103 protein-coding genes, 1 tRNA gene and 1 riboswitch (2 of these 105 cut by a window edge) are annotated in these 111522 nt (G+C 72.1%); of the genes, 50 read left to right on the top strand and 54 right to left on the bottom strand.

All coding sequences use genetic code 11. The annotated features are described in order from the left end of the window. Positions 1-567, top strand: partial view of a peptide chain release factor N(5)-glutamine methyltransferase gene (gene prmC / locus HEQ75_RS03475; RefSeq protein ID WP_168027530.1) — the 3' portion only. It extends 300 nt beyond the left edge of the window; only the last 567 of its 867 coding nucleotides appear in the window; its start codon lies beyond the left edge, outside the window; the stop codon is at positions 565-567. Between the two features lie 375 nt (positions 568-942). Further along, positions 943-1356 carry a DUF4167 domain-containing protein gene (locus tag HEQ75_RS29155; RefSeq protein WP_407925870.1) on the top strand — a complete coding sequence of 138 codons (414 nt, stop codon included), beginning with the start codon at positions 943-945 and terminating at the stop codon, positions 1354-1356. Between the two features lie 54 nt (positions 1357-1410). Here HEQ75_RS29155 and HEQ75_RS03465 read toward each other — a convergent pair whose 3' ends face one another. Continuing rightward, positions 1411-2181, bottom strand: coding sequence for an MOSC domain-containing protein (locus HEQ75_RS03465; RefSeq protein ID WP_168027529.1), 771 nt, complete (start codon positions 2179-2181; stop codon positions 1411-1413). Between the two features lie 115 nt (positions 2182-2296). Between HEQ75_RS03465 and clpB the strand changes: the two genes are divergently transcribed. After that, positions 2297-4894, top strand: a complete 2598-nt coding sequence (gene clpB / locus HEQ75_RS03460) for an ATP-dependent chaperone ClpB (RefSeq protein ID WP_168027528.1) — start codon at positions 2297-2299, stop codon at positions 4892-4894. Here the strand turns inward: clpB and HEQ75_RS03455 are convergent. From HEQ75_RS03455 to HEQ75_RS03415, 9 genes are all read right to left on the bottom strand, one after another. Then, positions 4879-7269 (bottom strand): methyl-accepting chemotaxis protein, encoded by a 2391-nt coding sequence (locus tag HEQ75_RS03455; RefSeq protein ID WP_168027527.1) that lies wholly within the window; start codon positions 7267-7269, stop codon positions 4879-4881. The two genes, clpB and HEQ75_RS03455, sit on opposite strands and share 16 nt — an antisense overlap. A gap of 78 nt (positions 7270-7347) precedes the next feature. Further along, on the bottom strand, positions 7348-8115 hold the full coding sequence (locus tag HEQ75_RS28055; protein WP_168027526.1) for a lytic transglycosylase domain-containing protein: 768 nt from the start codon (positions 8113-8115) through the stop codon (positions 7348-7350). Between the two features lie 38 nt (positions 8116-8153). Further along, entirely contained in the window at positions 8154-8897 is a 744-nt protein-coding gene (locus HEQ75_RS03445; protein WP_168027525.1) for a TlyA family RNA methyltransferase, read from the bottom strand. After that, positions 8897-10033 carry a mandelate racemase/muconate lactonizing enzyme family protein gene (locus HEQ75_RS03440; protein ID WP_168027524.1) on the bottom strand — a complete coding sequence of 379 codons (1137 nt, stop codon included), beginning with the start codon at positions 10031-10033 and terminating at the stop codon, positions 8897-8899. Before HEQ75_RS03440 ends, HEQ75_RS03445 begins: the two co-directional genes overlap by 1 nt. A 75-nt stretch (positions 10034-10108) precedes the next feature. Then, complete coding sequence (dxs, locus tag HEQ75_RS03435) at positions 10109-12031, bottom strand: 1-deoxy-D-xylulose-5-phosphate synthase (protein ID WP_168027523.1); 1923 nt, start codon at positions 12029-12031, stop codon at positions 10109-10111. A gap of 5 nt (positions 12032-12036) precedes the next feature. Continuing rightward, entirely contained in the window at positions 12037-12948 is a 912-nt protein-coding gene (locus HEQ75_RS03430; RefSeq protein ID WP_168027522.1) for a polyprenyl synthetase family protein, read from the bottom strand. Further along, the gene (locus HEQ75_RS03425) at positions 12948-13199 is read right to left on the bottom strand and encodes an exodeoxyribonuclease VII small subunit (RefSeq protein ID WP_168027521.1); all 252 of its coding nucleotides are present in this window, start codon (positions 13197-13199) and stop codon (positions 12948-12950) included. Before HEQ75_RS03425 ends, HEQ75_RS03430 begins: the two co-directional genes overlap by 1 nt. Positions 13200-13240: 41 nt before the next feature. Further along, on the bottom strand, positions 13241-14170 hold the full coding sequence (locus tag HEQ75_RS03420; protein ID WP_168027520.1) for a histone deacetylase family protein: 930 nt from the start codon (positions 14168-14170) through the stop codon (positions 13241-13243). Then, positions 14167-14415, bottom strand: coding sequence for a sulfurtransferase TusA family protein (locus tag HEQ75_RS03415; RefSeq protein ID WP_168027519.1), 249 nt, complete (start codon positions 14413-14415; stop codon positions 14167-14169). The genes HEQ75_RS03420 and HEQ75_RS03415 overlap by 4 nt, the downstream gene beginning before the upstream one ends. Before the next feature lie 76 nt (positions 14416-14491). Between HEQ75_RS03415 and HEQ75_RS03410 the strand changes: the two genes are divergently transcribed. The 4 genes from HEQ75_RS03410 (at position 14492) to HEQ75_RS03395 (ending at position 20274) form a co-directional block, all read left to right on the top strand. After that, positions 14492-15376, top strand: a complete 885-nt coding sequence (locus HEQ75_RS03410; protein ID WP_168027580.1) for an ROK family protein — start codon at positions 14492-14494, stop codon at positions 15374-15376. Then, the gene (locus HEQ75_RS03405) at positions 15330-16661 is read left to right on the top strand and encodes a DNA polymerase IV (RefSeq protein ID WP_456237377.1); all 1332 of its coding nucleotides are present in this window, start codon (positions 15330-15332) and stop codon (positions 16659-16661) included. The genes HEQ75_RS03410 and HEQ75_RS03405 overlap by 47 nt, the downstream gene beginning before the upstream one ends. A 115-nt stretch (positions 16662-16776) precedes the next feature. After that, positions 16777-17757: a hypothetical protein gene (locus HEQ75_RS03400; protein ID WP_209318322.1), complete on the top strand. Its 981-nt coding sequence runs from the start codon at positions 16777-16779 to the stop codon at positions 17755-17757. Positions 17758-18231: 474 nt separating this feature from the next. After that, positions 18232-20274, top strand: a complete 2043-nt coding sequence (locus tag HEQ75_RS03395; RefSeq protein ID WP_168027518.1) for an ATP-binding protein — start codon at positions 18232-18234, stop codon at positions 20272-20274. A gap of 68 nt (positions 20275-20342) precedes the next feature. Here HEQ75_RS03395 and mmsB read toward each other — a convergent pair whose 3' ends face one another. Further along, positions 20343-21221 (bottom strand): 3-hydroxyisobutyrate dehydrogenase, encoded by an 879-nt coding sequence (mmsB, locus tag HEQ75_RS03390; protein ID WP_168027517.1) that lies wholly within the window; start codon positions 21219-21221, stop codon positions 20343-20345. A gap of 114 nt (positions 21222-21335) precedes the next feature. Further along, a complete protein-coding gene (locus HEQ75_RS03385) occupies positions 21336-22943 on the bottom strand; it encodes an alkaline phosphatase D family protein (RefSeq protein ID WP_168027516.1) in 1608 nt (535 codons plus the stop codon). A gap of 121 nt (positions 22944-23064) precedes the next feature. Here HEQ75_RS03385 and HEQ75_RS03380 point away from each other — a divergent pair, with 121 nt between their 5' ends. Continuing rightward, positions 23065-23799 carry a hypothetical protein gene (locus HEQ75_RS03380; protein ID WP_168027515.1) on the top strand — a complete coding sequence of 245 codons (735 nt, stop codon included), beginning with the start codon at positions 23065-23067 and terminating at the stop codon, positions 23797-23799. 134 nt (positions 23800-23933) lie between these two features. Here the strand turns inward: HEQ75_RS03380 and HEQ75_RS03375 are convergent, their stop codons facing one another. From HEQ75_RS03375 to HEQ75_RS03355, 5 genes are all read right to left on the bottom strand, one after another. Further along, positions 23934-24086 carry a peptide chain release factor 1 gene (locus HEQ75_RS03375; protein WP_168027514.1) on the bottom strand — a complete coding sequence of 51 codons (153 nt, stop codon included), beginning with the start codon at positions 24084-24086 and terminating at the stop codon, positions 23934-23936. 146 nt (positions 24087-24232) lie between these two features. Continuing rightward, a complete protein-coding gene (locus tag HEQ75_RS03370; protein ID WP_168027513.1) occupies positions 24233-24967 on the bottom strand; it encodes an ATP-binding cassette domain-containing protein in 735 nt (244 codons plus the stop codon). A 4-nt stretch (positions 24968-24971) separates the two neighbouring features. After that, positions 24972-25919 carry a sugar ABC transporter substrate-binding protein gene (locus tag HEQ75_RS03365; RefSeq protein ID WP_168027512.1) on the bottom strand — a complete coding sequence of 316 codons (948 nt, stop codon included), beginning with the start codon at positions 25917-25919 and terminating at the stop codon, positions 24972-24974. Positions 25920-25921: 2 nt separating this feature from the next. Next, the gene (locus HEQ75_RS03360; protein WP_168027511.1) at positions 25922-26887 is read right to left on the bottom strand and encodes an ABC transporter permease; all 966 of its coding nucleotides are present in this window, start codon (positions 26885-26887) and stop codon (positions 25922-25924) included. Positions 26888-26933: 46 nt separating this feature from the next. After that, entirely contained in the window at positions 26934-28331 is a 1398-nt protein-coding gene (locus HEQ75_RS03355; protein ID WP_168027510.1) for a xylulokinase, read from the bottom strand. Positions 28332-28415: 84 nt separating this feature from the next. Between HEQ75_RS03355 and HEQ75_RS03350 the strand changes: the two genes are divergently transcribed. Genes HEQ75_RS03350 through HEQ75_RS03340 form a run of 3 tightly spaced genes read left to right on the top strand, consistent with a single transcriptional unit; the run spans position 28416 to position 31460 of the window. Then, positions 28416-29852 (top strand): NAD(P)-binding domain-containing protein, encoded by a 1437-nt coding sequence (locus tag HEQ75_RS03350; RefSeq protein WP_168027509.1) that lies wholly within the window; start codon positions 28416-28418, stop codon positions 29850-29852. Continuing rightward, the gene (locus HEQ75_RS03345; RefSeq protein ID WP_168027508.1) at positions 29839-30435 is read left to right on the top strand and encodes a 2-hydroxychromene-2-carboxylate isomerase; all 597 of its coding nucleotides are present in this window, start codon (positions 29839-29841) and stop codon (positions 30433-30435) included. The genes HEQ75_RS03350 and HEQ75_RS03345 overlap by 14 nt, the downstream gene beginning before the upstream one ends. Beyond that, complete coding sequence (locus HEQ75_RS03340; RefSeq protein ID WP_209318321.1) at positions 30432-31460, top strand: membrane dipeptidase; 1029 nt, start codon at positions 30432-30434, stop codon at positions 31458-31460. Before HEQ75_RS03345 ends, HEQ75_RS03340 begins: the two co-directional genes overlap by 4 nt. A 40-nt stretch (positions 31461-31500) precedes the next feature. Here the strand turns inward: HEQ75_RS03340 and HEQ75_RS03335 are convergent, their stop codons facing one another. From HEQ75_RS03335 to HEQ75_RS03310, 6 genes are all read right to left on the bottom strand, one after another. Next, positions 31501-33084, bottom strand: coding sequence for an ABC transporter substrate-binding protein (locus HEQ75_RS03335; protein WP_168027507.1), 1584 nt, complete (start codon positions 33082-33084; stop codon positions 31501-31503). Between the two features lie 103 nt (positions 33085-33187). After that, entirely contained in the window at positions 33188-34981 is a 1794-nt protein-coding gene (locus HEQ75_RS03330) for a CocE/NonD family hydrolase (RefSeq protein WP_235961223.1), read from the bottom strand. A gap of 19 nt (positions 34982-35000) precedes the next feature. Then, on the bottom strand, positions 35001-36560 hold the full coding sequence (locus HEQ75_RS03325; protein WP_168027505.1) for an ABC transporter substrate-binding protein: 1560 nt from the start codon (positions 36558-36560) through the stop codon (positions 35001-35003). Between the two features lie 56 nt (positions 36561-36616). Further along, positions 36617-37957 (bottom strand): tetratricopeptide repeat protein, encoded by a 1341-nt coding sequence (locus tag HEQ75_RS03320; protein WP_168027504.1) that lies wholly within the window; start codon positions 37955-37957, stop codon positions 36617-36619. 85 nt (positions 37958-38042) lie between these two features. Then, on the bottom strand, positions 38043-38714 hold the full coding sequence (locus HEQ75_RS03315; RefSeq protein ID WP_168027503.1) for an SDR family NAD(P)-dependent oxidoreductase: 672 nt from the start codon (positions 38712-38714) through the stop codon (positions 38043-38045). Further along, complete coding sequence (locus HEQ75_RS03310; protein ID WP_168027502.1) at positions 38714-39487, bottom strand: enoyl-CoA hydratase/isomerase family protein; 774 nt, start codon at positions 39485-39487, stop codon at positions 38714-38716. Before HEQ75_RS03310 ends, HEQ75_RS03315 begins: the two co-directional genes overlap by 1 nt. 62 nt (positions 39488-39549) lie before the next feature. Here HEQ75_RS03310 and HEQ75_RS03305 point away from each other — a divergent pair, with 62 nt between their 5' ends. Continuing rightward, complete coding sequence (locus HEQ75_RS03305) at positions 39550-41052, top strand: AMP-binding protein (protein ID WP_168027501.1); 1503 nt, start codon at positions 39550-39552, stop codon at positions 41050-41052. Here the strand turns inward: HEQ75_RS03305 and HEQ75_RS03300 are convergent. Next, positions 40992-41669, bottom strand: coding sequence for an orotate phosphoribosyltransferase (locus tag HEQ75_RS03300; protein WP_168027500.1), 678 nt, complete (start codon positions 41667-41669; stop codon positions 40992-40994). The two genes, HEQ75_RS03305 and HEQ75_RS03300, sit on opposite strands and share 61 nt — an antisense overlap. Then, positions 41666-42973 carry a Zn-dependent hydrolase gene (locus HEQ75_RS03295; protein WP_168027499.1) on the bottom strand — a complete coding sequence of 436 codons (1308 nt, stop codon included), beginning with the start codon at positions 42971-42973 and terminating at the stop codon, positions 41666-41668. Before HEQ75_RS03295 ends, HEQ75_RS03300 begins: the two co-directional genes overlap by 4 nt. A 128-nt stretch (positions 42974-43101) precedes the next feature. On the opposite strand from HEQ75_RS03295, the gene HEQ75_RS03290 reads away from it, so the two are divergent. From HEQ75_RS03290 to phnE (HEQ75_RS03200), 19 genes are all read left to right on the top strand, one after another. Further along, positions 43102-44097 carry a hypothetical protein gene (locus HEQ75_RS03290; protein ID WP_168027498.1) on the top strand — a complete coding sequence of 332 codons (996 nt, stop codon included), beginning with the start codon at positions 43102-43104 and terminating at the stop codon, positions 44095-44097. A gap of 66 nt (positions 44098-44163) precedes the next feature. Next, complete coding sequence (locus HEQ75_RS03285) at positions 44164-44979, top strand: dihydroorotate dehydrogenase electron transfer subunit (protein ID WP_168027497.1); 816 nt, start codon at positions 44164-44166, stop codon at positions 44977-44979. Next, a complete protein-coding gene (locus HEQ75_RS03280; RefSeq protein ID WP_168027496.1) occupies positions 44973-45902 on the top strand; it encodes a dihydroorotate dehydrogenase in 930 nt (309 codons plus the stop codon). Before HEQ75_RS03285 ends, HEQ75_RS03280 begins: the two co-directional genes overlap by 7 nt. After that, positions 45902-46234 carry a non-heme iron oxygenase ferredoxin subunit gene (locus HEQ75_RS03275; protein WP_168027495.1) on the top strand — a complete coding sequence of 111 codons (333 nt, stop codon included), beginning with the start codon at positions 45902-45904 and terminating at the stop codon, positions 46232-46234. The genes HEQ75_RS03280 and HEQ75_RS03275 overlap by 1 nt, the downstream gene beginning before the upstream one ends. Positions 46235-46239: 5 nt before the next feature. Continuing rightward, complete coding sequence (locus HEQ75_RS03270) at positions 46240-47154, top strand: LysR family transcriptional regulator (RefSeq protein ID WP_168027494.1); 915 nt, start codon at positions 46240-46242, stop codon at positions 47152-47154. Between the two features lie 138 nt (positions 47155-47292). Continuing rightward, positions 47293-48009: a PIG-L deacetylase family protein gene (locus HEQ75_RS03265; protein ID WP_168027493.1), complete on the top strand. Its 717-nt coding sequence runs from the start codon at positions 47293-47295 to the stop codon at positions 48007-48009. Between the two features lie 55 nt (positions 48010-48064). Further along, positions 48065-49045, top strand: coding sequence for a catechol 2,3-dioxygenase (locus tag HEQ75_RS03260; protein ID WP_235961221.1), 981 nt, complete (start codon positions 48065-48067; stop codon positions 49043-49045). Beyond that, positions 49042-50250: a CaiB/BaiF CoA transferase family protein gene (locus HEQ75_RS03255; protein ID WP_168027492.1), complete on the top strand. Its 1209-nt coding sequence runs from the start codon at positions 49042-49044 to the stop codon at positions 50248-50250. The genes HEQ75_RS03260 and HEQ75_RS03255 overlap by 4 nt, the downstream gene beginning before the upstream one ends. Continuing rightward, positions 50247-51233 (top strand): Bug family tripartite tricarboxylate transporter substrate binding protein, encoded by a 987-nt coding sequence (locus tag HEQ75_RS03250; protein ID WP_168027491.1) that lies wholly within the window; start codon positions 50247-50249, stop codon positions 51231-51233. Before HEQ75_RS03255 ends, HEQ75_RS03250 begins: the two co-directional genes overlap by 4 nt. 10 nt (positions 51234-51243) lie before the next feature. Next, the gene (locus tag HEQ75_RS03245) at positions 51244-52212 is read left to right on the top strand and encodes an MBL fold metallo-hydrolase (protein WP_168027490.1); all 969 of its coding nucleotides are present in this window, start codon (positions 51244-51246) and stop codon (positions 52210-52212) included. Then, positions 52209-53186: a Bug family tripartite tricarboxylate transporter substrate binding protein gene (locus HEQ75_RS03240; protein WP_168027489.1), complete on the top strand. Its 978-nt coding sequence runs from the start codon at positions 52209-52211 to the stop codon at positions 53184-53186. Before HEQ75_RS03245 ends, HEQ75_RS03240 begins: the two co-directional genes overlap by 4 nt. Beyond that, complete coding sequence (locus HEQ75_RS03235) at positions 53183-54064, top strand: amidohydrolase family protein (RefSeq protein ID WP_168027488.1); 882 nt, start codon at positions 53183-53185, stop codon at positions 54062-54064. Before HEQ75_RS03240 ends, HEQ75_RS03235 begins: the two co-directional genes overlap by 4 nt. Positions 54065-54253: 189 nt before the next feature. Continuing rightward, the gene (locus HEQ75_RS03230) at positions 54254-54922 is read left to right on the top strand and encodes a DUF4189 domain-containing protein (protein WP_168027487.1); all 669 of its coding nucleotides are present in this window, start codon (positions 54254-54256) and stop codon (positions 54920-54922) included. Between the two features lie 441 nt (positions 54923-55363). Next, on the top strand, positions 55364-56728 hold the full coding sequence (locus HEQ75_RS03225) for an 8-oxoguanine deaminase (protein ID WP_168027486.1): 1365 nt from the start codon (positions 55364-55366) through the stop codon (positions 56726-56728). Positions 56729-56779: 51 nt separating this feature from the next. Further along, the gene (locus HEQ75_RS03220; RefSeq protein WP_168027485.1) at positions 56780-57895 is read left to right on the top strand and encodes a THUMP domain-containing class I SAM-dependent RNA methyltransferase; all 1116 of its coding nucleotides are present in this window, start codon (positions 56780-56782) and stop codon (positions 57893-57895) included. Positions 57896-58011: 116 nt separating this feature from the next. Then, positions 58012-58998: a phosphate/phosphite/phosphonate ABC transporter substrate-binding protein gene (gene phnD, locus HEQ75_RS03215; protein WP_168027484.1), complete on the top strand. Its 987-nt coding sequence runs from the start codon at positions 58012-58014 to the stop codon at positions 58996-58998. A 13-nt stretch (positions 58999-59011) separates the two neighbouring features. Continuing rightward, complete coding sequence (gene phnC / locus HEQ75_RS03210) at positions 59012-59815, top strand: phosphonate ABC transporter ATP-binding protein (protein WP_407925869.1); 804 nt, start codon at positions 59012-59014, stop codon at positions 59813-59815. Next, positions 59812-60654 carry a phosphonate ABC transporter, permease protein PhnE gene (gene phnE, locus HEQ75_RS03205; protein WP_168027483.1) on the top strand — a complete coding sequence of 281 codons (843 nt, stop codon included), beginning with the start codon at positions 59812-59814 and terminating at the stop codon, positions 60652-60654. Before phnC ends, phnE (HEQ75_RS03205) begins: the two co-directional genes overlap by 4 nt. Beyond that, complete coding sequence (gene phnE / locus HEQ75_RS03200; protein ID WP_168027482.1) at positions 60655-61473, top strand: phosphonate ABC transporter, permease protein PhnE; 819 nt, start codon at positions 60655-60657, stop codon at positions 61471-61473. Positions 61474-61506: 33 nt separating this feature from the next. Here phnE (HEQ75_RS03200) and HEQ75_RS03195 read toward each other — a convergent pair whose 3' ends face one another. Both HEQ75_RS03195 and HEQ75_RS03190 read right to left on the bottom strand, forming a co-directional pair. After that, positions 61507-62823 (bottom strand): NtaA/DmoA family FMN-dependent monooxygenase, encoded by a 1317-nt coding sequence (locus HEQ75_RS03195; protein ID WP_168027481.1) that lies wholly within the window; start codon positions 62821-62823, stop codon positions 61507-61509. A gap of 33 nt (positions 62824-62856) precedes the next feature. Further along, positions 62857-64146: an LLM class flavin-dependent oxidoreductase gene (locus HEQ75_RS03190; RefSeq protein ID WP_209318320.1), complete on the bottom strand. Its 1290-nt coding sequence runs from the start codon at positions 64144-64146 to the stop codon at positions 62857-62859. 254 nt (positions 64147-64400) lie between these two features. On the opposite strand from HEQ75_RS03190, the gene HEQ75_RS03185 reads away from it, so the two are divergent. Continuing rightward, entirely contained in the window at positions 64401-64964 is a 564-nt protein-coding gene (locus tag HEQ75_RS03185) for a YdcF family protein (RefSeq protein ID WP_168027479.1), read from the top strand. Positions 64965-64974: 10 nt separating this feature from the next. Beyond that, on the top strand, positions 64975-68802 hold the full coding sequence (murC, locus tag HEQ75_RS03180; RefSeq protein WP_168027478.1) for a UDP-N-acetylmuramate--L-alanine ligase: 3828 nt from the start codon (positions 64975-64977) through the stop codon (positions 68800-68802). Positions 68803-68915: 113 nt separating this feature from the next. On the opposite strand, the gene HEQ75_RS03175 is transcribed toward murC, so the two are convergent. The 5 genes from HEQ75_RS03175 to HEQ75_RS03155 all read right to left on the bottom strand — a co-directional run bounded on the left by HEQ75_RS03175 (position 68916) and on the right by HEQ75_RS03155 (position 72044). Continuing rightward, a complete protein-coding gene (locus tag HEQ75_RS03175) occupies positions 68916-69770 on the bottom strand; it encodes a methyltransferase domain-containing protein (protein WP_168027477.1) in 855 nt (284 codons plus the stop codon). A 113-nt stretch (positions 69771-69883) separates the two neighbouring features. Beyond that, entirely contained in the window at positions 69884-70363 is a 480-nt protein-coding gene (locus HEQ75_RS03170; protein ID WP_168027476.1) for a DUF302 domain-containing protein, read from the bottom strand. A 341-nt stretch (positions 70364-70704) separates the two neighbouring features. Continuing rightward, complete coding sequence (locus tag HEQ75_RS03165; protein ID WP_168027475.1) at positions 70705-71421, bottom strand: cytochrome c biogenesis CcdA family protein; 717 nt, start codon at positions 71419-71421, stop codon at positions 70705-70707. Between the two features lie 7 nt (positions 71422-71428). After that, a complete protein-coding gene (locus HEQ75_RS03160) occupies positions 71429-71818 on the bottom strand; it encodes a thioredoxin family protein (protein ID WP_168027474.1) in 390 nt (129 codons plus the stop codon). Between the two features lie 151 nt (positions 71819-71969). Continuing rightward, positions 71970-72044, bottom strand: a tRNA-Gln gene (locus tag HEQ75_RS03155). A gap of 315 nt (positions 72045-72359) precedes the next feature. Between HEQ75_RS03155 and HEQ75_RS03150 the strand changes: the two genes are divergently transcribed. Then, positions 72360-74051, top strand: a complete 1692-nt coding sequence (locus tag HEQ75_RS03150) for a M10 family metallopeptidase (protein ID WP_168027473.1) — start codon at positions 72360-72362, stop codon at positions 74049-74051. On the opposite strand, the gene HEQ75_RS03145 is transcribed toward HEQ75_RS03150, so the two are convergent. Further along, positions 74052-74816 (bottom strand): creatininase family protein, encoded by a 765-nt coding sequence (locus HEQ75_RS03145; protein ID WP_168027472.1) that lies wholly within the window; start codon positions 74814-74816, stop codon positions 74052-74054. It lies immediately after the preceding gene. Between the two features lie 68 nt (positions 74817-74884). Between HEQ75_RS03145 and HEQ75_RS03140 the strand changes: the two genes are divergently transcribed. Continuing rightward, positions 74885-76138: a hypothetical protein gene (locus HEQ75_RS03140; RefSeq protein WP_168027471.1), complete on the top strand. Its 1254-nt coding sequence runs from the start codon at positions 74885-74887 to the stop codon at positions 76136-76138. Between the two features lie 97 nt (positions 76139-76235). Here HEQ75_RS03140 and HEQ75_RS03135 read toward each other — a convergent pair whose 3' ends face one another. The 4 genes from HEQ75_RS03135 to HEQ75_RS03120 all read right to left on the bottom strand — a co-directional run bounded on the left by HEQ75_RS03135 (position 76236) and on the right by HEQ75_RS03120 (position 81162). Then, positions 76236-78200 carry a TonB-dependent receptor plug domain-containing protein gene (locus HEQ75_RS03135; protein WP_168027470.1) on the bottom strand — a complete coding sequence of 655 codons (1965 nt, stop codon included), beginning with the start codon at positions 78198-78200 and terminating at the stop codon, positions 76236-76238. 157 nt (positions 78201-78357) lie between these two features. Further along, positions 78358-78584, bottom strand: a riboswitch (cobalamin riboswitch). 12 nt (positions 78585-78596) lie between these two features. Continuing rightward, complete coding sequence (locus HEQ75_RS03130) at positions 78597-79217, bottom strand: exopolysaccharide biosynthesis protein (protein WP_168027469.1); 621 nt, start codon at positions 79215-79217, stop codon at positions 78597-78599. A 31-nt stretch (positions 79218-79248) separates the two neighbouring features. Then, positions 79249-79839 carry an exopolysaccharide biosynthesis protein gene (locus HEQ75_RS03125; RefSeq protein ID WP_168027468.1) on the bottom strand — a complete coding sequence of 197 codons (591 nt, stop codon included), beginning with the start codon at positions 79837-79839 and terminating at the stop codon, positions 79249-79251. A 345-nt stretch (positions 79840-80184) separates the two neighbouring features. Continuing rightward, positions 80185-81162 carry a Bug family tripartite tricarboxylate transporter substrate binding protein gene (locus tag HEQ75_RS03120; RefSeq protein WP_235961219.1) on the bottom strand — a complete coding sequence of 326 codons (978 nt, stop codon included), beginning with the start codon at positions 81160-81162 and terminating at the stop codon, positions 80185-80187. 90 nt (positions 81163-81252) lie between these two features. Between HEQ75_RS03120 and HEQ75_RS03115 the strand changes: the two genes are divergently transcribed. Continuing rightward, positions 81253-81876 (top strand): DUF1194 domain-containing protein, encoded by a 624-nt coding sequence (locus tag HEQ75_RS03115; RefSeq protein ID WP_168027467.1) that lies wholly within the window; start codon positions 81253-81255, stop codon positions 81874-81876. An 18-nt stretch (positions 81877-81894) separates the two neighbouring features. After that, positions 81895-83022, top strand: a complete 1128-nt coding sequence (locus tag HEQ75_RS03110) for a 2-aminoethylphosphonate--pyruvate transaminase (protein ID WP_235961217.1) — start codon at positions 81895-81897, stop codon at positions 83020-83022. Positions 83023-83101: 79 nt separating this feature from the next. On the opposite strand, the gene HEQ75_RS03105 is transcribed toward HEQ75_RS03110, so the two are convergent. The 3 genes from HEQ75_RS03105 to HEQ75_RS03095 all read right to left on the bottom strand — a co-directional run bounded on the left by HEQ75_RS03105 (position 83102) and on the right by HEQ75_RS03095 (position 85174). Continuing rightward, a complete protein-coding gene (locus tag HEQ75_RS03105; RefSeq protein ID WP_168027466.1) occupies positions 83102-84073 on the bottom strand; it encodes a Bug family tripartite tricarboxylate transporter substrate binding protein in 972 nt (323 codons plus the stop codon). 146 nt (positions 84074-84219) lie between these two features. After that, on the bottom strand, positions 84220-84429 hold the full coding sequence (locus tag HEQ75_RS03100) for a DUF1289 domain-containing protein (protein WP_168027465.1): 210 nt from the start codon (positions 84427-84429) through the stop codon (positions 84220-84222). Positions 84430-84517: 88 nt separating this feature from the next. Continuing rightward, the gene (locus tag HEQ75_RS03095) at positions 84518-85174 is read right to left on the bottom strand and encodes an OmpW/AlkL family protein (protein ID WP_168027464.1); all 657 of its coding nucleotides are present in this window, start codon (positions 85172-85174) and stop codon (positions 84518-84520) included. Positions 85175-85378: 204 nt separating this feature from the next. Here HEQ75_RS03095 and HEQ75_RS03090 point away from each other — a divergent pair, with 204 nt between their 5' ends. After that, the gene (locus tag HEQ75_RS03090) at positions 85379-87049 is read left to right on the top strand and encodes a formate--tetrahydrofolate ligase (protein ID WP_168027463.1); all 1671 of its coding nucleotides are present in this window, start codon (positions 85379-85381) and stop codon (positions 87047-87049) included. Between the two features lie 43 nt (positions 87050-87092). Here the strand turns inward: HEQ75_RS03090 and HEQ75_RS03085 are convergent, their stop codons facing one another. The 3 genes from HEQ75_RS03085 to HEQ75_RS03075 all read right to left on the bottom strand — a co-directional run bounded on the left by HEQ75_RS03085 (position 87093) and on the right by HEQ75_RS03075 (position 89285). Next, on the bottom strand, positions 87093-87239 hold the full coding sequence (locus HEQ75_RS03085) for a hypothetical protein (RefSeq protein ID WP_168027462.1): 147 nt from the start codon (positions 87237-87239) through the stop codon (positions 87093-87095). A 103-nt stretch (positions 87240-87342) separates the two neighbouring features. After that, on the bottom strand, positions 87343-88113 hold the full coding sequence (locus HEQ75_RS03080) for an SGNH/GDSL hydrolase family protein (RefSeq protein ID WP_168027461.1): 771 nt from the start codon (positions 88111-88113) through the stop codon (positions 87343-87345). A 5-nt stretch (positions 88114-88118) separates the two neighbouring features. Beyond that, on the bottom strand, positions 88119-89285 hold the full coding sequence (locus HEQ75_RS03075) for an OpgC family protein (RefSeq protein WP_168027460.1): 1167 nt from the start codon (positions 89283-89285) through the stop codon (positions 88119-88121). Positions 89286-89314: 29 nt separating this feature from the next. Between HEQ75_RS03075 and HEQ75_RS03070 the strand changes: the two genes are divergently transcribed. Further along, entirely contained in the window at positions 89315-90523 is a 1209-nt protein-coding gene (locus HEQ75_RS03070) for a methyltransferase domain-containing protein (protein ID WP_168027459.1), read from the top strand. Between the two features lie 19 nt (positions 90524-90542). On the opposite strand, the gene HEQ75_RS03065 is transcribed toward HEQ75_RS03070, so the two are convergent. The 10 genes from HEQ75_RS03065 to HEQ75_RS03020 form a co-directional block, all read right to left on the bottom strand. Further along, on the bottom strand, positions 90543-91277 hold the full coding sequence (locus tag HEQ75_RS03065) for a nucleotide-binding protein (protein WP_168027458.1): 735 nt from the start codon (positions 91275-91277) through the stop codon (positions 90543-90545). After that, positions 91274-92170, bottom strand: coding sequence for a flagellar biosynthesis protein FlhF (locus HEQ75_RS03060; RefSeq protein ID WP_168027457.1), 897 nt, complete (start codon positions 92168-92170; stop codon positions 91274-91276). Before HEQ75_RS03060 ends, HEQ75_RS03065 begins: the two co-directional genes overlap by 4 nt. After that, a complete protein-coding gene (gene flhA, locus HEQ75_RS03055) occupies positions 92167-94230 on the bottom strand; it encodes a flagellar biosynthesis protein FlhA (protein ID WP_168027456.1) in 2064 nt (687 codons plus the stop codon). The genes HEQ75_RS03060 and flhA overlap by 4 nt, the downstream gene beginning before the upstream one ends. Positions 94231-94233: 3 nt before the next feature. Beyond that, positions 94234-95676 carry a sigma-54-dependent transcriptional regulator gene (locus HEQ75_RS03050; RefSeq protein WP_168027455.1) on the bottom strand — a complete coding sequence of 481 codons (1443 nt, stop codon included), beginning with the start codon at positions 95674-95676 and terminating at the stop codon, positions 94234-94236. Positions 95677-95680: 4 nt separating this feature from the next. Beyond that, entirely contained in the window at positions 95681-96004 is a 324-nt protein-coding gene (gene fliN, locus HEQ75_RS03045; protein WP_168027454.1) for a flagellar motor switch protein FliN, read from the bottom strand. Next, complete coding sequence (locus HEQ75_RS03040; RefSeq protein WP_168027453.1) at positions 96001-96642, bottom strand: FliH/SctL family protein; 642 nt, start codon at positions 96640-96642, stop codon at positions 96001-96003. The genes fliN and HEQ75_RS03040 overlap by 4 nt, the downstream gene beginning before the upstream one ends. Beyond that, positions 96639-97643 carry a flagellar motor switch protein FliG gene (gene fliG, locus HEQ75_RS03035; protein ID WP_168027452.1) on the bottom strand — a complete coding sequence of 335 codons (1005 nt, stop codon included), beginning with the start codon at positions 97641-97643 and terminating at the stop codon, positions 96639-96641. The genes HEQ75_RS03040 and fliG overlap by 4 nt, the downstream gene beginning before the upstream one ends. Further along, entirely contained in the window at positions 97640-99328 is a 1689-nt protein-coding gene (gene fliF / locus HEQ75_RS03030) for a flagellar basal-body MS-ring/collar protein FliF (RefSeq protein ID WP_168027451.1), read from the bottom strand. The genes fliG and fliF overlap by 4 nt, the downstream gene beginning before the upstream one ends. Positions 99329-99510: 182 nt before the next feature. Further along, a complete protein-coding gene (locus HEQ75_RS03025; RefSeq protein ID WP_168027450.1) occupies positions 99511-99969 on the bottom strand; it encodes a GNAT family N-acetyltransferase in 459 nt (152 codons plus the stop codon). Next, positions 99966-100586, bottom strand: coding sequence for an NUDIX hydrolase (locus tag HEQ75_RS03020; protein WP_168027449.1), 621 nt, complete (start codon positions 100584-100586; stop codon positions 99966-99968). Before HEQ75_RS03020 ends, HEQ75_RS03025 begins: the two co-directional genes overlap by 4 nt. A gap of 120 nt (positions 100587-100706) precedes the next feature. On the opposite strand from HEQ75_RS03020, the gene HEQ75_RS03015 reads away from it, so the two are divergent. The 3 genes from HEQ75_RS03015 to HEQ75_RS03005 are packed head-to-tail and all read left to right on the top strand — an operon-like array spanning position 100707 to position 102460. Beyond that, entirely contained in the window at positions 100707-101168 is a 462-nt protein-coding gene (locus HEQ75_RS03015) for a YHS domain-containing (seleno)protein (RefSeq protein WP_168027448.1), read from the top strand. Beyond that, on the top strand, positions 101161-101832 hold the full coding sequence (locus HEQ75_RS03010; protein WP_235961213.1) for an RNA polymerase sigma factor: 672 nt from the start codon (positions 101161-101163) through the stop codon (positions 101830-101832). The genes HEQ75_RS03015 and HEQ75_RS03010 overlap by 8 nt, the downstream gene beginning before the upstream one ends. Further along, positions 101819-102460: an NrsF family protein gene (locus HEQ75_RS03005; protein ID WP_168027447.1), complete on the top strand. Its 642-nt coding sequence runs from the start codon at positions 101819-101821 to the stop codon at positions 102458-102460. The genes HEQ75_RS03010 and HEQ75_RS03005 overlap by 14 nt, the downstream gene beginning before the upstream one ends. A gap of 10 nt (positions 102461-102470) precedes the next feature. Here HEQ75_RS03005 and HEQ75_RS03000 read toward each other — a convergent pair whose 3' ends face one another. Then, positions 102471-104015, bottom strand: a complete 1545-nt coding sequence (locus tag HEQ75_RS03000; RefSeq protein WP_168027446.1) for a class I adenylate-forming enzyme family protein — start codon at positions 104013-104015, stop codon at positions 102471-102473. An 83-nt stretch (positions 104016-104098) separates the two neighbouring features. On the opposite strand from HEQ75_RS03000, the gene HEQ75_RS02995 reads away from it, so the two are divergent. The 8 genes from HEQ75_RS02995 to HEQ75_RS02960 all read left to right on the top strand — a co-directional run. Continuing rightward, entirely contained in the window at positions 104099-104926 is an 828-nt protein-coding gene (locus HEQ75_RS02995) for a cupin domain-containing protein (RefSeq protein WP_168027445.1), read from the top strand. 109 nt (positions 104927-105035) lie between these two features. Beyond that, positions 105036-106616, top strand: a complete 1581-nt coding sequence (locus HEQ75_RS02990) for an ABC transporter substrate-binding protein (protein WP_168027444.1) — start codon at positions 105036-105038, stop codon at positions 106614-106616. Beyond that, the gene (locus HEQ75_RS02985; protein WP_168027443.1) at positions 106613-107623 is read left to right on the top strand and encodes an ABC transporter permease; all 1011 of its coding nucleotides are present in this window, start codon (positions 106613-106615) and stop codon (positions 107621-107623) included. The genes HEQ75_RS02990 and HEQ75_RS02985 overlap by 4 nt, the downstream gene beginning before the upstream one ends. Beyond that, entirely contained in the window at positions 107620-108471 is an 852-nt protein-coding gene (locus HEQ75_RS02980; RefSeq protein WP_168027442.1) for an ABC transporter permease, read from the top strand. The genes HEQ75_RS02985 and HEQ75_RS02980 overlap by 4 nt, the downstream gene beginning before the upstream one ends. After that, positions 108468-109445 (top strand): ABC transporter ATP-binding protein, encoded by a 978-nt coding sequence (locus HEQ75_RS02975; protein WP_168027441.1) that lies wholly within the window; start codon positions 108468-108470, stop codon positions 109443-109445. Before HEQ75_RS02980 ends, HEQ75_RS02975 begins: the two co-directional genes overlap by 4 nt. Then, positions 109442-110401: an oligopeptide/dipeptide ABC transporter ATP-binding protein gene (locus HEQ75_RS02970; RefSeq protein ID WP_168027440.1), complete on the top strand. Its 960-nt coding sequence runs from the start codon at positions 109442-109444 to the stop codon at positions 110399-110401. Before HEQ75_RS02975 ends, HEQ75_RS02970 begins: the two co-directional genes overlap by 4 nt. Then, positions 110398-111297, top strand: a complete 900-nt coding sequence (locus tag HEQ75_RS02965) for an amidohydrolase family protein (RefSeq protein ID WP_168027439.1) — start codon at positions 110398-110400, stop codon at positions 111295-111297. The genes HEQ75_RS02970 and HEQ75_RS02965 overlap by 4 nt, the downstream gene beginning before the upstream one ends. Continuing rightward, positions 111294-111522: the 5' portion of an FAD-binding oxidoreductase gene (locus tag HEQ75_RS02960; protein WP_168027438.1), read on the top strand. Its footprint extends 1313 nt past the window's final position; only the first 229 of its 1542 coding nucleotides appear in the window; the start codon lies at positions 111294-111296; its stop codon lies beyond the right edge, outside the window. The genes HEQ75_RS02965 and HEQ75_RS02960 overlap by 4 nt, the downstream gene beginning before the upstream one ends.

Here is a 111522-nt window from a genome sequence, read left to right as displayed (position 1 = left end):
CGCCCGGACTCCGAATCGCTGGTGGAGGCGGCGCTGGAAGCCCTGCCGGATGCGGCCGCGCCCTTGCGGGTGCTGGACCTCGGCACCGGCACGGGCTGCCTGCTGCTGGCCGTGCTGGCGGAACGCCCGGCGGCCTTCGGCATCGGGGTGGATGTGGCCCCGGCGGCAGCGGCGCTGGCGGCGGCCAATGCGCGGGCCAACGGCCTGGCAGCTCGCGCGGCCTTCCTGGCCGGCGACTGGGCGGCGGCGCTGGCCGGCCGCTTCGACCTGGTGCTGTCCAACCCGCCCTACATCGAATCGGCGGCCATCGCCGGGCTGATGCCGGAGGTGGCGCGGCATGAACCCGCCTCGGCGCTGGATGGCGGGGCGGATGGGCTCGACGCCTATCGGTCGATCGCCGCCGCCCTGCCGGGGCTGCTGGCGCCGGGCGGCGTCGCGGTGCTGGAGCTGGGGCAGGGGCAGCGCCAGGCGGTGGAGCGCCTGGCCGGCGCAGCGGGGCTGCGCGTGCGGGGCTGCCGGGCCGACCTCGGCGGCATCGACCGCGCGCTGCTGCTGGCGGCGGGCTGAGGGACCGTCCGGGAACGCCCGCAAAAAAACCGTTTGGCGGTCCGGCGGCGTGGGATTAAGTTGGCGTCGTGGTGCGGGGCATGCTTAGGCCGCCCGGCGCCATCGGCAAACCCGCTGGGGTGACGCGTCCGGGGCCTTTCCTGCCCCGCTTCGTGTCCCGGCCTGCCGAAACGACGCAACCCGATAATCCAGCGTTCCGGGTGGGACCTCCCCATCCGGCGGCGCGATTGCGAGACGGCGAACGCCAATCCGATGAACATGAAACGCATGCGCGGCCGTGGCGGCAATCGCCATGGTGGCGGGGGCGGCGGCGGCGGTGGGCCGTATCGCCAGGGTGGCGGCGGGGGCGGCGGCGGTGGCGGTGGCCACCAGCCGATGAACCGGAACCACATCTTCGACAGCAACGGCCCGGACATGCGGCTGCGCGGCACCGCCCAGCAATTGTTCGAGAAGTATCTGCAGCTCGGCCGCGACGCGACCGGCGCCAGCGACCGGGTGATGGCGGAAAGCTACTTCCAGCACGCCGAGCATTACTTCCGCATCCTGAATGCGATGAGCCAGGCGAGCCAGCAGCAGGGCGGCCAGCCCTACCCGCCGCAGCGCCGCTACCAGGGCCAGGACCAGGAAGGCGGCGATGGCAGCGGCCCGCAGGGCGAGCCGGGCGAGATGACCATGGTGCCCTACGCCAATGGCCAGAACGGCCATGGCAATGGCAATGGCCAGGACCAGGATGAGGGCCGCGATGAGGCCCGCGACCCGCGCGACAACCGCGAGCAGCGCGACAATTGATGCGCGGGTGATCCGCCGGGAGAGGGAGCCGGCAGACCGGCCCCCTCGCGTGCTTCATCCCAAGAGGTCGGGCTGCACCGGCGCCAGCGCGTCGCCGGTCGCGACAAGCCCGCCTTCCAGCACCTCGGCATAGACGCCCAGATCGGCATGGCCGAAATGCTCCCGCAGCCAGCGCTGCGGGCGGGCATCGCGTTCCGCCGTTTCCGGGTTCACCTCCGTCGCGGCGCAGCGCTGGGTGCGCTTGAACACGCGCAGCCGGGCGCCGCCCAGCAGGATCTCGCGGCCGATCCAGTCGAACTCCGCGAAGGGCGCGGCGCCCGAGAACAGGATATTGGCGCGGAAGCGCAGCGGGTCCAGCGCCATGCCCGCCTTCGCCTCCAGCGCCTGGATGGAAGCGAGGCCAATCAGCGAGACGGCCTTGGCGGCGATGTCCGTGAAGGCGTGGCCCGGGGCCATGGCGAAGCGCAGCGCGCCACGTGCCTCCTCCCCCAGGAATTCGGTCATCCAGGCGGCGGCCTGGCTGCGGCCGGCCTCGGTCGCCAGGTCGGCCTGCAGCGGCGCCTGGCCGGGTGCCTGCAGCGCCAGAAGCTGGCTCGGCGCATCATAGGCGGCGCGGATGGCGGCGACCTTCGCATTCGCCATCAGGCAGGCGAAATGCCGCTTCTGCAGCCAGGCCGGCGCCGCCGGGTCGAAGGGGCTGTCGCCCTGGGCGAAGGCGAAGCGTCGGTCCTCCGGCAGGCCTTCGCCGGCGGTCAGCCGCACGGCCCCCAGCACCTCGGCGGACAGGCCCTTCACCGGGTAGCGGCAGATCCGTTCAATACGCATGCAGCGCCCCTTGAAGCCTTGCGTGACGCCTTACCACATCCCGGGGGCAAGCGATCCCTTGCTGCCCGATCGGGGGCAGGGGGCCGCGCCGTCCGCTCAGGAGAGGGACATCAGGATGGACATCGAGAAATTCACCGACCGCGCGCGGGGCTTCCTGCAGGCGGCCCAGACCATCGCGATCCGCGACTACCACCAGCGGGTCACCCCCGAGCATCTGCTGAAGGCCCTGCTGGATGACGAGCAGGGTGCGGCCGCGGGCCTGATCCGCGCCGCCGGTGGCGACCCCGCCGTGGCGAAGCAGTCGGTGGATGCCGAGATCGCCCGCCAGCCCAAGGTCCAGGGCTCCGGCGCCGGCCAGCCGCAATTCACGCCCGACATCGTGCGGGTGCTGGATGCCGCGCAGCAGGCCGCGACCAAGGCCGGCGACGGCTTCGTCGCGCAGGACCGGCTGCTGGTGGCGCTGGCCGCCAGCGACACGCAAGCCGGCCGCGCGCTGCGCGCCGCCAATGCCGATGCGAAGAAGCTGGAAGCCGCCGTCGCGACGCTGCGGAAGGGCCGCACCGTGGACAGCCAGAACGCCGAGGATCAGTTCGAGGCGCTGAAGAAATACGCCCGTGACCTCACCGCCCTGGCGCGGGAAGGCAAGCTCGACCCGGTGATCGGCCGTGACGAGGAAATCCGCCGCACCATCCAGGTGCTCGCCCGCCGCACCAAGAACAACCCGGTGCTGATCGGCGAGCCCGGAGTCGGCAAGACCGCCATCGTCGAGGGCCTGGCGCTGCGCATCGTGCGCGGCGACGTGCCGGAGGCGCTGAAGAACAAGAAGGTGATGGCGCTCGACCTCGGCAGCATGGTGGCCGGCGCGAAATATCGCGGCGAGTTCGAGGAACGCCTGAAGGGCGTGCTGAAGGAGGTGGAGGAAGCCGCCGGCGACATCGTGCTGTTCATCGACGAGATGCACACGCTGGTCGGCGCCGGCAAGGCGGATGGCGCGATGGATGCGTCGAACCTCATCAAGCCGGCCCTCGCCCGGGGCGAGCTGCATTGCGTCGGCGCCACCACGCTCGATGAATACCGCAAGCATGTGGAGAAGGACGCGGCGTTGGCGCGGCGCTTCCAGCCGGTGATGGTGGGCGAGCCTTCGGTGGCGGATACCGTCTCCATCCTGCGCGGGATCAAGGAGAAGTACGAGCTGCACCACGGCGTCCGCATCACGGATGGCGCGCTGGTGGCGGCTGCCACGCTGTCGAACCGCTACATCACCGACCGCTTCCTGCCGGACAAGGCCATCGACCTGATGGATGAGGCGTCGTCGCGCCTGCGCATGCAGGTGGACAGCAAGCCGGAGGAGCTGGACGCGATCGACCGCGACCTGATGCGCCTGAAGATCGAGCGTGAGGCGCTGCGCAAGGAAAGCGACAGTGCCAGCAAGGACCGCCTGCAGAAGCTGGAGAAGGAGCTCTCCGAGCTCGATGAGCGCTCCAACGAGATGACCAGCCGCTGGGCGGCGGAGAAATCCCTTGTGGTGGAAAGCCAGAAGCTGAAGGAGGAGCTGGACCGCGCGCGCACGGAATTCGACCTGGCGCAGAATCGCGGTGACCTGGCCCGCGCTTCCGAGCTCCGCTTCGGCGTCATCCCGCAGCTGGAGAAGAAGCTGGCCGAGGCCGGCGACGGCGATGCGCGGCTGGTGAACGAGGCGGTGACGGAGGAGGCCATCGCCGCCGTCGTCTCCCGCTGGACCGGCATTCCGGTGGAGAAGATGCTGGAGGGCGAGCGCGCCAAGCTGCTGAAGATGGAAGACCAGCTGCGCCAGCGCGTGGTGGGGCAGGAGGAGGCGCTGGAGGCGGTGGCCAAGGCCGTGCGCCGCGCCCGCGCCGGCCTGCAGGACCCGAACCGCCCGATCGGCAGCTTCCTGTTCCTCGGCCCGACCGGCGTCGGCAAGACGGAGCTGGTGAAGTCACTCGCAAATTTCCTGTTCGACGACGAGCGCGCCATGACCCGGATCGACATGTCCGAATTCATGGAGAAGCACGCCGTCGCCCGGCTGATCGGCGCCCCGCCCGGCTATGTCGGCTATGAGGAAGGCGGCACGCTGACGGAAGCCATCCGCCGGCGGCCCTACCAGGTGATCCTGTTCGACGAGGTGGAGAAGGCGCATGACGACGTCTTCAACATCCTGCTGCAGGTGCTGGATGACGGCCGGCTGACCGATGGCCAGGGCCGCACGGTGGATTTCCGCAACACCATCATCGTGCTGACCAGCAACCTCGGCAGCCAGGCGATCGCGGAACTGCCGGAGACCTCGGATATCGAGGCGGCGCGGCCGGCGGTGATGCGCGCGGTGCGGGAACGCTTCCGGCCGGAATTCCTCAACCGGCTGGATGAGGTGGTGCTGTTCCGCCGCCTGGCGCGGGCCGACATGGCCTCCATCGTGGACATCCAGCTCGGCGGGCTGAAGCGCCTGCTGGAGGACCGCAAGATCACGCTGGCGCTGGATGCCTCGGCGCGGGAATGGCTGGCGGAAGCCGGCTACGACCCGGCCTATGGCGCCCGGCCGCTGAAGCGGGTGATCCAGCGCAGCCTGCAGGACAAGCTGGCCGGGCTGCTGCTGGAAGGCGCGCTGCACGACGGCACGGTGGTGCAGGTGACCGCCGGGCCGGACGGGCTGGAATTGCGGCCCGGCGCCAGGGACACGGCTCAGGCCGCGGCCTGAGCCGTCGGTTCCTGCGTCTCCGCCAGCAGCGCCAGCTGCTGGCGGGCGGCGGCCGAAAGCCCTTCCAGCCGGCCGCGCACGGTGCCCTGACCGGCCTGCACCACGACCAGCGTCGCGTCGATGCTGAATTCCGACACCAGCACCCGCAGCCGACTGCCAAGGGCCGGCGTGGCCTCGCAGGCCATGGCGAGCCCGGCCTCCGAGATGTCGATCAGCCGGCCGGCGATTTCCGTCCCACCCAGCACCAGCCGGGCCGAGGCGGTGGAGGCGTAGCGCCGGGCCAGGCGGCGATCGGTCTCCCGCGCCGTGCTGCGCACCGCCTTGACCAGGTCCGTGCTCAGCGTCGCCACCGCCTCGCCGGCCCCGGCCGTGTCGTCGCGCACGGTGGCCAGCAGCGTGTCCGTGCGCGCCGTCTCCCGCGAAACGCCGGCGATGCGCTGGGCCACTTCCCGTGCCGCGCCGGCGGTCTGGGCGATGATCCCGGCGATCTCCCGCGTCGTCGTCGCCTGTTCCTCCACCGCCTGGGCGATGGCGCCTGCGGCCACGTCCACTTCCGCGACCGAATCGGCGATGTCGTTGACCGCGTGGGTGGCGGCTTCCGTCGCCTGGCGGACCTCCGCCACCTGCCGGGCGATATCCTCCGTCGCGCGGGCGGTCTGGGCGGCCAGCTGCTTCACCTCGCTGGCGACCACGGCGAAGCCCTTGCCGGATTCCCCGGCGCGCGCCGCCTCGATGGTTGCGTTCAGCGCCAGAAGGTTGGTCCGCGCCGCGACATCGGCGATGAGGGAGGCGGCGCCGCCGATCCGGCCGACGGCGGCGGCCAGCCCGGCGATGGTCTCGGCACCCCGGCGGCCGAGATCGGAGGTGTTGCGCGCGGCGGCGGCGGTGCGGCCGACCTGCTGGGCGATCTCGCCGATCGAGGCGGTCAGCTGCTCCGTCGCCGCGGCCACCGATTGCGCCGCGGTCAGCGATTCCTCGGCGGCAGCGGCCACGGTCGCGCTGTCCTGGGCGATCAGCGAGGCGGACTCGCTGACCGCATCGGCGCCCGCGCGCAGCCGCCCCATGCGGTCCGAGACCGCCCGCACGGCGTCGCGCACCGCACCATCCATGCGGTCGGCCATGTCCCGCATGGTCTGGGTGCGGGCTTCCGCGGCGGCATGGCGCTGCGCCTCCGCCTCGCTGGCCGCGGCACGGGCGCGCAGCGCCACGTGGCGCAGTGCCTCGGCCGCCGCCAGCACGCCATCCACCTCGTCCGCGCCGCGGCCGCCGGGGCTGCGGCGCTGGGCGATGGGCGGGTCGAGTTGCCCCTCCGCCACCTGGCGCAGCGCCTGCATGGCGCGCCGCAACGGCCGGGCCACGCCGCCACTGAGGAAGGCCAGGGCCCCTGCCGCCACGCACAGCCCGCCGAGCAACGCCGCGACGTGCAGCCAGAGCAGCAGGGCATCCGCCGCCCGCCCGGCGGCCACCACCTCGCCCAGCGCGGTGCTGGCGGCGCGCTGGGCGGCGACCACGGCGCCGATGGCGCGCGTGGCCTCCGCGAACCAGTCGGCCGGCGTCATCGGATAGGGGGCGCCAGCATCCGCCGCGTCCAGCACCGCCTTGCGCCGCGGCAGCAGCCCGTTACGCCAGGCCGTCTCCGCCGCGGCCAGCGGGGCGGCGACGGCTTCCGGCAGGCCGTTCGCCAGGTTGGCGGCGGTGGCGAAGCCTTCCGCCGCGCGGGCCATGTTGCCGCCGAGGATGCGGTGTTCCGCCGGGGTCGGCGGACGACCCTGGGCGATCAGCCCGTTCATCAGGCCGCGTTCGCGGCCGGCCTGCTCGGCGATATCGGCCAGCGCACCACGCAGCGCGGCCAGCCGGGCGCGCTGGTCCGCCGCGCCGGTCGCGGCCAGTTCGATCCCGTTGCGCAGCGCGACCAGCGCATCGATCTGCGCCGTCGTCGCCGGGAACCAGGCGGCCGGGCGCGGCAGCTCGGGCGCCTGCGGGCCGCGTGGCGCATCCAGCGCCTGGCGCATGCCGGCGACGATGCCCCGGGTTTCCGCCAGCCGGGCCAGGGCAGGGGCCAGCACCGGCTGGTCGGCGAGCGCCGGCAGCACCGCCTCCAGCGCTGCCTCCGCGGCCTGGCGGGCGGTGCGGGCACTGGCGTGGGCGGCGGCGGGGGCGGCGGCGGGGTTGGCCAGGATGCCGTTGGTGGTGCCGCGTTCCACCGCCAGGGCGATGCCGGCCTCGACCAGGCGCGCCACCTGCGATTCGGCAATGATCTGCCGGTCCGCCACCTGCATGGCCTGCCAGGCATTCCGGCCGGCCTGCCCCAGCAGCATCACCAGGCCCAGCCCGAGCAGCAGCACCGGCAGCAGGATCTTCACGCGCAGGGACATCGACCACTCCGATCCGGGAAGCCCCACGGTGCGACCTTCATGACACGAGGCCCCTGAAGAACGCGTTACCGCCGGAGATCAGCGGCGGGCGGCAACCAGCCCCCGCGCCCGCCCCGCGATCGGGACCGGCAGGCGGCGATAGGCGTCGAGACCCCGTCCCGCCGTGCCGGGGGTGGCGGCCAGCACCGGCGCCTGCTCCGCCCCGTTCGACAGCAGGGCGCCGCCGCGCAGCCCGGGCGGCAGGGGCGGCGTCGCGGGCCGCGCGGGCGGGGGCGCCAGGGCGGCGAGCGCCACCGGCGGGTGCGGTTGTCCGCGTTCCCGCGCCCAGGCGGCCATCACCCTGTCCCGGTAGGGGCCGGCGCGTTCCGGCGTCTGCGAATGGTAGGCGCCGGCCGCCTGCGCCCAGTCGCCGCGCGTGGCGTGCAGCGCGGTGAGGAAGCGGGCGGCGTAGCGGGCATTCTCCAGCGGGTCGAAGGCGGTCTCCAGGCTCGGGAAGGCGTCCGGGTGGTGGCGCAGGTTCACCTGCATGCAGCCCACGTCGATGGAGCGCATGCCGCCCGCCTGCAGCGCCTGCACCCCGGCAATGGCTGCCGCCCGGCTGGGGAAGAACTGCCCACGCCCCTCGGCATTGATGGTCCAGGGCCAGGGGTGGAAGGCACCGGTCTCCGGGTCCCGCCGGCCGGATTCGACGCGGGCGATGGCCATCAGCAGGTGCTGCGGCAGGCCTGCCTCCCGCTCCGCCGCCTGGATCGCGGCGCGGCAGAGCAGGCCGGGCTCCGCCCGGGCCGGGCCGGGCAGCAGCAGGATCAGGAGGGGGATCAGGATGAAGCGGGCGATGCGGGTCATGCCGACCCTGGCGCAAGCGCCGTGCCAGCGCGGCCCTCTCAGCCGCGCCGGGCGGCGATCAGGAACTCCCGGTTGCCTTCCGGCCCCAGCAGCGGGCTGGCTTCCACGCCCAGCACGGTCCAGCCCGGCAGGCCGGACCACCAGTGGCGGATGCCGGCGCAGACGCTGTCATGCACCCGGGCATCGCGCACCACGCCGCCCTTGGCGACATTCGGCCCGACCTCGAATTGCGGTTTTATCAATGCCACCGCCCAGGCGCCGGGCGCGGCCAAAGCGAGCGCGGCCGGCAGCACCATGCGCAGGCCGATGAAGCTGGCGTCGCACACCACGGCGCCCGGCGCCTCCGGGATCATGGTGGCGTCCAGGTAGCGCGCATTCACCCGCTCCATCACCGCCACCCGTGGGTCGTTGCGCAGCTTCCAGGCGAGTTGCCCATGCCCGACATCGACCGCAAAGACCTTCGCCGCGCCCTGGTGCAGCAGCACATCGGTGAAGCCGCCGGTGGAGGCGCCGACATCCAGCGCGGTGACGCCGGCGCAATCCAGGTGGAAATGGGCCAGGGCGTGCGCCAGCTTCACCCCGCCGCGGGAAACCCAGGGATGGTCCTGGCCGCGCACCTCCAGCGGCTGGCCCTCCTTGATCGCGTCACCGGCCTTGGTCACCCGCGCCTCGCCGGAAAACACCTTGCCGGCCAGGATCAGCGCCTGGGCGCGGGTTCGGCTTTCCGCCAGGCCCCGATCCACCAGCGCCTGGTCGGCGCGCTGCTTCGGCGTGCCCCCCATCAGGCGGCGAAGCGCGCGAGGGCCGCGCGGTCCACCGCGATGCCGAGGCCGGGGCCGTCCGGCACCCGCACCACGCCGCCGGTGAAGCCGATGGGCACCTGCAGCAGCGCATCGCGCACCGGGTGCGGGGAGCGGTCCAGCTCCAGCAGCGGCGGGTTGGGGAACAGGCCCGGCGGATTGTCCGGGATCACCGCCAGCAGGTGCAGGGAGGCCGCCAGCGCCACGCCGGTGCCCCAGACATGCGGATTCACCCGCATGCCGAAGGCCGCCGCCATGTCGGCGATCTTCTTGAGCTCGGAGATGCCGCCGCAAGCCGCCACGTCCGGCTGCAGGATATGCACGGTGCGGCGGGTGATCATCTCGGCGAAACCCCAGCGGGTGAAGCTGGCCTCCCCGCCCGCGACCGGGATGGGCTGGCCGCGCTTGACCTCCAGATAGCCGTCCAGATCCTCGGGCGGCACCGGTTCCTCGAACCAGCCGATGTCGCAATCGGCCACGGCGCGGCCAAAGGCAATGGCCGTCGGTGCGTCATAGGCGTGGTTGCAATCCACCAGCAGGCCGATCTTCGGGCCGATGGCGTGGCGGAAGTCCCGCGTCAGGGCGATGTCCTCCGCCAGGCCCCAGCCGGTCTTCAGCTTCAGGATCCCGAAGCCCTCATCCACGCGCGCCTCCGCCTCCTCGGTCAGGTAGCGCAGGTGGTCGCGGCGTTCGCGGCGGTAGAAGCCGGTGGCATAGGCCTGCACCTCGGTCCGCAGCGGCCCGCCCAGCAGCCGGTGCACGGGCAGGCCCAGCGCCTGGCCGGCGATGTCCCAGAGCGCGATGTCGAGGGCGCTGATCGCCTCGATCACCAGGCCGCGCTGGCCGTGGTCGCGCAGCCGGTTGTAGGCGGCCTGCCACAGCGCCTCCCGCGCCAGGGCGTCCTGGCCCAGCAGCAGGGGCGCGAGCCAGCTGCAGATGGGGGCGGTGAGCTCCGGCGGGCCGAAGGCCTCGCCCCAGCCGATGAGGCCGTCCTCGGTCTGGATCTCCACCAGCATGGCGCCGCGGCGGCGGTACCAGGCCTGGGAATAGGCGAAGGGCTCGGGCAGGTCCGCCATCAGCACATGGGGGGTGACGGACCTGATTCGGGTGCCGCGCATGCCAACCTTCCGGACGTCTCCGGCCCGAGCATGACTGCCCGGCCCGGCGACATCAACCGCCGCGGGCGGCGCGGCTCAGGCGCGCGCCGGCTGGGCCTTGGCTTCCGCCATGCCGAGCGCGGCGCGGGCGGTGGCCACGATGTGGCGCGCATTCAGCCCGGCCTGATCATACTGCACCTTTGGCGCGGCATGGTCGATGAAGCAGTCCGGCAGCACCATCGGGCGGAACCTGGTCTGCCCGTCCAGCAGCCCCTGCCACAGCAGATGCTGCGCCACGAGGCTGCCGAAGCCGCCGACCGAGCCTTCCTCGATGGTGATCAGCACCTCATGGTGCCGGGCCAGGCGTTCCACCAGCGCGGTGTCCAGCGGCTTGGCGAAGCGGGCATCGGCCACGGTGCAGGACAGGCCCTGCGCTGCCAGATCCTCCGCCGCCTTCAGGCATTCCGGCAGGCGCGCACCATAGGACAGGATGGCGATGGCGCTGCCTTCCCGCAGCACCCGGCCGCGGCCCAGCTCCAGCGGCGTGCCGCGCTTCGGCAGGGCGATGCCGGTGCCCTCGCCGCGCGGGTAGCGGAAGGCGGAGGGGCGGTCGTCGATGGCCGCCGCGGTGGCCACCATGTGCATCAGCTCCGCCTCATCCGCCGCGGCCATCAGCACGATGTTGGGCAGGCAGCCGAGGAAGGCGATGTCGAAGCTGCCGGCATGGGTGGCGCCATCCGCGCCCACCAGCCCGGCGCGGTCCATGGCGAAGCGCACCGGCAGGGATTGCAGCGCCACGTCATGCACCACCTGGTCGTAGGCACGCTGCAGGAAGGTGGAGTAGATCGCGACGAAGGGCTTCAGCCCTTCCGTCGCCATGCCGGCGGCGAAGGTGACGGCGTGCTGTTCCGCGATGCCGACATCGAAGCAGCGCTTCGGGAATTTCTTCGCGAAGGCATCCAGCCCGGTGCCGGCGGGCATGGCGGCGTTGACCGAGACGACGCGCTCATCGACCTCCGCCTCTGCGATCAGGGCGTTGGAAAACACCTTGGTGTAGCTCGGCGGGCCGGGTGGGGCCTTGGCCTGTTCGCCGGTGATGACGTTGAACTTCTGCACGCCATGGTATTTGTCGGCGCTTTCCTCGGCCGGGGCGTAGCCCTTGCCCTTCTGGGTGACCACATGCAGCAGGATTGGCTGCGCATCCTCCGCATCCCGCAGGTTGCGCAGGATGGGCAGCAGGTGGTCCAGATCGTGCCCGTCGATCGGGCCGACATAGTAGAAGCCCAGCTCCTCGAACAGCGTGCCGCCGGTCAGCAGGCCGCGGGCGAATTCCTCCGCGCGGCGCGCCGTGCGCTCGATCGGGCGCGGGAAGCGCCGCGCCAGCCGGGCCATCATCTCCCGGACCGACAGGAACGGGCGGGAGGAGACGACCTTCGACAGATAGGCGCTCATCGCCCCCACCGGCGGGGCGATCGACATGTCGTTGTCGTTCAGGATGACGATGAGGCGCGCCTTCAGCGCCCCGGCATTGTTCATCGCCTCATAGGCCATGCCGGCCGACATGGCGCCGTCGCCGATCACGGCGATGACGTTGCGCGTATCCCCCTTCAGGTCGCGCGCCACCGCCATGCCGAGGCCGGCGGAGATGGAGGTGGAGGAATGCGCGGCGCCAAACGGGTCGAACTCCGATTCGGCGCGGCGGGTGAAGCCGGAAAGCCCATCCTGCTGCCGCAGGGTGCGGATGCGGTCGCGGCGGCCGGTCAGGATCTTGTGCGGGTAGGCCTGGTGGCCGACGTCCCAGATCAGCCGGTCGCGCGGCGTGTCGAACACGGCATGGACGGCCACCGTCAGCTCCACCACGCCGAGCGAGGCGCCGAGATGCCCGCCGGTCTGGCTGACCGCGTCGATGGTTTCCGCCCGCACTTCCTGCGCAAGCTGCTTGAGCTGGTCCCCCGACCAGTTGCGCAGATCGGCCGGAACCTTCACGCGGTCGAGCAGGGGGGTCGCGGGTGGCGCCATGGTGCTCAGCTCTTCCTCTCGATGGTGTAGGTGGCCAGGCCGCGCAGCAATGCGGCCCGATCGCCGAAGCTGTCCAGATGGCCAACGGCCTGCTCGACCAGGCGTTCCGCCTGCATCCGCGCCCGTTCCAGGCCGAGGATGCCGAGCAGGGTTGCCTTGCCTGCCGCCGCGTCCTTGCCGGTGCGCTTGCCGGTTTCATCCGCGCTGGCCGTCGCGTCCAGTAGATCATCCGCGATCTGGAAGGCGGCGCCGATGTCGCGGCCATAGGCGGCCAGGGCGTGGCGCTGCGGCGCCGGCGCCTTGCCGAGAACGGCGCCGGCCTCGGCCGAGAACTCGATCAGCCGCCCGGTCTTCAGCAGCTGCAGCCGGCCGACATGGGCCTCGTCCAGCGGTTCGGTGGCGGCTTCGGCCAGCATGTCCAGCATCTGCCCGCCGCACATGCCCCGCGCCCCGGCCGCCCGCGCCAGGCAGCGCACCAGCTCCACCCGCACGGCGGGGTCGGCATGCGTGTCCTCATCCGCCAGCACGGCGAAGGCCTGGGCCTGCAGCGCGTCGCCGGCGATGATGGCGGTGGCCTCGTCGAAGGCGCGGTGCAGGGTCGGCTTGCCGCGGCGCAGGTCGTCATCGTCCATCGCCGGCAAATCGTCATGCACCAGCGAATAGGCGTGCAGCATCTCGATCGCCGCGGCGACGCGCAGCGCCGCCTGGCGGGAGACGCCGAACTGCCGCGCGCCTTCCAGCACCAGGAAGCCGCGCAGCCGCTTGCCGCCGCCGATGGCGGCGTAGCGCATGGCGGCCAGCAGCGGCGCTTCCGGCCCCTCGGCCGGCGGCAGCAGCAATTCCAGCGCGGTGTCGATTTCCGCCGCGGCCTGGGCCAGGGCGGTGCGCAGGGGGGAGGCGGGGGCGGTGTCCGGCATCAGCCGAGGTCGCGCAGGCCGGCGGCCTGGCCGGGCGGTGCCTCGATGATCGCCTGCACCTTCGCCTCGGCCTCCGCCAGCTTCGCCTCGCAATGGCGGCGCAGCGCGGCGCCGCGCTCATAGGCCGCGACCGCTTCCTCCAGCCTGCCCCTGCCCGATTCCAGGTCCTTCACGATTCCCTCCAGCTCCGCCAGCGCATCCTCGAAGGAGAGGGTGGCAACGGGCCTTGCCGTGTCAGGTTCAGTTGACATCAGTCCAGTCTTCCATGGGAAGCGAAATATGGGGCGGACGGTCAGGACCGCATCAGGGCACGGACATGCGCGGCGGCGGAAAGCGCCAGCGCCCCCAGGTCGTAGCCGCCTTCCAGCAGGCTGACGAGCCTGCCGGCGCAGTGGCGCTCCGCCACGGCGCAAAGTTGCTCCGTCAGCCAGGCGAAATCCGCCTCCCGCACCCGAAGCTGGGCCAGCGGGTCCGCGGCGTGGGCGTCAAAGCCGGCTGACACGATCAGGAGATCCGGGGCGAAACTGTCAAGCGCGGGCAACAGCTGGTCCGCCCAGGCGGCGCGGAAGGCCAAGCCATCGGCGCCAGGCGGCAGCTTGGCGTTGAGGATGTTGCCCACCCCCACCTCGTTCGAATCGCCGGTGCCGGGATAGAGCGGCCATTGGTGGCTGCTGGCGTAGAACAGGCTGGCATCGGCCTCGAAGCAGGCCTGGGTGCCATTGCCGTGGTGCACGTCGAAATCCACCACCGCCACCTTCGCCAGCCCATGCGCCGCCTGGGCATGGCGCGCGGCCACGGCGGCGGAGGCGAACAGGCAGAAGCCCATGGGCCGGTTCGGCTCCGCATGGTGGCCCGGCGGGCGCACGGCGCAGAACACCCGCCGCACCTCCCCCCGGCACACCGCATCCACCCCGGCCACCGCGGCCCCGGCGGCGCGCAGCGCGGCCTCGGCGCTGCCGGCGCTCATCAGCGTGTCCGGATCCAGCGCCACCCGCTCCTCGCCCTCCGGCCGGATGCCGAGCACGGCCTCCACATAGCGGGAGGGATGCACCCGCAGCAGCTGTTCCACCGTCGCGCGCGGCGCCTCGGCGCGGATCAGCTCGGCGAATTCCTCCTGGTCCAGGGCGCGCAGCACGGCGCGCAGGCGGTCCGGGCATTCCGGGTGGCCCTCGCCGGGGTCGTGGCGCAGGCAGTCCAGATGGGTGAAGAGCAGCACGCTCATGCCTCGGCGGCCGGCTTGTCTTCCCGCTTGCGCAGGGTGAAGCGGTACAGGCCCTTCTCCTCGGAGAAGCTGACCAGCGCGTGGCCGGTCTCCGTCGCATAGGCCTTGAAATCCTTGACGCTGGCCGGGTCCGAGGCCAGCACCACCAGCCGCGCGCCGGGCGGCAGCGATCGCAGGGCCTTGTTGGCCTTGAGGACCGGCAAGGGGCAGGTCAGGCCCTGAACATCCAGCAGCGTTTCACTCATGCCGTGAATCCACCACCCCGGCCGCCACAAGGCAAGCCGCTTGCCGCGTCGCCGCGCGCGCTTCACCCTGGCGGGCATGACCTGGCGCATCGGCATCGACCTCGGCGGCACCAAGATCGAGGTGGCGGCCCTCGACCCCTCGGGCGCGCTGCGCCTGCGCCGGCGCCTGCCGACGCCGCCGGACTATGCCGGCGCGGTGGCGCGCATCGGCGCCATGGTGGCCGAGGCCGAGGCCGAGATCGGGACCCCGGGGCGGGCGACCATCGGCATCGGCATCCCCGGCAGCGTCAGCCCCGCCACCGGGCTGATCCGCGGCGCCAATTCCACCTTCCTCAACGGCCAGCCGCTGCAGGCGGACCTCGAAGCCCGGCTCGGCCGCCCCGTACGCCTGTCCAACGACGCCAATTGCCTGGCGATGAGCGAGTTCCACGACCGGCCGGGCTCGGGCTTCGCCGTCATCCTCGGCACCGGCGTCGGCGGCGGGGTGGTGGTGGAGGGGCGGCTGGTGGAAGGCCGCAACCGCATCGCCGGCGAATGGGGCCACACGCCGCTGCCCTGGATGACCGCGGCGGAGCACCCCGGCCCGGCCTGCTGGTGCGGCCAGCGCGGCTGCATCGAGACCTTCCTCTGCGGCCCGGCCCTGGCCGCGGAGGCCGATGGCCCGGGCGCGCGCGATGCCGCCGGCCTGTCGGCGCGGGCCGAAGCCGGGGATGCCGCCGCCCGCGCCGCGCTGGACCGTCATGCGGACCGCCTGGCGCGGGCGCTGGCGGGCGTGATCAACCTGCTGGACCCGGCGGTGATCGTGCTGGGCGGCGGCCTGTCCAACATGGCGCATCTGTATGAGGCCCTGCCGCGGCTGATCCCGCGCCATGTCTTCTCCGACCATTTCGATACGCCGATCCAGGCGGCGCGGCATGGCGACAGTTCCGGCGTGCTCGGCGCCGCCCGGCTGTGGCCATGAGCGCGACGCGGGCTGCGCGGTGATGCCCGGGCTGTGCCGTGACTGCGGCGCGCGCGACCCGCCCGGCGCCACCTGCCCGGCCTGCGGCGGCCGCCGCCTGGTGCGGCATGCGGCGCTGTTCACGCTCTCCATCGCCCATGTCGATTGCGACGCCTTCTACGCCAGCATCGAGAAGCGCGACCGGCCGGAGCTGCTGACCCGCCCGGTGATCGTCGGCGGCGGGCGGCGCGGCGTGGTCTCCGCCGCCTGCTACCTGGCCCGCACCCGCGGCGTGCGCAGCGCCGTGCCGATGTTCAAGGCCCTCGCCGCCTGCCCGGACGCCGTGGTGATCAAGCCGGACATGGCGAAATACGTCGCCGTGGCCCGGCAGATGCGGGAGATGATGGAGGCGCTGACGCCGCTGGTGCAGCCGCTGTCGATCGACGAGGCGGTGCTTGACCTTTCGGGGACGGAGGCGCTGCACCGCGCCCCGCCGGCGGTGGTGCTGGCGCGCTTCGCCGGCGCGGTGGAACGGCGGCTCGGCATCACCGTCTCCATCGGCCTGGCGCCCAACCGGCTTCTGGCGAAACTGGCGGCGGAGCGGGACAAGCCGCGCGGCTTCGCGGTGATGGGGGCGGAGGCGCGGGACTGGCTGGCGCAGCAGCCGGTGACGCTGCTGCCCGGCGTCGGGCCGGCGCTGGCCCGGAAACTCGGCGCCGCCGGCTTCACCCGGCTCGGCCAGCTGGCGGGGCTGGAGGTGCGGGAGGCCGCGCGGCGCTTCGGCGAGGACGGCCCCGGCCTGGTGGCCCGCGCCCGCGGCGAGGACACGCGCCGCGTGGACCCGGCGCGGGAGACGAAGAGCATCTCGGCCGAGACCACCTTTGAGACCGACCTGCGGACGCTGGCGGAGCTGGAAGTGCCGCTGTGGCGGCTGTGCGAGAAGCTGGGCCGGCGGCTTTCGGAAAAGGGGCTGGCGGCGGCGGGGGTGGTGCTGAAGCTGAAGACGGCGAATTTCGAAAGCCGCACGCGGACGGTGCGGCTCGGGCGACCCACGAAACTGCCCGAGATGCTGTTCCGGGCGGCGCAGCCGATGCTGGCGAAGGAGGCGACGGGGACGGCGTTCCGGCTGATCGGCGTGGGGTCGCAGCCGCTGGCGCCGGGGGATACGGCGGATCTGCCGGATCTGGCGGACCCGGATGCGGCAAGGCGGGCGGACAGGTGGGCGGCGGTGGAGAAGGTGCGGGCGCGGTTTGGGGAGGGGGCGCTGGTGAGCGGGCGGGGATTGGGAGCAAAGCGGAAAGGTTAGCCGGGCACGGTTCCGCGTCTGTCCATGCAGCGCCTTATCAAGGCTTGCCCATGCCGGAAATGACGCTCGACCGCCCATGGAAATATTGCCATTATCGCTCCCGTAATGACGACTGTTGCTGCTGTCGAGGCGCGAACGTTTGGCACGGCGCTGGTTGCATCTGGGAGTGGGGGAAGTGGTAGGCGTCACTCATCAATGGAATCCTGATGATTGGGAAAGCTTTGCGCAAGGGTTGCTTCAGTGGCAGCACGGCATACTCGACCTACACAGAATGCCGGCTAGTCACGGTGGGGACCTCGGAATAGACTATTACTGCACTCGCGATTCAGTCATTTACCAGTGTTATGCCGTCGAGGAGCCAATTGATATCGCCACCAGAGCAGAGCGCCAAAAAAATAAAATAACCACCGACCTCAACAAGATAGTTGCTGGTGCAGCGGAGGTGGCCAAGCTATTTCTTGGTAAACCCCTGCGCAAATGGGTGCTCCTAGTTCCACTGCACAACAGTAAAGATGTCAACCTGCACTGCGCCAAGAAAACAGCTGAAATTCGCGCGACTAAATTATCTGTTTTCGACCCAGAGTTCGAAGTTTGCATTCATGATGAGAGACAATTTCCCGGCAAAGCACTACAAGATGCAATATCAAGACTATCAAATATATCGCTGAGTGTGGATATGCCTACGAAAGAGGAACTTGCCCAATGGGAGGCAAGTTCGCCCGATCTCCTAGCAAACGCAGCGGCCAAACTAAGCAAGCGCGTGGAGAAGACGGAGGTCGAAACAGCGGTAGCGCAAGGCGTAGAGGCGTTCCTGCGCGGCAATGCGCTCATAGATGCGCTTCGCAGCAATGCGCCTGACCTCCATGAAAAAATATCTGCCGCGATCCAGTACCGGGCACGATTACTCGGCTTTGCCGGCCCCAAAGGCGGCCCGACCCCCGGCGGAATTCTCCACGCGGAGTATGAGAATTTAACTGTCGCCATTAAGGAGACAGCACCATCCTTGTCACAACTGAATGCACAGGAAATCGCGCTGGGCACAATTTCGGAATGGATCATGCGATGCCCACTAAGATTTCCCAACAATGCCTCCTGAAAGGATCTTTCTGCGCGCCCTGCAGGACGCAGAATTCTCATTCGTTCGCCGCCCAGAGCCCGTGCCTGGCGACCTACGCCTGTCTTGGGGAATCGGAATAGTCTTGCTCAGCCTCCTACATAGTCCAGGAAAAAAAGGAACTTTCCTTAAACTTCATTTTTTGGCCCACTCAATCAGAACCCAGCAAGGCCGCGACCTAGCATTAAAAATGCTTCAAGGGGAGATTCACACTTCTGACGTCCAGGTCCGCGTGGAGCCTTCGCTGAATAGGGCAGTTGCTCTTGCTCACGGCCTTAAGTTAGTAAAAGTCGTTAAGGGCAAATCAGTGGCCCTTACGGAACACGGCGAAAAAATTGCAGCTATAATCAATTCGGACCAAAGTATCTTCGTGCAGGAGCGTGCTTATCTCGCAGCGGCCTCGAGGCAGTTAACCCAGCGAGTGCTTGCGCATATATGGCGAATGGAGATCCTTCCGTGACTTTGCGGCTCAGACATCTGCGCTTACGAGCCATTACATCGGCGGGCCCATACGGCGCCGATATCCCCTTCAAGCCCGGCCTTAACGTGATATGGGCCAATAACACCAAGGGTAAATCGACCTGTATGCAGGCGATGCTATATGTGCTCGGCCTTGAGAAAATGCTCAGCCCCCGCCGCGAGGTTCCGCTGCCGCACGCTATGACCTCCTATCTACGAGGCGACGATGAAAGTCAGTTAGATATACTACGCTCCTGGGTTGAACTCGAGATTGAAAATGGCGCAGGAGACATCGCAACAGTTCGTCGCGCAGTGAGGGATGAGAGCGTCGACAACCGGCTCGTCACCGTGTGGTTCGGGCCGATGCTAACAAGCCCCGGCGCGCGAAGTGACAGTCGTTTGTTTTTCGTGCGCGATGGAGGCGCCTTTCAACGCGAAGATGGATTTTTATATTTTCTTGAGCGCTTCATTGGCTGGCAGATGCCCATGGTTCGCAAATTCGAGGGCCCCGAGGGTAAGCTTCCTCTCGAAACCGTTTTTCCACTTTTTTGGGTAGAACAAAAAGTTGGTTGGTCAGCTATTCCCGCGGCAATTCCGACTTATATGCGAATCCGGGAGGTCCAGAAACGAGCCGTTGAATTTATAATGGATCTTGATGTACATAAGATTGAGCTTGAGCGCGAACGCCTTAAGGAACGCCTTCAGATAAACTCCCGCAATTGGGCAGCCGTGGTTGATGAGATGACTCGGCTGGCGCGACGGGGCGGGGGAGCATTGGTCGGCCTTCCCATACATGCGACTGAAGACGTCGAAACACTAGAGCGCTGGTCGCTAAATTTTCTGGAAGGCGGCGAGTGGGTCCAGGTCGAACAGCTACTAAGTCGACTTCATGCTCGCCTCGATGAGATGACGCTCACAGCTGTTCCTTCCGTTGGTGCGCAAGCGGAGGCACTAGTAGAGGAGCTTGAGGCGCTGAACCGCCATTTGGACAGCGCCAACCGCCGCCGAATTGAGGTCCATGCAGCACAGCAGCTTAAGGCGGCCGACATTGTCTCGCTTCATCGGCGGCTTGTGTCTCTCAAGGAGGATTTGCAGAAGAATCTTGACGTTCAAAAACTGCAGCGTTTTGCAGGGAGTGCCGGCGCATTGACGCCAGATCGCTGCCCGACTTGTGAACAGGCGCTCGTCGACGCTTTGCTATCCCAAGAAATACTTCAGGCTGTGATGCCAATTGAGGACAACATCGAGTACATTAGGTCCCAGATGAAGATGTTCGAGGACATCCTGGCGCGTGAGCAAATCGAAGAGCGGCGACTTGATGATATAGCCGCGGCTGCGGCAAAGGAGATCGCGGAAATCTACGGCCGCATGCGCGTAATTAAATCGGATTTAGGCAGCCCTTCGGGTGCTCCATCGGCTGCCATCATTGAACACCGTTTGCGCCTGGAAATGCGAATTCGCGACCTTGAAGGTCTTGTCTCTTCACTCGGCGATGCTGTTGCTCAAATCCATTCCTTGGCGGGCGAATTTCGTGATTTGCAGGAGGCGTGGAGAAGACTGCCGACCGAGCAGCTAACCTCAAATGATCGCTTTAAATTAGTCTACCTCACCAATTCCTTGCGTCAATTAGCCCAAGCCTTCGGATTTTCCACGTTTTCTTCAGATGAACTTACGCTAGACGATGATAGTTATCGACCACAGAAAGAGGGCTATGAAATCGGCTTCGAGACATCGGCTAGTGATGCTATTCGATTGAAATGGGCTTATCAGTTTGGGCTACTGGAACTAAGTCAAAAATACCAAACAAACCATCCGCAGTTGCTGTTACTTGATGAGCCTCGCCAGCAATCGTCTTCCAAGGTTAGTTTTGGCGCTCTACTTGAGCGTGCAGCATCACATCAACAAGGCGATGCACAGATAATCGTTTCAACCAGCGAGGACATTGATAATTTGCTCCCAATAATTAATCGCCTGAGGTGCGAAAAAACGATATTCGACGGGTATATTCTACAGCCGATCGCCACACGAGATCCGGACTGAACAATTGACAGCGGCGTATGCGGTTGGGGGTCAAAATAACTGCTGCAGGCTGACCGTTGTTCTTACTTTTACGCTCCACTGCCCCTCACCATCCCCACCACCCCCGAAAAGTCCTTCCCCCCGCCCCCCTCCGCCACGAACCGCTCGTAAATCTCCAGCGCCTTCGCCCCCACCTCCAACTTCACCCCCGCCGCCTGCGCCGCCCCCAGCGCCAGCCCCAGATCCTTCAGCATCAAACTCGCCGCAAACCCCGGCGCGTAATCCCTGTTCGCCGGGCTCCCCGGCACCGGCCCCGGCACAGGGCAATAGGTCGTCAGGCTCCAGCTCTGCCCCGAGGATTTGGACGCCACATCGAACAGCGCCTGGTGCGAAAGCCCCAGCTTCTCGGCCAGCACAAAGGCCTCGCAGGTCACCAGCATGGTGGCCGCGAGCATCATGTTGTTGCAGGCCTTGGCCGCCTGGCCGGCGCCGGCCGCGCCGCAAGGCACCACGGTGCGGCCCATCTGGCGCAGCACCGGGGCGGCGCGGGCGAAGGCGTCCTCGGGCCCGCCGACCATGAAGGTCAGGGTGCCGGCTTCCGCCCCCATCACGCCGCCGGACACCGGCGCATCCAGGAAGGCGCGGCCGCAGCCGGCCGCCACCGCCCGCGCCGTCGCCACGTCGATGGTGGAACAATCCACCAGCACCGCATCGGGCCGGCTGGCCGCGGCCATGCCGCCGGCCCCCAGAAGGGCGTCCCGCACATGGGTGCCCGCCGGCAGCATGGTGAAGACGAAGGCCGCATCGGCCGCCGCCGCCGCGGCGCTGGCCGCCGGCGTGGCGCCGGGCACGGCGGCCATGGCGGCGGGCGCAAGATCGAAGACGGCCACGTCATGCCCCGCCTTCACCAGGTTGCGCGCCATCGGCGCCCCCATATTGCCCAGGCCGACGAAGCCGATGCGTGCCATGGCCGATACCCCCGCTCGTTGCGGGAAGCGTGGCGCGGGGCGGGGTGGGGGGCAAGGGGGAAGGCCCCACCCGGGCCCTCCCCCGCGCAAGGCGGGGGAGGGGGAAGGCTGAGGTCAGGCGCGCAGAAGGGCGCCGCCGCCGGCTTCCACCACGAAGCGGCCCTTTTCCACCGCCGGGGCGCCGGGGCGGGTCACGTAGTCCAGGCCGATGAAGCGCGCTTCCAGCCGCTCGGCATTCGCCTCATGCAGCGAATAGCCGCGGCGGTTGTTGAAGAAGCCGATATGCGGGTTGCGCGCCAGCACGCGCTCCGTCTGGCCCAGCGTCTCGGTGCCGTCGCCGTTGGAGGAGATGGAGGTGGCGACGAATTCGGTGCCCACCACCGGGCTGTTCTCGTCGGCGAAATCCAGGCGCAGCGTGGCGGCCCAGGCCTGGTGCACATCGCCGGTCAGCACCGCCACGTTCTTCACCTGGCGCTCATGGATGTGGCGGAACAGGCGCTCCCGTGCCGCCGGATAGGCGTCCCACTTGTCCATGGAGATGAAGGGGGCGTTGCCGCCGAAGTCGCGCTGCATCATCGGCACCTGCTGCGCCAGCACCTTCCAGGTGGCGGACGTTGCCGCCAGGCGGTCCATCAGCCAGGCTTCCTGCACCGCGCCCAGCACCTGCGCCTGCGGGTTGCGCACCGCCTCGCAGGGGGCGCCGTTGATGTCGCCGCAGGGCTGGTCGTCGCGATGGCTGCGGGTGTCGAGCACGGCGATATCGGCCAGGCGGCCCCAGCGCAGCGCGCGCCAGGCGGTCATCTCCGGCCCGCGGGGCAGCTGGGCGCGGCGCAGCGGCATCGCCTCCCACCATGCCTGGAAGGCGATCTGCTTGCGCAGCGCGAAGATCTCCGGCGGCACGGCGACGGGGAAGCGGGCGCCGCCATCCTCCTCGCTGATCGCGCCGGCCCAGTTGTTGTCCACCTCATGGTCGTCGAAGGACATCAGGAAGGGGTGCGCCGCGTGGGCGGCCTGCAGGTCGGCGTCGGACCGGTACAGCGCGTAGCGGTTGCGGTAGTCGTCGATCGTGTAGATCTCTTCCGAATTGTGCTGGCGCACCGCCACGGCGCTGCCCGGGGCGCCGCCGCGGGCGCGGTATTCGTAGATGTAGTCGCCATAATGCGCGACGAAGTCGAGGTTCTCGGTCTCCGCGATGTGGCGCCAGGCGGTGTAGTAGCCCACCTCCCAATGCTGGCAGCCGGCGGAGACGAAGCGCAGGCGGTCGGGCATCGCCTCGGCGGCAGGCGCGGTGCGGGTGCGGCCCACCGGGCTGGCCTCGCGGCCGGCGCGGAAGCGGTAGAAATAGGTCCGGGCCGGCTGCAGCCCCTCCACCTCGACATGCACGGCGTGGCCGAGCTCGGGGCGGGCGAGGGCGGTGCCGCGGGCGGCGATGTTGCGCATCTGGCGGTCGGTCGCGACCTCCCACGTCACTTCCACGGCGATGCGCGGCATGCCGCCGCCGGCCAGCGGCTCCGGCGCCAGGCGGGTCCAGATCACCACGCCGTCGGGCAGCGGCTCGCCGGAGGCGACGCCCATGGTGAAGGGATAGGCGCGGAATACCGGCTGCGCCACGGCATGGCGGAAGCTGGCCGGGGTGATGGCGGCGAGCGCCGCGGCGGCGGTGGCGCCGCGCAGCAGGCCGCGGCGCGACAGGTCGAGGATCTGGCGGGTGGTGCTGTCCATGGCCGGGACTCCGGTGGCGGTGGCGGGCGCACTCTAGCCGCGGCGTGTCGCGCGGGCATGACGGCCCGGTGAAGCCTTGATGCGCTGGCGGGCGGCGGGCGGCTCGGCTATTTCGGGGGGCGTGATCCTGCTCCTCCCCCGTCCCCTGCTGGTTGGGCTCCTCGGCCTCGGTGCCGCGGCCGGCCTCGCCGCCTGTCGCCCGAGCTATTCGCCGGATGACTACGCCACCCGGGCCGTGCAGCAGATGAACCGGGTTGAACAGGCCATCATCATCGGCGTGCGCCGGGTGACGGTGACGGCGGAGGGCTCCACCGGGGCGGCGACCGGCGGGGCGGCGGGCGGCATCCTCGGCTCGCAGGCGCCGGGCGGCAACATGGCGGGTGCGATCGGCGCCGTGGGCGGCGCGCTGGTGGGCGGGCTGCTCGGCACGGCGACGGAGCGCGTGGCCGGCAATACCGACGCCTGGGAATACATCGTCCGCAAGGGCAATGGCGAATTGCTGTCGGTGACGCAGCGGAACGAGGTGCCGCTGGCGGTAGGCGAGCGTGTGCTGGTGATTGCCGGCGCCCAGGCCCGCATCGTGCCGGACTACACCCAGCCGGTGCCGGAGGACACGCCCCCGGCCGCGCCCGCCGCGACGCCGGCGCCCGCGGCGCCGCTGCCGCCTGGCCCGGATCCCGATGCCGCGGCGCCCGCCGAGCCCGCGGCCGCGCCGCTTCCGGCACGGGAACCGACGCCCGTGCCGACCCCCGAACCGATGGCTGGGCAGGCCCCCGACTCCGCTCCCGAGGCGCCGGAGGCCGCGGCGCCGGCACCGGCGCCTGCCGCGGCCTCCGAACCCCCGCCGTCGCACTGAACGAAGCCGCGCTGGTGGCCGGCACGCCGCGCCTCAGCGTGGGTGACTGGATCGAGCTTGTGCTGTCCTGCCCGATGCCCTCGCCGGATTCGCTCCTGCGAGCTTGGCGCTTTCGCGCGTCAACTCATCAACGCTCAGGCCGTGCGGGAACGCGGTGTGGCGGGGAGGGCGGGGCGGCTGATCTCGGCCAGCAGGGCCCAGACCTTGTGCGCGTCCATGCGGGTTTCCGGATCGTTCAGGAGGCGGTCCAACTCCGCCAGCTTCTGATCCAATTCACGCTCGGTCATGGTGGCGTTCCTGCGGGGGGCTGCTCGGATGTCGCACCGCAACATCAAAGCAGGAACGCCGGACGCGGTGGGGCAGTTGCTGATGCGTTACACATCACGATTTCGCGAGCCGAAGTCCTTCCGGCGCGTTGCCAACAGATGGGTAACTATTCGGTTCCCGCGCGAAGGACAAGCCCGGCCAGATCCTCGGCGCGCATCGCGCCGGTCGGACGGTCGGCCACCTTCCGCCCGCCCTTCAGCACCACCACCCGCTGCGCCACCGCCACCACATCGCCCATGGCGTGGCTGACCAGGATCACGGTGCGGCCTTCGGCGTGCAGGCGGCGGATCAGGTCCAGCACCTGCGCCGTCTCCTTCACCCCCAGCGCCGCCGTGGGTTCGTCCATGATGATGATCCGCGCCTCCCAGCGCAGCGCCCGGCAGATCGCCACCGCCTGGCGCTGGCCGCCGGAAAGCCGCTCCACCGGCGTGTCCATGTCGGCGATGCCCACCGCCAGCCGCGCCAGGAAGCCGCGGCTGGCTTCCGCCATGCGGCGCTTGTCCAGCAGGCCGAAGGGCGGCCGCGTCAGCTCGCTGCCCAGGAACACATTCTGCCAGATGGACAGGCGCGGGGCGACGGCCAGGTCCTGGTAGATCGTGGCGACCCCCTGGCGCAGCGCATCCTGCGGGCCGCGGAAGCGGGTTTCCCTGCCATCCAGCGCCAGGCTGCCCTCGCTCGGCGCCTGCGCGCCGGCCAGGATCTTCACCAGGCTGGACTTGCCCGCGCCATTGTCGCCGCACAGCGCCAGCACCTCGCCCCCCGCGATGTCGAGGTCGAGGCCGGCCAGCGCCTGCACCGCGCCGTAGCGCATGCCGATGCCCCGCAGCGCCAGCAGCGCCATGCGGCTACAGGAAGCGGCGGACGTTGGTGCCGTCCACCATCACGGAATCGAGGAACAGGTAGGGTCCGGGGGTCAGCGCCGCCTTCGGTTCGCCCTTCAGGATGATGCGCTCCACCGCCTCCACGGCCCGCACGCCCATTTCCTCGAAGGGGATGGTGACGGTGGCCATCAGCGTGCTTTCGGGATCGGCGATGCGGCGATAGGTCTCCGCCCCGCCATCGATCGAGACGAACTTCACCTGGCCCTTTTTCACGCCGCGGGCCTGAAGCAGGTCGTCGATGACGAAGGCCTGGCCGTCGAAGCTGGCCCAGATGCCCTGGGTGTTCGCCGCGTGGCGCAGCAGAAGTCCGGAAAAGCCCTGGCGCACATCGTCGCGCCAGGAGGCGGTGCGCGCCATGGTGTGGCTGCCCAGCATGCGCACGCCCGTATTCTCCGACAGGACGGCGTCCAGCACCTTGCCGCGGATGCGGGTGCCGACATTGCCCTCGAAGCGCTGCGTGAGGATGTTGCCCTGGTAGCCGAGCGCGCCCAGCAGCCACAGCGCCGCATCGGCGCCCACCTTGTATTCGTTCACCTGGATATCGAACAGCGTGTGGGTGGAGGCGCCGGCCATGATGGTGATGACGGGGATGCCCGCCGCCTTGGCGCGCTGGAACTGCGCTTCCGCCTCCACCGGCTTGCCCATGGCGACGATGATCGCCTTCGGCCGGCGCTGGATCAGCGTATCGAGCTGTTCGGCATGGCGCGGCAGGGCGCCCTCGCTGTTCAGCACCGTGGCGGTCCAGCCCTTGGCGCGGGCGGCGGCGGCGGCGGCGTTGGCGGCGCGGGCATGCGTCTCGCTGCTCATCTGGAAGCCGACGATGGCAATGTCGGTGCCGGATTGCGCGAAAGCGGGCGTGGCGAGCAGGCTGGCGCCGGCCAGCAGCGCGCCGCGGCGGCTGATTTCGGTCATGGTCATCTCCCCGTTCGGAAGTTCAGTTTCTTGACGAAGGGCGCGCGGCCCATGCCGGCGGCCGACAGGGCAACGGAGGCCAGGATGATCGCCCCCAGCACGATGTCCTGCCAGTAGTATTCCGCCCCCAGCAGCACGAGGCCATTGCCCAGCACCTTCAGCGTCAGCGCCGCGAAGAGCGTGCCCGGAATGTTCGGCCGCCCCGGCTCGAACATGCACATGCCCAGCAGCACGGCGGCGATGGCATAGAGGAAATGGTCGTTCGCCATGCCCGGCGCGGCGGAGGAGAGCGAGGAAGCGAGCAGCACCGCCGTCAGCCCGGCGCAGGCGCCGGCCAGCGTCAGCGCCAGGCGCTTCATCGCCAGGGTGCGGATGCCGGCCAGCCGCGCCGCCTCGTCCGCCTCCCCGGTCGCTACCAGATGCGCGCCGAGCCGCGTCCATTTCACCAGCACCCAGGCCGCCAGCCCCACCCCGGCCAGCCACCAGACCAGGTTGGGCAGCCCCGCCGTGTTGCCGCGCGCCAGGCCGGTGAAGGAGGTCGGCCAGCGGCCGACGAAGGCGACGCCCTGGGTCAGCATGAAGCCCAGCCCCTTGGCGATGGCCGCCGTGCCCAGCGTGGCGATCAGCGACGGCACGCGCAGCACCGTCACCGCCAGGCCGTTCGCCGCGCCGCAGGCGGTGCCCACCGCGAGCCCGGCGCAGATCGCGATCCAGGGCGCCTGCCCGCCATGCACCAGCGCACCGGTTACCACCGCCGCCAGCGAGGCGACCTCGGCCACGGAAAGGTCGATCTCCGCCGTGGTCAGAGCCAGGGTGAAGCCGATCGCCAGAATGCCGAGGAAGGCGGTTTCCTTGAACACCACGGCGAGGTTGCCGGCGGTGAAGAACACCGGCGAGGCCAGGGCGAAGCCGCAGAACAGCGCCAGCCCCGCCAGCGCCGCGCCATAGCGTGTGAGAAATCCGCCCATGCCGCCCCCAGGATTCGGCGCCATCCTCGGCGGCGCGCCGCCCGCGTCAAGCCAGCAGGTGGGAGATCGGCGCGACGGCAGCCTCGGCGGCCTGGAAGGCGGCGTGCAGCCGGGTGGCCAGAGCGTGGCGCGCCGCATCCGGCACGCATTGCGCGGCCGGGCGGGCCAGCTGGTCCTGCAGCGCCGCCAGGGGCAGGCCCTCCAGCGCCGCGAAGGCGATGATGGCGGCACCCAGCAGCCCGGGCTCCGGCGTGGCGGAGAGCACCACCGGCCGGCCCAGCACATCGGCGCGCAGCTGCGCCCAGCCGGGCGTGGCGCCGCCGCCACCCAGATGCACCGCCACCGCCTGGCGCCCCGCCGCTGCCTCCGCCCGGTACAGCACCGTGCGGTTGTTGAAGGCGATGCCCTGCATCACCGCGCGCGCCAGGTCGGCCGGCCCATGGTCGCGGCGCAGACCCAGGAAGGCGCCGCGCCGGTCCGGGTCCCAATGCGGCACGCGTTCCCCGGCCAGGGTGGGCAGGAACAGCAGCGGGATGGGGTCGCCCGGCGGCGGGTCGCCGCGGCCGACCTCCACCCCCAGCCCGGCCAGCCAGGCCAGGGCATCGGCGCCGTGCTGGCTGGGGCCGCCGATCTGGTGCAGCCCGTCCCAGGCCACCGTCAGCAGGCCGGGCGCCTGTGCCGGGGCGTCGGCCAGCAGGCCCAGCACCTCCGTGGTGCCGGAGATGCAGTAGGCATGGCCCGGCCGCAGCGCCCCCAGCCCGGCGACGGCGGCCCAGGTGTCATGCGCCATGACCAGCACCGGCACGCCCGCCAGCCCTTCCAGCACGCCCGGCAGCAGCGGGCCGAGGATGGCGCCGGGCGGCAGCAGCGGCGGCAGCAGGGATTCCGCAAGCCCGAGCCGCGGCAGCAGCGCCGCGCTGGCAGCCAGCCGGGCCGCGGAGATGCGATCCGACGCCACGCGCCCGGTCAGCCGCAGATTGAGGAAATCCTTCGGCTCCAGGATCGCCGCGCTGCGCGCCAGCGCCGCCGGCGCCGCCTGCGCCAGCCAGGCGAGGCGGGCCAGCGGGTGGAAGGCGTTGACCTGCGGGCGTTCCGGATGCTCCGCCGGCAGCAGCGCCAGCAGTGCCGGCAGCACCGCCGCCGCGCGGGCATCGCCGAACAGCAGGGCCGGATGGGTGGGCCGGCCCGCCGAATCCACCGGCACCAGGCTGCGGGTGACGGCGCTGATGGCGATGGCGCCGATGCGGGCGAAGGCCGCCGCATCCTGCACGCGCAGCGCCGCGGCGCCGGCCTGCACGGCGCGCCACCAGGCCTCCGCATCCGCCTCAACGCCCAGGCGCTGCTTCTGGTCGTGCCGCGCCAGCGGCGTGCCGTCGCGCCTGATCAGCGCGGCGCGCAGCGAGGAACCGCCGAGGTCGAAGGCGAGGACGCAGGAATCCAGCATGACGGCGCGACCATCGGCCGCCCGCCCGCCCGAGGCAACCGGCCGGGGTTGTGGCGGCGGAAGCGGCAGCCCTAATCTGCGGCCATGCCCGAAGCCTCTCCCCCAGGCCTGGCCGCGCTGGAAGCGCAGCTGGCGCGCGACCTGCAGCTGCTGAACCTGCCGCCGAAATCCTGGGTGCCGGAGACCCCGGGCGTGTGGGATGTGGTGGTGGTGGGCGCCGGCCTGTCCGGCCTCTGCGCCGCCGCGGCGCTGCGCTTCCTGGGCATCGCACGGCTGCTGGTGCTGGACCGTGCGCCGGAAGGCCTGGAAGGCCCCTGGGTGACCACGGCGCGGATGCGCACGCTGCGCACGGCGAAGGAGGTGGCGGGGCCGGCGCTGGGCCTGCCCGCGCTCACCTTCCGCGCCTGGTTCGAGGCGCAGCACGGCGCGGCCGCCTGGGCGGCGATGGAGCGCATCCCGCGCGGGATGTGGATGGACTACATGGTGTGGTACCGGCGCGTGCTGGACCTGCCGGTGCGCAACGGCGTGGCCGTGACGGATATGAGGCCGGATGGCGCGGGGCCGATCCGTCTGGACCTGGCGGCGGGCGACCCGCTGTTCGCGCGGCGCGTGGTGCTGGCCACCGGCATCGACGGGCTGGGCGGCCCCGGCGTGCCGGCAGTGGTGCGCGACCTGCCGCGGCACCTCTGGGCGCATTCGGCGGAGGCCATCGACATGGCGGCGCTGGCGGGGAAGCGGGTCGGGGTGGTGGGCGCCGGCGCCTCGGCCATGGACAATGCCGCCAGCGCGCTGGAGGCCGGCGCCGCCAGCGTCGATCTGCTGATCCGCCGGGCGGAGATGCCGCGCGTCGACAAGTTCACCGGCATCGGCAGCAAGGGCATGGCGCACGGCTTCCTCGGCCTGCCGATGGCGGACAAGTGGCGCTTCTTCCGCCTGGCCAATGCGGCGCAGCTGCCGGCGCCGCGGCCGAGCGTGCTGCGGGTTTCGCGGCACGCGAATGCGCGGTTCCACTTCGCCAGCCCGATCCTGGCGGCGGCGGCGCAGGGCGATGCGCTGCGCGTGACCACGCCGCGCTTCGCGCTGACGCTGGATTTCCTCATCCTCGCCACCGGCTTCGACATCGACCCGGCGCGGCGGCCGGAACTGGCGCGCATCGCGCCGCATATCCGCCGCTGGTCGGACAGCTACGCGCCGCCGGCGGAGGAACAGGATGCGCTGCTCGGCACCTCCCCCGACCTCGGGCCGGGCTTCGAGTTCCAGCAGCGCACCCCCGGCGCCTGCCCGGGGCTGGAGCGCATCGCCTGCTTCGCCTTCCCCGCGGTGCTGACGCACGGCAAGCTGACCAGTGGCATCCCCAGCGTCTCCGACGGCGCGCGGCGGCTGGCGGAGGCGCTGGTGCGCAGCCTGTTCGTGGAGGACCGCGCGCGCATCCGGGCGCAGTTCGAGGCCTATGACACGCCGGAACTGCTGGGCGACGAATGGCAGGTTTTTGCAGGAGAGATCGACGATGCAGCCGCCTGAGATCCTGGCCTTCTTCGGCATCTCCTCCCCTTGGGCCTATTTCGGCGCGCCGCGGCTGTACGACATCGCCGCCCGGCACGGTGCCAGGCTGGTGCTGCGGCCGATCAAGGTGATCGAGGCCAATGGCGGCATCCCGCTGCGCACGCGGGCCCAGGCGCGGCAGGACTACCACGCGCTGGAGCTGGACCGCTGGCGCCGGCACCTCGGCATGCCGCTGAACCTGGCGCCGAAATTCTACCCCTGCCGCACCATCGAGACGGCGGCCCAGGCGGTGATCGCGGTGCAGGCGGCGGGGCTGGACGCGCCTGCCTTCAGCTTCGGCGTGCAGCGCGCGCTGTGGGCCGAGGAACGCGACATCGCCGATCTTGACACGCTGCGCGACATCGCCCGCGCCACGGTGGGGGAGGCGGGCGTGCCCCTGATGCGGGAGCCGGCACTGCCGCAGCATCGGGCGGCGTGGGAGGCCAATCTGGCGGAGGCGGAACGGCGGGGCATCTTCGGCACGCCGACCTATGTGCTGCGCGACGAATTGTTCTGGGGTCAGGACCGGCTCGATTTCCTCGATCGCGCGCTGGGCGCATGAGCGGGCTGGCGCATGAGGATCCGGCGATCCTCGCCCAGGCGCGGGAGCTGCAGGCGCGCGCCGTGGTGTTCGACGGGCTGTCCACCTGCAACTGGTCGCGCGGCATCTTCGAGGAGATGCAGGCCGGCGGCGTGACGGCGGTGAACGCGGCTTCCGTGCTGTGGGAAGACCTGCGCGGCGGGCTGGACAACATCCTCGCCTGGCGGCGCATGATCGAGGAGAATGCGGATCTGCTGCGGCCGGTGAAGACGGTGGCGGATATCGCGGCGGCCAAGGCGGAAGGCCGCACCGGCATCAGCATCGGCTGGCAGAACACCTCGCCCATCGAGGACCGGCTGCAGGACATCGGTCTGTTCAAGGATCTCGGCGTCGGGATCATGCAGCTGACCTACAACACGCAGAACTATGCCGGCGCCGGCTACCTGGAGCGGCACGATTCCGGCCTGACCGGCTTCGGGCGGGAGGTGGTGGCGGAGATGAACCGCGCCGGCGTGCTGTGCGACCTGTCGCATGTCGGCGAACGGACGGCCTTCGACACCATCGCGCATTCGGCGCAGCCGGTCTGCATCAGCCATGTGCTGCCGCGCGCGCTGCACGACGTGGCGCGCAACAAGTCGGATGCGCTGCTGGCGGCCTGCGCCGATCGCGGCGGCATCATCGGCATCAGCCTGTTCGCGCCCGGCCTGGCGCGCGGCAATGACGCGACGGTGGAGGACTACCTGGACGCCATGGCGCATGTGATCGCGCTGGTCGGCGAGGATCATGTGGGGCTCGGCTGCGACTTCAGCCTGGACCATCCGCGGCCCGGCCCGTACCAAATCTATGCCAGCCGGGACAAGGGCACGGCGCGGGAACTGACGGAGTTCGCGCATGCGACGATCAGCAAGCCGCTCGGCATCCGCCGCATCCACGAGATGCCGCACATCACGGCGGCGATGCTGCGCCGCGGCTGGGGCGAGGCGACGATCCTGAAGCTGCTGGGCCAGAACTGGCTGCGGCTGCTGCGCCAGGTCTGGGGCGGGTGAAGCCTCTCCCCCCGGGCGGGGGGAGAGGGCCGGCACGGGATCAGCGGCGCATGCGGACGTGGCGCAGTTCCAGATCCTCGTTGGCGCGCAGCGGCAGTTCCGCGACGGTGTCGCGCACCGCGAAGATCTGCGGTTCCTGGTGCAGCGGAATCATCGGCAGCAATTCCTGGAAGCGCGCCCAGTACTGCGCCGCCAGCGCCTGGCGCTTCGGCTGGTCGGTCTCCACCTGGATCTCGCGCAGCAGTGCCGCCATGCGGTCATCCTGGAAGCCGCCCCAGTTGAAGGAGCCTTCGCCCAGCAATTCGCGCCCCGGATTGGTGATGTCGAAATTCCCCGGCGTCCAGCCCAGCAGGTAGAACTGGTATTCCTTGTTCGCGCCGCGCTGCAGGAAGCGGCCGAAGGGGATGGCTTCCAGCCGTGCCTGGATGCCGGCGCGCTGCAGCATGCCGGTGGCGGCCTGGCAGATCGCCTCGTCATTCACGTAGCGGTTGTTCGGGCAATGCAGCGTGATGGGGAAGCCGTTCGGGTAGCCGGCTTCCGCCAGCAGCCGCCGCGAGGCCGCCGGGTCGTAGGGCAGGCGCTGGTTCTGCGCCTCCACGAAGCCGCTGATGGCGGTGCCGATCGGCAGGCCGGAGGCGATGGTGGCATTGCGCAGGATCACGCGCGTGATCGTGCCCATGTCGATCGCCTGGTACATGGCGCGGCGCACCCGCACGTCCCGCAGCGGGTTGGGCTGGCCGGGCGCGTCCAGGCTTTCCGCGCGCTGCACGTCGAAGGCGAAGTAGATGGTCCGGGCGGTCGGGCCCTGGATCAGCCGCAGCCCTGGCGCCTGGGAGACGCGCTGCACGTCCTGCAGCGGTACATGGTACATCGCATCCAGCTCCCGCGACAGGATCGCGGCGACGCGGGTCGGCGCGCTGGCCACCGGGCGGAAGACGGCGCGGGTGATGCCGTGCTGCGCCTGGCCCCACCAATCCGGGTTCGGCACCAGCACGGTGCGCTCATCCGCCAGGCGTTCCACCACGCGGAAGGGGCCGGTGCCGTTGGCGTTGAGCTGGACGAAGGTGCTGGTCGCCCCCGGCTGGCCGGCGCGGGCGACGGCGAAGGCGTTGTTCGCCTCGATCCAGGCCTTGGAGGTGATGAAGAACAGCGTCAGATCCTGCAGCAGGATCGGGTTCGGCCCGCGCGTCTCGATCTCCACCGTGTGGTCGTCGATGACGCGGACGGCGGCGACCGACTGCACAGTGTAGGCCATGTCGTTCTGCTTCACACGCTCCAGCGCATGGGCGACATCGGCGGCGGTGAAGGCCTCCCCGCCATGGAACTTCACGCCGCGGCGCAGGTGGAAGCGCCAGACGGTGGGGGAGACCAGCTCCCACCGCTCGGCCAGGGCCGGGGAGAGCGAGCCGTCCGGTTCCCGCCGCACCAGCGGCTCATAGACGTTGGACTTCATCGTGTTGGTCACGCCGTGGTTGTTGGCGTGCGGGTCCAGGCCGAGGATGTCGTTGGCGGTGGCCCAGGTGAAGGTGGTGGCCTGGGCCGCCGGCGCCCCGGCCAGCAGCGCGCCGAGCGCGAGCGCGCCCAAGGCCCCGCGCAAGGCGCGGCGGGTGGTCTTGATGATCATTGTGCCCCGATCCCTGTTCTTGGCAGGGCGCGAGGATGCGGGAGGCCGGGGCGTTCTGTCCAGGGCATCGCCCTGCGCCGCCCCCGGCATCACGCAGGAACCCTCACACCAGCGGCAGCACCACCTGCGAAGGCCGCGCCGCGTCCACGAACAGCGTGTTCACCGCCACCCGCATCCGCCGCGCCGCCCCCTCCGGCTCCCCGGTCTGCGGGTTGACGTCGTAGTGCGGGAATTCGCTGGCGGCGATGTCCAGCCGGATGCGGTGGCCGGCCAGGAAGCGGTTGGCGGTGGGGAACAATTCCACCGTGATGCGCGTCGGCACGCCGGGCTGCATCGGGCGGGGCTGCGCCGGGTCGTCGCGGTAGCGGCAGCGCAGGATGCCCTCGCACAGGTTCATGGCGAAGCCCTGCGGCCAATCGGCGGTGGCCGGGTGCACATCCACCAGCTTGGCGGTGATGTCGGTGTCCGGGCCGTCCGTGGCAATCCACAGCTCCGCCGTCACCGGGCCGACCACCTCCACATCGTGCTCGAGCGGCGGGGTCTGGAACACCAGCACGTCCGGCCGGCTGGCCAGCGGCAGGTAGGGCGGGCGGCAGCCGAACAGGCCCGGGCGTTCCCGCTGGTCCATCGGGCCGCCGGCGATGACGGGCTCCATGGAGGTGATGGCGCCGCCGATGCTGGGCACCGGCTGGCGCGGGTCGGCATCCCAGGCGAGCGGCGCGGCGCCTTCCGCCGGCGCGGCTTCCGCCAGCAGCCCATCGCCATGCAGGTGGAAGGGGGCGAAGCGGGTGCCGGGCAGTGGCCAGTCGGCGGCTTCGCGCCAGCGCCCGCCATGCTCCAGCCGCCCGGCGGCGTTGCGCCGGCCGCTGCCGCCGCCCATGACGAAGACGCGCACGCGCGGCGCTGCCTCCACCCCGTTGGGCAGGCCCTTCAGCCAGCGGTCGAAGAAGCGCAGGCGGAAGGCGCGCCAGTCGCCGGCCCAGGAATCGATCGTGGCGTCGGGGCCGAACTCCACCTCGCCGAAGGCCGTCTCGCTGCGGTTGCCATGCGTCCAGGGGCCGAGGATCAGGCTGGGCGTGCCGCGCCCCGAATCGCGGAGCCCGCAGAAATTCTCCGTCGCCGTGCGCGGGTAGGGGTCGTACCAGGAGGACATGTGCAGCGTCGGCACCGCGGCGTAGCGGTCATGCCAGCCTTTCGCGAAAAGGCCGAGGCGCTGCCAGTATTCGTCGCGTGCGCCATGTTCCCACTGCTCGAACAGGTAGTCCTCGTAGTCCGGCGCGTGGCGCACGGGGGATTGGCCGCGCTTCCAGGGGAAGCGATGGAACCATTCCACGAGGTCCTCGCCCGCGAGCGCCGCCGCGCGCACCGGATCGGCCTTGCTCTCCGGCGCCAGGCGGGCCTGGTTGAAGGCCCAGCTGGCCTGCTTCAGCTCGAAGGCGCCGCCGCGGCGGATGCCGCCCTGCCAGGCATCGGAGAAGCCGCCGGAATCGAGGATCTGCGCCGCCAGCCCGGGCGGCGCCAGGCAGCCCAGCGCCGCCTGGGTATGCGCCGCATAGCTCAGCCCCATCGTGCCGATGCGGCCATTGCACCAGGGCTGTTCCACGATCCAGGCGCAGCAGTCGAACCCGTCCTCGCCGTCCGACAGGTATTTGATGAACGCGCCCTCGCTGCCGTAGCGGCCGCGGCAATCCTGGTAGACCACGGCATAGCCATGGGCGACGAAATAGGCCGCGATCGCCGACCGCGGCTGCGGCTTCGGGTCCGCCTCCGTGCGTTCCGATCGGGAAATCTCCCGCCGGCCATAGGGCGTGCGTTCCAGGATGACGGGGAAGGGGCCCTCGCCTTCCGGCAGCCAGGCATCGGTGGCCAGCCGCACGCCGTCCCGGCAAGGCACCATGGCGTCGAGGCAGCGCATCCTACCGGGCCGGGCGCAGGTGATGCGCCAGGGTGCTTTCCTCCACGCCGCCGGCATAGGCGAAGGCCGCGCGGTGCGCCCAGGTGTTGTCGGGGAAGTGCAGCGGGACGATCGCCGTGTCCTGGGTGAAGGCGATGCCCTGCGCCTGGCGCAGCAGCGCGTCGCGACGGGCTTCCGCCACCACGCCGCGCGACTCCGCGATCAGCGCATCGAAGGCCGGGTTGGCGTAGCGGCCGCGGTTCAGCCCGCCCAGGCCGCGCGCCCGGTCGAAGCTGTGCAGCACCTGGGACATGCCGAGCCAGGCATCGCCCGTGGTGTGGCCGAAGCCGATCAGGAAGGCGGAGAACTCGCGCCGCCCGGCGCGGGTGAAGAAGACGTTCGAGGGCATCACCTCCACCCGCGCGTCCAGCCCGATGCGGGCCCAGAACTGCGCCACCGCCTGGGCGGTCTTGTCATCCTCCACATAGCGGTTGTTCGGCGAATGCAGCGTGATGCGGAAGCCGTTCGGATAGCCGGCCTCGGCCAGCAGGCGGCGCGCGGCGGCGGCGTCGAATGCCGGCGGCGGCAGGGCGGGGGCGTAGCCGATCTGCCCCTCCACCGCGATCTGCCCGGTGGCCTTCGCCGCGCCGGCCAGCACCCGCTCCACGATCGCGGCGCGGTTGATGGCGATCGACAGGGCGCGGCGCACGCGGGGATCCTTCAGCGGGTTCGCCGGCAGCGCGCTGCCATCGCGCGCGGTGACGAAGGGGGAGACGGCGTTGTCCTGGTCCATCCCGAGGTAGATCATGCGGGAGGATGCGGCCGAGGTGACGCGGATTTCCGGCCGGGCGCGCAGGCGCGCGATCTCCCCGGGCGGCACCGCCTCGATCAGGTCGGCGTCGCCGGCCAGCAGCGCCGCCATCCGCGCGGTGTCATTGGCGACGGGGCGCAGCGTGGCGCTGGCGAAGGCGGGCTTGTCGCCCCAATAGGCGTCGTTGCGCGCCAGACGCAGCGCCTGGCCGCGCTGCCATTCGACGAAGCGCCAGGGGCCGGATCCCACCGCCGCGCGGCCGCTGTTGAAATCCGCCGTGGTGGCATCCGCCGCGGCGCGGGCGGAGACGATCCAGGCGGTCATCGCATTCAGCGGGATGGACGGATCCGGCCCGCGGGAGCGCAGGCGGATGGTGCGGGCATCGACGATCTCGATGGCCGTCACGCTGCCGGCCAGGCGGATGAAGGGCGCCGGGCTGTTCGGCACGCGCGGCATGCGTTCCAGGGAAAAGCGCACATCCTCCGCCGTCACCGGGCTGCCATCGTGGAAGCGGGCATCGGGGCGGAGGCGGAATTCCCACACATCCGGCTCGGGGTTGGAGAAGTCGGTCAGGCCCGGTGTCGGCCGCAGATTGCGGTCGGAAGCCACCAGCGCCTCGAAGATGTGCCGCGCCACCGCCTGGTTGGCGCCGACCAGGGCGTAATGCGGGTCGATGGAGGAGGTTTCGGTCTGGATCGCGATCCGCGCTTCCTGCGCCATGGCGGGAAGGCCGAGGAACAGGCTGGCGAGCAGCAAGGGCATACGGCGCATGGCGGGACTCCGCGGGCGAAGAAGGCGCGGAGGCTAGTGCATGATACGCCCCGCCGCTACGCCGCCAGCGAAGGCCGGGCGGCGCCGGCGCAGCGGGCCTCCCAGGCGCCGAGCGCCCTCTGGCCGGCGCGGTCGCGCAGCAGCAGCGTGGCGAGCGCCCGCTGGCCGGCCTGCAGGCTGGCCTGGATCAGCAGGCGCTCGAACAGGTCGCGCTGCGCGTCGCTGCCGCCCAGGCCGGGCATCGCCTGGCGCAGCGGCAGGAGCAGTGCCACCGCTTCCGGCGCATCGCCGCGAAGCGCCGCGGCGATGCCCTGCGCGGCGGGCAGGCCGAGGCGTGCGACCACGCGCGCCTGGCTGTCGGTCTCGGCCAGGGCACGCTCGCGCATCGCCGCCAGCTTCGCCGCCAGGTCCGCCTCCCGCCCCGCCGCGCCCAGCGCCAGCACATGGTGCAGGTCGATGAAGGCGAGGCCGGGGGCGGCGGTGCTGCGCGCCGCCACATCGGCCAGCGCAGCCCAGCGCCGCGCCCCCACCGGCACGCCCTGCGCCTCCAGCCGCCAGAGCAGGGAGGCCGCATTGGCGAAGTCCCGCACATCCTCGGACGGCGCGCCCGCCACCTGCCCGTCGAACAGCGCCAGCGCCGCCTCCGCCTGGCCGAGATGCAGGTGGAACAGCGCGGCATGCCAGTGGATGTGGCGGCCGAAGGCGCCGGCCTGGGGCAGGCGGGGGCCGAGTTCCGCGATCCAGGCCAGGCCCTGCCGCGCCCGGCCGCTGCGCTCCATCACATGCGCCACCGCATGGGCGCCCCACAGATCATCCGGCGCGGCGGCCACCGCCCGGCGGCCCTGGCGCTCCGCCGCCGCGGCCTCGCCGGTTTCCTCCAGGGCGAAGGCGTGGCAGCCGAGGATGTAGCCATGCCCGGGCGTCGCGGCATTCCAGGCGGGAAGCGCCGATTCCACCGCCAGCCGCATGGCCGGCGCATCGCCCAGCATGAAGCGGAGGCCGTGGGCCAGCTTCAGTGTCATCGCATCCAGCGGATCGGCGCGCAGCACCCCTTCCAGCCGCGTCGCTGCCGCCTGCATGTCGCCGCGGATCGCCCATTCGGCCAGGGCATCGGCCAGCGCCGCTTCCCGCGCCGTGCCGCCGCGCTGGCGCAGCGCACCGCGCGCGGCGCCGAGATGGGCCAGCGCCGGGCCGTGCAGTTCCTGCCGCGCCTGCGCCAGGTTGGCGAAGCCGGCCAGGCAGCGCGCCGCCACCAGGCCGGAATCGGCCGCGAAGCAGTGCTGCAGATGCGTGCCGAGATCGGCCCGGTGCGCCAGCAGCGCCGTCACCGCGCTCTCCAGCGCCGCGACCGCCGCCGGTGCCGTCGTGGTCAGTTCCAAGCCTCGCCCGTCGCGCATCGCCCGCCCCGTTGCCCTTGCTGACCAGAGCTTCGCGCCGGCGGCGGGCGCGGTTACGCGGGCCTGCCCTGGCGCGGCGCGGCGGTCAGAGCGAGGCGCCGCCGCAGATCATGATCTGCTGGCCGGTGATGGCCGCCGCTTCCGCGCCCAGCAGGAAGGCCGCCAGGGCCGCGACCTCCTGCGGCGCGATCAGCCGCCCGATCGGCGGCGTGCGGGGCACATGCGCGGCGCGGGCGGGGTCGCGCAGCATCGGCGTGTCGGTGACGCCGGGCGCGATCACGTTCACCGTGATGCCGCGCGGGGCAAGCTCCGCCGCCCAGGACCGCGCCAGGCCGAGCAGCGCCGCCTTGCTCGCGGCATATTGGCTGCGCCCGGCGGAGCCGCCGGCGGCGCGGCTGCCGATCAGCACCACGCGCCCGCCAGGGCCCATCCGCGGCACCAGCGCATCGGCCAGTTGCGCCGCCACATCCGTGTGCAGCCGCCAGAGCAGCGTGCCCGTCGCCTGCTGCAAGTCGCCCAGCGGCGCCGCGCGCATCAGCCCCGCGGCATGCACCAGGGCGGAGGGCTCCAGCCCCGCCAAGGCCGGGGCGAGGGCATCGGCCTCCAGCAGGTCCACGGAGCGGTGGGCGTAATGCGCGTGCTGCCAGGCCGGCGCGCGGCGGCTGAGGCCGGTGACGCGCCAGCCTTCGTCCAGCAGCCGCTGGGCGATCGCCTCCCCGATGCCGGAACTGGCGCCGGTGACCAAAGCGTGGCGCATCACGCCCTGCCCCGGTCCAGGAAGCGCTGCATCACCTGCTGCGAATGGCCGTCGCTGAAGGCCTGGCGGTGCAGGGCGCGGGCGGCGGCGAAGGTTTCGTCGAAGCCGGGCTGCGTCGCCTCCCGGAACCGCTGCTTGTTCAGGCGGAAGGCCAGCTTCGGCTTGGCGGCCAGCTCGGTGGCGACACGCATGGCCGTGGGCAGCACCTCCCCGGCCGGCACCAGATGGTGCAGCAGGCCCAGGCGGTGGCATTCCTCGGCCTCCGCCATGCGCCCGGTCAGCACCATCTCGATGGCCCGCGACAGGCCCAGCATCTCCCGGATGATCCAGAAGCCGGTGGCGCTGACGATGCCCGAATTGATCTCCGGCTGGCCCATCTTCGACCCGGCATGGCCGATGCGGATGTCGCACAGCAGCGCGACCTGGAAGGCGGAGCCGGCGGCCAGGCCGTTCAGCGCGCAGACCAGCGGCTTCTCGAAGGCGCGGATGGCGCCGTACAGGGCGCGCCATTCCTCGATCCAGCCTTCGGCGCGGTCGCCGTCGAAGGTCTTGCCCTCGTTCAGGTCCTGGCCGGCGCAGAAGGCGCGCTCCCCGGCGCCGGTCAGCACCACCGCCTGCACCTCCGCCGCCGCGGCGGCCTCCGCCAGCAGCGCCAGCAGCCGGGCGCGCATCGGCGCATCCCAGGCGTTCAGGCGCTTCGGGCGGTTCAGGGTGATCAGGCGGATGCCGTCCAGCGTCTCGGCCAGCACATGGTCTTCGGTGGTGTCGGACATGTTGATCCCGTGATGGCGCGGCGTTAGGCCAACCCGATAGCGGCAATCGGAGGGTGATCACAATGTCCGAGGGCTTCCTGCACCTGCTGGGCCAGGCCGCGGCGGCGGAGCCGGGGCGCGTCTTCGCCCGGACCGCCGAGGCATCGCTGACTCTGGCCGCGTTGGACGCGCGCAGCGATGCGATGGCCGCGGCGCTGGTGGCGCGCGGGCTGGTGCCGGGGGATCGCGTCGCGGCGGTGCTGCCGAACGAACTGGACTCGCTGGCGCTGGCCTTCGGGCTGGCCAAGGCCGGGCTGGTCTGGGTGCCGCTGAACCCGGCGCTGGTCGGCGACGGGCTGCGCCACCTGCTGGACCTCACCCGGGCCAGGCTGGTGCTGGCGCAGGGCGCGGCGTCGCTCGGCGCGGTGCCGCCGGCCGGCTTCGCCACCCGCATCCCCGACCCGGCCGCGGATTTCGCCATCGGCACCACCTCCGGCACCACCGGGCCGCCCAAGGGGGTGCGCATCTCCCACCGCATGCTGCGCCTCGCCGGGGAGGGGGTGGCGCTGGCGGCGGCGGCGCACGACGGCGACGTGATGTTCCTGTGGGAGCCGCTGCACCATATCGGCGGCGTGCAGATGCTGGTGCTGCCGCTGCTGCGGCGCGCCGTGCTGCACCTGGTGCCGCGCTTCAGCGCCAGCCGCTTCTGGGCGGAGGTGGCGGCAGCCGGCGCCACGCATCTGCACTACCTGGGCGGCATCCTGCAGATCCTGCTGAAGCAGGACCCGCATCCGCGGGAACGCGCCCATGCGCTGCGCATCGCCTGGGGTGCCGGCTGCCCGGCCGAGCTGTGGCCGCAGGTGCAGGACCGCTTCGGCGTGGCGCTGCGCGAATGCTACGGCATGACGGAGGCTTCCTCCTTCTCCACCTTCAATGCCGATGGCGTGCCGGGTTCCGTCGGCCGCGCCATGCCGTGGTTCGACATCGCGATCCTCGATCCCGGCGGCCGCGCGTTGCCGCCGGGCGAACGCGGGGAGATCGTGGTGCGCGCGAAGGACCCCCTGGCGCTGACCCGCGGCTACCTGGACAACCCCGAGGCCACCGCCCGGGCGCTACGCGGCGGCGCGCTGCACAGCGGCGATTCCGGCAGCCTGGACGCGGCGGGCAACCTGTTCTTCCACGGGCGCATGACGGACAGTGTGCGGGTGCGCGGCGAGAATGTCTCGGCCTGGGAGGTGGAGGCGGTGGCCGCCCAGCATCCGGCGGTGGCGGATTGCGCCATGATCGGCGTGGCCGCCGAGATCGGCGAGCAGGAGATCAAGCTGTTCCTGCAACCGCGCCGAGGCATGGCGCTGGACCTGCCCGCCTTCCACGCCTGGCTGGCGCCGCGCCTCGCCCGCCACCAGCTTCCGCGCTACCTGGCGCTGGTCGAGGATTTTGCCCGCACGCCGAGCCAGCGGATCCGGAAATTCGCCCTGCCGCGCACGACCGCGGACGGCTTCGACGCGGCCCGGCCAGCGGGCGATTACACCGGCGCGGGCAGCCCGCCATGCGCGGCGGACCAGGCGAAGGGGTCGGCCAGGTAGCGGCGCAGCTCGTCCAGCGCGGCCGCGGGCAGGGCGCCGCGCGCCTCGGCTTCCGGCAGCACGTCCTCCCACGTCGCCAGCGCGAAGAGCCTGGCGCCGACATCGGCGATGTCGGTCACCACGCGGTCGAAGATGCCCCATTTGAACAGCACGAAGATCTGCGTCACCTCCGCCCCCGCCCGCGTCAGGGCGCGGGAATAGCCGGCCTTGCTGCGGCCATCGGTGGTGACGTCGGACACCAGCAGCGTCCGCGCGCCCGGCCGCAGCGCACCCTCGATATGCGCATCGGCGCCGAATCCCTGGGCGCGGCGGCGCACGGTGACGAAGGGCAGGTGGAAACGTTCCGCCAGCATGGCGCCGATGGCGATGCCGCCCTGTTCGGTGGCGGCCACCGCGTCGAAGCCGTCGAAGCCCACCTCCGCCAGGATGCGGTCCTCCGCGCCGGCCAGCAGGGCGCGCCGCGCCAGCGGGAAGGAGAGCGCGCGCGGCATGTCGAGATAGGCCGGGCTGGCCCAGCCGGAGGACAGCATGAAGGGCCGGTCCGGCCGCAGCAGGATGCTGCCGGTATCCAGCAGGATGCGCGCGGTGCGCCGGCCGATGGCCCGTTCGTCGATCACCGCTGCACCGCCCCTGCGCCTTGCAGCAGCAAGGCCTGCAGCACCGCGGCGCCTTCGAGAAAGTCGGCCATCTCCATCGCCTCATGCGGGTTGTGGCTGCCGTGTTCGTTGCGCACGAAGACCATGGCGCTGGGCACGCCGGCATTGGCGAAGATCGCCGCGTCATGGCCCGCGCCGCTGGCCAGCACCTCATGCGGCATCCTTCCCGCATGGCAAAGCCGCTGTGCCAGGGCCAGCAGACGCGAATCCATCACCGCCGGGGGCGTGCGCACGGGCGCGCCGAGTTCGATCCGCACGCGGCGTTCGCGGGCGATCTCCGCCGCCTCCGCCTGGGCGAGGCCGAGGAAATCGTCCAGCGTCGCCTCGCTCTCGCTGCGGTATTCCAGGGTGAAGCGCACCTCCCCGGGCACGCGCGTCATCGCATGTTCGCGCGGGTCGGTGGTGAAGATGCCGAAGGTCATCACCAGATCCTCACCGCGTTCCAGCAGCGTGCGCCAGCTGGCATCCAGCCGCATCGCAAGGTCCGCCGCGCCCAGCACCGCGTCGCGCCGCAGCCAGCGCGGCACGGCGCCGGAATGCGCGGCCTCCCCCAGGCAGCGCGCCGCAGGGTGGCGGTGGTTGCCGCGGATGCCGGAGACCAGCCCCACCGGCACGCCGCGCGCCACCATCACCGGCCCCTGCTCGATATGCAGCTCCACGAAATGCGACAGGCTGGCGGGGTCCAGCAGGGGCGTGCGCGTGGCGATGGCGGCGACATCGGCGCCCTGGCCCGCCATGGCCTGGCGCAGGGTGCGGGATGGGTCCTGCAGGCAGGGCAGGTCGAGCCAGGCCGGGTCGAAGGCGCCGAACAGGGCGGAGGAGCCGAGATAGGGCCGGCCATACCAGGCGCTTTCCTCGCCCCGCATCACCAGCAGCAGCAGGCTGCGCGGGCCCGGCCCGAGGCGCTGCGCGCCAAGCAGCGCCAGCAGCCCGGCGATGACGCCCGCCGCGCCGTCGAAATTGCCGCCCTGCGGCACGCTGTCGAGGTGCGAGCCGCAGGCGGCGGCGGGCAGGGCGGGATCGGTGCCGGGCAGGGTGATGCGGAGGTTGCCGGCGGCGTCCCATGCCGTCTGCAGCTGGTGGTCGCGGGCCACGGCCTCGATCCGCCGCATCGCCGCGGTCTCGGCCGCGCCATAGGTTTCGCGGGTGATGCCGACGCCGTCATGGTCGGCCTCACGCAAGGCCGCGAACAGGCGCGCCGCCAGGGCAGCGAGGTCGGGCGCGATGCGGGGGAGGGGCGCTTGGCCGGGCTGCGGCAGGTCCATGCAGGGGAGGCTCGCCCAGCCGCGCCGATCCGGCAAGCCGGGCGGCCGACGGTGCTGACGCACACGGCCGCTTGGCAGCGGCCGCCGCTCGCCGCACCATCGCCCCCTGAACCGGCACCAGGCCCCGCATGGACATCGATGACTTCCTGATCCTCCGCAGCGGTGAGGCTGTGGGGCTGGTGACGCCGGAGGAGGCGCTGGCCGCGCTGGAGGCGGCGTGGCGGGAGGCGACGACCCTGTCCGCCCCCACGGCGATGGCGCTGGACACCCCGGCGGCGGCATTGCGGGTGAAGGGCGGCGCGCTGCCGCAGGCCGGCGTGGCGGGCTTCCGGCTGATGGCCGGCCCGGCGCGGGAATGGGTGTTGCTGGCGGATCTCGCGGGCCAGCCCCTGGCGCTGGTGGAGGCCGCCTGGCTGCGCGCCCTGCGCACCGCGGCCAGCGCCGCACTCGCTGCCCGGCTGCTGGCGCCGGGCGCGCGCAGCGCCGCGCTGATCGGCGCCGGGCGGATCGCCGCGCATCTGCCCGCCGTGCTGGCCGCCGCCCTGCCGGCGTTGGCCACCCTGCATGTGGCGGCACGGCGGGCGGAGGCGGTGGCGGCATTCTGCGAGACCCAGCCGGAGGGCACGCTGCGCCTGCAGCCGGCGGCCAGCCCGGCGGCGGCGGCGGCCGAGGCCGACCTCGTCATCACCCTGACCAGCGCCACCACGCCGGTTCTGGCCGCGGCGGATCTGCGGCCGGGCCAGACCGTGATCGGGCTGGGCGCGGCCGACCTCGCGGCGGATGTGCTGACCGGCTGGGCCACCGCCTTCTACAGCGACGCCACCGACCTTTCCGCCGCCGGCGGCAGCCCCGGCGCCTGGATTGCCGCCGGCGCGGTGACGCAAGCGGCGCTGGCGGCGCGGCTGACCGCCGGGCTGGGCGCGCTGGCGGCAGGGGCGGCCCCGGCGCAGGGGAACATCCTCGCCGTGCTGCAGGGCCTGGCGACGGGCGATGTGGCGCTGGCGGACTGGGCGCGGCGCAAGGCGCGGCTGCGACGGATGGGCCTGCGCTTTCCCATCGTCGAGCCCGCCGGCCCCACCCGGCCGCGCGGCCCGGCGCCACGGCGGGTGCGCAGCTTCCGGTAGGATCACCGCTTGCTTGACTTCCGACCCCGGCACCCGAACATCGGGGCTGGCGCGGCAGGAGCGGGCATGGATCTCGGCGGGTTTCCGGTGGCGGAGGCCGATCTGGCGGTGGTGGACAGCGCGCCGGTCGGGCGGCGCTACCACCGCCTGCTGCTGGATTCGCCGGCGCTGTCGGCGGCCAGCCGCCCAGGGCAGTTCTTCCACCTGCTCTGCCGCGACGGCGGCGGCAACGGCCCTTATCTGCGCCGGCCGATGAGCATCTGGCGCTGCGGCGCCGGGCAACGCCTCGGCTTCCTGTTCCATGTGAAGGGCCGCGGCACGGCGGCGCTGGCGGCGCTGCGGCCGGGGGACCGGCTTTCGGCGGTCGGGCCGCTTGGCCAGGGATTCCGGCTGGAGCCCGGCTGGCGCCGCATCCTGATCCTGGCGCGCGGCGTCGGGCTTGCCACCCTGGCGCCGCTGACGGAGGCCGCGGCGGCGCAGGGCATCACGGTGCAGGCGCTGCTCTCCGCGCAGGCGCCGGGGGATCTGATGGCGGCGGAATTTGCCGGCGCCTCCGGCGCCACGGTCCAGGCGGTGTTCGACAGCGACGGCAGCAGCGCCGTGCCGGCGGTGGAGGCGCTGCTGCGCGCGACCTTCGAAGGCCCGGCGCGGCCGGATGCGGTCTTCACCTGCGGATCGAACCGGCTGTTCCTGCTGTTGCAGCGCCTGGCCGCCGAATACGGCATCCCCGGGCAGATCGCGCTGGAACAGCAGATGGGATGCGGCCTCGGCATGTGCTTCTGCTGCGTGCGGCAGATCCGCGCGGCGGATGGCGGCGTGGTCAACCTGCGCGTTTGCGCCGAGGGGCCGGTCTTCGACCTGCAGGCGGCGCTCGCATGGTAGATCTCTCCGTCCGCATCGGTGGGCTGGCGCTGGCCAACCCGGTGATGCCGGCGTCGGGCACCTTCGGGCCGGAACTGGCGCAGGTCTTCGACCTGAACCGGCTGGGCGCGCTGGTCACCAAATCCGTCACGCCGCAGTACCGGCAGGGCAATGCCCTGCCACGGCTGTGCGAGACGGAGGCCGGGGTGCTGAATTCCATCGGCATCCCCGGCAAGGGGCTGGACCATTTCTGCACCCAGGCGATGGCCGAATGGCGTCGCTTCACGCCGCCGCTGGTGGTCAGCCTGTCCGCCGATACCGTCGCCGCCTTCGCCGACGCCGCGGCGCGGCTGGCCGCGACCCCCGGCGTGGCGGCGATCGAGGCCAACATCTCCTGCCCCAATCTGGAGGAGGATGGCCGCGCCTTCGCCATGCATCCCGAAAGCGCCGCCGCCGCCATCGCCGCGATGCGTGCCGCCTGCGCCCTGCCGCTCTGGGCCAAGCTTTCGCCCAACACGGCGGATATCGCCGCGGTGGCGCGGGCGGTGGAGGAGGCGGGCGCGGATGCGGTGGTGGTGGCCAACACCATCCTCGGGCTTGCCATCGACATCGAGCGCATGGTGCCGAAGCTCGGCGCCGGCATGGGCGGATTCTCGGGGCCCGCCTTCAAGCCCATCGCGCTGCGGCTGGTGTGGCAATGCGCGCAGGCGGTGCGGATTCCGGTGATCGGCGTCGGCGGCATCGCGACGCCAGCGGATGCGGTGGAGTTCCTGATGGCCGGCGCCAGCGCGGTGCAGGTGGGCACGGCCAGCTTCGTCAGCCCCACCGCCCTGCCGGCGGTGCTGGACGGGCTTGCCGCCTTCTGCGCCCGGCGCGGCTTCGCCCGCGTGTCGGACCTCACCGGCCTGGCGCTGCCCGGGCGGCTGCGGCCGGCGGCGGAGTGATGCCGGGCGGGCTGCTGCGCCTCTGTGCCATGGAATCCATCCCGGAAGGCCAGGCGCGGCGGGTGGAGACGGCGGTCGCCGACTTCGCGGTGTTCAACCTGGGCGGCGCCTTCTTCGTCACCGCCAATGCCTGCACCCATGGCCCGGGCAATCTCGGCCATGGCCCGGTGCAGGGCGGGGAGGTGGTGTGCGAGGCGCATGGCGGGCGCTTCGACATCCGCAGCGGCCGTGCCACGCGCCTGCCCTGCACGGAGGCGCTGATGGTCTGGGAGGCAGTGCTGCGCGACGACGCGGTGTGGATCGACTTCGCCGCCGGGCGCGTGGCGGATTAGGCGCGGTGGCGGTCGATTTCCTGGGGCTGGAGGCGTTCCTGTCGATCGCGGAGCGCGGCTCCTTCCGCAAGGCGGCGGCACATCTGAACCTGTCGCAGACCGGGCTGTCGCACCGCATCCGCAAATTCGAGGACGCGCTGGGCTGCCGCCTGCTGGCGCGCACCACGCGGCAGGTGACGCTGACGCCGGCCGGGCTGGAGCTGGCCGGCCGCGCCCGTGGCCCGGTGGAGGCGTTGCAGGCGGCGCTGGCGGAGCTGCGGGCCGGTGCGGGGCGCCGGGAACAGTCGGTGACGATCGGCTGCCTGCCGACCATCGCCGTGCATCATGTGCCGCGCCTGCTGGTGGAATTCGCCGCCTCCTACCCCGGGGTCACGGTGAAGGTCTTCGACAATTCGGCCAGCGAGATCGCCGAGCGCGTGGCGCGGGGGGAGGCGGAGTTCGGCATCACCATCGTCTCCGCCAATCGCTGGGACCTCGACATCGTGCCGCTGCTGACCGAGTCCTTCGTGGTGGCCTGCCCCACCGGGCATGATTTCGCCGCGCGCGCGCATCTGAGCTGGGCGGAGCTGGAGGGGCGGCCGCTGGTGCGCGTCGCGCCGCATACCGGCAACCGCGCCCTGCTGGACGAGGCGCTGGGCGCGCGGCGGGACGCGATGGATTGGCGGTACGAGGTGCAGCATCTGGCCACCGCCATCAGCATGGTGGAATCCGGCCTGGCGCTGGCGGTGGTGCCGCGGCTGGCGGTGGATGCGGCGGGCTCGCCCGGGGTGGTGGCGGTGCCGCTGCGCGATCCGGGGGTGCTGCGGCGACTTGGCGTGGTGTCCCGCCGCGGGGTGCCGCTGACCCCGGCGGCGGAGGCGCTGCTGGCCCTGCTGCGCCGGCATTTCCGGGCGCGACCGCGGGAGAAGGTTCTGGCCTGAGGGCCGGGCCGCCCAAGGGGTGAGGGCGGGATGGCGCCATTATTTCCCGAAACGGCATAGTCGCGCCGTTCTTTCCATTTGTGGCATCGGCGCCGCTTGGCCATTCTCGGCGCAAACCGCCATCCACCGAGGAAGCGCATGTCCAAATCCGGTCTCGTCATCACCGCCCATCCGGGCGATTTCGTCTGGCGCGCCGGCGGCGCCATCGCGCTGCACGCCAGGCGCGGCTGGCGCATGAAGATCCTCTGCATGTCCTATGGCGAGCGTGGCGAGAGCCAGTTCGCCTGGAAGGAGAAGGGCGCGACGCTGGAAGGCGTGAAGGCCGGCCGCAAGGCGGAGGCCGAGGCCGCGGCCGCCGTGCTGGGCGCGGAGATCGAGTTCATGGATGCCGGCGACTACCCGCTGGTCTGCACGGAGGCGATGCTCGACCGCGCCATCGACGTGTACCGGGAGCTGAATCCGAGCATCGTCCTGACCCACGCGCTGAACGACCCTTACAATTTCGACCACCCCGACGCGGCGCATTTCGCGCAGCAGGCGCGCATCATTGCCCAGGCGATGGGCCACAAGCCGCAGGCGGACTACACCTATTCCGCCCCCGCCATGTTCCTGTTCGAGCCGCACCAGCCCGAGCAATGCGACTTCAAGCCGGATGTGCTGCTGAACATCTCCGAGGTGTGGGAGACGAAGTTCAAGGCCTTCCAGTGCCTGCCGGCGCAGAAGCACCTCTGGGCATACTACGAGCGCGTGGCGCTGAACCGCGGCATGCAGGGCGGCCGCAATTCCGGCAAGCCGATGGTGCATGGGGAGGCGTATATGCGCCTGTTCCCGCAGGCCCTCGAAGAGCTGGGCTGACGGTGTCCGGCCCCCGATGCCGCCTGCGCCGGCCCTGCGGCGCGGGAAGCCGGCCATGCTGAGCGGCCGGGACGACGAGCCGGTGATGGATCTGGCGCATCTCGGCCATCTGGAGTTGCTGACGCCGCGCTTCGACGACAGCCTGCGCTTCTTCGTCGACGTGATGGGCATGACGGTGTCGGGCGAGGCGCCGGGCGCCGCCTATCTTCGCGCCTTCGACGATTACGAACGCTATTCGCTGAAGCTGACGGCGAGCGACACCTCCGGCGTGCGCCACTTCGCCTTCCGCACGCGGAGCCCGCAGGCGCTGGAACGCCGCGCCGCGGCGCTGACCGCGGCGGGGCATGGGGTGGGCTGGACCGAGGGCGACCTCGGCCATGGCCGGACCTTCCTCTGCCACGACCCGGACGGCCATGCGATCGAACTGTATCACGAGACCGAATGGTATGACCCGCCGGCGCCCCTGAAGCCGGCGCTGAAGAACCAGGCGCAGCGTTTTCCCGCGCGCGGGGTGAATGTGCGCCGGCTGGACCATCTGAACTGCCTGGCCGTCGACATCCGCGCCAACCGGCTGTTCTTTGAAAACTGCCTCGGCCTGCGCACCACGGAGCAGATCATCCTCGACAGCGGCGTCGAGGCGGGGATGTGGGTGACCTGCACCAACAAATCCTACGATGTCGCCTACACGCGGGAAGCGCATGGCGTCGGCGGCCGCTTCCATCATCTGACCTATGCGCTGGACAGCCGCGAGGAGATCCTCCGCGCGGCCGACATCTTCCTCGAAGCCGGCGTGCACATCGAGACCGGGCCGCACAAGCACGCGGTGCAGCAGACCTTCTTCCTCTATGTCTACGAGCCCGGCGGCAACCGCGTCGAGTTGGCCAATGCCGGGGCGCGGCTGGTGCTGGCCCCCGATTGGAAGCCGATCGTCTGGACCGAGGCGGAGCGCCGCCGCGGCCAGGCCTGGGGGTTGCAGACCATCGCCTCCTTCCACACCCATGGCACGCCGCCGCTGCCCGAGGGGACCCTGCCATGAGCGGGCCTCTGGAGGGGCTCCGCGTGCTGGACCTGTCCTCCGTCGTCGTCGGGCCGGTGTGCACCGGCGTGCTGGCGGAACAGGGGGCGGAGGTCATCAAGCTGGAAAGCCCGGAAGGCGACCTGCTGCGCAAGCTGGGCGGCAAGGGACGCAGCCCGGGCATGGCCGGCAAGTTCCTGAACTTCAACCGCGGCAAGCGGTCCCTCTGCCTCGACCTCAAGCACCCACGCGCCAAGGCGGTGCTGGCGCGCGTCGCCGCGCGCTGCGACATCCTGGTGACGAACATCCGGCCAGAGGCCCAGAGGCGCCTCGGCGTGGATGCGGCGACGGTCAGCGAAGCACTGCCGCGGCTGATCCATTGTTCCATCGTCGGCTTCCGCGGCGACGGCCCCTATGCCGGCAAGCCGGCCTACGACACGGTGATCCAGGGCGTCTCCGGCATCGCCGGCTGCTTCGAGGCCAGCACCGGGGAGCCGCGCTACGTGCCGATGCTGGTGGCCGACCATGTCTGCGGCCTGATCGCCGCGCAGCAGATCGGCTTCGCGCTGTACCGGCGGGAGAAGACCGGCCGCGGCGAGAGCATCGAGGTGCCGATGTTCGAGAACATGGCCGCCTTCGTGCTGCAGGAGCATCTGGGCGCCATGTCCTTCCGACCGGCGCTCGGACCGCCCGGCGATGCGCGGGTGCTGAGCCCGGAGGCGCGGCCGCTGCGCACGCGGGATGGGTTCATCGCCGTCTCCGCCAACACGGATGCGCAGGCGCATGGCTTCTTCCGCGCCATCGGCCGGCCGGAGCTGATCGCCGATCCGCGCTTCGCCACCGTCGCCGCCCGCACCGCGCACACGAAGGAGTATTTCGCCCTGCGCGCCACCGCGCTGCTCGGCCGCGACAGCGCCGAATGGCTGGCGATCCTGGGCGCGGAGGATGTGCCCGCCATGCCCTACAACACCATCGAGAGCCTGCTGACCGACCCGCATCTGCGCGCCACCGGCCTGGTGCGGGAGGAGGAGCACCCCTCCGAAGGCCCCACCATCGCCATCGGCGCGCCCAACATCCTCTCCGGCGGCATGGCGCCGCGCCTGCCGCCGGCGCAGCGCCTGGGCCAGGCGGGGCGCGATGTGCTGGCGGAGGCCGGGCTCTCGGCGGCGGAGATCGACGAATTGGCGCGCGACGGCGCGCTGAGGCAACCGGAGGAACAAGAATGAACCGCCTGATCCTGCCACGCCGAACGCTGCTGGCCGGCGCCGGCCTGCTGGCCAGCCCCGGCCTGCTGCGCGCCCAGGGCGCCTGGCCGGACCGGCCGGTGCGCCTGGTGGTGCCCTTCACCCCTGGCGGCAGCACGGACATCCTGGCGCGCGCCATGGGCGCGGAGTTGCAGGAGGCGCTCGGCCAGCCCTTCGTGGTGGAGAACCGGCCGGGCGCCGGCGGCACGCTGGGCAGCGAGCTCGTCGCCCGCGCGGCGCCGGATGGCTACACGCTGATGATGGGCCATATCGGCACGCTGGCGGTGAACCCCTCGCTCTACCGCAACCTGTCCTACGACACCGTCACCTCCTTCGCGCCGATCGTGCTGGTGGCGAATGTGGCGAACATCCTGGCGGTGAACCCGCGCAAGCTGCCGATCACCAGCGCGCAGGAACTGATTGCGCGCGCCAGGGCCAACCCGGGCGCCATCAGCTATGGCTCGGGCGGCAACGGCTCCGCCGCGCATACCGCCGTGGTGGCCTTCTGCCTGGCGACGGGGATCGAGCTGCTGCACGTGCCCTATCGCGGCACCGGCCCGATGATGAACGACCTGATCGCCGGGCAGATCGACATGACCATGACCGGCGGCCCGCCCATCCTGCCGCCGGTGCGCGCCGGGCTGCTGCGGGCGCTGGGCGTTTCCTCCCTGCAACGGCTGTCCAGCGAGCCGGGCATCCCGACGCTGGACGAGCAGGGCGTCGCCGGCTTCGACGCGGTGCAATGGTATGGGCTGGTGGCGCCGGCCGGCACGCCGCAGGCGATCATCGACAAGGTGAACGCCGCCAGCGCCGCGGCGCTGCGTGGCGACAAGCTGAAGCCGCGCCTGGCGGCGGAGGGCGCCGATGCCGCGCCCGGCACGCCGGAGCAGTTCCGCCAGCTCATCATCGCCGAGCGTGCGCGCTGGGGCGAGGTGATCCGCCGCGCCAATGTGACGAATGATTGAGGACCGGACGATGACCCAGCTGACCCGTCGTGGCGCCGGCCTTGCCGGCCTTGCCACCCTCGCCGCCGGGGCGCTGCCCGCCGCGGCGCAGAATGCGCCGGCCCCTGCACCGGCGCTGGGCAACCCCGGTTTCCACCGCTTCAAGGTGGGCGGCTTCACCGCCACCACCCTGTTCGACGGCACCGCCCGGCTGAACCTGCCCGGCTTCGTCGGCAACGCCCCGCTGGCGGAGGTTCAGGCCGTGCTGGCGGAAAGCTTCCTGCCGACCGACCACTACCTGACGCCCTATACCGTCACGGTGGTGGATACCGGCCGCATGCTGGTGATGTTCGATGCCGGCACCGGCGGCCAGCTTTCGCCCCAGGCGGGGCGCATGGCGGCGAACATGCAGGCGGCGGGCATCGACCCGGCGCGCATCGGCCTGGTGGTGTTCACGCATTTCCACGGCGACCACATCACCGGCCTCACGACGCGGGACAACCAGCCGGTGTTCCCGAATGCGGAGATCGTGGTGCCGGCCGCGGAATGGGCCTTCTGGACCGACCGCGGCAACGAAGGCCCGGCCCCGGCGCGGCAGAAGCCCAACTTCGGCAACACCGCGCGGCGCTTCGCCCCCTATGCCGGGCGCATCCGCCAGGTGGCGGAGGGCCAGGAAGCCGCGCCCGGCATCCGCGCCGTGGCCAGCCACGGCCATTCGCCGGGGCATACCAGCTGGCTGGTGGCCGATGGCGCCGACCAGCTGATGGTGCTGGGCGATGTGACGCATCGGCCGGAGCTGTTTGCCCGGCGGCCCGACCTGCAGGTGATGTTCGACTTCGACCCCACCGCCGCCGTTGCCACCCGCCGCCGCATGCTGGACCGCGTCGCGACCGACCGCATCCGCGTCACCGGCTATCACTTCCCCTTCCCCGCGCATGGCCACATCGCGAAGGAAGGCCAGGGCTTCCGCTTCGTCGCATCGGATTGGGCCGCAGCATGATGAACCTCTCCCGCCGCACCCTGCTGGGGGCCGGCCTGGCGCTGCCCGGGCTGGGCGCCGCCCGCGCGCAGCCCGCCTGGAAGCCGGAACGGCCGCTGCGCATCATCGTCCCCTTCGGCCCCGGCGGCGTGGCGGACCTGACGGCGCGCGCCGTCGCCGCCCGCATCGCCGAAGGGCTGGGTCAGCCGGCGGTGGTGGACAACCGCCCCGGCGCCGGCGGCATCGTCGCCGGGCAGCAATTGATGGCGGCGCCGGCCGATGGCCACACGCTGCTGGTCGCCTCCAATGGCACCGCCATCAGCAAGGCACTTTTCCGCCAGCTGCCCTTCGACCCGCTGACGGATTTCGCCCCCGTGGTGACCATGGGCGCCTTCCCCATTGCCGTGGTGGTGGCGCCGACTTCGCCGGACCGCGACATCGCCGGGCTGCTGGCGCGGCTGCGGGCCAACCCCGGAAGGCTGAACATCGGCAGCATCACCGCCGGCAGCACGCAGAACCTCTCGGCGGAGCTGTTCAAGATCCGCGCTGATGCGCGGTTCGAGACCATCGCCTTCCCCGCCACGCCGGCGCTGACCACCGCGCTGATCCGTGGTGACGTCGACGCGGCCTTCGAGATCACCGGACCGATCTGGGGGCAGATCCAGTCCGGCGCGCTGCGCGTGCTGGCCGTCACCTCCGCCACCCGGGCGCAGAACCTGCCGGACGTGCCGACGCTGGCGGAGGCCGGGGTGGCGGATTACAACGTCGCTTCCTGGAATGCGCTGGTGACGCGGGCGGGCAGCCCGCCCGCCGCCATCGCCGCGATCAACGAAGCGGTGAACCAGGCGCTGGCGACGCCGGACCTTCGCGCCGCCCTGACCCGGGTGGGGGTGGAGCCGCGCGGCGGCACGGCGGCGGCGATGGGCCAACTGCTGGCGGCGGAGACCGCCCGCTGGACGGAAGTGATCGACAAGGCCGGGATCCCCCGGCAATGAGCGGCCGCGTGATCCCCACCTGCAAGGGCCCGGACCCCGATACCCGCACGCCGCGCCTGGTGCTGCCGCCTGGCGCCTGCGACGCGCATTGCCACGTCTTCGGCCCCGGCGCCGTCTTCCCCTATGCCGAGGACCGCGCCTACACGCCGCCGGATGCGCCCTTCGAGGGGCTGGTGGCGCTGCACCGCACCCTCGGCGTGTCCCGCGCCGTGATCGTCCATGCCTCCTGCCACGGCAGCGACATGACGGTGACGCTGGACGGCATTGCCCGATCTGGCGGCACCATGCGCGGCGTTGCGGTGGTGGAGCCGGGGGTGACGGATGCGGAACTCGCCCGTCTGCATGCGGGCGGCATCCGCGGCGTGCGCTTCAACTTCGTGCGCCATCTGGGCGGCATGCCCGACATGGGCTTCTTCCAGCGGGTGCTTTCCCAGGCCGAGGCGCTGGGCTGGCATGTGGTGCTGCATCTCGATGCCCAGGACATCGTGCCCCTGGCCGACACCATCTCCTCGATCCGCATCCCCTTCGTCATCGACCATATGGGCCGGGTGAAGGCGAAGGACGGCGTGGCGCAGCCGGCCTTCCGGCAATTGCTGGAGTTGATGAAGAACCCGCTGGCCTGGGTGAAGATCTGCGGGTCGGAGCGTGTTTCCTCCGCCGGCGCGCCGTTCCGGGATGCGGTGCCCTTCGCCCAGGCGCTGCTGGCGGCGGCACCGGATCGCTGCCTGTGGGGCACCGACTGGCCGCACCCGAACATCGCCGGGGACATGCCGAATGATGGCGATCTGGTGGACCTGCTGGGCGAGATCACCAGCGACCCGGCGCTGATCCGCGAGGTGACGGTGGCGAACCCCGACCGGCTCTACTGGGCGGATTGATCAGGGAGGCTTGGCCGCGCCGAACCTTCCGCCGGCTGACGCGCCATCATGGCAGGCGGGTCGGGGAAGGCCCCGGCATGGTGACTGCAGGGCATGGTCGCTCCCCTGCTCGGCCTTCACCGAATTCATAACTTGACGGTCATATTGCTGTTTCGAAATATTGGCGGATGGAAATCAGGGAGAGTGACCATGCGCCTGCTCAACCTCGTTGCCCTGGCAGCCTTCGTTCTGCCGGGCTGTGCTTCGGTGCAGGAACGCCCTGTCGCCGCACCGCCAACCGCGCCGGACACGTTGGTTGCCGCGCAAATTCCTCAGATTCCCGAAGGCCTGCGCCCAGTCATACAGGCCGACTACGATGCCTCCCCCCGGACAGCCTATACGCTGGTCGTTGGCAGTGCCGGTCGAGGCTGGGCCAGTCACAGCGGCCGTGGATCGTGGAGCGCATCGGAGCGCACGCGGGTAGCGCTGCAGCGTTGTGAGCACTACGCGCAGGGGCCCTGCATTCTGGTGATGGCCAATGGCCGGCTGACCGGGCGCACCGCGCCTGAACCGCGGGCCCTGACCTATCCCACGCGCTTTGACGCTACCGCGGTGCCATTCCTGAATGATGCCCAGAAAGCCGAGTTGGGCGCGCGGTACCCGACGGCGCGGCAACATCGCGCCATAGCAATCTGGCGGCTGGGCGGGTTCGCCTGGGTTGTTGGTCGTCCCAGTGCGGCGGAGGCGCAGCGTGATGCGCTCCAGAATTGCCAGCGGTTCGGTGATGGCAACCGTCCCTGCTTCCTCTACAGCGTTGACGATCAGGTGGTCTTCACGCCGCAGACCGACATCTCCGACGCGATCCGCCCGCGCCCCTGACCGGCGCTGCCGGAAGCCGTTTCGTGGAATCGTGACCGAACGTGGCTGCCCCGCACAGGATCGTCAACGCCTGGCTTGTCTGGCTGGGGCAGGGAGATTTCAGGACCGAGCTTGATCCGCGCCGAAGGAAGCGCGGATCAGGCACCGTACGGCACATGCATCGGCTCGGCGCGTTGCAGCCGGGGCGGCCACGGGCGTTGCCTTCGCCCGCGCACCGCCGCGGGTCTTGTGGCGGTTTCGGCCCGCTCCTCCCGCGCGCGTTTGGCTGGCGAAGCGCCTGCTGTGGGGGCCAGGCCCGCATGCTGTTCCTTTTTACCTGCTCCCGCCGGGCCAACGGCAATCGACATGCGCCGGCGCATCTTTGGACGCTGGCCACCCGCGCTTCCCGCTTGCGTGTCCGGCCGCCCTGCGGGATGCGCTGCCTGCCGCCCGGAGACGCCCATGCCCGACCTGCCGCCGAAGCCCGACCTGCTGTTGAGAAACGCCGCCATGGTGATCACCATGAATGCCGCGCGGCGCGAATTGCCGGGCGGCTGGGTGCTGCTGCGCGGCGGCGCCATCGAGGCCGTGGGCAGCGCCGCGGAGCCCTGCCCGCCGGCCGCGGAGAGCATCGATCTGGCCGGCCACATCCTGCTGCCCGGCCTGGTGAACACCCACCACCACATGTTCCAGACCTTGACCCGCGTGGTGGCGCAGGATGCGACGCTATTCGACTGGCTGACCGCGCTCTACCCCATCTGGGCGCGGATGCGGCCGGAGGATCTGCGCCTGGCGGCCACCACGGCGATGGCGGAGTTGATGCTCTCCGGCTGCACCACCGCCGCCGACCACCTGTACCTGTTCCCCAATGGCCGCCGGCTGGAGGACACGATCGAGGCCGCGGGCGCGCTCGGCCTGCGCTTCCACGCGACGCGCGGCGCCATGAGCCTGGGCCGGTCCCGTGGCGGGCTGCCGCCGGATGTGCTGGTGGAGGATGAGGCCGCCATCCTGCGCGACATGGAACGGGTGCTGGACCGCCTCCACGACCCGGCGCCGCTGTCCATGCTGCGCATCGGCCTGGCGCCCTGTTCGCCCTTTTCCGTGACGCGGGAACTGATGCGGGATGCGGCGGCGCTGGGCCGGGCGCGCGGGGTGATGCTGCACACGCATCTGGCGGAGGATGCGTCGGACGTCGCCTTCAGCCGCGCCCGCTTCAACTGCACCCCGGCCGAATACGCCGAGGAGGTGGGCTGGCTGGGCCCGGATGTCTGGCACGCCCATTGTGTGAAGCTGGACGCCGACGGCATCGGCCGCTTCGCCCGCAGCGGCACCGGCGTGGCGCATTGCCCGTGTTCCAACATGCGCCTGGCGTCCGGCATCGCGCCGGTGACGGCGATGCGCCGCGCCGGGGTGACGGTGGGGCTGGGGCTGGACGGCACCGCCAGCAACGATGGCGGGCACCTGCTGGGCGAGGCGCGCCAGGCCATGCTGCTGGCCCGCATCGGCGCCGGCCCGGGCGCGCTTGGCGCGCGCGACGTGCTGGAGATGGCGACGCTGGGCGGGGCGCGGGTGCTGGGGCGGGCAGATATCGGCGCGCTGGTGCCGGGGCTGGCGGCGGACCTGGTGGCCTTCGACCTGCACGGGCTGGACCATGCGGGGGCGGAGGCGGACCCGGTGGCGGCGCTGGTGTTCTGCACCCCGGCGCGGGTGGCGCTGTCCATCATCGCCGGGCGGGTGGTGGTGCGCGACGGCGTGCTGACCGGGCTCGATGCCCGCGCCCATGCCGCGCGCCACCGGGCCGCCGCCCTCCGGATGGCGGAGGGATAGCCGCGGGTGCTAGGTCCGCCCCTCGGGCCTTTCCTGCGCCCTGCGGATGCCATGACAAGCGAGAACGGGTTCGAGATCTTCCTGGCCGCCACCCCCGGGCTGGAGGCGGTGCTGGCCGAGGAGGTGGGCGGCAAGGGCTTCAAGCGGGTGAAGCCGGTCGCGGGCGGCGTCACGCTGCAGGGCGGCTGGCCGGAGGTCTGGCGCGCCAATCTGTGGATTCGCGGCGCCGGGCGCGTGCTGGCGCGGATCGACGCCTTCCGGGTGGTGCACCTGGCGCAGTTGGACGACCGGGCGCGCAAGGTGGACTGGGCCGCCGTGCTGCGGCCGGACATGCCCTTCCGCGTGGAGGCCGATTGCGCCGGATCGCGCATCTGGCACAGCGGCGCGGCCGCCCAGCGCATCGCCACCGCAATAAGGGAGACGCTGGGCGCGCGGGAGGTCACGGAGGGCGGCATCCTGGTGCGCGCGCGCATCGAGAACGACCTCTGCACCCTCAGCGTCGATACTTCCGGCGAGCCGCTGCACAAGCGCGGCTACAAGGAAGCGGTGAACCCCGCCCCGATGCGGGAGACGATGGCATCCCTGTTCCTGCGCCAATGCGGGTATGACGGGACGGAGCCGCTGCTGGACCCGATGTGCGGCTCCGGCACCTTCGTCATCGAGGCGGCGGAGATCGCCGCCCGGCTGAACCCGGGCCGCGCCAGGCGCTTCGCCTTCGAGGATCTGGCGAGCTTCGATGCCGAAGCCTGGGCGCGGATGCGCGGCGTGGCCAGCCGGCGGGAACCGGCGGCCATCTGCCATGGCAGCGACCGCGATGCCGGCGCCGTGGCGATGAGCCTGGCCAATGCCGAACGCGCCGGCGTCGCGCACCACACGCGCTTCCGCCAGGCCACCATCAGCGACATCGCCCCGCCCGAAGGCGGGCCCGGGCTGGTCATCCTCAACCCGCCCTATGGCGCCAGGCTGGGGGAGGGCAAGGACCTGGCGCCGCTGTACCGCGCCCTGGGCCAGGTGCTGATGGCGCGCTTCGCCGGCTGGCGCGTCGGTCTGGTGGCGGCCGATCGCCGCCTGGCGCAGGCGACGCGGCTGCCCTTCCTGCCGCCCGCCGCCCCGGTGCCGCATGGCGGGCTGCGGGTGACCCTGTATCGCACCGCCACGCTGGCTTGACGCCGGGCGGCCCTCGGCGCCTTTCTGGGCAGGGTTTGGGTTTCATCAGATTGCAACAGACACCGGCGGCTGATTTGATTACCGGGGCGTCATCCAACCCCATCGGGAGAGCCAGAATGCTTCGACGCTTGATGACCGTGGCGGCCCTCGTCGCGCTGGCCATGACCGCAGGCCAGGGCACGCCCCGGGCCCAGGCACAGGACTGCCCCCGCGGGCAGCTTGATGCCCGCTACTGCGACCGCAATGGCGACCTGGTCGCCGACGCGCCGACCAATCCGCGCGAGCTGGTGGACCCCTCGGTCCTGATCTTCGCCTACACGCCGGTGGAAGACCCGGCCGTCTACCGCACCGTCTGGCAGCCCTTCATGGACCACCTGGCGCGCGAGACCGGCAAGCGGGTGCAGTTCTTCTCCGTGCAGTCCAACGCCGCGCAGATCGAGGCGATGCGCGCCGGGCGCCTGCATGTCGCGGGCTTCAACACCGGCTCCAACCCGCTGGCGGTGAATTGCGCCGGCTTCGTGCCCTTCGCCATGATGGCGAGCAACACCGGCGCCTTCGGCTACGAGATGGAGATCATCGTCCCGGCTTCCTCCACCGCGCAGCGGATCGAGGATCTGCGGGGCCGCACCATCGCCTTCACCTCGGAGACGTCGAATTCCGGCTTCAAGGCGCCCTCCGCCCTGCTGGCCAGCCAGTTCAACATGCGCGCCGGGCGTGACTTCACCGCCGCCTTCTCCGGCCGCCACGACAATTCCATCCTGGGCGTCGCCAACCGCGACTACGACGCGGCGGCCATCGCCAACTCCGTGCTGACGCGCATGGTGGCGCGCAACGTCGTGCGCCCCGACCAGCTCCGCACCATCTTCCGCAGCCAGTCCTTCCCGACCACCGGCTACGGTCATGCGCACAACCTGTCGCCGGCCCTGGCGGAGAAGGTCCGCGCCGCCTTCTTCAACTTCAACTGGACCGGCACCGCCCTGGCCACCGAATTCGGCAAGAGCCAGCCGCCGGCCGAGAAGTTCATCCCGATCACCTATCGCGAGCATTGGGGCGTGGTGCGGCAGATCGACGCGGCGCTGGAAGTCTCCTACGCCTGCCGCTGAGGATCATGACATCGTGCTGCTGACGATCGAAGGGCTGACCAAGCGCTACCCGACCGGCGACCTCGCACTCGACAAGGTCGATCTGCAGGTTCCGGCGGGCCAGGTGATGGCGCTGATCGGCCCTTCGGGCGCCGGCAAATCCACGCTGATCCGCTGCGTCAACCGGCTGGTGGAACCTTCCGCCGGCCGGGTGATGCTGGACGGGGTGGCGCTGACCACGCTGGGCTCCGGCGCGCTGCGCCGGGCAAGGCGGCGGATGGGCATGATCTTCCAGGAATACGCCCTGGTGGAACGCCTGACGGTGATGGAGAACGTGCTCTCCGGCCGGCTCGGCTATGTCGGCTTCTGGGCCTCCTGGTTCCGCCGCTTTCCCCGCCGCGACATCGAGGAAGCCTTCCGGCTGCTGGACCGCGTCGGGCTGGCGCATATGGCGGACAAGCGCGCCGATGCCTTGTCCGGCGGGCAGCGCCAGCGCGTCGGCATCGTGCGCGCCCTGATGCAGGACCCGAAGCTGCTGCTGGTGGACGAGCCCACCGCCAGCCTGGACCCCAAGACCAGCCGGCAGATCATGCGGCTGATCGTCGAGCTCTGCGCGGAGCGGGGCCTGGCCGCCATCATCAACATCCATGACGTGGCGCTGGCCCAGCAATTCGCCCGGCGGATCGTTGGCCTGCGCGCCGGCCGCATCGTCTTCGACGGCCCGGCGGAGGATCTGCGCGCCGAGGGCCTGACCGCCATCTATGGCGAGGAGGACTGGTCGCAGACCATCCGCCGCGCCGAGGAGGAGGAGGAGGCGGCGACCGAGTCGGCGGCATGAGCGCCACCGGCCTTCCTGCCGCCACGGGCGGGGCCTTCGACCCCGCCGCCGCGGCCCGCGGCTGGCGCCCGCCGCCGCTGATCGCGACGCCCTGGCTGCGCTATGCCGTCTATCTCGGCGCCCTGGCCTATGCGCTGCTCGCCTTCTCCTCCATCGAGGTGAACTGGACCCGCGCGGCGGAAGGCGTGGAGCGCGCCGGGCGCTTCCTCGGCGGCTTCTTCCCGCCCGACTTCATCACCAAGGGCGACGACATCCTGGCCGGGCTGCTGGAAAGCCTGACCATGACGGTGGTCTCCACCGGCATCGGCATCATCCTGTCCATCCCGGTGGCGCTGGGCGCCAGCCGCAACCTGGCGCCGCTGCCGGTGTACCTGGCCTGCCGCGGCCTCATCGCCATCAGCCGCACCTTCCAGGAAATCATCATCGCCATCGTCTTCGTCGCCATGGTCGGCTTCGGCCCGCTGGCCGGCACGCTGACCCTGGCGTTTGCCACCATCGGCTTCATGGCCAAGCTGATCGCGGAGGATATCGAGGACATCCAGGCCAGCCAGGCGGAAGCCGTGCGCGCCACCGGCGCCTCCTGGTTCCAGTTGCTGGCCTGGGGCGTGCTGCCGCAGGTGCGGCCGCGGCTGATCGGGCTGTCGGCCTACCGCCTGGACATCAATTTCCGCGAAAGCGCCGTGCTCGGCCTGGTCGGTGCCGGCGGCATCGGGGACACGCTGAACACCAGCTTCGACCGCTATGAGTTCGACACCGCCGCGGCGGTGCTGATCGTCATCATCGTCATCGTGCTGGCCTGCGAATATGCCAGCGGCTTCATCCGCCGGAAGGTGCAGTAGATGGCCATCCTGACCCGCGCGGACGGCACGCCGGATTGGCGCCGCCGCACGCCCCGGGCCGACCTGCTGGTCTGGGCCGGGTGGTTCGGCGCCGTGGCGCTGACCGTGGCCTGCTTCCAGTTCATCTCCGACCGCACCATCTGGGCCTTCGTCTGGGACGCGCCGGCGCAGGGCGCGGATCTGGTCGGGCGCATGTTCCCGCCGCGCTGGTCCTATGCCAGCCAGCTGTGGAAGCCGCTGCTGGACACCATCAACATGGCGACCATCGGCACCGCGCTGGCCATCGTCATCGGCGTGCCGCTGGCCTTCCTGGCCGCACACAACACCACGCCGAGCCGCCTGCTGGTGCGGCCCGCGGTGCTGTTCATCATCGTCGCCAGCCGGTCCATCAACTCCCTGATCTGGGCGCTGATCCTGGTGATCATCCTCGGGCCCGGCATCCTGGCCGGCATCATGGCGATCGCGCTGCGCAGCGTCGGCTTCATCGCCAAGCTGCTGTACGAGGCGATCGAGGAGATCGACGCGACGCAGGTGGAAGCCGTGACCGCCACCGGCGCCTCCCGCCCCCAGGTGCTGGGCTGGGCCATCGTGCCGCAGGTGATGCCCGCCTTCGCCGGCATCAGCGTCTTCCGCTGGGACATCAACATCCGCGAAGCGACGGTGCTGGGGCTGGTGGGCGCGGGGGGCATCGGCATGCAGATGCAGGCCAGCATCAACGTCCTCGCCTGGCCGCAGGTCACCACCATCTTCATCCTGATCCTGGCCACCGTGCTGGTCAGCGAGTGGCTTTCCGCGCGGGTGCGCCACGCGGTGATCTGAGGCCCGCGGCCGGGGCAGGCCCCCCGCGCCGCCTCAGAATGCCAACAGGTTGTCGCGGAACTGCGCATGCGCATAGGCACGGCGCGCCAGGCCGCGGGCCTGCAGCGCCGGCACCAGCCCATCGGCGATCTCGGCGACGCTGCGCCGGCTGACATCGCCGAGCGAGAGCAGGAAGCCGTCGCCGCCGGCTTCCTGCATCGCTTCCGCCATCTGCGCGGCCACCGCATCCGGCGTGCCGGTCAGCTCCACGGAACCGGGATTGCCGCGATAGGCCATCATGGCGTCGCGCAGGCTGCGCTTGCCGGCGACGCGCTTGAAGTCGTCCAGCGATTGCTGGTGGCCGTTGGTGCGCAGGTCCAGCTGGTCCACCGGCGTGTCCAGGTCGTAGCGGCCGAAATCGATATTCGTGATCTTGCCGAAATGCGCCAGGAACTGCGGCACCTGCGCTTCCGCACGCGCCCGGCGCTGGCGCAGCCGAAGCTGCGCCTCCTCCATCGTTTCCCCCAGGGTGGGGGCCACCAGGAACAGGATCTTCACGCTGTCCGGATCGCGCCCTTGCGCCACGGCATGGGTGCGGACGTCGTCACGGTAGGCGCGCATCGCGGCGACGCCCTTCACGCTGGCCACCACGGTATCGGCATGCAGCGCCGCGAAGCGCTTGCCGCGCGCGCTGCCGCCGGCCTGGGCGATGACTGGGCGCCCCTGCACGCAGGGGCCGGAGTTCAGCGGGCCGCGCGTCTTGAACCACTTGCCCTCGTAATTCGCCGCATGGACCTTGGTGTGGTCCACCAGCACGCCGCTGGCCGTATCGGCCAGGATGGCGCCCGGCTCCCAGCTGTCCCACAGCGCATTGACGGCGGCCATGTAGTCATCGGCCATGTCGTAGCGCAGGTCGTGTTCCGGCATGCCGGCCATGCCGTAGTTCATCGCCGCGTAGTCGCTGCTGCCGGTCACCATGTTCCAGCCGATGCGCCCCGAGGAGACCTGGTCCAGCGTCGCCACCAGCCGGGCCAGCAGGTAGGGCGGATAGGCGAAGGTGGACAGCGTGGGGACGATGCCGATGCGCTGCGTGGCGGCGGCCATCAGGGTTGCGATCACGCTCGGGTCCTGGCGCGGCACGGCGAGGCCGTTGGCCAGGTAGATCTCCCGCGACCCGCCATAGCTTTCCCCGACATAGGAGCTGTCCTCGATCAGCACATAGTCGAAGCAGGCGCGTTCCAGCGCGCGGGCGATGTCGACGAACAGGTCGGGCACCCGCCAGTCGCGGCCGATGGCGCCGGTCCAGGGCTCGCCCCAGGCCTGGACCGAGGAGCCCTGGAGGAACCAGCCGAGGTGAAAGGGCTTTGGCATGGGCGGGATCTCTCGCGGGACGTGAAGGGGGGGTCAGGAAGCGGCCAGGTTCTCGCGCAGGGTGCGGCCTGCATAGGCGGTGCGGAACAGGCCGCGGCGTTGCAGTTCCGGCACCACCAGGCGGCCGAATTCCTCGAACATGCGCGGGAAGACGGTGGGGAACACCACGAAGCCGTCGCAGGCGCCGCCGGTGAACCAGGCCTCCATCTCGTCCGCGATCTGCTGCGCGGTGCCGACCAGCAGGTTGCGCGGCCGCGCGGCGGCCTCGGCGAAGCTGATGTTGTCCTGCCGCATCACGGCCAGCACGCGGTCCTGCGACCCGGCGATGCCCTGGTTGCCCTGTGCCGCCGTCACCGCCTCCGCCGTGCGGTGCCGCGCCAGGTCGGCGCCGAGGAGGGCGGAGTGCAGCATGGTCTGCGCCTCCGGCTCGATCAGCGATTGCAGGTAGGCCGCCTTCTCCTGCGCGATGGACGGTGTCTCACCGACCACCACGGCGATGCCGGGCAGCACCCGGCAGGCCTCCGGGCTGCGCTCCTGCGCCTGCATGCGCGCATGGATATCGCGGCGGAAGGCGATGCCGTCCGCCAGGCCGTGCGGCGTGCAGAACACCGCTTCCGCCCAGCGCGCGGCAAAGTCCCGGCCGCGGTCGGAGGCCCCGGCCTGCAGGAACACCGGGCGGCCCTGCGGCGTGCGCGGGATGCTGAGCGGGCCGCGCGTGCTGACCCAGCGGCCCTCGAAATTGGCGTGGCGCACCTTCGCCGGGTCGATGAAGACCCCGGCCTCCCGGTCCATCACGAAGGGGTCGGGGTCCCAGCATTCCCACAGCGCGGTGCAGGCCTGCAGCACCTCATCCGCCCGGTCGTAGCGTTCCGCCTTCGGCGGGATGCCCGCCACGCCGAAGTTGCGGGCTTCCAGGTCGGTGGCGGAGGTGACGATGTTCCACGCCGCCCGGCCGCCCGTCAGCAGGTCCAGCGAGGCCAGGCTGCGCGCCAGGTGGTAGGGGTGCAGGAAGGTGGTGGACAGCGTGGCGCCGAGGCCGAGATGCCGCGTCACCCGGCCCATCACCGGCAGCACCGTCATCGGGTCCAGGTAGCTGATCTGCCCGCCGCGGCGCAGGTTGGCGTCGAGGCTGCCGCCATGGATGTCCGACAGGCCGAGCAGGTCGGCAAAGAAGCAGGCATCGAAGCAGGCGTCTTCCAGCACCCGGGCAATATGCTCGTAGCGCTCCGGCGCGAAGATGTCGTGCAGCGCGGCCTCCGGGTGCCGCCAGCCGCCGGGGTGGTTCGCGGTCGGGCCCGTCTTGAGATAGGCGATGAGGTGCATCCGCCGCGCCGTCACGGGGCGACGGCGCCACCGGCAGGGGAAGGAATGGCGAGACGGATCATGCAACCTCCACGCAGGGCGGGCGGATTGCCGTGGCTTTGTTCTGGCGCTTGCACCCAGCATGGCCGGGCCATGCGCCCGGCGCAAGGCGCGGCGCCGAGGGCCGGTTTTCCCGGAGCCTTGTGCCATGGTAGATTCCGCCCGCGGCGGTTCTGCCATGGCCATGACCTGCGGCATGGAGGAGGGGTTGCGGGATGCCAGGCCTCACCACCAGGGACGCCATCGCGCAGTTCCTGTTCGTCCGCGACGAGCCGGGCAGCGTGGACCTGGCGATGGTGCTCGGCGCGCCGACACCGAGCGCGATGGAGCCTGCCATCGCGCTGTACCGCCAGGGCCTCACCCGCCGGATCCTCATCACCGGCCACGGGCCGGCGACGGCGGCAAGGCCCGAATGGGCCGTGTTCCGCGACCTCGCGCTGGCTGCCGGCGTCCCGGAATCCGCGCTGCTGATCGAGCCGGAGGCGCGCAACACGCGGGAGAACTTCCTGCTGTCGGAGGCGCTGATCGCGCGGGAGATCGGCTGGGAGCAGGTCACCGCCATCGCCATTGCCAGCAAGCCCTTCCATGCCCGCCGGGCGCTGATGACGGCGCGCAGGATCTTCCCGCCGCATCTGCGCCTGGCGATGACGCCGCCCCGGCATCCGGCGGATCTGCAGGCGGAGACCTGGTGGCACACGCAAGCCGGCCGCGCGCGCATCTATGGCGAGATCAGGCGCATCGCCGACTACGCCCTGCAGGACCACCTGAGTGACGACTGAACGGCGCCCCTTGCACCATCATCTGGTCGGCATCGGCGGTGTCGGTATGGCGCCGCTGGCGCAGCTGCTGGTCGAGGCCGGCCACCGGGTCAGCGGCAGCGACCTGCAGGACGGCCCGGCGCTGCACGGGCTGCGGGCGCTGGGCGTGCGGGTCACGCTGGGGCATGAAGCGGGCGCCCTGGCCGGCGCCGATGTCGTCGTCGCCAGCCCGGCGATCCCCTGGCGCAATCCCGAACTCGCCGCCGCCCGTGGCGCAGGCGTGCCGGTGCGCAGCCGGGCGGAGGCGCTGGCCGGGCTGCTGCAGGGCCGCATGGTCATCGCCGTGCTGGGCAGCCATGGCAAGACCACCACCACCGCCATGCTCGCGGCCATCCTGGACCGTGCCGGCCTGGCGCCGGGCTTCATGGTCGGCGGCATTGCCCCCTCCCTGTCCGGCGCCACCGCGCGGCTCGGGCAGGGCGCGCCCTTCGTGCTGGAGGCCTGCGAAGCCTTCCGCGCGCTGCAGCACTGGCAGCCGAGCCATTGCCTGGTGACCAACATCGACGATGAGCACAGCGACCATTACGGCGGCCATGACCGGTTGCGCGCCGCCTTCGCCGCGTTGCTCGAACGGGTGCCGGCTGCGGGTGTCATCGCGCTGTGCCAGGACGACCATGGCGTGGTGACGCTGGGCGCGCGCCCGGCGGCGCGGCTGGTGCGCTACGGGCTCAGCGCCGGCACGGCGCTGCAGGCAGACCAGGTGAGAGCCCTGCCGGGCGGCAGCGGCTTCCGCCTGGTGCGGGATGGCGTGCCGCTGGGCAAGGTGCAGCTCGGCGTGCCCGGTCAGCACAACATCCGCAACGCGCTGGGCGCGCTGGCGGTGGCGCTGGAGCTCGGCGTGTCCTTCGCGGCGGCGGCCGCTGCCCTGCAGGGCTTTACCGGCGTCCGCCAGCGCTGGGAACGGGTCGGCGAAGCCGGCGGCATCCGCGTCTTCCACGATTGCGCGCATCACCCGACGGAAATCGAGGCGACGCTCGCCGTCGCGCGCAGCAGGCTGGCGCAGCGCGGCACGGGCCGCCTGGTGGTGGCGCTGCGGCCGCAGCTGCACAGCCGCGTCGCGCGGCTGGCCGATGCCTTCGCCGCGGCGCTGGCCGCCGCCGCGCTGGTGCTGCTGCTGCCGGTCGATGGCGCCGGCGAAGTTACCGCCGGGCAGGATGGCGACGCCAGGCTGGAAGCCGCGCTGCGTGCCGCCGCCATGCCGTTCCGGCGCCTGCCCGGCGTCGCGGCGCTGCCGGCGGCGGCGCGGGCGTGCCTGCAGGCCGGCGATGTGCTGGTCACCCTTGGCCCGGGCGATCTGGCCGAGGCGGCCCGCCGCGTGCTGGACGCGCTGGAGCCGGCGCCGCCGCTGCCCGTGGCGGCGGCCGGCACCACCGCCCCGCCGGCGCTGCTGCACCGGTTCTTCGAACGGCGCGCGGCGATCGCGCCCGCCGCCCCCTGCATCGAGGATGACGACCTCGTCTGGACCTATGGCGAGATCGAGCGCCTCGCCAACCAGGCTGCACGCCAATTCATCCGGCTGGGCGCCGGGCCGGAGGCGCTGGTCGTGCTGCATCTCGACCGCTCCATGCGGATGCTGGTGCTGCTGCTCGGCGTGCTGAAGTCCGGCGCCGCCTGGTTGCCGATCGACCCTCGGCTGGCGCGCGAGACGCTGCATGGGCAGATCGCGGCCAATCCCGCGATATGCTGCGTCGTCTCCGATTCCGACTGGCCGGCCACCGGCGGGCCGGTCCTGCGGCTTGATGCGCTGTGGCCGGCGATCCTGGCCGAGGACCCGACGCCGCCCGGATGCGATGCCGGGCCGGACAACCTCGCCTATGCCATCTTCACGTCCGGCTCCACCGGCACGCCCAAGCTGGTGGGCGTCGAGCATCGCAACATCGTCAACCTGGTTGACTATGCGACGACGGCGCTGCTCGACGCGGCGGATCTGCGGGTGGTGCCCTTCATCAACTCGATCGGCTTCGATTCCGCCGTGCACCAGGTCTTCTCCACGCTGACCCATGGCGGCCTGCTGCTGGTGGAGCGCGACCTGGCCGGCCTGCTGCAATCCCCCCGACGCGACCGGATCACCAGCCTGGGCACCACCCCGTCCGTGCTGCACCGGATGCTGGACGACGCCACCCTGCCCGCCTCGCTGCGCGTCATCGGGCTGGGCGGCGAGGTGATTCCGGAATCCCTGGTCGCGGCGATCGGCCGGCAGGGCACGCTGCGGAAGGCGCTGAACTACTACGGGCCGACCGAGACGACGGTCTATTCCACCGTCGCCTGGCTGCTCGATCCGCGCGGGCCGGAGCCGGTGGCGGCATCCGGCGCCGCGGCCGGCCGGGTGCTGGGAAGGCCGATCGCCAACACCCGGGTGCATGTCGTCGACGCAGCCGGGCTGCCGGTGCCCGTCGGCGCCTGCGGCGAGATCTGCATCGCCGGCGCCGGCGTGGCGCGCGGCTATCTGGGCGCGCCGGCGCTGACCGCGGAACGCTTCGGCCGCGACCCTTTCGATCCCGATCCGCGGGCACGCTGGTATCGCACCGGCGATGTCGGGCGGCGGCTGGCCGATGGCAGGATCGAATTCGTCGGCCGCCTCGACAACCAGTTCAAGCTGCGCGGCATGCGCGTGGAGGCCGAGGAGATCGAGGCGCAGATCGCCGCCTGCCCCGGCATCCGCCAGGCGGCCGTGGCGCTGCTGCAGCCAGAGGGCGGTGAGGCCGTGCTGGCCGCCTTCGTGGTCGCCGCGGCCGGCCTGGACCTGGCGCGGCTGCGCGCCTTCCTGCGCCCGCTGCTGCCGGACCTGATGATCCCCAGCCGGCTGGTGCTGCTGCCGGAGATGCCGATCACCACCAGCGGCAAGATCGACCGCGCCGCGCTCGCCGCCATGCAGGCCCCGCCGCCGCCCGCCGACCAGGAGGCCGCGCCGCCGCGCAACGCCACGGAGGCCCGGCTGCTCGGCATCTGGCAGGCGGTGCTGGGGCGGCAGGCGATCGGCGTCGATGATGCCTTCACGGCGCTCGGCGGGGATTCGCTGGCCTCCGTGCGGGTCATCGGGATGACGGAGGCCGCCTTCGGCATCCGCCTGGAGGCGGACGCCTTCACCGCCGCCAGCAGCATCGCCAGCCTGGCGCGGCGGGTGGCGGCGGCGGCGCCCGCGGCCGCTTGCGCCCCGGCCGCGGATGGCGGGCTGGGCGTCACCATCCTGCGGCGGCAGTGGATGCGCGTCGCCTCCTGGTCCGGCCAGCGCCGCGAGCCGGGATCGCTGATCGTCACCCGCAACCCGGATGGCGAGCGGCCGGGGCTGTTCTGGTGCCTGCAGGGCGAGGAGGAGCTGCACGCGCTGGCCGCCGGGCTGGGGGAGGACCAGCCGGTGCATGGCATGCGCTCCGGCCATCTGGTCATGCGCTACACGCCGGACTCGCTCGGCCTCCTGGCCGAGCGCTACGCGGCGGAGGTCATGGCGCTGCAGCCGGAGGGGCGGATCCGCATCGGCGGCAACTGCCAGGGCGGCACGGTGGCCCGGCTGGTGGCGCGCCGGCTGCAGGAGCAGGGCCGGCCGATCGAGCTGCTGGTCCTGATGGAGCTGAACACCATCCGCGATGTCGCGGCGCGGGTGGCGCTGATCTTCGGCCGCGACAGCCTGTTCAACCCCTATCGCGAAGGCACCGATCCGGACGCCGCCTTCCGCCGCGCCTATCCGGCCGGCTATACGGTCGACCTGATCGAGGGGACGCATGGCCGGTTCTTCAAGCCGCCCAACCTCGACGGCCTCGTGCAGGTGCTGCGGCGGCGGCTGGCGCCTGATCCAGGCTGATGCCTGACGCACCAGGCTCCAGCCTGCGGTCCGAAGGGCCGAGCGCGCGGCTGCGCGCCGCGGCCGATGCCGCCAGGCAAGGGCCGCGGCGGCGGCCCGCCCGGCCACAGGCGCTATCCGACGGCCCGCGCCAGGCAGCGCCAGCGGCTGCACTCCAGGCCATGGTCGTCGCTTCCCTGTTCCCGGTCCCGCAGCAGAAGCTCGAACCCGGCCGCAGCCAGCAGCGCCAGGGTGCGGGCGATCGGCACGAAGAATTCGAAGCGGCCATGCGGCGCCGTGATCAGCGTGGCCTCCTCCCCATCGGCGCCCAGCACCACCCGCTCCGCCAGGCCCGCCAACAGCGCGGCGCGCCGTTCCGGGTCCGGCAGCAGGGCGGCGAGGTCGCGCGCTTCCGGGCGCCAGGGCACGCCGTGGCGGGCCGCGAAGGTGGCGGCCGGGATCGCCGGAAGCGGGTGCAGCCCGGTGCTGTCGGTGATGCTCAGCAGCAGCAGGCCGCCCGGGCCGAGCATCTGCCGCGCGGCGGCCAGCAGCGCCGGGGCCTCGGCGGGCGGGGCGCAGTTCAGCAGGAAATCCTGCACCACCAGGTCGAAGCTGCCCGGCGCGAAATGGGCGCCGAGGGCGCGGGCATCGGTACGGACGAACCGCATCGGCGGAATCGGCCAGCCGAGGCGCTCATAGATGGTCGGCAGGTCCAGCAGGTCCACCGCGGTGACCGTCACCTGCCGTCCCTGCGGCCGGTCCAGGAAGCGCTGCAAGGCGGCGGCATTGGTCGGCGCCGTGCAGCCCTGGAGCAGGCACCGGCAGCCGGGGCCAAGCCCTTCCAGCATCGCCGGCATGCCGGGCAGGCGGCGGAAATGGGCCAGGCTGTCCGCCAGGGTCGGCACCCGCGGCCGCCCGGCCAGGGCCGGGGTCGCGCGCGGCGCGTAACGCCCGACGAAATGCTCGGCGTCGTGGGGGAGGTCAGTCATGGCGGGTCGGGCGGGGGTCCGTGCCGCATCCTTCGGCGCGCCGTCTCTATGGGGCTGGCGCGGTGGCGCTGTCGAGAGGCCCCGGCGCGGGCGAATGCGCCGGGGTCGATGCGCTACTGCACCGCCTGCCGGGTGAGGCGCTCCAGCAGCGCCTCGGTCCCGCGCTGCCCCTCCGGCGGGATGGCGACGCCATGGCGGGCGAAGACGCGGCTGGCAATGTCGGCGCCGCTGCTGCGGGTGATGTGGACGCCACCCTGATCATCCTCCCACACCAGCACGCGCATCGGCAGGTCGAGCGCCAGCGTCGGGTTGGCGGCCATGCCGGGCGTGCCGGCGGCGGGGTTGCCGAACAGCACCACGGTGCGGCCGCGCAGCGGCAGCCCGGCCTCCCGCGCCGCTTCGGCGTGGTCCACCTCGCCGAACACCTTCCAGCCGGCGGCGCGGACGGCGGCGGCGAATCGGTCCAGCGTCGGGCGCAGGGCGTGGGCGCTGGGCAGCGTCACCAGCCCGTCCTGCCCAGGACCTGCGGCCTGGAGCGGGGCGGGCTGGGTGAGGGCCGCGGCCAGCGCGGTGAGGAGGAGGATGCGGCGCATCGGCAGTTTGCTCCTTGGAAGCGGGTGGGGACGGGGTTGATGTCAAAGCCCATGGGCTGGAACCTTCGCCCGCCGAGGGCGGGCGAGCCGGAGGGCCGCCACGCCAGGTGGCGCGCAGCCAAGCCGGCGGATGCCGGCGCCGGCGATCGCGGCGCTCATCCGTCATGCTGACCGGGACCGGGCCGCACCGCCTGCAACGCGGAACCGGCCCGCGTGGCGGCGGGCCGCCCCACCTTTCGGCGGCGGGCCGCCCCACCTTTCGGCGGCGCGGTTGCGCGGCAGGGCGCCGGATCGCCTGCCGGATGCGATGGCCAGCGCCGGGCGGGCGCCAACCGGCGCGCTCAGAAGCGCACGATCAGGCCGGCCCAGGCCTCCGGCAGGGCCGCCGTCGCCACGGCCTCAATGCGCTTGTCCAGCCCGGTGAGCACCAGCAGGCCGAACAGCGCCAGCGCGCCGCCCATCAGCGGGCGCGCCGCGCCGCCGGCGGCACCCAGGCGACGCCGCAGGGCCGGTACCGCGCTGCGCGCCGCATAGCCCAGCACCAGCAGCGGGATGGCCGCGCCGATGGCGAAGACCAGCATGATGGCCGCCGCCTGCGGCGCCGTGCCGGCCTGCGCCGACAGGCCGATGGCGGCGCCCAGCGCCGGCCCGGTGCAGGGCGCCCAGGCCAGGCCGAGCACCGCGCCGAGCGCGAACTGCCCGCCCGCCCCCTGCGCCGACATCCGCGCCGCGAAGGCCGTCACCGGCTGCAGGGCATGTTCCGCCGCGGCGGACATCCGTGCCGCCAAGCTCGAGACCAGCAGCGTCGCCCCGGCCAGCAGCATCAGCAGCGCGGCGCCGATCCGCAGCACCTCGGCATCCAGGCCGAGCGCGAAGCCGGCAAGCCCCAGCACCATGCCCGCCGCCGCGAAGCTCAGCGCCAGGCCGGCCGTCAGGGCCAGCGGCCCCCAGCGATGCTCGCTGCCGGCCGCGGCCAGGACGATGGGCAGGATGGGCAGCACGCAGGGCGAGAGGCTGGCGAGGATCCCCGCCAGCCCCGCCAGCAGCAGCGAGACCATGCGCCGGCTACAGCGCGCGCAGCAGCAGGTCCCGGATGGCGTCGGGCGCGGTGATGCCGACGGCCCGGCCGCGCTCCTCCCGCCCACGGAAAGCGATGAGCGTGGATTGGGTGCGGACGCGCAGCTGCCGCAGCGCGTCCTTCTGGCTGTCGAAATCGATGGTGAACAGCACCGCCTCGCGCATCCGCGGATCGGCCGCGACGGCCGCCACATGCGGCTTCTGCGCCTGGCAGGTCGGGCACCAATCGGCGAAGACCTCGATGAGGATGGGCAGGCCCGCGGCCTGCGCCGCCTCGAAGCCCGCGGCGGTGAAGGGCTGGCGCACCGCGGCGGCGGCGGGCGCCACCTTCAGCAGCAGGGTGCCGGTGGCGATGGCGAGCAGGGTGCGGCGGTGCATGGGCGGAATCCCCGGGTGTGAGTGCGGCTGCACCCTCTTCGCCCGGGTCGCGCCGGTGGTTACGCGGGATGATGCATTCTGCCGCGCCTTCGAGAAGGGCTGCGGCGGCCCTCACGTCGGGCGCCACGCCGCATCGCGGGACAGGGGGAACTGGTTGGGGCGCCAGGATTCGAACCTGGGAATGGCGGTACCAAAAACCGCTGCCTTACCGCTTGGCTACGCCCCATCCGGCGCGTCGGCTCCGGCGCAGCGCGTAGCGCAGCCGGCGCCTGGCTGCAACCGCCCCCCGCGGCTCCGCCGCACACGCCCCCGCGGCTCCGCCGCACACGCCCCCCGCGGCTCCGCCGCAGAAGCCCGCACCCGCCACCATCGCATTCACCCGCGGTTCATCGGTCCCGGCCAGAATGGTGCTGCGGGGCCTGTCGGCGCGGGTCCCTGCAGCAGGCCCCGCAACAGGCGGAGGGCAGGCACCGGATGCAGCCTCGGCCCGCCGAGGGCGGCGTGGCGGGCCAGGCGCGCCGGGCTTCCCGGATTCCAGGCCATGTGCTGGCTTTGCCGGCCCCGCCCAGGGGTCAATGACGACGGCCAGGCTGCCGGCGGCACGCCCGGTGCCGGCCAGCCGCAGGGGGCCGCGCCGCGCTTCGCCTTCACCGGCACCGGCCATCAGGGGGTGGACGGCCTGCTCAGCGGCTATGCCTGGGACATGTCCGGCGCCGTCACCTTCGCCTTCACCGACAGCGGTCGCGACTATGAATCCTGGTATGGCACCAGCGAGCCGACACGCGGCTACGCGCCCGTCAGCGCCGCCATGCGCAGCGCGGTGCGCGACATCCTGCTGGGCGATGTCGCCAGCCTGACGAATTTGGTGCTGGCCGAGGCCGCCGAGGACTGGTCGGCGGATATCCGCATCGCCCGCTCCTCGGTCCCCGCCACCGCCTGGGCCTATTACCCCAATGGGCGGGAGGGCGGCGATGTCTGGTTCGGCAGCCGCAGCGCCTTCGACACGCCCGGCCTCGGCAGCTACGGGCACCTGGTGGCGGTGCATGAGCTGGGCCACGCGCTGGGCCTGAAGCACCCGCATGAATCCAGCAACGGCTTCGCGCCGATGCCGCGGGAATGGGACACGCTGGAATACACCGTGATGTCCTATCGCTCCCATCCGGGGCTCTCCTCCACCGGCGGCTACACCAATGGCGCCTGGGACTATCCGCAGGGCTGGATGATGCTGGACATCGCCGCCCTGCAGCACCTGTACGGTGCCGACTACACCACGCGGCCCGGCAACACGGTCTATGCCTGGGATCCGGCGACGGGGGAGATGCGGATCGATGGCGCCGGCCAGGGCGCGCCGGGCGCGAACCGGGTGTTCCTGACCATCTGGGATGGCGGCGGCGTCGATACCTATGACCTCTCGGCCTATGCCGGCGGGGTGGCGGTGGATCTGGCGCCCGGCGGCTGGTCCGTCACCGCCGCCGGGCAGCTCGCCTTGCTGGACAACCGCAGCGGGCTGGAGGTGCGGGCGCGCGGCAATGTGTTCAACGCCCTGCTGGACCAGGAAAACCCCGCCGCCCTGATCGAAGGCGCCATCGGCGGCGTCGGCGCCGACACGCTGCGCGGCAACGACGGCGCGAACCACCTGCAGGGCGGCGCCGGGCGCGATTTGCTGGAGGGCCGCGCGGGCGACGATGTGCTGGAGGGCGGCAGCGGCGCGGACACGCTGGCCGGCGGCACCGGCCATGACCGCTACCGCACCGACGACCCCGGCGATGTGGTGCTGGAACTGTTCGCGGCGGGCGTGGACACGGTGGTGGGCGCCGCCACCACCACCATCCTGGCGGAGGCCGCGGAGGCGCTGGTGCTGGCCCCCGGCGCCGCCACCGGCATCGGCAATGCCCTGGCCAATTGGCTGACCGGCAACGCCGCCGCCAACCGGCTGGAAGGCCTGGCGGGCAACGACGTGCTGGAAGGCCGTGCCGGCCAGGACACGCTGCTGGGCGGCGCCGGCGCGGACCTGTTCGTGCTGCGCCGGGGCGAGGGGATGGACCGCATCCTGGATTTCGCCCCCGGCCAGGACCGCCTGCTGCTGACCGGCTTCGGCCGGGATGCCGCCGCGCTGCTGGCGGCGGCGGAGCAGGAGGCCGGCGGCCTGGCCTTCGACCTGGGCGGCGGCGATGGCGTGGTGCTGGCCGGGCTGACCCGGGCGCAGCTCACCGCCGCCGACCTCGTCGCCTGATCAGCGCCACAGCTCCGGCCGGGCGAATTCCGTGGCGAGGCGCCCGGCCGCGGCCTCCAGCAGCCGTTCGCCCTTCTCGGCGCTGGCCTTGCGCGGGTCGCCGATCACCCCGGTGTCCGTCATCTCGGCGAAGGGGCGGCTGCGCTTGAAGCCGGGCGGGGCGGGCGGGGCGAAGCGCTTCGGCACCGCGGTCTCGATCCGCTCCGCCCGCACGCAATCCGGGGCGAGCGCCATCATCATGGAGGTCTCGGCCTCGCAGGCATGCATGACGTTGGGCTGGCTTTCCAGGATCGGCCCGAAGGTGTCGGCATTGGCCAGCCAGTAGGTCAGCCCCACCACCGGCACGGCCAGCGCCCGGGTCAGCTCGATGGCGGCGCTGGCGATGGCTTCGGTGTTGCCGCCATGGCCGTTCACCAGGGCGATGCGGCGGAAGCCGTGCCGGGCGACGCTGCGGGCGATGCCGCCGACCAGGGCCGAGAAGGTGGCCAGGTCCAGCGTCATGGTGCCGCCGAAGGCCATGTGGTGTTCCGCCAGGCCGGACCAGAGGGTCGGCGTCACCAGGGCGGGCGTGCCGGCCGCCTGCAGCCGCCGCGCCGTGCGTTCCGCCACCGCGGTGGCCAGCACCGTGTCCACGCCGACGGCCAGATGCGGGCCGTGCTGCTCGATGGAGGCGACGGGGATCAGCACCACCGTCTCCGGCTGCGCCCGTGCCTGGATCTCGGCGGCGGTCAGCCGCGCCCACATCACCTCGGTCTCCGTGCCCATCACTGCAAATTCCCGTCTGGTTGCCGGATCAGGCTAGACCAGCGGCGCGGCGGCGCCATCCTGGGGCGATGCGCGCGCTGATCCTCCTGCTGCTGCTGGTGCAACCGCTTCGGGCGCAGGAGGCCGCGCATGGCGGCCCGGTGCGGGCGCTGGCGGCGGCGGCCGATGGCAGCCTGGCCTCCGGCGGCTTCGACCACGCGATGATCCTGTGGGCGCCGGGGGCGATCCGGGCGCGCGCCGTGCTGCGCTGGCATCAGGGCGCGGTGGAGGCGCTGGCGGCCCTGCCCGGCGGCGGCTTCGCCAGCAGCGGCCAGGATGGCCAGGTGGCGTTGTGGCCGGCCGCGCCGGGGCCCGCGCCGCTGCGGGTGCTGGCGGGACATCGCGGGCCGGTGGTGGGGCTGGCGGCCTCCGGCGGGCTTCTGGCCTCGGCCTCCTGGGATGGCACCGGGCGGGTCTGGGATCTGGCGGGCGGCGGCGTCCGGGTGCTGGAGGGCCACCAGGGCCAGGTCGGCGCCATCGGCTTCCGCTCCGATGGGCTGGTGGCCACGGCCGGCGCCGATGGCACGCTGCGCCTGTGGCCGGCCGGCGAGGTGCCGCTGACGCTGGCCGAGTTCGGCCTGCCGCTGAACGCCCTGGCGCCGCTGCCGGGCGATGTGCTGGCAGTGGGCGGCGCCGATGGCCGGCTGCGCCTGGTGGCCGCGGATGGCGGGGTGCGCGAAGTGGCGGCCGGCGCCCGGCCGATCGTGGCGCTGGCCGCCAGCCCGGACGGCAGCGCGGTGGCCGCCGCCGGGCTCGGCGGCGATGTGACGGTGTGGGAGGTGGCGTCGCTGCGCCTGCGCCACACGCTGGAAGGGCCGGGTCTGCCGGTCTGGTCCGTCGCCTGGGCACCGGATGGGCGCAGCCTCTACACCGGCGGCACGGATCGCCGGGTGCGGCGCTGGGATGCCGCCACCGGCCGGCCGATCGGCGCGGTGGAGCCGGCGGAGGCCGCGACGCTGCCGGAGGGGCTGCACCCGCAGGGCGCGCGGGTGTTCCGCGCCTGCGCCGCCTGCCATGCACTGCGCCCCGATGCCGGGCCGATGGCCGGGCCCAGCCTGCATGGGCTGTTCGGCCGCCGCATGGGCAGCCTGCCCGGCTATGCCTATTCCGACCGCCTGGCGCGCGGCGACATCGTCTGGACGCGGGAGACGGTGGCGGATCTGTTCACCCGCGGCCCGGACGTGGTGACGCCGGGCACGCGGATGCCGGTGCAGACCGTGGGCCAGGCCGAGGATCTGGCCGCGCTGCTGGATTTCCTCGAACGGGCGACGCGGCCGGAGTAAGGCGGCGCGACAATCGCCCGCTGCAGGCGGGCGAGCGGCCAACGGCCGCCGCGGCCTGTGCCGCGACGGGCCGCTGGAAGCGGCCGTTGGCCTGTCCTCAGAACACGAAGCGGGAGCCCACCAGCAGGCTGCGCCCGGGCGTGACGAAGCCGTTCGCCGGCTCCCACCGGCTGTTGCCCAGGTTGCGCCCTTCGACATAGGCGGCGACCGCCGGCGTCACCTGGTAGGTCGCGGTCAGGTTCAGCACCGTGCCCGCCTTGTTGTAGGTGACGCCGGAGACGAAGTTGCCGGCATCGTCATAGGCGGCGGTTTCCGGGGAGGGGCCGGTGAACAGCACCTCCGGCGCCACCACCAGCCGCGGCAGCGGCGCGATGCGGGCATTGAACGCCACCACGTTGCGCGGCCGGCGGGCCAGCGGTGCCTCCGTGGTCTCGTCCCGCGCCTCCGTCACCGTCCAGCTCGCGCGCGCCTGCAGCCAGGGCGCGGGGCGCAGGGTCACGCCCAGCTCCACGCCCTGGGAGCGCGCCTTCTCGATGTTCTCCAGGCTGGAGAAGCTGCGGTTGAAGTTGATCAGGTCCCGCGTGCGGATGTCGAAATAGGTCGCCGACAGGGTCGCGCCGTCGCTGCGGCCGAACACCGGCACGTCGGTCTCGATCCCGGCTTCCCAGGCGAAGGAGGTTTCCGGGTCGAGGTCCGGATTGCCCTGGAAGAAGCTGCCGATGCGGCCGAAGCGCTGGTACAGCGAGGGCGCCTTGAACGCCGTGCCGCTGGCCAGCCGGAGGCGGGAGGCCACTTCCGGCACCGCCAGCACCGCCCCGGCGCGCCAGGACAGGAAGCCGTCGTAATCCTCCGCCAGGTCCTGGCGCAGCCCGGCCGAAAGGTCCAGCCGCTCCCCCAGCCTGGCCTGGACGCCCGAATGCACGGCGGTGGACCGCGCCGTGGCGTTGGTCACGGTGCGGAAGAAGGGGGAGCCGGAGGTGGCGTCCACGCTCTCCCGCTCATGCGTCACGCCGAAGGCGAGCCCGGCATCCCGCAGCACGCCGAGATCGCCCAGCCGCACCCGGTTGCCCCAGTCCAGCGTCTGCCGCTGGCCGCGGTACAGATCGTCCGTGCTGGCGGAGGAACCGGCATCCGGCAGGTTCAGGTAGCGCCGCCGGTCCTCCGTCACGGCCAGCCGCAGCCCGGTGGTCCAGGCGCCCTCCAGCAGCGCCGTCTCGCCGCGCAGCTGGCCGTACCAGCGGCGGTCATTGCCGGTGTAGTTCGGGTCGTCGTTCGGGACATTGTCCAGCTCGATCCGGTTCTCCCGCCAGCGCAGCAGGCCTTCCACCAGCGTGCCGTCACCGGATGCCCAGCCGAGCCGCGCGGTGGCGGCGCCGGCGCGGAAGGATTCCGTCTCCTTCGTGTCGGCGGCGAAGCGGCGCGGCGTGGCGTCGCTGCCCTGGCTGGTCAGGCCCTGGCCGGCCAGCAGCCAGTTGAAGCCGCCCTGGTTGCCGGCCACCCCCAGCGTGCCGCGCGCCGTGGCCTGGCTGCCGCCGGCCAAATCGCCGAAGACCTGCATCGGCTGGCCGGCCGGGGCGCGGCGCGTCACCAGGTTGATCACCCCGCCGATGGCGCCGGAGCCATACAGCGCGGAGGCTGGGCCGCGCACCACCTCGATGCGCTCGATGTCCCCCAGCAGTTCATTGCCGAAGTTGAAGGCGCCGTTGGCCTCCGCCGGGTCGTTCAGCGGCACGCCATCCAGCAGCACCAGCACCTGGCGGGAGGCGGTGCCGCGCAGGAAGGCGCTGGATTGCTGGCCCAGCCCGCCGGCCTGCACCATGTGCAGGCCAGGCACGGCGGACAGCGCCTCCGTCAGGCTCTGGTAGCCGCGTTCCTCGATCTCCGCGCGGGTCAGCACGGTGACGGCGGCCGGCACGCGCTCCGCCTCGGTCGGGATGCGCGTGGCGGTGACGATGGTATCCGGGATGGCGGTCTGCGCCCGGGCTTCTGGCAGCGCCAGGAAGGGCAGCGGCAGGAAGGCCAGCGCCAGGGGCGCAGCCAGGATCAGGGACTTGGTTCGCATCGGTTTCCTCCGAGCGAGCGGACGACAAGCCGAACCGCCTTGCGGGCGGCCCGGCGGCTGGCGTCGTCGCCGCAGGCGGAGACGAGCGGCCGGGGGCGGTGGCTGCCGCCTTCGGCCTGTCGCTCCGTTGCGCCGGTGCACCCCGCCCGGCACGCGCGTGACGTCTCTGCGCCGGCCGGTCTCCTGGCTCGCGGAGTACCGGAAGCCAGGGCTCCCGGGTCCCATCCCCGCCTTCTCGGGCCGTGGGGCCCAATGGCGTCAGGGGAGGGGTCTCCGCCTACAGTTGCGGGGGCAGCCGCGGACGTGGCCCGGCGGGATCCCCCGGCTGGCCTTCGCGCGTTCCCGTTTCAGCCCTTGCGGGCCACCGTCGCATGCGGAAACGTTACCCTGGCCCGGTCAGAACATCCAGCCCAGCGCCTGCGCCCCCAGCCAGACCAGCATCACCAGCACCACCGTGGCGAAGATGCAGCCGGCGACGGTCAGCACCACGCCCCACAGTGTGGTGCGGCTGTCATGCTCGATCAGCCCCAGCGCCATGACGATGTTGCCGAAGGCCGGCGGGCCATTGGTGCCCGGCCCGGGCAGGATCAGCATGAGGGCGACATAGGCGGTCAGCCAGCCGATCAGCCTTTCGCCCAGCGGCGAGGTGAAGAAGCCGGGCCGCGGGCGGATGAAGCGTTCGATCCGCCCCAGCCCCTTGGAGGAGGCGGAGGCCAGGCGCAGCAGGTCGGACCGCTTGATGGTCTGCCGCGCCAGGATCGCCGGCAGCTTCGGCACGCGCAGCCCGAGCCCCATCTGCACGCCCAGGATCAGCAGCGGCGTGCCGAAGACGCTGGCCATGCCGGGCAGCAGGCCGGGCAGCAGCAGCAGCAGCAGCAGCATCCCGAAGGCGCGGTCGCCGAAGGCCTGCGCCATCTCGCCCAGGCTGATGCGCTCCCCCGGAAAGGCGGCCGCCACCTCCGCCACGATGCGGGAGATCGGGGCCTGGTCTTCCGGCCGCGGGGGATCGCGGCTCATGCCGGGCCGCTGCCCGGCAGGGCCGGCACGGTCACAACAGGCCGAACATCCAGCCGAAGCCCGCCGTCAGCGCCCAGAAGACGCTGCCGATGATGGACAGGCCGATGCAGGTGGCCACCACACCGAAGGCCGCGCCGGCCGCGATGGTGCGGCTGTCCTCCTCCATCAGCCCGATCGCCATGATGAGGCAGGCGAGGGAGGGCGGGCCGTTGGTGAAGGGGAAGGGCACGATGACGATGGCGGCGAGCCAGACGCCATAGGCGCCGATCACCCGCTCCGCCCGGCGGCTGGTCAGGAAGGAGGGGCGGGGGCGCACGAAGCGTTCCACCCGCTGCAGCCAGGGCAGGGCGCGCAGCGCGATCATCTGCAGGTCGCTGCGCTTCATGGACCGGCGGGTGAGGAATTGCGGCAGCCGCGGCGTGGCCATGCCCTGGGCAAGCTGGGCGCAGATGATCAGCAGCGGGACGCCGAAGATCGGGCTGAGACCGGGGATGTAGATGGGCAGTAGGTTGGGCAGGGAGAACAGCACGATCAGCACGCCATAGCCGCGCGCGCCAAGCGCCACCATCAACTCGCCGAGCGAGATGCGCTCGCCCGGCCAGTCGCGCGCCAGGTTGGACACCAGGGCGGAGACCGGCTCGACGGGCGTCGACCGGGCGGCGGCCGAGCCATGTTGCTGAAGCCCGTCGATGATCCGGCGCCCCCATCCTCGTCTGGCCGGCCTTTGCGGTCCGGAAGCCAATCCCCTCTGCAATCGGTAGCACGAAGCCTTTTCGGCTGACAGGGGGGGCGCTCACGCCGGTGTGATGGGGGCGGCAGGTCCGCGCGTCGCTGGTCTCGTTCTGCAGCCGCCTGGCCCGGCGCATCGGTTCATGCATCGTCTCCCGGCCGGCACCGGTGGGTGCGGCAGGAGCAGAGTTAGGGCGGGTGGCGGCCCGGCGCCACCCGGGCCGGCGCCTGTGGGGCGCTATTGCGGCTGAAAGTTGGCGATGCGGAGCAGTTCCGCGTTGCGGGCCACATCCGCCTCGATGAAGGCCTCGGCCTCCGCCACCGTCTCGGCCACCGGCTCGAAGCCGAGCCCGGTCAGGCGCTGCACCACCGCCGGTTCCCGCAGCCCGGCGACCAGCGCGGCGTTGATCCGGTCCGCGATCTCCCGCGGCATGGCGCGCGGGCCCCAGACGCCGTACCAGGAATAGAACTCGAACCCCGGCAGCCCGGCTTCCGCCGCCGTCGGCAGGTCGGGCGCCAGGCTGGTCCGCGCGGTGGTGGCGATGGCCAGGCCCCGCAACTGCCCGCCGCGCACCAGCGGCAGGGTGGACAGCACCGGGTCGAACATCAGCTGCGCATTGCCGGCCGCCACGTCGGTCAGCGCCGGGGCGCTGCCGCGATAGCCGACGATCTCGATCGCCGCGCCGGTCAGCCGGTTGAACTCGATGGTCGCCAGGTGGCCGGCGGCGCCGAGGCTGCTGGTGGCGAAGGTCCAGCGCCGCGGATCGGCCTTGGCGGCGGCCACCACCTCCGGGATCGTGCGCTGCGGCAAAGCCGGGTTCATCACCAGCACCAGCGGGCCGCGCGCGGTGCGGGCCAGCGGGATGAAATCCTTCACCGGGTCATAGGGCGCGGCCTTCATCACGTGCCGCGCCATCGGGTGGATCGAGGCGGAGGCCAGGATGGTGTAGCCATCCGGCGCCGCCTGCAGCACCGCCTGGCTGCCGATGGCGCCATTGGCGCCGGCGCGGTTCTCCACCACCACGGTCACGCCGAGCCGTTCCTGCAGCTTCTGCGCCGAAAGCCGCGCCATGGCGTCGGTCGCCGCGCCCGGGGTGTAGGGCACGATCATGCGGATCGGCCGCGCCGGCCAGGCGCCCTGCGCCCGCACCGATGGGGCCGCGAGGCCGGCCGCCATGCCGCCACCTGCCGCCAGAATGCCACGCCTGCCGATCATCCTGCCCATCCTCATCGCCGCGGATCGGTCCATGCTGGCACCGGGCGGGGCCGCATGCAAACCGGTTCGTGGATCAGGGATTTCATACGCATGGAAGACGTGGATATCGCGCTCTGCCTGGCCATGGACGTCTCCGCCAGCGTCGATTTCGCGGAGTTCGGGCTGATGGTGGGCGGCACCGCCGCGGCCTTCCGCGACGCGGACGTGCTGGCGGCCGCCACCGCCGGGCCGCATGGCGCGGCGGCGGTCTGCCTGCTGCTGTGGTCCGGCGTCGGCCAGCAGGATGTGGCGGTGGGCTGGACCCGGGTGGCCGGCGCCGCGGATGCCGCCGCCCTGGCCGAGGCGATCGAGAACACCCCCCGCCTGCCGCAGGCCGGCGCCACCGGGCTGGGGGAGGGCATGGCCGCCGGCCTGGCCTTGCTGGCGCGGGTGCCGGGCCGGGCGGAGCGGCTGGTGCTCGATGTTTCCGGCGATGGACGCCACAATGCCGGCCGCGCCCCCGGCCCGGTGCGCGACCTGGCGGTGGCGGCCGGGCTGACCATCAACGGCCTGGCCATCCTGAACGAGGAGCCGGACCTGCTGGCGCATTACGCGGCCGAGGTCATCGGCGGCCCGGGCAGCTTCGCCATGCCCTGCGCCGACTACGGGGATTTCGCCGAGGCGATCCTGCGCAAGCTGCGACGGGAATTGCTGGGTGGCACGCTGGTGGTGTAGCCCCAGCGGACCCCGTTCATGGTGACCCCGATGCTGCTGCTGATTCCCGGCCCCGTGCAGACCCGCCCCGAGGTTCGTGCCTGCATGGCCGAGGACATCGCCCCCTGGGACGAGGATTTCATCGCCGAATACGCCGCGATGCGGCCGCGCATCGTGCAGATCGCCGGCGGCTTGGCCGGCCAGCATGTCTCCCTGCCGCTGCCCGGCTGCGGCCACATGGTGATCGAGGCGGCGATCCGCACCTTCGTGCCCGCCGGCGAGAAGGTCCTGGTGGTGCGCAATGGCGGCTATGCGGAGCGCCTGGCGCGCCTGGCCTCCGCCGCCGGGCGGGTGGTGGTGCCGCTGGACGGGCCGGACAACGTGCCGATGGCGCCGGAGATCCTGGCCCGGGCCTTGGAGCAGAACCCGGATTGCGGCCATGTCGCCATCGTGGTCAGCGAGACCGGCACCGGCATCATCAACGACCCGGAGGTGCTGGGCCCGGTGATCGCCGCGGCGGGGCGGCGGATGATCTGCGATGCGGTGTCCGGCTTCGGCGTGGTGCCCTTCCGCATGGCGGACCACCCGGAATGCGACGTGGTGGTGTTCACCTCCAACAAATGCCTGGAGGGGCTGCCCGGCTTCGGCTTCGCCGTGGCGCCGATCGCGCGGCTCGAGGCCTGCCGCGGCCAGGCCGGTTCCTGGGCGCTGGACCTCGCGGATGTCTACGACCATGCGCTGCGCAGCGGCTGGGGCAGCTTCCGCTTCACCCCCGCGGTGCAGGCGCTGCGCGCCTTCGGCAAGGCGATGGCGATCTACGAGGCGGAGGGCGGCCAGCCGGCCCGGCTGGCGCGCTACAGCCGCAACCGGGACGTGATGTATGCCGGGCTGCAGGCGCTGGGCTTCACCCCCTATGTCGCCCCGGAATTCCAGGGGCCGATCATCGTCAACGTCTACCAGCCCGTGGACCCGAACTGGAACCTCGCGACCTTCCAGCGCGGGATGAAGGCGCGCGGGGTGATCCTTTCCGACTTCTCCTCGACCAGGAAGCCCTCGATGCGCTTCGGCTGCATCGGCGCGATCGGGGAGGAGGATATCCGATTCGCCCTGAAGCAGGCGGAGGCGGTGTTGGAGGCGATGCGCGTCGGGACGCGCGCCGCCGCCTGACAGGGCCGGCAGGGCGGGTGCCGCGCCGCGCAGCCGAAGCCGGGCCGCGCGGCCCGGCCGGCCCCGGCGGCGCGCTTCCCTATTCGATGCGGATGCCGCTGTCGCGGATGATCGGCGCCCATTTCGCGCGTTCGACCGCAAGCGCCTCGGTCAATTGCGCCGGCGTGGTCCAGCGCGGCTCCAGCCCGTTGCGGTTGAGCGCCGCGGCGGTAGCGGCATCGGCCAGGGCCACGCGCATCGCCGCGTTGACGCGGGCGATGGCGGTCTCCGGCGTGCCGCGCGGCGCCATCACCGCATACCAGGACGGCACGTCGAAGCCCGGCAGCCCGGATTCCGCGACGGTCGGGATCTCCGGCATCAGGCGCGACCGTTCGAGATGCGGGATCGCCAGGGCGCGCAGCTTGTCGGCGCGCACCTGCGCCAGCACCGACGCGGCGGTGGCAAAGGAGAAATCGACCCGGCCGGCCAGCAGGTCATTCACCACGAGGCCGCCGCCGCGGTAGTGCACCGCGGTGGTGTCCACGCCGGCGGTGCGGTTGAACAGCAGCCCCGCCAGGTGCGGCCCGCCGGCGATGCCGCTGGTGCCATAGGAAAGCTGGCCGGGCGCCGCCTTCGCCGCGGCCACCAGGTCCGCCACGCTGCGCCAGGGCCGGTCGGTCGGCAGCACCAGGATGTTGAACAGGTCGACCGCCACGGAGACGGGCACCAGGTCCCGCGCCGGGTCGACCGGCAGGCGGAGCACCATCGGGCTGACCACCAGCGCGCCGAGCGTCGCCAGCAGCAGGGTGTGGCCGTCGGCAGGGCTGCGGGCCACCACCTCGGAGGCGATGTTGCTGCCGGCGCCGGGACGGTTCTCGACCACCACGGGCTGGCCCAGCACCTCGCTCATCTTGGGCGCGATGGCTCGGGCGGAGGTGTCGGTCGCGCCGCCCGGGGTGAAGCCCACCACCAGGCGCAGCGGTCGGGAGGGAAATCCCTCCTGCGCCAGGGCGGGGGCGGCGAGGGGCAGGGCGGCCGCGCCCAGCAGGGCACGGCGGCGAAGGCGGGTCATTGGCATGCGTTTCGTCCCGGATCGCGATGTCGGTCAGTTCTGACTCTGCTCGTGTCTATGGCATGAAGCCGTGGAGTGCGAAACCGCGGCACGGCCCGGTGGCGCGCGACCGGGTCCTTCCCCAGGCCCGGCCCGGCGCGCGGCGGCTATTTCCGCTTCGTCCTCGCCGCCGCCTCGCCGGTCGCGTGGCCGGCGCTGGCCAGGGCCTGCAGGCGCTGCGGCAGGGCGGCGCGGATCGCCGGTCGCTCCGCCCGGTCCTTCTTCCAGCGCTTCTTCTCGGGCTTCAGCATGCCGCAGCCGAGGCACCAGCCGGTGGTCTCGTCATAGCGGCAGACATCGATGCAGGGGCTTGCCATCCGCCCCAGATGGGGGCGGTGGCGGTGGCGGCGGCATCACGATGGGGCGGGGCGGACCCCGCCCCGCCGCATGGCACGCCCGCCGCGCTCAGAACCGGTAGCGGACGCCGGCGCCGACGATCCAGGGGTCGAGCTCCGCCTGGCCGGTCACGGCGCCGCGGTTCACCCGCACATCCGGCTGCAGCCACAGCCGCTTCACATCCACATTCGCCACCCAGCTGGGGGTGATCTCGTAGTCCACGCCGGCATTCACCGCGAAGCCCCAGGCATTCTCCACATCGACATGGGTGATGCCGGCGCTGCGGCTGCCGCCTTCGCCGTAGAAGACGGTGTAGTTCACGCCGATGCCGAGATACGGGCTGAAGCGGCTGGCGGGCAGCGGGTGGTATTGCAGCGTCACGGTCGGCGGCAGCGCCCAGACGCGGCCGAGCTCGATCTCCCCGCCCGCCAGGCCCCGCACCGAGACATCGTGGCGCGAGGTCGCGGCGATCACGTTCACCGCGAAGTTCGGGGTCAGGAAGTAGGTCAGGTCGAGCTGCGGGGTCGCCGTCGCGCTCGCATGCGGGGTGCCGCCGATGCTGGTGCTGCCGCCATTGCTTGGCAGCACGCCGATCAGGCTGGCCCCCAGCACCAGGTCGCCCGCCTGCTTGCCGCGCACATCCTGCTGTGCCTGGGCCGGTGCCGGCAGCAGCGGGCCCGCCATCACCGCGCCGGCCAGTGCGGCGGCGCAGATCATCCGTTTCATAGCCTTGCCTCTCATCCGCGGCGCGCCCCCTGCGCGTCGCGGGGGCAGCTTCCTGCCGGTGCCTGGGCGGGTCCTTGATGCAGGTCATGCGGCAGTGCAGCGCAATCGTATGCACCCAGGAAAAGCACCGGCCGCCGCCCCCGGCTTGCCCGCCCGGCGCCACCCGGATAAGCGGCAGCATTGCCAAGGACAGGGAAACGCCGAATGGCCACCGACCTCGACATCGCCCGCGCGGCCACGCTTCGTCCGATCGCGGAGATCGCGGCGCGCGCCGGCATCCCCGATTCGGCGCTGGAGCCCTACGGCAAGTACAAGGCGAAGATCGGCCCGGATTTCGTGGCCGAAGCCTCCGCCCGCCCGCCCGGCGCGCTGGTGCTGGTCACCGGCATCAGCCCGACCCCGGCCGGCGAGGGCAAGACCACCACCACCATCGGCCTGGGCGATGCGCTGAACGCGCTGGGCACGAAGGCCATGATCGCGCTGCGCGAACCATCCCTCGGCCCCTGCTTCGGGGTGAAGGGGGGTGCCACCGGCGGCGGGCATGCGCAGGTGCTGCCGATGGAAGACATCAACCTGCACTTCACCGGCGATTTCCACGCCATTACCAGCGCCAACAACCTGCTCTCCGCCATGCTGGACAACCATCTGTACTGGGGCAACGAGCTGGGGCTGGATCCGCGCCGCGTCTCCTGGCGCCGGGCGATGGACATGAACGACCGCAACCTGCGCGACTGCGTGGTGGGCCTGGGCGGCGCCACCCAGGGCGTGGTGCGCGAGGACGGCTTCGACATCACCGTGGCCAGCGAGGTGATGGCGGTGTTCTGCCTGGCGCGCGACCTGGCGGACCTGCAGCACCGGCTGGGCCGGATGATCGTCGGCCGGCGGCGCGACGGCACGGCGGTGACGGCCAGTGACCTGAAGGCGGATGGCGCCATGGCGGCGCTGCTGCGCGATGCGCTCTCCCCCAACCTGGTGCAGACCATCGCCGGCAGCCCGGCGCTGGTGCATGGCGGGCCCTTCGCCAACATCGCGCATGGCTGCAACAGCCTGGTCGCCACGCGGCTGGCGCTGGGCCTGGCCGATGTGGTGGTGACGGAAGCCGGCTTCGGCGCCGACCTGGGCGCGGAGAAGTTCCTCGACATCAAATGCCGCCTGGCGGGGCTGAACCCCGCTGCCTGCGTCATCGTCGCCACCGTCCGCGCGCTGAAGATGCATGGCGGCGTGCCGAAGTCGGCGCTGGGGGCGGAGGATGTGGCGGCGGTCGAACGCGGCGCGGCCAACTTGGAACGCCATGTCGAGAACATGCACAAATTCGGCCTGCCCGTGGTGGTGGCGCTGAACCGCTTCGACAGCGACACGCCGGCGGAAATCGCCGCGGTGCAGGCGGCCATGGCGCGGCACGACACGCAGGCCATCCTCTGCACCCATTGGTCGGACGGCGCGGCCGGGGCGGCGGAACTCGCCCGCGCGGTGCAGGCGCGCATCGCCGCCGGGGCGGCGCGCTTCCAGCCGCTGTATCCGGACGCGATGCCGCTGGCCGAGAAGCTGCGCACCATCGCCCAGCAGGTCTATCGCGCCAGCGACATCGTGCTGCCGGCGCCCGCGGCGCAGAAGCTGGCGCGATGGGAAGCCGAGGGCTTCGGCCACCTGCCGGTCTGCGTCGCCAAGACGCAGTATTCCTTCAGTGCCGATCCCACGCTGCTCGGTGCGCCCAGCGGTCACAGCCTGCCGGTGCGCGACGTGCGGCTTTCCGCCGGCGCCGGCTTCGTCGTGGCGGTGTGCGGGGAGATCATGACCATGCCCGGCCTGCCGCGCCGCCCGGCGGCGGAGAGCATCGGGCTGGATGCGGCGGGGCAGATCGACGGGCTGTTCTGACGCCGCTCCGCGCGGTGTCCCCGGCTGAGCGCGAGGGCGGCGCTCAGAGTGCCCGGCTGGACCGCCCCTCGCGTTCCGTCACCAGCCGCAGCAGCGCCTCCGGCACCGGCTCGGCCAACGCCGCGTCGTAGCTGCGGGCCAGTTCCGCCTGCAGCCAGCGATCGAAGGCGGCCCCTCGGGGCGGCGGCATCGGCCTGGCACGGGATTGCAGGGTGATATTCATGCGGCCAAAGCGCCCGGCGGGCGCCCGGGTTCCGCGGCGATGATCGTCGCGGGCCGCATCGCCGCGGCGCCTATCGCGCCGGGCGCGGGCTGCCCTGCAGGATGGTGCGCACCAGTGCCTGGGCCAGGCAGTCGTGCAGCCTGTCCGCCACCGCCACGCGGCGGTTGCGCGGCGCGCGTTCCAGATCGATGCGCTCCGCCTCCACCCAGTGGCGCATCAGCGCCCAGCGGCTGAACAGCTGCGCGCCGCTGGCCGCCGCCGCCACGCGCAGCCAGTCCCGGTAGGTTTCCACATCCGCGTTGCTGCGCAGGAAGCGGGAGAATTGCGGGTCCATCAGCAGGATGTCGGTGCGTTCCCCGCGGCGGGCGCGCAGCCGGGCCACGGCGTCCTGCACCTCCTCCGCCATCTCCTCCGGCGGCAGGCCGCGCGCCGCCTCCACCGTGCCGAGCTGCCAGATCACCAGATGCGGGCGCACCAAGGGGCCCTGCTCGGCGATGATCCGCGCATGGTCCGCCGCTGTCGTGCCCCGCCCGCCGAAGACCGTGACCCGCACGGTGACGGGCGCCGCCTGCGCGCCCAGCCGCGCCGCCAGGCGTTCCGGCCAGGTGGCGGCGGGGCCGGAGGTGCCGCCCCCCTGGGTGGAGGCGCTGCCGACCACGAGGATGCGCAATTCGGTATGCGACAGCGCGGCGAAGACGCCGGCGAGCGGCGCCGGAAGCGCCGTCAGCTCCTCCGGCGCGTCGCAGGCGGCGGCCTCGGCCGTCGGCACCTGGGCAGGCGCCGCCCCGGCCGCCAGCAGCGCCGCGAGAAGCACAAGGCAGCGGGGCAGGGGGGCGCGCATCGCCCTCAAGGCCTAGCCGGGGCGGCGGCGGCGGGCAAGGCGGGCGTGAGCTTGCGCTTCGCCTCGCCGCCATACCAGGCGGAGACCACCGCCACCGCGATCAGCGCCGCCAGCCCCGTCACGTTCACCGCCACCTGCGCCAGCGGCCCGGAGGCGCTCTCCAGCGCCAGGCGGCCCAGGAAGGAAAGGAAGATGCCCGAACAGAACACCGGCAGCCCCTGCTGGCCCATCATCACGAAGACCGCCGCCAGGGGATGCCCCAGCCAGGCCGCATTGCGCGGGATCAGGTGGCCCACCAGCCAGCACAGCAGCAGCACGGAAGCCAGCCGCACCGGGTGCAGCGCCGCCTTGTCCACCCGCGACAGCGCCGCGCCCATCCATTCCGGCGCCTGCACGCCGAAGCCCGGCCCGTGCCACACCAGGTTCAGGGAGGCCGCGGCAGCCAGCAGCAGCGCCCCGGCCAGCAGCGCCAGGCCGCGCTGCCAGGGGAAGCGCCGCAGCAGCCGCGCCGGCTCGGCCCGGCCCAGCAGCACGCCGATCACGAACAGAAGCTGCCAGGCGAAGGGGTTGAAGAACCAGCCGGACCCGGTCCAGGACGGCAGGCCGAGCCCGGTCGCCCGCGTCACCGCATACAGCGCCACCGAGAGCCCCAGCAGCCAGGCCGGCCGGCGGATCAGCGGCAGCGCCAGGGCGAACAGGCCCAGCACCACGATGTACAGCGGCAGGATGTCCAGGAAATGCGGCTGGTAGCGCAGCAGCAGCGCCTCCAGCAAAGCGCGATAGGGCTCATTGCCGAAGGGGTCCAGGTGCAGCTCGTCCAGGTAGGCGGCCTGGTTCAGCGCGGCGGCGGAAAACCCGACCTGCGCGGCGAACACCACGAACAGGAAGATGTGCGCCACGTACAGCGTGCCCATCCGCCCCACCAGCCGCGCCGCCGCCGCCAGCCAGCCCTCGCGTTCCAGCATCCGGCCATAGGCGATGCCGGCCGCATAGCCGGCCAGCAGCACGAACACCTCCGTCGCATCGCAGAAGGCGACATTGCGCAAGGTGGCGTGCGCCAGCAGATTGCCCGGGGTGTGGGTGATGAAGATGAACCAGAGCGCGAGGCCACGCAGGAAATCCACCCGGATGTCGCGGGCGGGCCGGACAGGGGCGGCGGGGGGCGGGTTCATGCCGGGACAGCATCCGGCGGAGGCGGGGCATGGCGCAAGCCTCGGCTGATGCGCTTCTGCGCGAGGGGGCCGCGCGCCACGCGCGGGGCGAGCTGGCGCTGGCGGAGCGGCTCTACCGCCGCGCCCTGGCGGCGCGGCCCTGCGATGCCAATGCGCTGAACCTGCTTTCCGTGCTGGCGCGGCAGCGCGGCGCGCTGGAGGCGGCGCTGGCGTTGTCCGCGCAGGCGGTGGCGGCGCAGCCGGACAGCCCGGTGTTCCTGGCCAGCCGCGGCGCCACCCTGGCCGAGGCCGGGCGGCTGGAGGAGGCCGCCGCGCTGCTGCGCGCGGCCCTGGCCCGTCGCCCGACGGATGCAACCGCGCTGCGCAATCTGGGCCAGGTGCTGTGCGCGCTGGGTCGGGCGGCGGAGGCGGTGGCGCCGCTGACCCACGCGACGGAACTGGCGCCCGCTGCGGCGGAGCCTTGGATCGCGCTGGCCCATGCGCGGCGCGAAGCCGGCCAGCCGGGTGCGGCCGCCGCCGCCCGGCACGCCCTGGCGCTGCCCGGCCTGGCGCCCGGCCTGGCCGCCCAGGCGCGCTTCCTGCTGGCCGCGCTGGGCGAGGCAGCAGCGCCGGACCGCGCCCCGGCGGCCTATGTGCGCGACCTGTTCGACCAGTATGCGCCGCGCTTCGACGCCGACCTGCAGGACCGGCTGGGCTATCGCACCCCGGCGCTGCTGGCGGCGCTGCTGGTCGAAGCGGGCATCCCGGCCGATGCCACGCGCCGGGTGCTCGACCTCGGCTGCGGCACCGGCCTGTCCGGCCTGGCGCTGAAGCCCTTCGCGGCGCGGATGAAGGGGGTGGACCTGTCGCCGCGCATGCTGGCGGAGGCCGCCCGGCGCGGCCTGTACGACCGGCTGCAGGAAGCCGATCTGCTGGATGCGCTGGCCGCCGCGCCGGGGGCCTTCGACCTGGTGGCGGCGGTGGATGTGCTGAACTACCTGGGCGATCTCGGCCCGGCGCTGTCCGGCATCGCCCGGGCGCTGGCGCCCGGCGGCGTCGCGGCCTTCAGCCTGGAGGCCGGGCAGGGGGCGCCCTTCGCCCTGGGCGAGGGCCTGCGCTACCGCCACGACCCCGCCCATGTCCTGGCCCTGGCGGCGGAAGCGGGGCTGGCGCCGCTGGCACGACGTGAGGCGCCGCTGCGGGAGGAGAAGGGCGTGCCGGTGGCCGGCGTGCTGCTGCTGCTCGGCCGGACGGGGTGACGACCCGCCCGCCAGCGCTTCACGCCAGCAGGCCGCGCGCCAGCGCCCGGACATCCTGCGCCGCAATGCTGCCGGGATGCCGGGTCAGCAGGGGCGTCTGGTGGCGGATGGCGTCCGGCACCTTGGAATCCCGCCGCACCACCCCGGCCAGGTCCAGGCCGCGGGCCAGGAAGCGCCGCGTGGCGGCTTCCAGCGTGGCATGGGTGCGCTGGCCGCCGGCCGCGGTGCCGGCCAGGTTCACCACCAGCCGTGCGACGCCGCCTGGCGCATCCTTCGCGTGCAGCTTCAGCACGGCATAGGCATCGGTCAGGCTGGTCGGCTCCTCGGTCGCCACCACCAGCAGCACATCGGCCAGCGCCGCGAGCCGGCGCTGCGGCGCCTCCACCCCCGCGCCGAGGTCCACCACCACCTCCTGGAACCGCGTGGCGAGGCGCCGTGGCAGGTCGAGGGCGGCATCCAGCCCGGCCCCGGAAAGCCCCGCCAGGGCGCCGCTGCCGGAGCGCCCGGCCAGCAGGTGGAAGCCCGCCGGCAGGGGCTGCGCGGCATCTTCCGCGGCCGCGCCGGCCAGCACCGCCGCCAGGTCCCGCGCCGGGTTCAGGCCCAGCTGCACATCGGCATTCGCCAGGCCGAGATCGGCATCCATCAGCACCGCCCGCCGCCCGGCCTCGGCCAGCGCATGCGCCAGGGTGATGGACAGCCAGGTCTTGCCGACGCCACCCTTGCCGGAGGCGACGGCGATGATCCGTCCCGTCATGCGTTCTCCTGCACGGCCGGGGCGGCCAGGCGGCGTGCCAGGCCTTCCGCGGTCAAGGGTTCCAGCCCGCCCGAGGCGTCCTGCCCGGTGCCGGCCTCGGTCAGCTTCAGCCCGGCGGCGGCGGCCGAAAGCACGCCACCCAGCCGCCGCGCGGCATCGAGGCGCGTCGGCAGCAGCAGCCGGCAGCCCAGCAGGCGGAAGGCGCCGGCGGTCTCCGCCGCCTCGTCCGCGTCCAGCCCGGCCGGCAGCACCAGCACGGCGCAGCCCTGGGCGGCTTCCAGCAGCGTGGCGAGGAAGCGGGCGCCTGCGGGGTTGAAGGGGTCGCAGCCCGGCAGGTCCACCAGCACCGGCTGGCCGGCGGCGCGCCGGGCCAGCGCCTTGCGCAGCGCCGCCGGCCCGCTGGCCACCGCCAGCGGCAGGTCCAGCACCCTGGCGAAGGCCGCCAGCTGTTCCGCCGCGCCGGCCTTGCGGCCATCGGCGCTGACCAGCAGCGGCCTGGCGCCGGCCATCACCAGCCGCGTCGCCAGCTTCGCCGTGGTCAGCGTCTTGCCCGCACCCGGCGGTCCGGCCAGCAGCAGCGGTGCCGGGCCCAGCGGCAGCTTCGCGAAGCCCAGCACCGCCTCCAGCGCCGCCGGCAGCCGGCCCTCCGCCAGCCGCAGCGCCAGCGCCGCGGGCACGTTGTGGCGCGCCAGGTCCGGCGGGATGGCCCGGTGGGAGCGCGCCGCATCGGGCGCGATCATCAGCGGCTCGTCATCCTGTTCCTGCGCCGCCGTCACCTCCACCCCGCCGGGGATGCGGCGGGTGGAGAGCAGCACCGCCTCCTCGCCCAGTTCGGCGCGCAGCTGCGCCATGGCGTCCGCCATGCGGGCGGCGCGGATCACCCGCAGCTTCATGCCACGTTGCCCACCGTGCGGATGCGCGCCCGCGCATGGATCTCGGTATGCGCCAGCACCATCGTCGCCGGGCGGAAGCGTTCCACCACGGCGCGCACATGCGCGCGGATGGTGCCGGAACACACCAGCACCGCCGGCTCCCCGGCCGCGCTCGCGGCATCGAAGGCGCCGCGCAGCGCGCCCATGAAGGCGGCGAGCTTCGAGGGCGCCATCGCCAGCTGCTTCTCCTCCCCCGGCCCCACCAGCGATTCGGCGAAGGCCTGTTCCCATTCGGACGACAGCGCCACGATCGGCACATAGCCCTGCGGCCCGCGCGCCGCATCGCTCAGTTGCCGCGCCAGGCGCATCCGCACCGTGGCCAGGATGGGGCTGAGCGAGCGCGCGCCGGCGGCGGCGGCTTCCTGCATGCCTTCCAGAATGGTCGGCAGGTCGCGGATGGACACGCGTTCCGCCAGCAGCGCCTGCAGCAGCCGTTGCACCGTGCCGATGCTGGCCTGCGCCGGCACCAGGTCGGACACCAGGCGCTTATGCTCCGGCCCCAGCTCGTCCAGCAGCTTCTGGGTCTCGGAGAAGGACAGGAGCTCGGGCATGTTCTCCCGCGTCACTTCCGTCAGATGCGTGGCCAGCACGCCGGCGGCATCCACCACCGTGCAGCCCAGCGCCAGCGCCTCCTCGCGCCGGAATTCCTCGATCCAGGCGGCGGGCAGGCCGAAGGTGGGTTCCTGCACGCGTTCCCCCGGCAGGGCGGGCGGGTTGCCGGAGGGGTCGATGGCCAGGTGCAGCGGCGGCTTCAGCGCGCCGCGCCCGGCCTCGATCTCCTTCACCCGGATCACATAGGTGTCGGCCGGCAGTTGCAGATTGTCCTGGATGCGGACGCTGGGCAGCACGAAGCCCAGCTCCTGCGCCGTGGTCTTGCGCAGGGTGCGGATCTGTTCGGTCAGCCGCGGTGCCTCGCCGGCCGCCAGGCTCAGCAGGCCGTAGCCCAGTTCCAGCCGCAGCAGGTCCATGCGCAGCGCGTCGCTGGCCGGCGGGTCCGCCGGTGGCGGCGGCGGCGCCTCGGCCACCGCCTTGCGGCCCTTGTCCGCCCGGTCCTGCAGCACCGCGCCCCAGGCGGCGGCGCCGGCCAGCGCCAGGAAGGGGATGGCCGGCATGCCCGGCAGCAGCGCCATCACCGCCGCCGCGCCCGCCGCCAGGCCGAGCGGCTTGGAACCGCCGAGCTGCAGCGCCAGCGCCTGGTCGGCGCGGCCCTCGACGCCGCCCTTGGTCACCACGATGCCGGCGGCGAGGGAGACGAGCAGCGCCGGGATCTGCCCCACCAGCCCGTCGCCCACCGTCAGGATGGAGTAGGTGGACACCGCCTCCCCGAAGGGCAGGCCCTGGCGGATGGTGCCGATGGCGATGCCGGCCAGCAGGTTGATCAGCGTGGTGACGAGGCCGGCGATGGCATCGCCGCGGACGAATTTCGCGGCACCGTCCATGGCGCCGTAGAAGCCGCTCTCCTCCTCCAGCTCGCGCCGCTTCAGCCGCGCCTGGTCCTCGTTCAGCAGGCCGGAGGACAGGTCCGCATCGATCGCCATCTGCTTGCCCGGCATTGCATCCAGGCTGAACCGCGCCGCGACTTCCGCGATGCGGCCGGAACCCTTGGAGACGACGACGAAGTTCACCAGCAGCAGGATGGCGAAGACGATCAGCCCCACCAGCACGTCGCCGCCCATCAGGAAGCCGCCAAAGGCGGAGACCACCTGGCCGGCTGCCGTCGGGCCCTCATGCCCATGGCTGAGGATGGCGCGGGTGGTGGCCACGTTCAGCGCCAGGCGCAGCAGCGTGGTCAGCAGCAGCACGGTGGGGAAGCTGGTGAAGTCCAGCGGCCGGTGCATGAACAGCGAGACCATCAGCACCAGCACCGCGCCGGTGAAGGACAGCGCCAGGCCCACATCCAGCATCCAGGTGGGCAGCGGCACCACCAGCACCGCGACCAGCAGCACCACGCCGAGGCCGAGCGCCACGTCGCCACCGGGGCGCGCCCGCAGCAGCCAGGCCGGCAGGACAAGGCTGCCCATGCGTCAGGCCAGGCTGGAAAGCGGCAGCGGCATGGGGTGGCCCGCCGGCTGGCCAGCGGGCGGCTGACCGGGCGCCGGCGGCACGGCGATGCCGGCGCTGCGGTATTCGCCCAGCTTGTTGCGCAGCGTGCGGATGGAGATGCCGAGGATCTCCGCCGCACGGGTGCGGTTGCCCAGGCAATGGGTCAGCGTCTCCAGGATCAGCTCCCGCTCCACCTCCTCCACCTTGCGGCCGACCAGGGCGGTGACGCGGTTGCCGGCCGGGGCAGGGCCGGGGCCGGGGGGAGGAGGGGCCGGGGCGGCCGTGGCGGGCGGGGGCGCGGCGGGCTGGGCCAGGGCGGGCTGCGCCAACTCGATCGCCTCCGGCCCCACCTCATGGCCCTCGGCCAGCAGCACGGCGCGGTGGATGGTGTTCTCCAGCTCCCGCACATTGCCGGGCCAGGGGTGTGCCAGCAGGCGGTGGCGCGCCAGCGGCGCCAGCGGGCGCGGGGCCAGGCCGTTCACCTGGGCGTAGCGGGTGCAGAAATGCTCGGCCAGCGGCAGGATGTCCGCCGGGCGCTCGCGCAGCGGCGGGATGCGCAGCGCGACGACGTTGAGGCGGAAATACAGATCCTCCCGGAACCGCCCGGCCGCCACTTCCGCCGCCAGGTCCCGATGCGTCGCGGCGATGATGCGCACATCGACGCGCACCGGCGCGCCACCGCCGAGGCGATCCACTTCCCGTTCCTGGATCACGCGCAGGATCTTGGCCTGCAGGCGGGGGTCCATCTCGCCGATCTCGTCCAGCAGCAGCGTGCCGCCCTCGGCCTGTTCGAACTTGCCCTTGCGCTGCGCGATGGCGCCGCTGAAGGCGCCCTTCTCATGGCCGAACAACTCCGATTCCAGCAGCGTCTCCGGCAGCGCGGCGCAGTTCAGCGCGACGAAGGGGCCGCGCGCGCGCTTCGACAGCGCATGCAGGTGGCGCGCCATCACTTCCTTGCCCGTGCCGCTTTCCCCGGTGAGCAGGACGGAGGCCTCCGCCCGGCCCAGCTGCGCCGCGCGCGCCAGCAGCGCCGTCATCGCCGGGTCGCGCGCCACCGGCCCGGCATCGGCCTGCGGCGCCGCGCCGGCGGCTTCCAGCATGGCGATGATGAGGTCGGCATCCGGCGGCAGCGGCAGGAAGTCCCGCGCGCCGCCCTCGATGGCACGCACCGCCGCATCCGCATCCTCGGCCCGGCCGCAGGCGACCACGGGGCATGCGATGCGTTCCGCCGCCAGCGCCTGCACCAGCCACACCACGTCGTGCCGCAGATCCACCAGCACCAGGTCGGCGCCTTCCGCGCGCAGCCGGTCCAGCCCCGTGCCGACGCCTTCCGCATGGCCGAGCTTGGCGCCGCGCGCGATGGCCACGCGCGCCGCGGCGCCCAGCTCCCCTTCCAGGGACCCGATGATCAGCAGCCGGGCCATGGCCTCAGCCGCCCCGGTCGGATTTGACGATCTCGGTCATCGTCACGCCCAGGCGGTTGTCGTCCACCATCACGACTTCCCCGCGCGCGACCAGGCGGTTGTTGACGTAGATGTCCACCGCCTCGCCCAGCTTGCGGTCCAGCTCCACCACCGCGCCGCGGCCCAGCTTCAGCAGCTGCGACACCTGCATGGTGGCGCGGCCGAGCACGGCCGAGACCTGCACCGGAATGTCGTAGACCGCATCCAGGTCGCGCGGCCCGCTGGGCTGGCTGCTGCCCTGCTGCGCTTCCGTCGCGGGCACGGGCTCGAAGCCATCCTGGCTCGTCATGCCACCATCTCCTGTTCGCCCTCGGGCGTTGCGTCGTTCCAGATCCCCACGGCGCGCAGCACCTGCGCGATGGCCGCGCGGCGCGCCGCCAGCGCGATCACCACGGCACCGTCACGCCACGCCACGCGCGCATCGCCGGCGGGCAGGGCGGCATCCGCCACCACCGGCGGGCTGCCCGGCGGCAACAGGGCCGCCACCGCCTCCACCAGCCCCGGCGCCACATGCAGGACCGCTTCCGGCCGGTCGGCGATGGCCTGGCGCAGCGGCGGCACCAGATGCGCCACGATCTCCGGCCCCAGCCGCGCCGCGGCGCCGGGCAGCGCCAGGTCCAGCACCTGCATCAGAAGCCCCGCCAGCGCCTGGGCGCCGGCTTCCGCCGTGGCCTGGCCGGCCTGTTCGGCACCGGCCATCTGGGTTGCGATGCGTTCCAGCGCGCGCTGGATCGCCGCCTGCTGCGCCGCCGCCTGTTCGGCGCGGCCTTCCTTCAGCCCGGCCGCATGGCCGATGGCGCGGCCCTGCAGCACGCCCTCGGCCCGCGCCGCCTCGGCCAGCGCCGCCGGGTCGGGCGGCGGCGGCTCCGGCTCCGGCGGCGGTGGTGGCGGCGCGCCGAGATCGGGCAGGCGGAGCGCGCGCATCATGCCAGCATCTCGTCGTCGCGGCCGTCGGCGATCTGGATCTGGCCCTGCGCCGCCAGGTCCTTGGCGATGCCGACGATCAGCGCCTGCGCCTCGTCCACGTCGCGCAGCTTCACCGGGCCGAGCCCGGCAAGGTCGTCCTTCAGGAGCTTGGAGGCGCGTTCCGACAGGTTGCGGAAGAACATGTCGCGCAGCGTCTCCGACGCCCCCTTCAGCGCCAGCGTCAGCTTGTCCTTCGGCACGCCGCGCAGCAGCGCCTGGATGCCCTGCTGGTCCAGCCGCTGCAGGTCGTCGAAGGTGAACATCAGCGCACGGATCTTCTCCGCGCTGTCGCGGGAGCGTTCCTCCAGCGCCGACAGGATGCGGCCCTCCGCCGCGCGGTCCAGGTTGTTGAAGATCTCCGCCATCACCTCATGCGCATCGCGGCGCGACCCGCGGGCGAGGTTGGACATGAACTCCATGCGCAGCGTGCGCTCCACGCCCTCCAGCGCTTCCTTCTGCACCGTCTCCATGCGCAGCATGCGCATCACCACTTCCATGGCGAAGCCTTCCGGCAGCAGCGCCAGCACGCGGGCCGCATGGTCCGGCCGCACCTTGGACAGCACGACGGAGACGGTCTGCGGGTATTCGTTCTTCAGGTAGTTCGCCAGCACCGCCTCGTTCACGTTGCCCAGCTTGTCCCACATGGTGCGGCCCGCGGGGCCGCGGATCTCCTCCATGATCTGGGCGACGCGTTCCTTCGGCAGCGTCTTCAGCAGCAGCCTTTCGGTGCTTTCATAGGACCCGACCAGATGCCCCGCCTGGCCGAGCTGCTGGCCGAATTCGCGCACCACCTCCTCGACCGTCGCGGCGCCGATGGAGCCGAGCGCCGCCATCGCCAGGGACAGGTCGCGGATCTCGTCCTCATGCAGCCGGGCGAAGATCTGCGCCGCATGCGCCTCGCCCAGCGCCAGCATCAGCGTGGCGGCCTTCTGCGGGCCGCTGAGGATGTTGACGCCGCTCATGCCGCATCCGCCGGGGCCAGCCAGCGGCGCACCACGGTCACCGCCGCATCCGGGTTCTTCTCCACCATCTCCATCAGCGCGGCGAGGGCCGAGGCCCGCATCTCGCCTTCCACCTTGGCCAGCTGCACCATCGCATCCTCCTCCGTCGCCGGGCTGCCATCCTGGGCCAGCAGCGGCGTGCCATCAGGGCCGAGCGGCACCTGCCCGCCATTGGCCTGCGCCAGCGCCGCCGCTTCCTCCGCCGTGATGGTCACGCCGATACTGCCCGCGGCGCCGGCCAGCGCCGGCGGCGGGGCGATGGCCAGCACCAGGCGGTTGGCCACCGGCTTGCCGATCAGCAGGATCGCCGCCAGCGCCACCAGCGCCAGGATCCCGGATTCCAGCACCCGGCCCATCACCGCCGGCGGCACCGTCTGGCCCAGGATGCTGAAGCCCTCGGAAACCGCCTCCGCCAGCGGCGGCTCGGCGAAGCGCAGGCTCACCACCTCCACCTTGTCGCCGCGCTCCTCGTTGAAGCCGACGGCCGATTTGGCGAGGGAGAGGATGCGCGCCAGCTCATCCGCATTGCGTTCGCGGAAGCGCGGCGGCGCGCCATCCGGCTGCGGCTCCCAGATCCCGTCCACCAGCACGGCCAGGGACACGCGGCGCAGCACCGGCTGGTCGCGCGCCGTGTTGCGCGTGCTGCGGCCGATCTCGAAATTCGTCGTCTCTTCCTGCCGCTGCTGTTCGCTGCGGCTTCCGCCGGCATTGGCCTCCGCGCCCGGCAGCTGGTTGGCGACGGAAACGTTCCCGGCCTCCCCGCTGCGGTTGCTCTCGGTGGCGGATTGGGTGCTGCGCGGCACCTGGTTTTCCGGGTCGAAGCGTTCCTCGGTGGTCTGCACGCGGTCGAAATCCATCTCCACCGCGGCTTCCGCGCGCACCCGCCCGGGGCCCAGCGTGCGCTCCAGCAGATCCTCCACCGCCCGCGCCAGGCGCAGCTCCGCATTGCGGCGCAGCTCTTCCCCGGTTGCGGCGGCGGCGGGGCCGGACAGCGCCTGGCCGCCGCGGGCCAGCAATTCGCCGCGGCTGTCGACGATGGAGACCTGCTGCGGGCGCAGGCCGGGCACCGCCGCGGCGACCAGGTGCAGCACCGCCTGCACGCCGTCGCGGTCCAGCCGCTGCGCGCCCTGCATGGTCAGCACGACGCTGGCCTGCGCCTCGCCGCGTTCGCGCGTGAAGGGCTCGCGCCGCGGCAGCACCAGGTGCACGCGCGCGGTGCGCACGCCGGCCAGGCCGCGGATGGTGCGCGCCAGCTCCCCCTCCAGGGCGCGCAGGCGGTTCACATCCTGCTGGAAGGGCGTGGTGGTGAGGCTCTCGCCGCGGTCGAAGATCTCGTAGCCGACCGATCCGCCGGAGGGCATGCCATCGCGCGCCAGCATCAGGCGGATGCGCGGCACCTCCGATTCCGGGACCAGCAGCTGCGCGCCGCCGGCTTCCAGCCGGTGCGGGATGCGGGCGCGTTCCAGCGCCTGCACCATCTGCCCCGCGTCACGCGGGTCCAGATCCCCGTACAGCAGCGCCATGGGCGGCTCCGCCGCGCGCATCGCCAGCATTGCCACCAGCCCGAGCACGGCGAGGCCGACCCCGGCCAGGGCCGCCAGGCGCAGCGGGCCGAATTGGCGGAGCTGGTCGATCAACCCGCCCATCCGCCGCCCCCAGCCCCGCGCCGGCCAAGTCCGCGTGCCCAAGATCCCTGCGCCACGCCCGATCGCATCCTGCCATCCCCAGGCCGGTCCAAACCGGCTGGGCAGGTTCTGCCGGGTCTGCGGTAAGGATCAGGTTAAGGCGGCGCGGAAATCGTGCGGCGGCGTGTGGGGCGGCGCGACCCTCAGCCCAGCTTGCGGTCGTAGGTCACCCACATGGTGCGGGTCGCCAGCCGGTCATACACGCCGCGGCCGCGGTAATTGTCATCCGCCGTGATCCAGCGGACCAGGCCCCAGCCGCGCTGCCGGCCGATGGCGGACACCGCCTCGATCAGCGCATCCGCCACCCGCTGGCCGCGCGCCGCCGGATCGACGAACAGGTCGTCCAGGAAGCCGCCCGTGCCGGCCATCAGAGGCCGGGCGAAGGGCCGGTAATGCGCCAGCCCGGCCAGGCTGCCATCCGGCCGCGTCGCGACCAGGGCCTTCACCTCATGCGCCGGGTCCATGATCCAGCCCCAGACGCGGTCGCGCATCGCCGGCGTCTGCTCGACCCGGTAGAAGGCGGCGTAGCCGGCATAGAGGCGGTCCCACTCGGCGCGCTGCGCCGGCAGCGGGGCGGCGATGGCCAGCGGGGCGGCGGTCATGGCGTGGTCCCCTGGTTGATCGGCCCGGCCGCCGGGCTGGCGCTCCCCGCGGCCGCGAGGCTGATGTAGCCCGCGGCCGCGAGGCCGACGCAGATCGCGCCGACATGCATGGACTGCCCGATCGCCCCTTGCGGCAGGCCGGCCAGCACCTCGGCCACCGTCGGGCATTCCACGCGGATGACCTCCCCCGGCTCCGGCGTCGCCGTGGCCTGCGGCGCGACGCCGGTGGCCAGCACGATGTGCAGGCGGTTGGTCTGGATGGCCGGGTTGGCGTGCCCGGCATAGAGGTAGCGCCAGGTGCCGCCGCCGAAGCCGGTCTCCTCCAGCAATTCGCGGCGCGCCGCGGCGATCGGGTCGGCATCCTCCGCATCCATGACGCCGCCGGGCAACTCCAGCGACCAGGCCTGCGCGCCGTGCCGCCACTGGCGCACCATCACCAGCCGGCGCTCCGCGGTCAGCGCCACCACGGCGCACCAATCCGGGTAGTCCAGCACATACCAGGGCGCGATCTCCGCCCCGCTGGCGGTGCGCAGCCGGTCGGCGCGCAGGCGGATCCAGCGGTCCTCGATCAGGGTCTCGGAATGGGTGGTGGTCCAGGGCGGGGCTTCGGTGTCCATGCCGCACCCTGGCGCGGCGCGGCGGCGTCGGGCAAGCGCGGCGGCGCGATGATTTCCGCGTAACCGGCCGCCGGGCCCTGGCGAAGCCGTCGATGTCGCATCCCAGGAAGGAGGCTTGCCATGCATCGCCGCAGCCTGTTCGCCCTTGCCCCCACGCTGGGCGCCGCCGCCCTGCTGCCGGGCACGGTCGGCGCCACCGGCTTCCCGCGCTCGGTCAACCACCAGCGCGGCGTGGCGCTGGATGGCTACGACACCGTCGCCTGGTTCACGCAATCACGCCCGCTGCGCGGCCGCGCCGACTTCGCCGCCACCCATGCGGGCGTTAGCTGGCGATTCGCCTCAGCCGCCCATCTTGCCGCCTTCCGGGAGGACCCCGCCCGCTATACGCCGCGATACGGCGGCTACTGTGCATTCGGCGTTGCCCGCGGCTACAAGGTGGATATCGATCCGGAGGCGTGGCACATCGAGGCGGGTCGGCTCTACCTGAACTACGACCGCGGGGTGCAGAGGCAATGGCAGCGCGACATTCCCGGGCACATCGCCCGCGCCGACGCCAATTGGCCACGCTTGGCCGATGCCTGACATGTCCGTGGCCGCCCTGCTGCCGCAGCCAACGCCGGTCCTGCCCCTGGCCATGATGCCGGCCCAGGCGAATGGCGTGGCCGATGGCGGCCTGCGCGCGACGCAGGAGGCCCGCTGGGGTGGCCTTCTGGCCCAGGCGCAGGGCGGCGATGCGCGTGCCTACGACACCCTGCTGCGGGAAATCACGCCACGGCTCCGCCAACTGGCCCGTGCCCGCATCCGCGACGCGGCGGAGGTGGAGGATGCGGTGCAGGACGCGCTGATGACCATCCACGTGCTGCGCCATACCTATGACCCGGAGCGACCCTTCGGCCCCTGGATGACCACCATCGCCACCCGCCGCGCGGTGGACCGGCTGCGCCGGCGCGGCCGTGGCGCTGGCCGCGAGACCAATATCGACGACCTGCCGGAAGCCGCCGCCGCGGTCGGCCCGGTGGCGGAGGAAAGGCTGGCCGCGCGCAACCTGCGCGACGCGGTCGCCGAGCTTCCGGAGAGCCAGCGTACCGCGCTGCGCCTGGCCAAGCTCGAGGATTTGTCCCTGGCCGAGGCTTCTGCGCGCTCCGGCCTCAGCGTCGGGGCCTTGAAGGTTGCGACGCACCGCGCCATGCGTTCACTGCGCCGCCGCTTCGGGGTGGGTGAAGGAGACGACCGTGCAGACCGATGAGTTGATCAGCCGCCTGTCGCAGGGGCTGACCCCTGTGCGCCGGGTCATGCCGCCGCTGCTGGGCGCGCTGAGCTGGCTGTCGCTCGCGGCGGTGCTGATCGGCGTGGTGGTGCTGATCAGCGGCCTGCGGCACGACCTGGAACAGCGGCTGATGCTGATGCATGAGCAGGTGAACATGGTGGCCGGGCTTGCCACCGGCACCGCCGCCGCCATCGCCGCCTTTCACCTGGCGCTGCCCGACCGCAGCGAGCGCTGGGCGCTGCTGCCGCTGCCCTTCGCCGCCTTCTGGGTCTCCGGCCTGGGCTGGGGCTGCTTGACGGATTTCGTCGATCAGGGCTTCCCCGCCCTGTCCACCAGCTTCGGCTGCCTGAGCTTCATCATCGCCTTCGGCGTGCCGATGACGCTGGGCATGTTGTGGATGACGCGCCATGCCGCCCGCATCCGCCCCGGGCCGGTGGCGGCGCTGGCGGGGCTGGCGGCGGCGGCCATCGCCTCCTGCGGGTTGACCCTGGTGCACCACCTGGACGCCGCGGCGATGGTGCTGATCTGGCACGGCGGCTCCGTGCTGCTGGTGATGCTGCTGTCGCGCCGCTGGGGCCCGCGCGCGCTGCGCGCGATGGGGGAGTAGACGGCGGCGTTCAGCCGGCTTCGGCGCGCAACTGCTCCTTCAGGGCGCGCCGAAGCACCTTGCCCATGGCGTTGCGCGGCAGGCCGGGGACGAAACGGATCTCCTTCGGCACCTTGTAGCGCGACAGCTTGGCGCGACACAGCGCGGCCAGCGCCTCCGCCGCCACGGTCATGCCGGGGCGGATGACGACGAAGGCCGTCACCGCTTCCCCCCAATAGGGGTGCGGCGCGCCGGTGACGCCGCATTCGGCGACGGCGGGGTGCGCCAGCAGCACCTCCTCCACCTCCCGCGGGTAGATGTTCTCGCCGCCGGAGATCACCATGTCGTTCTTGCGGTCGACCAAATAGAGGTAGCCTTCCTCGTCCTGCCGGGCGAGGTCGCCGGTGACGAACCAGTCGCCGCGCGTGCCGGCCGCCGTCTGCTCCGGCAGGTTCAAATAGCCGGAGAACATGTAGGGGGAGGCGACCCACAGCTCCCCCACCTCGCCCTGCGGCACGGCATTGCCCGCCTCGTCGCAGATCTTCATCTGGGTTGCCGGGTAGGGCAGGCCGACGCTGGCCTGCTTGCGCAGCTGGTCCGGCGGGCTCAGCGAGCAGGCGATGGAGGTTTCCGTGGTGCCGTAGCGCTCATACAGCACGCCCTCGCCGAAATAGCCGACGATGCGCTCCTTCACCGCCTGCGGCAGCGGCGCGGTGCCGGAGATGGCGGCCTTCATGCTGCGCACGTCGTACTGCGCCCGCGTCGCTTCCGGCAGCGCGAACAGCGCGGCGAAATGCGCCGGCACGATGTAGGCGCTGGTGGCCTGGATGCGGGTGATGGTGCCCATCAGCGCCTCGATGTCGAAGCGCGGCAGCACCTCCACGAAGCCGCCGAAGAAGATCGGCGTCAGCGCCATCAGGAAGCCGGCGCCGTGGAACATCGGCGTGGTGGCCACGGCGCGGTCGTAGGGGGTGTAGCAGCCATGCTCGGCCGCCATCGCATAGGCCGACAGCACGCGGCCGCGATGCGCCAGCCGCACGCCCTTGGCGCGGCCCGTGGCGCCGGAGGTGTAGGGGACGGAGAAGATGTCGCGTTCATCTACCGCGACGGGGCAGGGCCCGGGCGAGGCCTCGGCCAGCAGCGCCTCATAGGCCGGGCCGATGACGATGAAGCGCTGCACGCCGGCGGGGGCGGCGGCGCGCGCCGCCTCCTCCAGCGCGGCGGAGACGAACATCACCCGCGCCGCGCTGTCCTCGCAGATGAAGCGGATTTCCGGCGCGGCGGCGGCCGGGCCGATGGTGGCCGCGGCGATGCCGGCTTCCGCCATGCCGGCGACGATCTCGATGTATTCGAGGCAGTTGGCGGAGAACACCGCCGCATGCTCGCCATGCCGCAGGCCGAGCCCGGCATGGCACAGATTGGCGACGCGGGCGATGCGATCGACCAGCGCGGCATAGGTCAGGGCCCGCCCCGTCTCGCGAATCGCGGTCTTGCCCGGGGTGCGTCCGGCGGCGGCGCGGATGCCGTCGGAGATCAACATGCAGCGGGAGGCGCCGCGTCGGGCGAAATCGGCCATGGGCGGCAGGATCGGGGCGGTTTCGCGCGCCTGTCAATGGTCCGGACATTGACAGGCGGCGCGCGAGCAGGCGCGATGCGGTCATGGCACGTCCCCACATCGAATGGATCCAGGCCCAGGCCCTGCCCTGGCAGGATGACGCGATCGCCGACCGCCCGGGCGCGGCGGCCAAGATCCTGTCGCAGGATGCGGCAAGCGGCGCCGTCTCCTGCCTGCTGCGCTACCCGCCCGGCCATGCGCGGCCGGCCGGCACGCTGGCGGCGGACGAGGAGATCTGGGTGCTGGAGGGAGGGCTGGAGATCGATGGCCAGGCCTATCGCCAGCACAGCTACGCGCATCTGCCGGCGGGCATGCCGCGCAGCGGACTCAGCAGCGAAGGCGGCGCAGTGGTGTTGAGCTTCTTCTCCGCCGCGCCGGAGCCCGGACCCGAGGGCTTCGACGAACGCCGCCTGGTGCGGCATCTTTCCGCCACCGACAATGTCTGGGACGGCGACTTTGCCGCCATGGGCCTGGAATCCATGGCCGCCACGGCGCGCATGCGCACGCTGCGGCAGGACCCGGTGAGCGGGGAGGTCACCTACCTGACCTGCACCATGCCCTTCCGCCAGGGCGCGCGCAGCGAACGCCACCCGGTGGTGCAGGAGTTCTTCCTGCTGAGCGGCGAGCTGGCGGGCGATTTCGGCGTGATGCAGGCCGGTGCCTATTGCTGGCGGCCGCCGATGATCAAGCACGCCCCCTATGGCTCCTGGACCGGCACGGTGCTGCTGTTCCGCTCCCAGGGCGGGCCGCAGAGCACGCTGTGGGAGGATCCGGACCAGCCCTTCACCTGGACCCCGGTCCACAAGCCGGTGCTGCCGCCCGGGCTCGCGCCGCTGATGGCGCAGCCCTGGCCGAAGCCGGAGCGGTTCTGAGCCTTGGCAGCCTGGGTGCCGGGATTCTGGGCGTTGACTTGTATCCCAGCGCGCCCTTAGCCTTGTCAGGACAATATGCGCCGGACCCGCGCCTGCGCGAGGAGGATCCATGAACCATCCGCGCCGCCTGCTGCCTGCCGCCGCAGCCCTGCTTGCCGGGCTTGGTCTGGCCCTGGGATCGGCCCCCGCGCTGGCGCAGGGCAACACCCTGGTCGCCGCCATGGTCTCCACCCCGCGCGGCTTCGACCCTGACATCTGGGTGCCCGGGCAGATCGAATCCTCGGTCAATGTGTATGAGGGGCTGACCCGCTTCGACACCCGCATGGTCGAGGGGCGGGCGGTGATCGACCCCGCGACGATCGAGCCGCATCTGGCGGAATCCTGGACGGTGTCGGAGGACGGCAAGGAATACCTCTTCCGCCTGCGCCCCGGCGTGAAGAGCCCCTTCGGCAACGAGATCTCCGCCGCCGATGTGGTCTGGACCTTCGAGAAGTCCAACGCCCAGCGCCGCACCGGCCTGTTCATCCGCAACGTCGCGCGGATCGAGAGCGTGGAGGCGGTCTCCCCGCGTGAGGTGCGCTTCCGCCTGCGCGACGCCAACCGCATCTTCCTGTCGGTGCTGACGCTGCACATCCCGGCGATCTTCGACAGCACGGAGGCGAAGAAGCACGCCACGGCGGAGGATCCCTTCGCGGCCCGCTGGCTCGGCGCCAACACCGCGGGCTACGGCCCCTACCATGTGCAATCCGTGACCGCCGGGCAGCAGGCGGTCTTCATCGCCAACCCGAACTACGCCTTCGAGCGCCCCTTCTACAGCCGCATCGTCTGGCGCGAGGTGCCGTCGCCGGCCACCCGCGTGGCGCTGGTGCGCACCGGGCAGGTGCAATACGCCGAGCAGATCCCGCTGCAGCAGGTGGCGGACCTGCGGCGGGACCGCAACGTGCGCGTGGAGAGCGTCGCCGCACCGGGCAGCGCCACCGTCCGCATGAACCCGCGCATCGCCCCCTTCGACGACCAGCGCGTGCGCCAGGCCGTGGCCTATGCCACGGATTACGAGGCGATCGGGCAGGCGGTGTTCCTCGGCCTCGGCACGCGCAGCCGGTCCATGCTGAACCCGCCGATCCCGGGCGCCATCGACGCCTACACCTTCGACACCGACTACGACCGCGCCAAGGCCCTGCTGGCGGAGGCCGGCCACCCCAACGGCCTCGACGTCACGCTGGAATACAGCACCAACTGGTGGTGGGAGGAGCCGCTGGCGCTGCAGATGCAGGCCAGCCTGGCGCGCGCCGGCATCCGCGTGACGCCGCGCCGCATCCCGGCCACGGAAATGACCGCGCGCCGCGCCGTGCGCGTCTGGTCGCTGCCCTTCATGACGCATCTCACCTCCTCCTTCGTGCCGGATCCCTCCTACAACATGTTCCTCACAGCCCATTCGCGCGGCGGGTCGAACGTCAACGGCAACAACAACGAGGCGCTGGACCGGCTGATCGACGCCTCGGTGGTGGAACGCGACCAGGCGAAGTGGCTGGAACTGGTGGCGCAGGCGCAGCGCGCGCAGGCCGAAAGCGCCACCTTCGTCGAGACCTTCCTGCCCGGCACGCATGAGGTCTTCGCCGCCTGCATGCGCGGCTTCCAGTGGCGGCCGCATAACCGCCTGGTCTGGAAGGATCTGGCCTGCCAGCGATGAGCCTGGGTGGGTTCCTGTGGCGGCGCGCGCTGGTCGCGCTGCCGGTCCTGCTCGGTATCCTGTTCCTGACCTTCATGCTGGTGCGCATCGGCGACCAGGACCCGGTGGCGATGCTCGCCGGGCCGATGGCGGATGCGCCGATGCTGGCGCGGATCCGCGCGGAGCTGATGCTGGACCAGCCGCTGCTGACGCAGTTCTGGGCCTATCTCGGCCGGCTGGTACAGGGCGACCTCGGCCTGTCCTGGCAGGGCAATGCGCCCGTCACCCAGGCCATTGCGGACCACCTGCCGGCGACGCTGGAGCTGGTGACGCTGGCGGTTGGCATCGGCGCGCTGGTCGGCGTGCCGGTCGGGCTGCGCGCGGCGGAGCGGCCGAATGGCTGGTTCGACCAGGCATCCCGCTTCGGCTCGCTGTTCGGCTTCTCCCTGCCCACCTATTGGCTCGGGCTGATGGCGATCTTCGTCTTCTTCTACCTGCTTGGCTGGGCGCCGGCGCCGATGGGGCGCGTGTCCATGATGGTGACGCCGCCGGAGGTCCTCACCGGCTCCGTCCTGCTGGACAGCCTGCTGGCCGGCAACGGGGAAGCGGCGTGGTCGGCCGCCGCGCAGCTCGTGCTGCCGGTCGGCTGCTTCGCCATCGTCGCCACCGCGCCCATCATCAAGCACACGCGAGCGATCGCCATCGAGGTGATGGGATCGGACTACATCCGCTACGCGCGCGCCTGCGGCTTCCCGCGCCGCATCATCCGTCGCATCGCGCTGCGCGCCGCGCTGGTGCCGGTGATCACCTTCGTGGGCTCCGAATTCACCTCCCTGCTCGCCGCCGCCAGCCTGATCGAATTCGTCTTCGCCTGGGGCGGGCTCGGCCATTGGGGGCTGAACGCCATCCTGCTCGGCGATTTCGCGGCGGTGCAGGGCTATGTCCTGGTGCTGGCCATCGCCTCCGTCCTGGTCTTCGCCTTGGTGGACCTGGTGGTGCTGCTGCTGGAGCCCCGGGCTCGCGCATGAGTTTCACCCATGTCCTGGGCGTCGCGCGGCGCAGCCCGACCTTCGCCGTGGGCTTCGGCGCCATCCTGGTCTTCGCCCTGCTGGCCGCCTTCGCCGACCTGATCGCGCCGCTGCCGCCGACGCAATCCTTCCCCTACGAGACCTTGCGGCCGCCGGGCTCGGGGCAATTCCTGCTGGGCAGCGACGGCAACGGCATGGACGTATTCTCCCGCACCATCCATGGCGCGCGCTACGCCTTCGGCATCGCCCTGCCGGCCGGCGCCATCATGGCCGTCATCGGCATTCCGCTCGGCCTCATCGCCGGCTGGCGCGGCGGCTGGGTGGACGAGGTGCTGCTGCGGATCCTCGACGTGCTCAGGGCCTTCCCGACCATCATCCTGGCGCTGGCCATCGTGGCGGCGACGGGGCAGGGCTTCCTCAACGTCATTCTCGTCGTCGGCTTCCTGGACAGCCCGATCTTCGCGCGCATCGTGCGGGCGGAGGTGCTGGCGCTGCGCAACGCCACCTTCGTGCGCGCCGCGGTGGCCGCCGGCAATCCGGAATGGCGCGTGCTGCTGGTGCACATCCTGCCCAACGCCATCCTGGGCGCCACCGCGCAGCTGCCGCTGCGCATGGCCTGGGCGGTGCGCATTTCCGCCACGCTGGCCTTCATCGGCATCGGCGTGCAGGCGCCGGCGCCGGAATGGGGCGCGATGATCCGCCAGGGCGCCGAATACGTGATCTCCGGCGAATGGTGGGTGGCGCTGTTCCCCGGCCTGGCGCTGATCGCCATGGTGCTGGGGCTGAACCTGGCCGGCGACGGCCTGTCGGACCTGCTGGACCCGAAGCGGCGGGCGACCGGCAAGTGACGCTGCTCGCGGTGCAGGACCTGCATGTGGAATTCGCCACCCGCGGCCTGGACAACCGGCTGCGCGTGGCCCAGGCGCTGAACGGCGTCTCCTTCACCGTCGCGGCCGGGGAGGTGGTGGGGCTGGTCGGCGAGACCGGCGCGGGCAAGTCGCTCACCGCGCTCGCCGCCATGGGCCTGCTGCGCCCGCCGGCCCGCATCCCGCATGGTTCCATCCGCTTCGAGGGGCGGGAGATCATCGGCCTGTCGGATCGCGAGCTGGAGAAGATCCGCGGCCGGCGCATGGCGATGATCGTGCAGTCGCCGCTCACCTCGCTCGATCCGCTGAAGCGCATCGGCGACCAGCTGGTGCGCATGCAGCGCGTGCACGACACGGCCCACGGTGCGGCGGCGCGGACGAAGGCGGAGGCGATGCTGGCCGCCGTGCGCATCCCGGACCCGGCGCGGCGGATGCGCGCCTGGCCACATGAGCTTTCCGGTGGCATGGCGCAGCGCGTGCTGATCGCCATGGCGCTGGTGAACGACCCGGCGCTGATCATCGCCGACGAACCCACCACGGGGCTCGATGTGACGGTGCAGGCGCAGGTGCTGGACACGCTGCGCGACATCGTCGCGGCGCGGAACCTGGGCGCGCTGGTCATCACCCATGACCTCGGCGTGGTGGCGCATTACTGCCAGCGCGTCGCGGTGATGTTCGCCGGCCGCATCGTGGAGGATGGGCCGGTGCGCGAGGTCTTCTCCCGCCCCAGCCACCCCTATACCCGGGCCCTGATCGACAGCACGCCGGGCCGCATCGCCCAGCTGGGCTGGACCGTCACCGGCGGCACGCCGCCCGACCTCTACGACCTGCCGCAGGGCTGCCTGTACCGCGACCGCTGCCCGCGCGCCGCCACCGCCTGCCTGGCCGCGCCGCCGCGCATCGCCGTCTCCGGCACGCATGGCGCCGCCTGCCATTTCGCCGGCGAGGCGGCATGACCGCCGTGCTCGCCATCCAGAACCTGGTGCACCGCTTCCCCGGCGGCGTGCAGGCGGTGAACGACGTGTCCTTCGCCATCGCGCCGGGCGAGACCCTGGGCCTGGTCGGCGAATCCGGCTCCGGCAAATCCACCATCGGCCTGCTGGCGACGCGATTGCTGGCGCCGACACAGGGCAGAATCCTGTTCGAGGGGCAGGACATCACCCGCCTGTCCGCCGCCACGCTCCGCCCGCTGCGCGCCCGGCTGCAGGTGGTGTTCCAGGACCCCTGGGGCGCGCTGAACCCGCGCATGACCATCGGCCGGCTGCTGGAGGAACCGCTGCGCCTGCATGGCGGCAACCTGGCGGAGGCGCGGCTGCTGGCGGAGCGCGTGCGCCTGCCGCTGGCAACCCTCGGCCGCTACCCGCATGAACTCTCGGGCGGCCAGTTGCAGCGCGTCTCCATCGCGCGCGCCATCGCCAACCGGCCGAAGCTGATCGTGCTGGATGAGCCGACCAGCTCGCTCGACCTCTCCGTGCGCGCCGGCATCCTGCAATTGCTGGAGGAGCTGCAGCGCGAGACCGGCGTCGCCATGCTGTTCATCAGCCACGATCTGGAAACCGTGCGCCTGGTCTCGCACCGCGTCGCCGTGCTGTATCTCGGCCGCATCGTGGAGACGGGGCCGGCGGCGGCGCTGTTCGAGACGCCGGGCCACCCCTACACCCAGACGCTGCTCTCGGCGCACCTGCCGCCCGACCCCTTCGTGGCGCTGCGCCGGCACCGGGTGCAGGGGGAAATCCCCTCGCCCATCAACCTGCCGCCGGGCTGTTTCTTCGCCGGCCGCTGCCCGCTGGCGCTGCCGGCCTGCAACGCCGGCCCGCCCGCCATGCAGCCCCTGGCGCCGGGGCAGGAAGCCGCCTGCCTGCGCATCGCCGATCGCACCAACCGCCTGGAACCCGCCGAGGATCCCGCATGACCGTCTTCGACCCCGCCGCCACCCGCACCGGCTACGGCGCGATCGACATCGTGGTGAACGTCTTCACCCCGGAAGCCTTCGCCGAGGGCCGCATCCCCACCGATGACCGCTTCCGCAGCCAGGTCCGCACCAAGCAGGACGACCGCCGCGGCGTCTCCATCGAGGATTACCTGCGCAAGATGGACCGCGCCGGCGTGGAGCGGTCCTTCCTGATCGCCGTGCGCTGCGGCGACCTGCGGGTGCGGGGCTCCATCGAGATCCCCTATGAATGGGTGCGCGACATCTGCGCGAAGTACCCGGACCGCTTCTCGGGGCTGGCCGGAATCGACCCGACGCGCGGCATCGCCGGGCTGAAGGAGCTGGACGTCGCGATCAAGGAATACGGCTTCGTCGGCGGCCACCTGTACCCGCACTGGTTCGGGCAGGCGCCGGACGCCGCGATCTACTACCCCTACTATGCCCGCTGCGCCGAACTCGGCGTGCCGATCATGATGCAGGTGGGCCACTGCCTGGTCTACCAGAAGGACCGGCGGCTGCCCTCCGTCGGGCGGCCCATCACGCTGGACCAGGTGGCGATCCACTTCCCGGAACTGACCATCATCGGCATCCACCTGGGCTACCCCTGGACGGATGAGATGATCTCCGTCTGCACCAAGCACGAGAACGTGTACATGGCCGGCGATGCCTATGCGCCGAAGCACTGGCCCCCCCAGGCGGTGCACTATGCCAATACTTACGGGCAGGACAAATTCCTGTTCGGCACCGACTGGGCGGTGATCGACCCGGAGCGCGCGATGAACGAGATGCACGATCTGAACTTCCGACCCGATCCGCTGAGGAAGATCCTGCGCAACAACGCGATCCGGATCTTCAACCTCGCCGACCGCCCGGCATGAGCAGCCTGGCGGCGGCGCTTGCGCAGCGCCTCGGCGCGGAGCATGTCGCGACCGATGCGGAGGCCTGCGCGCTCGCCACCGCCGACCTTTTCGACTGGCCGGGCGCGGCGCCGGCCGAAATGGTGATCCGCCCCGGCAGCACGGAGGAAACCGCCACCGCGCTGCGCCTGCTGGCCGAATTCGGCCGCCCCATCGTGCCGCGCGGCGCCGGCCTGTCCTACACCG

Origin of the sequence: Falsiroseomonas selenitidurans (assembly GCF_012103215.1) — a bacterium.
GTDB lineage: Bacteria > Pseudomonadota > Alphaproteobacteria > Acetobacterales > Acetobacteraceae > Falsiroseomonas > Falsiroseomonas selenitidurans.
Note: the sequence above shows the minus strand (reverse complement) of the source record. Positions and strands in the feature narration are given on the sequence as shown.

Coding starts and splice junctions, on each gene's coding strand:
- HEQ75_RS29155 (WP_407925870.1), top strand. CDS start 943: ATGAACCGGAACCACATCTTCGACAGCAACGGCCCGGACATGCGGCTG.
- HEQ75_RS03465 (WP_168027529.1), bottom strand. CDS start 2,181: ATGCGTATTGAACGGATCTGCCGCTACCCGGTGAAGGGCCTGTCCGCC.
- clpB (WP_168027528.1), top strand. CDS start 2,297: ATGGACATCGAGAAATTCACCGACCGCGCGCGGGGCTTCCTGCAGGCG.
- HEQ75_RS03455 (WP_168027527.1), bottom strand. CDS start 7,269: ATGTCCCTGCGCGTGAAGATCCTGCTGCCGGTGCTGCTGCTCGGGCTG.
- HEQ75_RS28055 (WP_168027526.1), bottom strand. CDS start 8,115: ATGACCCGCATCGCCCGCTTCATCCTGATCCCCCTCCTGATCCTGCTG.
- HEQ75_RS03445 (WP_168027525.1), bottom strand. CDS start 8,897: ATGGGGGGCACGCCGAAGCAGCGCGCCGACCAGGCGCTGGTGGATCGG.
- HEQ75_RS03440 (WP_168027524.1), bottom strand. CDS start 10,033: ATGCGCGGCACCCGAATCAGGTCCGTCACCCCCCATGTGCTGATGGCG.
- dxs (WP_168027523.1), bottom strand. CDS start 12,031: ATGGCGCCACCCGCGACCCCCCTGCTCGACCGCGTGAAGGTTCCGGCC.
- HEQ75_RS03430 (WP_168027522.1), bottom strand. CDS start 12,948: ATGCCGGACACCGCCCCCGCCTCCCCCCTGCGCACCGCCCTGGCCCAG.
- HEQ75_RS03425 (WP_168027521.1), bottom strand. CDS start 13,199: ATGTCAACTGAACCTGACACGGCAAGGCCCGTTGCCACCCTCTCCTTC.
- HEQ75_RS03420 (WP_168027520.1), bottom strand. CDS start 14,170: ATGAGCGTGCTGCTCTTCACCCATCTGGACTGCCTGCGCCACGACCCC.
- HEQ75_RS03415 (WP_168027519.1), bottom strand. CDS start 14,415: ATGAGTGAAACGCTGCTGGATGTTCAGGGCCTGACCTGCCCCTTGCCG.
- HEQ75_RS03410 (WP_168027580.1), top strand. CDS start 14,492: ATGACCTGGCGCATCGGCATCGACCTCGGCGGCACCAAGATCGAGGTG.
- HEQ75_RS03405 (WP_456237377.1), top strand. CDS start 15,330: ATGGCGACAGTTCCGGCGTGCTCGGCGCCGCCCGGCTGTGGCCATGAG.
- mmsB (WP_168027517.1), bottom strand. CDS start 21,221: ATGGCACGCATCGGCTTCGTCGGCCTGGGCAATATGGGGGCGCCGATG.
- HEQ75_RS03385 (WP_168027516.1), bottom strand. CDS start 22,943: ATGGACAGCACCACCCGCCAGATCCTCGACCTGTCGCGCCGCGGCCTG.
- HEQ75_RS03375 (WP_168027514.1), bottom strand. CDS start 24,086: ATGACCGAGCGTGAATTGGATCAGAAGCTGGCGGAGTTGGACCGCCTC.
- HEQ75_RS03370 (WP_168027513.1), bottom strand. CDS start 24,967: ATGGCGCTGCTGGCGCTGCGGGGCATCGGCATGCGCTACGGCGCGGTG.
- HEQ75_RS03365 (WP_168027512.1), bottom strand. CDS start 25,919: ATGACCGAAATCAGCCGCCGCGGCGCGCTGCTGGCCGGCGCCAGCCTG.
- HEQ75_RS03360 (WP_168027511.1), bottom strand. CDS start 26,887: ATGGGCGGATTTCTCACACGCTATGGCGCGGCGCTGGCGGGGCTGGCG.
- HEQ75_RS03355 (WP_168027510.1), bottom strand. CDS start 28,331: ATGCTGGATTCCTGCGTCCTCGCCTTCGACCTCGGCGGTTCCTCGCTG.
- HEQ75_RS03350 (WP_168027509.1), top strand. CDS start 28,416: ATGCCCGAAGCCTCTCCCCCAGGCCTGGCCGCGCTGGAAGCGCAGCTG.
- HEQ75_RS03345 (WP_168027508.1), top strand. CDS start 29,839: ATGCAGCCGCCTGAGATCCTGGCCTTCTTCGGCATCTCCTCCCCTTGG.
- HEQ75_RS03340 (WP_209318321.1), top strand. CDS start 30,432: ATGAGCGGGCTGGCGCATGAGGATCCGGCGATCCTCGCCCAGGCGCGG.
- HEQ75_RS03335 (WP_168027507.1), bottom strand. CDS start 33,084: ATGATCATCAAGACCACCCGCCGCGCCTTGCGCGGGGCCTTGGGCGCG.
- HEQ75_RS03330 (WP_235961223.1), bottom strand. CDS start 34,981: ATGGTGCCTTGCCGGGACGGCGTGCGGCTGGCCACCGATGCCTGGCTG.
- HEQ75_RS03325 (WP_168027505.1), bottom strand. CDS start 36,560: ATGCGCCGTATGCCCTTGCTGCTCGCCAGCCTGTTCCTCGGCCTTCCC.
- HEQ75_RS03320 (WP_168027504.1), bottom strand. CDS start 37,957: ATGCGCGACGGGCGAGGCTTGGAACTGACCACGACGGCACCGGCGGCG.
- HEQ75_RS03315 (WP_168027503.1), bottom strand. CDS start 38,714: ATGCGCCACGCTTTGGTCACCGGCGCCAGTTCCGGCATCGGGGAGGCG.
- HEQ75_RS03310 (WP_168027502.1), bottom strand. CDS start 39,487: ATGTCCGACACCACCGAAGACCATGTGCTGGCCGAGACGCTGGACGGC.
- HEQ75_RS03305 (WP_168027501.1), top strand. CDS start 39,550: ATGTCCGAGGGCTTCCTGCACCTGCTGGGCCAGGCCGCGGCGGCGGAG.
- HEQ75_RS03295 (WP_168027499.1), bottom strand. CDS start 42,973: ATGGACCTGCCGCAGCCCGGCCAAGCGCCCCTCCCCCGCATCGCGCCC.
- HEQ75_RS03290 (WP_168027498.1), top strand. CDS start 43,102: ATGGACATCGATGACTTCCTGATCCTCCGCAGCGGTGAGGCTGTGGGG.
- HEQ75_RS03285 (WP_168027497.1), top strand. CDS start 44,164: ATGGATCTCGGCGGGTTTCCGGTGGCGGAGGCCGATCTGGCGGTGGTG.
- HEQ75_RS03280 (WP_168027496.1), top strand. CDS start 44,973: ATGGTAGATCTCTCCGTCCGCATCGGTGGGCTGGCGCTGGCCAACCCG.
- HEQ75_RS03275 (WP_168027495.1), top strand. CDS start 45,902: ATGCCGGGCGGGCTGCTGCGCCTCTGTGCCATGGAATCCATCCCGGAA.
- HEQ75_RS03265 (WP_168027493.1), top strand. CDS start 47,293: ATGTCCAAATCCGGTCTCGTCATCACCGCCCATCCGGGCGATTTCGTC.
- HEQ75_RS03260 (WP_235961221.1), top strand. CDS start 48,065: ATGCTGAGCGGCCGGGACGACGAGCCGGTGATGGATCTGGCGCATCTC.
- HEQ75_RS03255 (WP_168027492.1), top strand. CDS start 49,042: ATGAGCGGGCCTCTGGAGGGGCTCCGCGTGCTGGACCTGTCCTCCGTC.
- HEQ75_RS03250 (WP_168027491.1), top strand. CDS start 50,247: ATGAACCGCCTGATCCTGCCACGCCGAACGCTGCTGGCCGGCGCCGGC.
- HEQ75_RS03245 (WP_168027490.1), top strand. CDS start 51,244: ATGACCCAGCTGACCCGTCGTGGCGCCGGCCTTGCCGGCCTTGCCACC.
- HEQ75_RS03240 (WP_168027489.1), top strand. CDS start 52,209: ATGATGAACCTCTCCCGCCGCACCCTGCTGGGGGCCGGCCTGGCGCTG.
- HEQ75_RS03235 (WP_168027488.1), top strand. CDS start 53,183: ATGAGCGGCCGCGTGATCCCCACCTGCAAGGGCCCGGACCCCGATACC.
- HEQ75_RS03230 (WP_168027487.1), top strand. CDS start 54,254: ATGCGCCTGCTCAACCTCGTTGCCCTGGCAGCCTTCGTTCTGCCGGGC.
- HEQ75_RS03225 (WP_168027486.1), top strand. CDS start 55,364: ATGCCCGACCTGCCGCCGAAGCCCGACCTGCTGTTGAGAAACGCCGCC.
- HEQ75_RS03220 (WP_168027485.1), top strand. CDS start 56,780: ATGACAAGCGAGAACGGGTTCGAGATCTTCCTGGCCGCCACCCCCGGG.
- phnD (WP_168027484.1), top strand. CDS start 58,012: ATGCTTCGACGCTTGATGACCGTGGCGGCCCTCGTCGCGCTGGCCATG.
- phnE (WP_168027483.1), top strand. CDS start 59,812: ATGAGCGCCACCGGCCTTCCTGCCGCCACGGGCGGGGCCTTCGACCCC.
- phnE (WP_168027482.1), top strand. CDS start 60,655: ATGGCCATCCTGACCCGCGCGGACGGCACGCCGGATTGGCGCCGCCGC.
- HEQ75_RS03195 (WP_168027481.1), bottom strand. CDS start 62,823: ATGCCAAAGCCCTTTCACCTCGGCTGGTTCCTCCAGGGCTCCTCGGTC.
- HEQ75_RS03190 (WP_209318320.1), bottom strand. CDS start 64,146: ATGCACCTCATCGCCTATCTCAAGACGGGCCCGACCGCGAACCACCCC.
- HEQ75_RS03185 (WP_168027479.1), top strand. CDS start 64,401: ATGCCAGGCCTCACCACCAGGGACGCCATCGCGCAGTTCCTGTTCGTC.
- HEQ75_RS03175 (WP_168027477.1), bottom strand. CDS start 69,770: ATGACTGACCTCCCCCACGACGCCGAGCATTTCGTCGGGCGTTACGCG.
- HEQ75_RS03170 (WP_168027476.1), bottom strand. CDS start 70,363: ATGCGCCGCATCCTCCTCCTCACCGCGCTGGCCGCGGCCCTCACCCAG.
- HEQ75_RS03165 (WP_168027475.1), bottom strand. CDS start 71,421: ATGGTCTCGCTGCTGCTGGCGGGGCTGGCGGGGATCCTCGCCAGCCTC.
- HEQ75_RS03160 (WP_168027474.1), bottom strand. CDS start 71,818: ATGCACCGCCGCACCCTGCTCGCCATCGCCACCGGCACCCTGCTGCTG.
- HEQ75_RS03150 (WP_168027473.1), top strand. CDS start 72,360: ATGTGCTGGCTTTGCCGGCCCCGCCCAGGGGTCAATGACGACGGCCAG.
- HEQ75_RS03145 (WP_168027472.1), bottom strand. CDS start 74,816: ATGGGCACGGAGACCGAGGTGATGTGGGCGCGGCTGACCGCCGCCGAG.
- HEQ75_RS03140 (WP_168027471.1), top strand. CDS start 74,885: ATGCGCGCGCTGATCCTCCTGCTGCTGCTGGTGCAACCGCTTCGGGCG.
- HEQ75_RS03135 (WP_168027470.1), bottom strand. CDS start 78,200: ATGCGAACCAAGTCCCTGATCCTGGCTGCGCCCCTGGCGCTGGCCTTC.
- HEQ75_RS03130 (WP_168027469.1), bottom strand. CDS start 79,217: ATGAGCCGCGATCCCCCGCGGCCGGAAGACCAGGCCCCGATCTCCCGC.
- HEQ75_RS03120 (WP_235961219.1), bottom strand. CDS start 81,162: ATGATCGGCAGGCGTGGCATTCTGGCGGCAGGTGGCGGCATGGCGGCC.
- HEQ75_RS03115 (WP_168027467.1), top strand. CDS start 81,253: ATGGAAGACGTGGATATCGCGCTCTGCCTGGCCATGGACGTCTCCGCC.
- HEQ75_RS03110 (WP_235961217.1), top strand. CDS start 81,895: ATGGTGACCCCGATGCTGCTGCTGATTCCCGGCCCCGTGCAGACCCGC.
- HEQ75_RS03105 (WP_168027466.1), bottom strand. CDS start 84,073: ATGACCCGCCTTCGCCGCCGTGCCCTGCTGGGCGCGGCCGCCCTGCCC.
- HEQ75_RS03100 (WP_168027465.1), bottom strand. CDS start 84,429: ATGGCAAGCCCCTGCATCGATGTCTGCCGCTATGACGAGACCACCGGC.
- HEQ75_RS03095 (WP_168027464.1), bottom strand. CDS start 85,174: ATGAAACGGATGATCTGCGCCGCCGCACTGGCCGGCGCGGTGATGGCG.
- HEQ75_RS03090 (WP_168027463.1), top strand. CDS start 85,379: ATGGCCACCGACCTCGACATCGCCCGCGCGGCCACGCTTCGTCCGATC.
- HEQ75_RS03085 (WP_168027462.1), bottom strand. CDS start 87,239: ATGCCGCCGCCCCGAGGGGCCGCCTTCGATCGCTGGCTGCAGGCGGAA.
- HEQ75_RS03080 (WP_168027461.1), bottom strand. CDS start 88,113: ATGCGCGCCCCCCTGCCCCGCTGCCTTGTGCTTCTCGCGGCGCTGCTG.
- HEQ75_RS03075 (WP_168027460.1), bottom strand. CDS start 89,285: ATGAACCCGCCCCCCGCCGCCCCTGTCCGGCCCGCCCGCGACATCCGG.
- HEQ75_RS03070 (WP_168027459.1), top strand. CDS start 89,315: ATGGCGCAAGCCTCGGCTGATGCGCTTCTGCGCGAGGGGGCCGCGCGC.
- HEQ75_RS03065 (WP_168027458.1), bottom strand. CDS start 91,277: ATGACGGGACGGATCATCGCCGTCGCCTCCGGCAAGGGTGGCGTCGGC.
- HEQ75_RS03060 (WP_168027457.1), bottom strand. CDS start 92,170: ATGAAGCTGCGGGTGATCCGCGCCGCCCGCATGGCGGACGCCATGGCG.
- flhA (WP_168027456.1), bottom strand. CDS start 94,230: ATGGGCAGCCTTGTCCTGCCGGCCTGGCTGCTGCGGGCGCGCCCCGGT.
- HEQ75_RS03050 (WP_168027455.1), bottom strand. CDS start 95,676: ATGGCCCGGCTGCTGATCATCGGGTCCCTGGAAGGGGAGCTGGGCGCC.
- fliN (WP_168027454.1), bottom strand. CDS start 96,004: ATGACGAGCCAGGATGGCTTCGAGCCCGTGCCCGCGACGGAAGCGCAG.
- HEQ75_RS03040 (WP_168027453.1), bottom strand. CDS start 96,642: ATGATGCGCGCGCTCCGCCTGCCCGATCTCGGCGCGCCGCCACCACCG.
- fliG (WP_168027452.1), bottom strand. CDS start 97,643: ATGAGCGGCGTCAACATCCTCAGCGGCCCGCAGAAGGCCGCCACGCTG.
- fliF (WP_168027451.1), bottom strand. CDS start 99,328: ATGGGCGGGTTGATCGACCAGCTCCGCCAATTCGGCCCGCTGCGCCTG.
- HEQ75_RS03025 (WP_168027450.1), bottom strand. CDS start 99,969: ATGACCGCCGCCCCGCTGGCCATCGCCGCCCCGCTGCCGGCGCAGCGC.
- HEQ75_RS03020 (WP_168027449.1), bottom strand. CDS start 100,586: ATGGACACCGAAGCCCCGCCCTGGACCACCACCCATTCCGAGACCCTG.
- HEQ75_RS03015 (WP_168027448.1), top strand. CDS start 100,707: ATGCATCGCCGCAGCCTGTTCGCCCTTGCCCCCACGCTGGGCGCCGCC.
- HEQ75_RS03010 (WP_235961213.1), top strand. CDS start 101,161: ATGCCTGACATGTCCGTGGCCGCCCTGCTGCCGCAGCCAACGCCGGTC.
- HEQ75_RS03000 (WP_168027446.1), bottom strand. CDS start 104,015: ATGGCCGATTTCGCCCGACGCGGCGCCTCCCGCTGCATGTTGATCTCC.
- HEQ75_RS02995 (WP_168027445.1), top strand. CDS start 104,099: ATGGCACGTCCCCACATCGAATGGATCCAGGCCCAGGCCCTGCCCTGG.
- HEQ75_RS02990 (WP_168027444.1), top strand. CDS start 105,036: ATGAACCATCCGCGCCGCCTGCTGCCTGCCGCCGCAGCCCTGCTTGCC.
- HEQ75_RS02985 (WP_168027443.1), top strand. CDS start 106,613: ATGAGCCTGGGTGGGTTCCTGTGGCGGCGCGCGCTGGTCGCGCTGCCG.
- HEQ75_RS02980 (WP_168027442.1), top strand. CDS start 107,620: ATGAGTTTCACCCATGTCCTGGGCGTCGCGCGGCGCAGCCCGACCTTC.
- HEQ75_RS02970 (WP_168027440.1), top strand. CDS start 109,442: ATGACCGCCGTGCTCGCCATCCAGAACCTGGTGCACCGCTTCCCCGGC.
- HEQ75_RS02965 (WP_168027439.1), top strand. CDS start 110,398: ATGACCGTCTTCGACCCCGCCGCCACCCGCACCGGCTACGGCGCGATC.